Here is a 110,239-nt window from a genome sequence, read left to right on the forward strand (position 1 = left end):
ACGACGCGAAAGCATATGTTCTTCTTTCTAGAGGAGCGACTTATAAGATACTCCTATTCTATAACCTTTTTTGTAACGTTACAGCACTGGTTATATTTCAATTCGATTTGCTTATGTCCTTGTAACCCAATACGTCTTTACGTTTTAAACGGAATTAGAAAATCACTCATAGCAAAAACGGGCTTTAATCCCAAAGAGATGACTTTGATTATGAATCAAACCAGCAGCCAGGGCATAGCTGCAGTGCAATTGCTACAAGAAAGGCCGCCCTTGCTGGCGGCCTTTCTACTTGCTACTAGTCACGCGTGAGCTTGCGGTGAATACGATGCGGCTGGGCTGCGTCCTCGCCCAGGCGCTCGATGCGGTTGGCCTGATAGGCCTCGAAGTTGCCCTCGAACCAATACCAGTTGCCCGGGTTCTCGTCGGTGCCCTCCCACGCCAGGATGTGCGTGGCGACGCGGTCTAGGAACATACGGTCGTGGCTAATGACCACCGAGCAGCCCGGGAACTCGAGCAGCGCCGCTTCGAGCGAGGACAGCGTCTCGACGTCGAGGTCGTTCGTAGGCTCGTCGAGGAGCAGCAGGTTGCCGCCCTGCTTGAGCGTGAGCGCCAGGTTCAGACGGTTGCGCTCGCCACCGGAGAGTACGCCAGCGCGCTTCTGCTGGTCCTGGCCCTTAAAGCCAAAGCTCGCCACATAAGCACGGCTCGGAACCTCGGTCTCGCCGACCATCATGTGGTCCAGGCCGTCCGAGACGACCTCCCATAGGTTCTTATCGGGGTCGATGCCGGAACGGTTCTGGTCGACGTAAGAAATCTTGACGGTCTCGCCCACCTCGAGCTCGCCCGAAGTCAGCGGCTCCAAACCCACGATGGTCTTGAAGAGCGTGGTCTTGCCGACACCGTTGGGGCCGATGACGCCCACGATGCCGTTACGCGGCAGGGTGAATGAAAGGTCGTCGATGAGCACGCGGCCATCGAACTCCTTGTGCAGGTGATGGGCCTCGAGCACCTTGTTGCCCAGACGCGGACCCACAGGGATGCGGATGTCGGTCCAGTCGAGCTTCTGGCTTGCGCGGGCCTCGGCCTCCATCTCCTCGTAGCGAGCCAGACGGGCCTTGTTCTTGGCCTGGCGAGCCTTGGGCGAGCTGCGTACCCACTCGAGCTCGGCCTCCATGCGCTTGGCGAGCTTGGCATCGCGGTTGCCCTGCGCCTCGATACGCGCGGCCTTGGTCTCCAGATACGTGGAGTAGTTGCCCTTGTAGGGATAAAGGTGGCCGCGGTCGACCTCGCAGATCCACTCGGCAACGTTATCCAGGAAGTAGCGATCGTGCGTGACGGCAAGCACCGCGCCCTGGTAGTTGTGCAGGAAGTGTTCGAGCCACAGGATCGACTCCGCGTCCAGGTGGTTGGTGGGCTCGTCGAGCAGCAGCAGGTCGGGAGCCTCGAGCAGCAGCTTGCACAGGGCCACGCGACGGCGCTCGCCGCCAGAGAGCACGTTGACCGGCATGTCGGAATCGGGCAGCTGCAGGGCGTCCATGGCCTGGCCGAGCTTGGAATCGATATCCCAGCCGTCGGCGGCATCGATCTCGTCCTGGAGCTTGCCCATCTCGGCCATGAGGGCGTCCATGTCGCAATCCGGGTCGCACATCTCCTCGCCGATCTTGTTGAAGCGATCGACCTTGGCGATCATGTCGCCAAACGCCATGCGCACGTTCTCGATGACGGTCTTGTCGTCATCGAGCGGCGGCTCCTGCTGCAGGATGCCCACGGTGTAGCCGGGGGTAAGCCTGGCATCGCCGTTGGAGACTTCCTCGATACCGGCCATGATCTTGAGCAGGGTCGACTTACCCATGCCGTTGGGGCCCACGACGCCGATCTTGGCACCGGGGTAGAAGCTCAGGGTCACGTCGTCAAGGATTACCTTGTCGCCATGGGCCTTACGAGCCTGATACATCTGGTAGATAAACTCCGCCATTTGCCTGTTTTATCCTTTCTACCTTCTGTTTCCCTATTCTTGATTCGCTTTAGTGGAAACGAAATGAGGAAACCAGCTCTGAAACTAAACGAAAAAGGGGCATGGTTGCCCACACCCCCTAATACTACCTGGGAAAAATCCCCCGGAACATACTATGAACTGCGTACGCTAGTTTTCCGCAACCTTAACGAGCGGCTCGCTGCGATTTGCGCCACAGCAGATACGAATAGACGTAGGCAGCTCCAGCTGAACCAAACGCCAGAACCGCAATCACCGCGGCGACGACTTCACTCGAAAGCACGCTACCCGCCACGCCCATCACAATCAGGCCAACGCCCAGCACCATAAAGCAGGCACCGCCAAAACGCTGCGTACGGCGCCAGTTCTCGGGATCGGCAAGCGCCCAGGGCGTCTTGATACCGAGCGTATAGTTCTGCTTCACACGCGGCAAGTAGTTGCCTACGCCGATGAACAGCAAACCGACAGCACCGGAAATCAGCACGTTGACCGAACCGACCGCCGGCACCACGCCCCAGACCGTAAGCTCTCCCAGCCAGCTTATGGCGCACATGAACAAGGTGAAGGCGATTACGAAGCCCTGATAGAACTTGCCCGAGGTTCGATATGCCTCACCTTTGGGGTCGATGCGCGGCACCACGCAGAACATTGCGAGAAGCGCCAGAGGCAGCACGCCGAGCGCGGAGGCCATCCAGCTAGGACCCCAACCGTCGACGGCGCCGTTCGCGCCCCAGTGCGTGGGAATCTGCGCAGGCAAGCTCGGCATCACCATGAGGTGCGCTACGACATTAGCGACGCACAGAGCGACCAGCACAATCCACACGCGCGACGATACCCCCGTGGGGTGAATGCCCTTGTTTTCGTTATTCATCCTTATCACCTTCCGTGTTTGTAAAGCCCATAAACCAGCCAATTAAATCCTGCATGACGGTGGTGTTTAAGCTGTATACGATGTTTTGGCCATGGCGCTCGTCGGTCACCAACCCGGCGTTTTTGAGCGTCGCCAAGTGATGGCTTAGCGACGGCTTACTGATATCGAAATGCTCGGCAAGCTCCCCCGCCGTGCAATTGCCCTCGCGCAGCAACTCCAAAATGCGCCGTCGCGTTGGATCGGCAAGCGCCTTAAAACCCTCTCCCGGCATAAGACCTCCTCTCATCATCTCTCATGACGCGCACACTATACTCGATATTTAGATGTTTGTCTAACTATCTAATCTTGTACTCAAAAAAATAGCCGCCTCCGCGTAATGCGAAGACGGCCACTTCTCACGCTACAAACGTGTTTGGGAGTTGGCCAACCCGCTGCAACGGGTGCCATCTGCTTCATCTTATGCGAACCCCGATCCCATTTCAACAAGCCCAAGGGCTCAAATGGAATCGCGATAACACCTATAATGGCAATAGCTAAAACACGATTCGCTTCCCCATCGGAGGATGTCTATGACCGAAACCGCTGCCGCCCTCGTCGAGACACGCGACACCAAGCTCGAGATCATCATGGGCCGCGAGGCACTCGATAAGCTCGCCGATGCTACGGTGCTGGTGCTCGGCTGCGGAGGTGTGGGGTCCAATTGCTGCGAGGCGCTCGCCCGCGGCGGCATTGGTCATTTCGTCATTCTGGACAAGGACATCGTCGCGCCCAGCAATATCAATCGCCAGGCTATCGCCTTTCACAGCACCATCGGCAAGCGCAAGGTCGATGTTATGGAAGCCATGATCCACGACATCAATCCCGCCGCCACCGTTATCAAACGCACCGAATACTTGCTGAGCGACAACATCGATGATTTCTTCGCGGGCGTTTTGGAGCAGACGGATGGCAAGCTCGACTACGTCGTCGACGCCATCGACACCATCTCGGCCAAGCTCACCATTGCCAAATATGCTCAGGACCATGGCGTTCGTTTGGTTAGCTCCATGGGCGGGGCCAACAAACTTCATCCCGAATGCCTGCGTTTTGCCGACATCTTTGACACCGTGCGCGACCCTATGAGCCGCATTATGCGCAAAGAATGTAAGAAGCGCGAAATCAAGAGCCTGCACGTGCTGTTTAGCTGTGAGGAATCGGTTAAAACCCAACCCCGCGACCCGTCCAACATCCACGAGCGTACCGAGTTGGGTACCGCCAGCTTTATGCCGCCCATCATGGGTCAGATGATCGCCGGCGAGGTTATCCGTCAGATCAGCGGGCGCGGGTGCGAGCGCGTGCGCGCCGACGGCCAGCGCTTGGACTAGCAGGATGCCCTGCGATGGAACCGCGATTCTTTGACACGCATTGTCATCTTGATTTGATGCTCAGCCCCGATGCTGCAGCCAGTGAGTCGGCGGCGTTGGGTCTGGGGCTCTTTGACTGCGGGGTCGACCCACGCGACTTCGCGGCAGCAAAAAAGCGGGCCAGCCGATACCCAAACATTATCGCGGGCATCGGCCTCCATCCCTGGTGGCTCGCCGACGGACGATGCGGTGCCGCCGAAATCAATCTGCTTTGCAAGGTCGCCGCACAAGAGCGCTTTATCGGCGAGGTCGGACTCGACTTTTCCGCGCGCTGTGCCGGAAGCGAGCCGCTACAAACACAGGCGCTCGACCAGCTCTGTAATGCACTCGTGCACTATCCTCTTGCCGGGCGCGTGATATCAATTCACGCTGTTCGTTCGGCAGGAACCGTACTGGACGCCCTTGAGTCATATGGGTTACTCACCCCAAGCCCCAACTCCCCCGCCATCATCTTCCACTGGTTTAGCGGCACTTCGGACGAACTCGTCCGCGCGCGTAATGCGGGCTGCTATTTTTCCGTCAACGAACGCATGCTCGCATCTAAACGAGGACGCGAATACACACGACAGATTCCACTCGACCGTCTACTGCTCGAGACCGATGCGCCGGCCGAGCCAAACACAGAAACAAGCGCGCAATCGCTCATCAGATCGCTCACAAGGACCTCAGAACGCATCGCCTCGCTCAAAAAATGTGACATAAAGCACATCGAATCGGCAGTTTTAGCAAATGCGCGCTCTGTTTTTTGACCTTCGCTAACCCCTGTGGGCAAAAATGCCAAGGGACATGCGAATCGCACAACGCAGTCCTTATTGGAAGGCGGTACAGTTCGGCGGCATTACACCAATTCGTGCATGAGATCACGGTTGCGTGTATACAATTCGTCAAAGATATGACGACGCGACGCATATAGCTCGTGGGCAGTCATATCGGGCACGATTGTTTGCGCAACGCCAAGGACTCGGGCGAGTTCATCCCATGATGTATAGGCGCCACCTGCGAGAGCTGCCATAATAGCATCACCGAAGCATGCGCCCACCGTAACCTTGGCAACCGAGACCTCGCGCCCGCATACGTCGGCGATAGCTTGCATCCAAATTGGATTCTTGGTTCCACCTCCGACAAGCATAATGCGCCCAATTGGCAGTCCATGCTCTCGCTCGATAATGTCGACATGGGATGCAACGGTATACGCGACGCCTTCCAAGGCGGCGCGAACCATATGGGCTCGCGTATGCCTTCCGGTCAGGCCAAAGAAGACGCCACGCGCCTCGGGATCGTTGAGCGGAGTACGCTCCCCCGCAAAGTACGGCAGACACAGGAGCCCATCGGCACCCGGCGCCACATCGGCGGCATCATGCGCCATAACCGAATATGCATCGGGGCCACCGTGGCCCTCGGCCTCTACCGCGTCGCGATACAGCTCTTGGCGCAGCCACGATGTGAGTGCACCCGCTGTATTGGTCCCCGCGCAGATCCCGTAAGTTCCGGGAATGATAAACGTCCCTGGCCACAGGCGAGCATCATCGACCATATGATCAGCTAAGTAGATGAAATACGCCGTGCTCCCCAACTGAACCATCATATCGCCGGGACGGAATACACCCGTCGAAATGGCCTCGGCACCAGAGTCGCCCGTTCCCACCAAGACAGGTGTCCCCGCCACGAGCCCCGTCGCCTCAGCCGCACGCTGCGTAATCACCCCGGCAATATCGGTAGCCGACATTACCTCCGCCATCTGGTCAGGCCGGCAGAAACGAGCACATTCCCGAGCATCAACCTTCCAAGTGTAGCGATCGTATAGGGGAAGAAAATCCTCCGCCAAATAACGGTCCACCGTAAAACGCCCCGTCAACTTCGCGCACAGAAACGATGACGCCGTCAGGAACTTCGCGGCACGTTCGTGCACCTCGGGCATATTCTCCTTAAACCACAAGATCTTTGGAGCAATATCTGACGAACAGGGATCGTGCCCGAAAAGCTCGCGTGCGCGATCTGGCCCATATTCGGAAAGAAGCTCGTCAATCTGCGGCTTCGAACGTGCATCGACTCCATATAAAATCGCGGGTGCCAGCGCGTTGCACTCGGTATCGACCGGTACGCAGTCGCAACCCAATGCGGAAAGGCCCACGCATCCAATCTGCGCCGCATTAACCCCCGATCGCACCACCAGCTCGCGCGACAAGCGGCAAAAATCTCCCCACCAAACTGCCTCCGCATCATGCTGGTACCATCCATCACGCGGGTTGTCCGTCTCGTGTCCACAAGAGGCCTGGCAAACGATATTGCATCGATCATCGATTAAAACGCCTTTAGAGGCGCTTGTCCCAATATCAATACCCAGATAGAACGCCATAGGTGCCTACTCCCCTCGCGCCGTACGAGCGGCAGCCATAAAACGAACTACCCGCTCAACATCAACCGGGGCATCCAGCTTTCCGTCGCGCTTTAAGCAGGTGCCGACAAACGCGCCATCGTAGTGAGCAAATACGTCAGCCACGGTATTTTCGCGACAACCGGTGCCACATACCACAGGCACTTCGCCAACACGCTCGCGGACCTCATCGGCAAGCTCGCCCGAAGCACCACGACCGGCAGCCGAACCGCCGATGACCATCGCATCCGGTAGGCAATTAAAGAGAAGTGAATCGGCAATGTCCGCAGTCGTGCGGTCGTTGAGATAAACCTCCCCCTCGCTCGTGATGAAGTGAAAAAGCTTGAGGTCGTCCAGGCGCAGCGCCGTCTTGCGACGCATGGTGTGAGCGAAATCTCGGTTAATCAGCCCGAGATCACCGGCCCAGGCACCGCAAAAATTGCAGCGCGTGAACTGCGCATCGACGGCAGCGCACAGCTCGATTGTGGCATCACCATCGTAAATAGCTTCAGCTCCCCAAGGGGTCGACAAATCATGGGACAGAACCCCGATTACATAGCCCATCGATGCAAGGGTTGAGGGAGAAACGTGCTGCTCATAGGGCATCGAGAGCTCATTGGTAATCAAAATGCCATCGACACCGCCCCGTTGCAACGCTTCGAGATCGCGCTTGGCGGCTTCCACGACCTGCGACACGCTTCCGCCCGGGTAATACAGTGGATCGCCCGGCAGAGGACGCAGGTGCAGCATTCCGATAACCGGCTTTTCGGTCTTGAACATCGAGGTTAGAAACGACATAGCGTGCTCCTTCATAGGGTTATTGCAGGAACGTTATTCCCCCAGCACCTCGACGTACACTTTTCGCTTCTGCGGACCGTCAAACTCCGCAAGATAGATGTTCTGGGCACCTCCACACACGATGTGGCCATCTTGGACGGGAAAGAAGCAGCTGTTTCCACAAATCATGCTCTTGATATGCCCACAGGAGTTGTTACCGGTGGCTCCATAGCTCGGCAGGAAGTGTGCATGCGCATAGGGGGCATCGAGTGGGGCGATGCGATCAAGCGTCTCCATAAGATCCGTCTCCACGCAGGGCAGCCCCTCGTTTACCACGATTCCGCAGGTCGTATGCGACAAAATAATCGCCGCCAAGCCATTGGTCACCGAGCTGCGTTCGATGGCAGCGTGCACGTCCTCGGTAATATCGATGAACTGGTCCGGAGCAGTCGATAGATAGCTCAATGTCTCGAGCGTCACCATGTTCACTCATCCCCTTCAAGAAAACGCAGGGCATTACCCCAGTAGAGCCTTTCTCGCGCATCATCGCGCATGGGCACGGTATCGAGCGCCCGCTTGAGTTTGAATGCACGGAAGCGCGGCGTATTGCTGGCGAACATCACTTGGTGCGATAGCGCGCGCTCATACCACAGCGGCCCCATATCGACCGTGAAAAGACGCTGCATCATCTCCTCGGGCGAATCGATGTAAGTGATAGAGGTGTCCGCGTAGCAGTTGGGATACTTGAGCAGCATCGCCACGGTCTCGCGCACCCAGGGCCAGCCAAAATGGGTCAAACTAAAACGCACATTTGGATGCGTTGCGATTGTGTGCTCAAATGCAAGCGGGTTACTGCGCGATAGCTCTGCGCCCGGCTCCCAAGACATACCGGCATGGAAAACCACCGGCTTGTTATAGCGCTCGCACAGTTCGTAAAGCGGCTCGGCCACAGCATCATCGGGGGCAAAACCCTGCTTTGCAGGATGCAGGCAAAGCCCCTTTGCCCCCAACTCGGTAAAGGCGCGCTCCAATTCGTCTGCGGCACCGCTCACCTGCGGATCCACGCTCGCAAATCCCCACAGACGATCGGGATGCGCGGCAACCAGCATGGCAATCTGGTCATTGGTGCCAAAATGCCCTCCGCATGCCGTGGTTACATCGAGCGGCATGAGCACGCTCTTCTGCACATCGCAGACGTCCATCTCGACTTGAAGCTCATCCCAATCCATGGGGCCCATATGCCCCATACCAAATTCTCGTGACCAAAAACCGAATCCATCAGGCTCATCACCCGGCGTACAGATCTCGCTGTAGAGCATGGGCTGAACCAACATGTCGATAACCATTTCGTACTCCTTTCCAGGCATTTGACCCTAGTACGGCTCAAACGAACCAATCACTCGGGACGACAGCTCAGCGCCCGCCTTCATACACGCCGGAATATCAAGGCCATCGATCACGCCCTTGGTAAACCCGGCAATATACGAGTCGCCGGCACCCACGGTATTAACGACCTTCTCCGCCGGTACGATCCCGCACTCATAGAAGCGCTCACCGTCATAGGCAATGCTTCCCTTCTCGCCAAGCGTGGCAACCGCAACGCGCGGCCCCAATTCCTGCGCGTGACGTACCCAGTCCCGCAGCTCCGGAGTGTCATCTTCAAACGACATAAATGCGTAGTCAACGTAGGGAAAATGATTCTCACATGCATATTCGGGATCTTGGCTGAACACCGAGAAGTCCATAACCACCGTCTTGCCCGCATCATGCCATTCGGGCAGGAGGTCCAAACAATTGCCAAACAGGTCGGTATGAATGATGTCATGCTCCAGGATAAACGCCCGGTCGTCTTCATTCGGTCGATATGTCTCCATTACGCCATCGATTGCCTCGAGATGCACGCGATCGACGCCGTCTTTCAATGCCATGAGCATCACCGAGGTGTCGCCATCCTCCACCCGCAGATGTGAGATATCGAACCCCTCGGCGGCCAGCGCCTCTCTCATCTTGTCTCCGTACTCGTCCTTGCCGACAACCGACACGGCGGATACCGAAACGCCCATTCGTGCAAGATGGATACCCCAGTCAATGCCGTTACCAGTCGGATAGAACACGCCGATGTTTTGATAGACGTCCGCACAGCAAAAACCAGCCGCACACGCTTTAATACCCATACTCTTCTCCAATGTTCAAAAGGGGACCCACCACATGGCGAGCCCCCTTTTCGCGTTTCGCTTATTGTTTTGCATCGGCTGTCCAAGGCCTCATAGCCAGACCGCCGTACGCTTTCTTAAGCTATTCGACGATTGGTGCTCCGTGGCCCCAAGAACCTTCCATGCCGCACACGGTCGAGGCAAACCCGGCAGCAAAGTCGAGCGCGCGCTCGATGGCCTCGGCGCCATCCTCGCCACGCTTGGCGGAATCGAGATAGCACATCAAAAACGAGGTGAGGAACGAGTCGCCCGCCCCCATGGTGTCCTTCATGTCCGTTACCGGTTTAGCCAGCTGGCGGTAATAACGCTTGCCGTCGTAAGCGATGCAGCCCTCGGCGCCCGCCGTAGCCGACACAAAACGCGGACCCAGACCCTTCACCCATGCCAGACGCTCGCGAATCTCGTCCTCACTCGCGGCATCCGCCGCACTAAAGAAAGCAAAATCGACGTAGGGCGCAATCTGCTCGTAGTACTCGTCGGTGGAGTCGTCCGAAAAGTCAAAAGAGACCGTGACGCCCGCAGCCTTCAACTTGGGCAGCTCGCGCTCGGTAAAGCAATAGTTGCCCGAATGAACCACATCGAACTGCTTCATGTACGAAAGGTCAAAGCGATCGAGGACATAGCGCGCATCGCCACGGATACCGCCCTCGTTGGAGCCGAGGAAGACACGGTCACCGTCAACGACGGTCACGCGAGCCGCTCCGTTCTCGCCAATCATCTGCTCGCACTTGTCAAGCTCGATACCCTCATCCTCGAGGCTTGCAATGACATGCTCGGCAGCGGCGTCATTGCCAAAAATGCCCATGTATGCGGAGCGTGCGGCACCGCATTTCTTGGCATAAACGGCGAAGTTCACCGCGTTGCCGCCAGGATACATGGTGTGGATATGCTCGTAGCGATCGACGACGTTGTCGCCAAATCCGAGCGCGTTAACGTTAAATGCCATGGCCTTTGCCCCTTCTAGTACTCGACAACACCCATATAGCGACGGAAATCGGGATCGTGATCAAACACCTTGCCGCGTGCAGCACGCAGCTCGCAGTTCATGGCGTAGAACAGCACCGGGTCCAGATAGGCACGGACGCTCGACGGCACGGCTTCCATACCGTACTCCTTGGCATCGAGCACCATCAGCGTATCGGTATGCGTCTTAAGGAACGCCAGGGCGCGCTCGTCCATAGCACGGCACTCGCTGGAGCCCATCTGCAGGAAGTAAAAAACGCCATCCTGAGTAGCCTCGAAGGGACCGTGGAAGTACTCGGCAGAGTGGATGTAGCTGCAGTGCTGCCACTGCATCTCCATAAGAGAGCAGATAGCGAAACCGTAGGTCTGGCTAAAGTTGGGACCGCTGCCCAGAATATAGAAGAACTCATGCTCCTGGCAAAGCTTGGCAAAACGATCGCCCAGCTCGGCATTTACCTTCTCACGTGCCGGGGGAAGAATCTTATCCATCTCGGCGATACCGGCATACATATCGGCAAGATCGGCGTAGCCCTCCTGCTGATCGAGCAGCTCGGCCGCAAGCGACAGCGAAATGCCAGCGGGGACTTCGGCCTGCGGCACGCCCTCGCCCCACGGGTAGACCCACGTGGTCCACTTGCCGGAGTCAATCTTGGATCCAGCGTTGTCGGTCTGGGCGATCACCGTAGCGCCGGCAGCAAGGGCGATCTCACAGCCCTCGACGACCTCGGGGGTGTTGCCACTGTGGCTGCAAGCAATGACCAGGGATTTCTCACCCAAGCGGCGCGGGCGCATGATATCAAACTCGCGAGCCGTATAGATATACGAAGTGAAGGTGGTTGCCTCGCGCTGCAGAAGCTCATGAGCCGGGATCAAATCGATCATGGAGCCACCGCAAGCAATCCAGTACACGCTGTCGAACTTGCCCTTCTCGGCAATTGCCTCTTTGATCAGATCGTGTGCGTTCATATCCAGTTCCTTTCTTGTTTGGCCCGCAATCAATGACGTTGGTTGCGTAGCCGATAGTTGTTTTAGTCAATCAGATATTTCTCGAATGCGGCCATGTTCTTGGCATCTGCCGCCGCGGGGTCATCGTAGTAACGACCGTCCGTGATTTCCTGGCCCAGCATGCCGTCGAAACCATGGGCGTTGAGTGTGGCGACGAAGGCGTCCATATCGTGCTTGCCATCGCCCCACACCAGATGGCCATACGGATCACCGTCGATAAAGTGCATCTCGTGTATTGCCCCATCACCAAAGGCGGCAAACCAGTCCTCGAGCGTCTCACCTGCAACGCCCATCGCGGTTGTATCAACCATGGGCTGCAAGTACGGGCTCGCGACCTCGTCAATCATGCGCTTCGCATCGGAAACCGTCGTCACAAGGTTGCTCTCCTCGGGACGCAGGCTTTCCATCGTAAGCACCAGACCGTGCTCGCCGGCATACTCCGCCAGAATGGACAAGTGCTCGCGGCTGCGCTTCCAGGCTTCCTCGCGGTCCTCATCCCAGTCGCCCCAGCCCGAGTTGACGGACATACGGTCGCACCCAAGTACCTCGGCAAGCTCAATGCCGTGCTTAAAGTACGCCAGGCTGCGCTGTTCATGCAGCGGTTTGCGTGCGCAGTACTGCCAAGGATAGACAACATTCTCGGGGCACAGAGTACGATACCTAAGCCCACGGTCTGCAGCCTTTTTCGCCAGGACCTCAGCCTCAAAGTAGCCCGTATGGTCGAGCGTCACATGCGGCTCCGCACACCACAGCTCAATGGACTCAAAGCCCAAACGCTGCTGCACATCAAGGAAGTAATCGAGCGACCACATGATGTAGTGGATATTCATGCCCGCAATCTGTTCGCGGTGCAGCGTCGGTTTGGATTCAGACATCTTATGCCTCCTTATTTCGATCGAATACGATTTGTCCGTCCGCCATCGTCATATCAACCGAAAGATCGCGTGCGTCGCGATAATCGAGGTCGAACACATCCCGATCGAGCACGCAGATATCGGCAAGCTTGCCGACCTCGAGCGTACCCAGTTCGTCTTCGCGCATCAGATCGTACGCGCCCCCGGCAGTCCAAGCACGCAAGAGCTCGACAAGCGTCAGCGCGTTGGCCTCATTCACGGGCAGTCCATCGTCGAAGTATCCGCCGCACGCGCTGTAGATTGACTCGCCCAGGCTCGGAATCAGCAGCGGCAAATCCGTACCACAGCACACCGTGCATCCGGAATCTTCCATGCCGCGGCGATTCCAGCTGTGCAAAAGTCGCGTCTCGCCAATTTGTCGACGCATCATCGACAGGCAATCCTCGCGCCGGTCCAGCGTCAGAATCTGCGGATAGACCTCGCAAATTCCACCTAACTTGCCAAACTCGACAAGATCGGTCGGATCAGAGTTCTCGAGATCGGTAATCGCATGGCGGCGAAGCATCCGTCCATGCTCGTCTCGAGGCAGCGAGGCATAGAGCGCCACGGTGCGACGAACGGCGCCATCGCCCTGGCAATGCAAGGAGTATCGGAAGCCGTCAGCATCAATTGCACGCAGCTCGCTCTCAATCAGATCCCACTCTGGCTCCTCGACGACCGTCTTACCGGCAGCGCCCGCATCGGCCGTGTCCTCATAGGGTTCAATCATCTCGGCAAGCCCCGCCCATACACCGCGATCGGTCATACGGTTGAAGCCAGAAAAACGAACGAACGGTCCCCGGAAGCGCTCTCGTGCCTCGCGGGCATATGCCAGATTTGCACTGGCACCCACCGGCTGCGACATCATAGAGACGCGAACCGTCAGCTCACCAGATTCCTCACGGCGAGCCATTTCGTCGGCAAAGCCGTAGTAGTCATCAAACGCCATCTCCTTGATGGCGGTAACGCCGCGCTCGTTAAGCATGCTCATGTAGTCCGAATACCCGGCACGCACCTCGGGCAGCGCGAGGAAATCGCTCATCATGCGCCAGATCTTCTCGGCATAGCACGCCTGGGGTGTGAAGCCGTATCGCGCACTGGCGGCAGCATTGAGAACGCAGGTCTCCGCACCCGGTGTAAAGCAGACGACAGGGATATCGCCAAAACAATCGTCAAACACGGCTGCCGTATTTGCGTTCTCGGCATCCGATGCCAACGTTTCGGGTAGGTTGTGGCCAAAAGCCGCCGCGCAATCCGGATGATCTTCTTTCCATGCACGCAAGAGCGACACGGCCTCTTTGGCATCGGCGATGCCGGACAGATCAGACCCCAACGTCCGCAGCGCCCAGCCTGTATAGAAGGTATGTACATCGATCAGGCCAGGCATGACGGTGCGGTCGCCCAGGTCAACTACCTCGTCCGCCTGGGTCAAATACGAAGCTGCCTCACACTTGGTGCCAACCGCCTCAATTCGATTGTCACGGACCGCTACGAAACCTTCAAACGGCAGGTCCCCCGTACCGGTAAAGACGCTCTTAGACGTCAGGACCGTCAAACGATCAGACATCACAACCACCTACGCCGGAAGCATGCCAGAAATTGCAGTTACGATCAGGCCAAAGACGACCATGAAGATGAAGAACTTCCAAATGGTCTTCCACCATTGGCCAAACGAAATCTTAGCCACGCCAAGGCCGGCAACCGTCATGCCCGCCACGGGACTGATGGTGTTGATGGTCTGGTTGGCAAACTGGAGCGCGGTAACGGCCGCCTCGGGATTGAGGCCCATGAGCTCGGTCAGGGGGCCCATAACGGGCATGGTGAGTGCCGCCAGGCCAGAACTCGAGGGAACCAGCAAAGAGAGCAGGCCAAGGACGATATACATAAACGTGGTGTAGACGGCGGCGGGTGCACCGGCGAGCGCAGTAGCGAGCGCCTGGAGGATGGTGTCGATGATCATGCCGCCCTCGGCGATGACCAGAATACCGCGAGCGATACCGATAACGATGGCGGCGTACGCAAAGTCGGCGAGACCTTTAACGAACTCCTCAGCAATCGTCTGCTGGTCAAGACCGCCCAGGATACCGGCAAGCAAGCCCATGCCAAGGAACACGGCGGAAATCTCATTCATGTACCAACCCTGGGTAACAAGACCCCAGACGATAATGCCCATACCGCAAGCAAAATCGATAAGCACGAGCTTCTGACGGGTAGTGAACTCTTCCTCGATGGAGGCATCGGTCACGGAAAACTCGATACGCTTGAGCTTATCGTCCTCGTACGTAATGGACGACTCGGGGTTTTTCTTGACGCGCATGGCGTAGCGCATGGCCCATGCGATACCGACGGCAGTGAAGATGACCCAAGAAACGGCGCGCAGCCACAGTTGCGGATTGCCCTCGATGCCAATGATGCCCTGGGCGATCAAAACATTAAACGGATCGATGGTCGAAGCGCAATATCCCAGGTTAGGACCAAGGAAGCAGATGATGAATGCCGTCATCGAGTCATAACCGATACCCATCATGATGGGAATGAAGATGGCATAGAACGGCAGGGCTTCCTCAGACATACCAAACGTGGTGCCGCAAATGGACAGCAACGTCATCGTGATGGGAATGATGAGGATATCCTTGTTCTTGAGCTTTTTAATCACACGGCTCATGCCGGCATTCAAAGCGTTGGTCTTGGTGATGATTGCGAACGACCCGCCAATCAATAAGACGAACGCAACGACGTCGGCAGCCTCCTGGATGCCCTTAGTGGGCGCTTGCAGGACCGCGAAGATATCCTGCCCCAAATTGATGGTCTCGCCGGTCTCGGAATCGGTGTAGTTCTTATCGACCTGTTCATAGGTTCCAGCAACGGCGACTTCACGCTCGCCCGCCGCTGTCGAAATCGTCTTGCGCTGATACTGACCAGAGGGAACGATCCAAGTCAGGACCGCAAAGACAACGATCAGCAAGAACATGATCGTATAGACATGCGGTAATTTGAACTTAAAACGTCTGTTTGTCTTCTTCGCCTTCGTATCTGACATAGATACCTCCAAAGAACTCGAGACTGCATCGCATCTCGCTTCAACGTTTGCACAAGGCAAACGTTCTATGACGTTCTATAGGTTACCAGAAGCTTTTCTCGTCATCAAGATAATTTCAAACTGATTGCCGCAACGCGGTTGAACGGTTGCGTTTGCGCCGTGAACGGTATGGAAACGCCCGGTGAGATGATCCACCGGGCGTCTCCATTCGCAATGTCCTAGATGTCAAAAACGTAGCGAGACCCAACGATCCGCTGACGACCGATGATAAACGGCCGCCGCTGCTCATCAAAGAAGAAGGCTTCCATATAAAACAAGGGTTCGCCAACGGGAACCGCCAGCAACCGAGCGACCTCGGGCGATGCGCACGCGATCTCGAGCGTGCATGGGTCGGTAAACGCAGGCGTCCGCCCCGTCCGGTTGCGCACGAACTCAAAAATGGATTGGTTAGATAGAGGCGCCGTTGATAGATAGGCGTTGTCCTCGTAAACGTATATGTTGTTCTCAAGCATGACAGGGACGCCATCGGCAGTACGCACGCGCTCAACGCAGATCAAGTCAGTTCCAACGGCAACACCAAAGAACTGTGCCTCGGTGGAATCCGCCGGCAGTATCTTTCTCGAAATGACACGCGCCCCCGGTTCCATTCCGTTAACGCGGCATGCGTCCGAAAAACTCTGGACGTCATCCTTCTGGCGAATCTTGCGCTTGAGCTTGGGGGCATTGACAAACGTGCCTTTCCCCTGTCGCTTCGTTAGATAGCCCTGTTGGACGAGCTCCTCAATAGCGCGTCGCACGGTAACGCGGCCAACTTTATAGCTCTCAGCCAATTCGAATTCGTTGGGTATCCGCGCACCTGCCTTGTAGGCACCGGAGTTGATTTCGTTTTTAATGATATCAATGACCTGTTGGTACAGCGGTATCGCTGCTTTACCGTCAGTTAGCCCTTCAGTCGGTGGCATATACCCTCTCCAAGCACAATTACGTCTAAAACGGGCTTAAGGGCATTCAACAAGTCCTTAAGCCCGCATTAGCTTAAAGTATGCTAGGTGTCGCACCAAAATGTCGGCTATTTACTCATCAGACCCGAAAAACGCGCAACTACCGCGCTCCTAAGAAAGCGTGAGCAGCTCCGGCAGCTGGTCGATGATCTTGTCCGCGGCATCCTGGCTAAAGCCAAAGCGCTCCTCGCGCTTGGCAATGACCGTCAGGCCGGCACGCTTGCCGGCAGTGATGCCAGGCACCGAATCCTCAACGCAGCAGCAACGGACCGCAGGCAGCCCCAACAGGTCCAGCGCATGCAGGTAGATGTCGGGCTCGGGCTTGCTCTCCTTAAACTGCTCGCCGCTCACCACATACTCAAAGGCATCCGACAGCCCGCATGCATTGAGCACTTCCTCGATGCTATCCATGGGAGACGAGCTGGCAAGCGCCACGCGAACGCCGCGGCGCGGCAGCTCGCGAATCGTATCCACAGCGCCCGGGTTAATCAAAGCCTGGTAGTCACGCGGACGCTTATGCGCCCACTCGTCCCAACGGGCCAATGCTTCCTCGCCAGTGAAGTGCCCTTTACCGGCGCGCTCAAACCAATCGACCAGCATATGCAGGAAGAACTGATGTGAGGTACCAACCTGCCCGTTCAACTCCTCTTGGGTCAGATTCAACCCAAGCTCCTTGGCAAACGCGGCAGTCTCGCCCAGGTAGTAATACTCGGTATCGACAATGACACCGTCCATGTCAAAGATAACGGCGTCGAACGGAAATGCGGACACGGCACCCTCCCTAACAAAAGGGCGCCCGCAAGCAGGCGCCCAAACCATGCATTAATCGGCGATTCTAACCCAGCAGCTTATCCAGCGCCACTGCAATACCGTCTTCGTTGTTATTGGCGGTTACCATCTGGGCAACTGCCTTAACCTCATCGACGGCGTTGCCCATGGCAACACCGGTGCCGGCCCACTCAATCATGGACTTGTCGTTCTGGCCGTCGCCAAACGAGACGACCTCGCTGGCATCGATACCGAGCTTGGGCAGGGCACCCTCGAGCGCACGGGCTTTGTCGATACCGGGCGCCGTGTACTCAAAGTACCAGTCGGCCGTAAACATGCCCGAAAGCGTCTGGGTAAAGGGCGCATACATCTCCTCGTAATGCGCCTGCAGGTAGGTCGGATCACCCGCCGTCAGCAGCTTGTCCACGGGATAAGTGTCCACGACCTCATGCAAGCTCTCGACCTCGCGAATCTTAAGATCGCACGCATCGCGCTCATACTTGACGATATTCTTCTGCGAGCCGTCAGGCAGTGTGATCATGCAATGGTACGAGTCCTCGACGTGCAAATCGCGACCAAGCGAAATCATAGGGATCACGTCAAAATTACGCAGGTGATCAATCAGGCGATGCAATTCGTCGGCAGGCATAGCCTGATCGAACAGCACCTCGTCGGTCTGGGCATCGACCACATGCGCGCCATTAAAGGCAACTAGCAGACCGTCATGGTTTTGAAGGTCGAGCTCCTGCGCCAAGGCGTGCAGCCCCCATGCGGGACGGCCCGAAGCCAAGATGAGCTTAATGCCCGACTCCTGCGCCGCGAGCAGCTTCTCGCGCGTACGCGGGCTGATGACCTTTTGGTCGTTGGTGAGCGTACCGTCGATATCCATTGCGATGGCTTTGATTGCCATATGTGCCTCCCTGTCATTGAGCAACCTTGTCTGAGCCATCATACAGAACACCCACGGCGGCGCTGTTTGCAACGGGAAAAATGTCACATTGTCCCAAACATGAACGGCGTGCCTTCGACGATTGCGATGCCCGTCGAGGCGCCTCCCGATACATTCCATTCTATCCAGATAGCAAAGGGCCCGCATCCCAACGGATACGGGCCCTTGTCGGCTATGCGTTAGTTTTCGCAGCGAATCCTACTTACGGTGCGCGCGATAGAACTCGATGAGCGCCTGGGTCGAAGCGTCCTGCTCGGCCTTGGCGGCGTCGTCGTGGAAGGCCGGGGTGATCTGCTTGGCAAGCTGCTTGCCCAGCTCAACGCCCCACTGGTCGTAGGAGTCGATGCCCCAGACCGTACCCTCGACAAACGTGATGTGCTCGTACAGGGCGATGAGCTCGCCGAGCGCGAACGGGGTCAGCGTGTCGCCAAAGATCGAGGTCGTCGGGCGGTTGCCCTCAAAGCAGCGAGCCGGGACGATCTGCTCGGGCGTACCCTCGGCACGAACCTCGTCGGCCGTCTTGCCAAAGGCGAGTGCCTTGGTCTGGGCCAGGAAGTTGCCCAGGAACAGCTCGTGCACGTCCTGGCCGTTGTCGGTTGCAGGGTTGGCGGTGTTGGCGAAAGCGATAAAGTCGGCCGGAACCACCACGGTGCCCTGGTGCAGCAGCTGGTAGAAGGCATGCTGGCCGTTGGTGCCGGGCTCGCCCCAGAAAATCTCACCGGTGTCGGAGGTCACGGCGCTGCCGTCCCAGCGGACGTGCTTGCCGTTGGACTCCATGGTGAGCTGTTGCAGGTAGGCCGGGAAGCGGTGCAGATACTGGCAGTACGGCAGCACGGCGTGGCTCTTGGAACCGAAGAAGTTGACGTACCAGACGTTGAGCAGGCCCATCAGCGCGACGGCGTTGTTCTCGAGCGGGGTGTTGCAGAAGTACTCGTCGATGGCGTGGAAGCCCTCAAGGAACTGCTGGAAGCGCTCGGGGCCGAGCACGACGATCAGCGACAGGCCCACGGCGGAGTCGACAGAGTAGCGGCCGCCGACCCAGTTCCAGAAACCAAAAGCGTTGGCGGGGTCGATGCCGAAGGCCTCGACCTTCTCGAGTGCGGTGGAAACGGCGACAAAGTGCTTGGCCACGGCCTCGGCGTTCTGCTCATCGGAGCCGTCGATGGCACCCTGAGCCTTGAGCTGCTCGAGCATCCAGGTCTTGACCTCACGAGCGTTGGTGAGGGTCTCGAGCGTGGTGAAAGTCTTGGAGACGATAATCACGAGCGTGGTCTCGGGATCGAGGCCCTTGAGTTTCTCTGCCTGATCGTTGGGGTCGATGTTGGAGATGTAGCGGCAGTCAATACCGGCGTCGGCGTAGGGACGCAGGGCCTCGTAGGCCATGACCGGGCCCAGATCGGAGCCGCCGATGCCGATGGACACCAGGTGCTCGATCTTTTTGCCGGTAACACCCTTCCACTCACCGGAGCGCACGCGCTCGGCGAAGGCATACATGCGGTCGAGAACCTCGTGCACGTCGGCGACGACGTCCTGGCCGTCGACGATGAGCTGGCCCTTCTCGCTTGCCGGGCGGCGCAGCGCGGTGTGCAGGACGGCGCGGTCCTCGGTGGTGTTGATGTGCTCGCCGGAGAACATGGCGTCGCGGCGCTCCTCGAGCTTCACCTCGCGGGCAAGATCGCACAGCAGCTTGACGGTCTCATCAGTCACCAGGTTCTTGGACAGGTCGAAGTGCAGGTCACCGGCGTCAAAGCTCAGCTTGTTCACGCGCTCGGCATCGGCGGCGAACCAGGCCTTGAGGTCGATACCCTCGGCCTCGAGCTTCTCCTGATGGGCCTCGAGCGCCTTCCAAGCGGCAGTCGACGTAGCATCGATAGGTGCGGCAACAGTTGCCATAGAGTCCTCCTCAGCATACGGGCGCACGCCTCCATGCGCCCGGACATTCAGATGCCACTATTCTAGCGCAGGTCAAGACTATAATCAGCGAGCGTTGCCAATCGGCCCCCAAACGGCAACCGACCAAAAAGGGACAGGTTTAATTTGGCAGGTCAAACGCTTTACCAATCAAAAAGAACCTATCCCTTTATGCCAAATATTAGGCCGCAGCGCAGACGCTACCGAGCAACTCACGCAGAGGAGACCCGATGCCCTCCAGCAGTTCGGGCGCGATGATGGCAAAAACGGGAACCTCGCCGGCCCCCACGACGGCAGGCACCTTGCCCTCCGAGACGATACATCCATAAGGGACAAAACCGTCTTCGCCGACATCGAGCGCCGCCATGCGACGGGCGAGCTCGCGCGCAAAGCCGGCAGTATCGGCATCGCCAATCGCCAAGACAAAGTCCACGCCTTCGTCGGTCGCCAGGGCCACGGCTTCGTCGATCAGCTCGTCTCCTCCGTCGCCTTCAACCGAGCCGCAGCGGAAAAGCACGCGCTCGAGCAGAGCTCGATCAACCGAGCCCAGCGCCGCCGAAACGAGCTCATCACGCGTGTGCTTGTCGCCTCCCAGCACGACCAGTGCCTTGGTGCCGCCATAGTGGGCAACCAATCGCCCGCACCAGCGAGCCACATCCCCATCCGCAACCAAGCGCGTCGGCATACCAAACCCATAGTTGACCATTATCCCCACAACCCTTCCGTGTTTTATGGTGGTATCAATCGTTAGCCTCATGCTACGAAGCGAGCTTTTCCGAGCTGTTACGCACTCTTTAGGGCTGCGTTAAAAACCCGATGCAGCCGCACGACCATACCTGCCAAAAAGGGGCAGGTTTTGACGGTGTCCGGTCGAGCAGGTATTATCGAACAGGTATTCGATAAGAACATGTGTTTGATGGGAGGCTCGGATGGAGCACGAGCAGCACACCTACATCTGCATCGACCTCAAGACGTTTTATGCCAGCGTCGAGTGCGTCGATCGTGGGCTCGATCCGCTCACCACCAACCTGGTCGTTGCCGACGAATCGCGCGGGCGCACGACCATCTGCCTCGCCATCACACAGGCTATGAAGGACCTCGGGATACACAACCGCTGCCGTCTGTTCGAGATTCCCGGTGGCATCGACTGCATCAAGGCCGTACCGCGCATGCAGCACTACATGGAGGTGTCGGCGAAAATCTACGGCATCTATCTGGAATACGTGAGTCCGCAAGACATTCACGTCTACTCCATCGACGAATGCTTTATCGACGTGACGCCCTATCTGGACCTCTATCACACCGATGCGGAAGGGTTCGCCTGCACGCTGCGCGACGAGGTCTTGGCGCGCACCGGCATCACGGCGACGGTCGGCATCGGCCCCAACCTATTCCAGGCCAAGGTAGCGCTCGACATTACCGCCAAGCACGTACCCAGCAGCATCGGCATACTCGACGATGAAACTTTTCGCAAGGAGATCTGGCCCCATCGCCCCATCACCGACATCTGGGGCATCGGCCCCGGCGTGGCGGCCCGTCTCGAGAAATACGGCGTCTACGACCTGATGGGCGTCGCCGCACTCGACGAGAACCTGCTCTACGACGAACTCGGCGTCAATGCCGAATATCTCATCGACCACGCCTTCGGGCGCGAGCCGACAACCATCGCCGATATCCAAGCCTATCGCCCGCATGCGACCTCGACCACCACAGGACAGGTGCTCTCGAAGGGCTATGCCTACGAGCAGGCCTACACCGTCTTGCGCGAGATGGTCGACAACGCCGTGTTGGATCTAGTCGATAAGCACGTGGTCTGCGACAGCATCTCGCTCTTTGTGGGCTACGCGAGCGAGCGCGCCGACATACGCCGGCTCAACGCCAGCGGCACGGCGCAGTATATAGACGGCTGCGGACACCTGCGCTCGAGCACCTCGGGCATCGAGCCCGCAGCGGCCGATGGCCCCGAGCTCGCGCCCCGTGCTCCCAAGCCCGTCCAGCGCGATGACGAAAGGCGTCGCCTGGTGCGCGAAGCGCAGGCAATCGATGGCATCTTTGTGGGAGAGCATGGCGGCAAACCGCGTGGTGGCTATGCCGCACTCTTTGCGCACTCCAACGCCTCGCGCAAGCTGCCCGAGCGCACTAACTCGTTTAAGAAGATCATGGGCTATTTTGATGAGCTCTGGGCGCAGACTGTCGATCCCAAACGACCGGTCAAGCGCATCAACCTTGGATTTGGCAACCTCATGCCCGAGGAATTTACCACCATCGATCTGTTCAGCGATATCGAGGCCGATGAGCGCGAGCGCGACCTGGCGCGCGCCGTCCTGGCCGTGAAAGGCAAGTACGGCAAGAACGCGCTCGTCAAGGGATTAAGCTTTACCGCCGGCGCCACCGCGCGCGAACGCAACGACCAAGTTGGAGGACACCGTGCCTAAACCCAAACAACAGCCCGTGCGCCCGCCGACCGCCTTCGAGCGCCTGGCGGACCCCGAGGGCAGACGCCGCGCCGCCGACCCCAAGCTCACTGCCAACGGTGCCGTTCGCGCCGGCCGTGCCGCACAGTTTATGCCCTTTGCCGCCCTCACGGGATACTACGAGCTCGTACGCAAGCAAGAAATCACCGTCGAGCCCAAATGCGAACTTACGGAAGAAAAAGCCCTCGAGCTTTCGAAAAAGCTCGAGGGCCTCAAGCGCGGAGACCTGCTCCGCGTGACCTATTACGATACGTACGGCTATCGCTCCCGCACCGGCATCCTGGTCGAGGTGCTGCCGGCATACAAGCTGCTCAAACTCAGGGATATCGCCATTAACTTCGACGACATTCAAGACATCGAGCTACGCGGCCGAGCCTAGCGGCCAGAGCGCTTGCGCAGGCCAAACGCAACGGCGAGCACGGCGACAGCGGCAATCAAAAGACCTGCGACCAGCGTTGCGGTCGAGTCACCTGTGCCAGGCAGGGACGACTTCTCGGCCTTCTTCGTGCTCTTCGAAACCGTGGTCGTGCTGCTGGTAGACCCGTTGGGCTTATCCGTGGAACCCGGATTCGACGGGTTGCTCGGGTTGGGTTTGCTCGGCTCGGTCGGATCCGGATCGGGATTGCCGGGATCCGGCGTATCGGGATCGACCGGGTTTTCGGAGTTCTCCTTGCGCTGAATCCAAACCTGGCAACCATTGAATGGGTTGGCCGTGCCAAGGCACAGGCCCTGATTGGTCACGGCAAAGGTGCGCAGACCATGGTTGTACGGATCGTTAAAACCGTTGGTCGTCAACGTCGTGAAGTTCACGCCATCGGCCGTAACATACATATCAAAGCCGCGCTCGGCGTCGCGCAAGTAATACATGCACTTGATCACGCTTTGCAGCTTCTTAAGATTCTCTTGGCTCAGCAGCTTATCGAACGCATCCTGAATATCTCCGGGAAGCTCATCGCCGTAGGCGTCCTTATACTGCTGCTTAAGCTCGTCATACGCATTCAGCATGTCCTGATACTGATCCGCGAACGACTCAAAGTAGGCGATCTCGCCATCGATCTTTTGAGCATAGGCGTCGTCGCTCTCGTCGTCCACGGACATCGTTGCCGCTTGATCGGCAAGGCCATCCGTGGCATCGTCCAACGCGTCGCCCAGATTCTCCAGGCCCTCGGCAGCCGCAGCCTTGTCGGCGTCAACGTCATCGGCATCATCGATGCCAGCGGCGTCCCCGTCCTCTTCATCCGCCAGAGTGCTCGCGCCCTCGATCGGATTATTGGGTAGGTTTTTCTCGAGCAAGATCTTAAGCAGGTTCTTGATGTACTTAACCTGAGAGTCCCACTCCTCCGGCGTCATATCGATAATGTCGCCGTTGGAGAACTGGCCGATCGGCTCCAGCAGGCTCGCCGTGTCGAACGTGCCGACATACAGCTTGCCGTCAAACTTTTGCATACGCCAGATGTACTGGTTCTCGTTACGCCCAAAGCCTGAGGTCAGGCCAGAGATGCCGCCCTCGGGGAACATCTCGGTGCGGTCGCCGACGACAAGCTCCATATTCTCGTCTTTGTCCATGCGGTACAGATTGACCGACTGCTCAAGGTTGGCATTCACAAACGAGCAGTCGACGCCGCCCATACCGCTCTTGCCATCCTCTCCACTCTTGGATTTGTTAAATAGGATACGCTCCAGAGCGATTTCCTCATCGTTATACTCGCCGATGTAGAGATAATCGTTATAGACGATCAGATTCGCCGCGCCCGAACGAGTGCGGGCAGGATCGATACCAAAGCAATACTTCGCCTTGTCATTGGCCTGATCGCCGACGATCGGCACCCAGGTATACGTTCCATCGGCATTCTTATCGCCTCGAACCATCGCAAACGACTGCATGGAGTTGTCATCCGGAGCGTTATCGGGCGTACCGGTGCAGATCGTGGCATACAGATGTCCGTTAAACGAGACCATATCCCAAATGCTGCCGCCGTAGATGCTGTCCTTGTAGCTAATGGCGGGATAGCCAAACAGCGTATCGGAGTTTGCGATCTCGGTGAAACTCTCTTGGCCCTTCGAGGGGTCGGAAGAGGTCAGGATCGTCGCAACAAACTTACCGCTCGCGTCCTTGCCCACGTTGCTGATAACCAGCTGCCCATCGTGCACGCACATGCCGCGGATGCCGGTGGAAATACCCTGCTTGTACGCCGCGCCATAATCCTGCAAGCTCGAAAGACCCTGGTACACAACCTTGTACTCATCGGTCTTGGGGTCGATCTCGTAAACGGAGGGCAGGCCCGAGGCGCTATTGGCCTTCCTCACGCTGCCGCAAAAATACAGCTTGCCCTTGTAACGCACAGCGTTGCGGAAAAGCGGCTCGATATTATTCGACGACTTGGAGAGGATGAGCTTAGTCTCACCGGTCTTGGTGTTGACCTTGAGCAAGATGCCACCGCTGTCCTTATCGGGCGTGCCGTCCTCTTTTTGCTGGCCATAAAAGAAGGTTCCGTTGAACATGGCTTCCAGCGTTGCACGCATGGTGTCGGCATCAAACGAGTCGCCCAGCGTACCCTGCATCAGCGTAAGCGTATTGCCCATCGCCGCATAGCAGGTTCCCACATAGAGCCAATCGCCATAACTGACCGCTGACCATGTGTAGCTCTGTCCGCGGTCGCCCTCATTATTGGCAGTGTTCCCCTCGGCGCCGGGAACGGCAACCTTACCGTCGCCCTGGTAGTCCACAATGCCGTCCGGCAAAGAGGTATCTACCGTGGGGTGTGAGAGCTTCTCAAAAGTGTAACCGTTTCCCGCATCATAGGAGACCGACCCCCCCCCCTGCTTCTTCAGCACACGCTGGAATCGGCGATGCCAACGTAGCGGCAAGCGCAAAAACCAGACCAAGTGTTTCCACTCGTCTCATAACGCAAATGCTCCCCTCGTCTCATTGCCCAGCTATACGCACGCCAAAAAACTCTGTCCACCTTGAGCAGCAATACTGGGCACAGTATTAACAAACATCGATAAGTATACAAAAAGCACATTGTATGAATGCGCAATGATCGCCAATTGGTTGCATTCGGGCTTGAAAGGCACCGAGTTTCCATTTACTACACAACTGAGGAACTATATTTAAGCAATTTATGGGGAACGCTTTCAGCCCGAACGCCGGCGAAGGGCGCCGCCGAGGCACGAGCCCCTACAGCTTTATGATGTAATAGCCCGCGTCCTTCACGGCACCCTCGAGTGCCTCGCGATCGACCGGATGCTTTGAGCGCACGCGCGCCGTGTGGTCCGCAAACGTCACCGTTGCCCACACGTCATTCAGCGCATTGAGGGCATTCTCGACGTTGTGCGCGCAGCCATCGCAACTCATACCGCCAATGAGCAGCTCATCGCAGTAGGGGTAGTGAGATTTGTCGGTATCGGCCACCACGACCTTTTTAACCTTTTTGCCACTCGCGCCATCACTGCAGCAGCTTTTGCCGCGCGTCGATGCGGCAATGCGGCGCAGTCCAAAGAACATACCAACGGCAATTACGGCCAGCACGATGATATTCGCAGGGTTAAGCAGATCTTCCATACGCTCCCCTTTCCTTGTAGTCCACATTAGAGATACCCCCACGGGGTGGTCCCATCTTACCCCAAGCTCATGTCAGTTCAGTCAAATAGTTTCCTATTTCTTACTTTTTAGTTGACCATGGCTTACTTTTGTGTATAAGTTTTCCTAGGCTAACAGGTGAGGATTCAAGAGGAGCGCCATGACTCGAACCATAGACATTCCAACGTTTCAGGCGGCAGTCGTGCGCAACTGCTCCCCCACGCTCGCGGGCATCAAGCCGGCATCGCTCTTCACCTATCCCGGCGTCTACGCCCATCAGGATGGCTCGAACGCGACCGCGCCGATCGCGGATCACCGAGCACTTCTGCTCAACGTCATCGCCCAGTGCAATCACGAGCTCGCCCCGCTTGGCATCCACCTGAGCGTTTTGGTCTGGCGCCCCTGTGGGGCGCTTGTATACGCGTATCGGCCCCACAGCCTCGCTACGTACCTTGCGGACCCTCGCGCCAAAACGGCACTCGCCAAGGAGGGCTACGACACCGACAATCTGCCGATATGTCTCGCACACCTGGCGTCACGCATCGCGCTCGCGAGCACTAACGCCGCGGAATGTGCCTGCGACCAAGCTCGATGCGCGCTGGACCATCAAGCCCGCTGTAACAACAGCTGCACCTGTGAGTTCCCCCACGAAATTGGCTACTTTTTGGGATACCCCTACGACGACGTCCATCAGTTCATCGTCCAGCGCGGCGAGAACTACAAGGTCTTTGGGGCCTGGAAGGTCTACGCAAATGTCGAGCAGGCGCTTGCGACGTTTGATGCCTACCGTGCCTGCACCCAATACTTCACTTTTATCTATCAGCAGGGCTGCAGCCTGGCGCAACTTGCCCAGGCAACCCGATAGAACGTACAAGCCGCGGCAAGCGCCGCACGACCGAAAGGACAAAACATGAGCAAGATCGCCGTCGTTTACTGGAGCGGCACGGGCAACACCGAGGCCATGGCAAACCTCGTCTCCGAAGGCGCGACGTCAGCCGGAGCCGAGGCTGAGGTCATCTCCTGCGCCGACTTCTCTGCCGACAAGGCCGCCGAATATGATGCCTTCGCCTTCGGCTGCCCCGCCATGGGCTCCGAGGAGCTTGAGTATGACGAGTTTCAGCCCATGTGGGACGAGGTCAAGGAGACCCTCGGCGACAAGAAGGTCGTCCTCTTTGGCTCCTATTCGTGGGCCGAGGGCGAGTGGATGGACAACTGGAAGGCCGACGCCGACGAGGCCGGCGTCAACGTCGTGGACTCCGTCATTTGCTACGATGCGCCCGACGATGAGGGCGAGGCGGCCTGCAAGGCCCTCGGAGCCGAGCTCGCGTAACGAAACCAGGCCTCCAAAAGAGCCTGTATCACAGCGTATCCCCATCCCTACAAAAGAGCGGGGGCTGGATTCAAGTCCAGCCCCCGCTCTTTTGTAACGGCAGTTACATCAACCGGCTACGAAATATTGCCCAAGAACGCCTTGGTGCGCTCGCTCTTGGGGTGGTCGAAGACCTCGCTCGGCGTACCCTCTTCCACAATGACGCCGCCGTCCATAAAGACGACGCGGTCGGCGACATCGCGGGCAAAGCCCATCTCGTGCGTCACGACGATCATGGTCATGCCGTCGCGCGCCAAGTCGCGCATGACGCCCAGGACGTCGCGCACGAGCTCGGGGTCGAGCGCCGAGGTGGCCTCGTCAAAGAGCATGACGTGCGGGTTCATCGACAGGGCGCGGGCGATGGCAACGCGCTGCTGCTGGCCGCCCGAGAGCTGGCTCGGCATAAAGTCGATACGCTCGGCAAGACCGACCTTGGTCAGCTCCTCGACGGCAATCTTCTCGGCCTCTTCCTTGCTGCGCTTGAGCACCTTCTGCTGCGCAAGCATGACGTTCTTTTTGACTGACAGGTGCGGGAACAAATTGAACTGCTGGAACACCATACCCAGATGCGTGCGCACCTTGTTAAGGTCGACGCCCTTGGCGCACACGTCCACACCCTCAACGACAATCGAGCCACTCGTGGGATGCTCCAGGCGGTTGATGCAGCGCAGCATCGTCGACTTACCCGAGCCCGAGGGACCCAGAACTACGACGACCTCGCCCTTATGCACATCCAGATCGATATCGCGCAGGACCACGTTATCGCCAAAGGCCTTCTGGAGGTTCTTGATGCTGACGACAACCTCGTTCAAGTTATTGGTTTCGCTCATGATAGGACCTCCTTACAGACCGGCGATGTGATCGGCGGGCGTCGCAACGACCTGCCCGGCGCTCTTGGCGGGACGCTTCTTCTTGGTCTCGGCCGTGCCCAAAAGCCTCGCCTCAAGGCCGCTCACCAAGCGAGCGAGCGGCAGCGTAATGACCAGATAAAACAGGGCGGCAACCACGTACGGCGTAATGGAGCCCGTCGTGGCCACGATGGTGCGGGCGTTCATGACGATCTCGACCACGCCCACGGCCGCGAGCAGCGACGTATCCTTGTAAAGCAGGATGAACTCACTGGTCAACGTAGGCAGGACATTGCGGAACGTCTGCGGAATCATAACGTAGAGCAGTGTCTGGAAGGCGTTCATGCCCAGCGAACGCGCAGCCTCGTTCTGGCCCTTGGGGATCGACTGAATACCGGCGCGGAAGATCTCGCACAGGTAGGCGGACGAGTTCATGGCCATGACGATGACGCCGAGCACATAGTCGTCAACCTTGACGCCGGCCAGCGGCAGGCCAAAGAACGCGATGTAGATCTGCAGGAACGCCGGCGTACCACGGATGATATTCACATAGATACCGGCAAGGCAACGCAGGATGCGCGACTTGGAGATGCGCATGAGCGACAGGGCAAAGCCAAAGGGAATTGCCAGCGGAAACGCCACGAGCACGATCGAGAGCGACATGAGGAAGCCTTTGAAGACGATCGGCAGGCTCTGGACCAAAATGACCGGGTTCAGGAACAGGCGCAGGAACATGTTGGAATTCCATGCCTCGACCCACGGCTGCTCCTTAAGGTCGGCCAGGAAGTTATCGAATGCCGTCACGCCCTTGATCTCCACCGACGGAATCTTGGAGATCTTCTTGGTCGAACCATCGGCCAAAGTGTAGGTGCCGCTAAAGGCCTCGTCGCCGCCCTCGACGGGGAAGGTCACGCCGTAGACCTCGACGCGGAAATAGCCGCCGGCCGGAGCCGTCTCGCCAAAATCGATCTTGAGCGTCTGGCCGTCGACCTTGCACGTAGGCTTCATGGGCGTACGGTCCATAAGGTCATCGCCCGAGAGCATCGTCAGACGCGTGTCGTCCGCACCAAAGGTCGTGCCATCGGCAAACGTCAGCGAAAGACCGCTCAGTTCCTCGTCGGCATCGGCCTGGACCTCCCAGGTGATACGAGTCTCGGTGCCACCGACTACGTCGCTTCCCGAACCGGTATTGGGTCGGGCGGTGATCTTTGCGGTCTCAAGTGCCTGAGCAGTCGAGGGCACGCAGGCCCCCGCGCATACCAGGGCGAGCACCACAGCCAGGGCACAGGCCAGCTTTTGAAGCATCGAGGGCAGTGGATGGCTCTTGCCCATGGCTCCTTGGTTCAATCGAGACAAGGTGGCTCCTAACGTTTAAGTTGCCGACATAACGGGGCGGGATGACGCCCATTCAAGAAACGCAAAGGCCCTCTCCGCCAAAACGGAAAGGGCCCGCGTGCAATCAAGTAGCTATTTTACTTGATGTTGTACTTAGCCATAAGGGCGTCAACGGTACCGTCATCGGTCAGGTCCTTGATAGCCTGGTTGATGTCGTCCTTGAGCTTAGTGTTGCCCTGGTTGATGGCGATGGCGTACTCCTCGCCGGTGCTGATCTGCTTGATGGTCTGGCAGGTGTTGAACTGCTCGGCGGTCAGCTGGCTGGCGACGGAGCGGTTGGTGACCACGGCGTCGCCCTTATCGGACTGCAGGGCGCTGAAGCACTCGGTAGCGTCCTTGTAGGGGACGATCTTTGCCTTGGGGAAGTTCTCCTGGGCAAAGGCCTCGGCAGTCGAGCCAGACTGGACGATGATCGTGGCGTCGGCGTTGTTGAGCTTCTCGCTGTAGTTGTCGGCCGTGATGTCGGTGTTATCGACCTTGGTCACGATAGCCTGATCGTCCATGTAGTAAGAGTCGGAGAACGCGACTTCCTTCTCACGCTCGGGCGTGTCGGTGATAGCCGCGATGGCGACGTCGTACTTGGCGCCCGAAGCAACGCCGGGGACGAGCGTGTCAAAGTCGTTGTTGACGTACTCGACATCCAGACCCAGCTTGTCACCGATAGCCTTGATAAGCTCAAGGTCAAAGCCCTGGTAATCGCCGTTGTCATCCTTGTACTCAAACGGCGCGTACTCGGCAGAGGTGCCGACGGTGAGCGTACCGTCCTTGACGAGTGCATACTCCTTGGAGCCGTCGACCTTCTCGACCTTCACGTCATCAGAGCCGCTGGAACCGGCATCGGAACCAGAGGTGGCGTTGGACGAGCCGCAGCCCGTCAGTGCGAGGGCGAGCGCCATGGCGCCCGTGGCGGCAAATGCGCCAAGCTTCTTGAGCTTCATAATCAGTCTCCTTCCGGTGACCCCGTTTGATTCAGAGGTCTGCAAAAACTGTTGGCTATTATGCACCCGGAATTACGAATCTGCAATGAGAAAACTGATTGAAACAATCCCATAACGTGAATGGAACACTCCACTTTGTGACAGTTGTTACTGCTGTAACGACCTTAATAGCGTAATTTCCGCTGCATAACCTGCAAGTTCGTTCGGCGTCTCCAAAATAAATGGAAGTGCACGCAAGCGGCTATTCGATACAATATTCTGCATAACCTGCATACCGCCGCCAAATTCCTCGCTGCCAAGGTATCCCTTGCCGATGCACTCGTGACGATCTTTATGGGCGCCACAAGGGTTCTTCGAATCGTTGATGTGTACGGCATGCAGGCGATCGATGCCCACCACGCGGTCGAACTCGTCGAGTACGCCGTCCAGATCATGGATGATGTCGTAGCCGGCATCGCTCACATGGCAGGTGTCCAAACAAACGCCCAGCTTATCGGACAGCTCTGGACACTTGGCGGCAACGCCCTCGATAATGCACGCCAGCTCTTCAAAGCTACGGCCCACCTCGGTGCCCTTACCCGCCATGGTCTCGAGCAACACCATCGTCTGCTGGCCCTCAAACATCACCTGGCACAGCGTGTCGACAATCATCTGAATGCCGGCGTCTGCCCCCTGTCCCACATGCGCGCCGGGATGGAAGTTGTAGTAGTTGCCGGGCAGTGCTTCCAGACGCTGCAAATCTTCCGCCATAGCCTCCAAGGCAAACTCGCGCGCCCGCTCCTTAGCGGAGCAGGGGTTATAGGTATACGGGGCATGCGCCACCAGCGGTCCAAAGTCGTTTTGCGCCATAAGCTCGCGCAGAGCCGCCACGTCATCCATGTCAAAGTCTTTTGCCTTGCCACCGCGCGGGTTGCGCGTAAAGAACGCAAAGGTATTGGCACCAATGGACAACGCCGTCTCCCCCATCGCCCGATAGCCCTTCGTCGTCGAAAGATGACACCCGATCGTCAGCATCTCCAACTCCCCCTCATCAGTTGCGGTGAAATAGTTCCTGTCGATGCCCTATTCTGCCGCAAACAGGAACTATTCCACCGCAACTTATAAAAGGGGCATCAGGAACGCGTTTTGCAAAAGGCTTTAAGCGCGGCCGTTACGGGGCCAGGCTGGAAACGTCGGCGCACATCTTCGAGACGCTCAGGAATATCGATGTGCTGCGGGCAGTGACGTGCGCATTTGCCGCATTTGACGCAATTGCTCACCAACTTGGGCTCACTCGTCCGCACCGCGCTCGCCGTAAAATACTGCGACAGGCCCGTAAACCAGCTGTGCGCATAGCTTGCGTTGTAGGCGGCGAAACACCCAGGGATATTGATGCCTTTGGGACACGGCATGCAGTAGCCGCAGCCCGTACAGGGCACGCGATTCGATTTCTCAAACTCTCCCAGCACACGCGCGATGGTATCGAGCTGCTCTGTCGTCATCGAATTCGGCAGTGCGCGATCCGCCAATGCCGCGTTCTCGTCCACCTGCGCGGTATCGGTCATGCCCGAAAGCAGCATCGTGACTTGAGGATGGTTCCACACCCACGAAAGGCCCCAGGCGGCAGGAGTGCGCAAATGCGGGTCAGGGGCGCCATCGAGCACAGCGCGGGCCCGCGGCGGCAGCTTGCCCGCTAAACGCCCGCCCAGCAGCGGCTCCATCACAAACACCGCGAGCCCGCGCTCCGCAGCCGCCATGAGTCCCGCCGTCCCCGCTTGGTAGCGCTCTCCAGCGTAGTTGTACTGGATCTGGCAAAAATCCCAGTCATACGCGTCAAGCATCGTGAGGAAGTCCGCCGCACTGCCGTGATACGAAAAACCTATCTGGCGAATACGCCCCGCAGCCTTTTGGTGCGCAATCCAGTCCTCGATGCCCAACGCCACCACGCGCTCCCACTGGGCGGGCGAGGTGATGTTGTGCATAAGGTAGTAGTCGATATGGTCGGTCCGCAAACGGTGCAGCTGCTCGTCAAAAAAGCGGTCGAAATCCTCCGCACATTTGCACGAAGCGTGCGGCAACTTAGTCGCCAGCAACACCCGGTCACGCAGCCCCAAGCGCTCAAGTGAGGCGCCCACGCACACCTCGTTACCGGGATAAAGATACGCAGTATCCAGATAATTAATCCCCTGTTCCACCGCACGGGAAATGATGGCATCGGCCGTCTTCGCATCGGGGTGTCCCGGCGCACCGGGAAATCTCATGCAGCCCAGACCCAGAGCAGATATTCGGTTACCACTTTTGGGGTCAACGCGGTATTGCACGGCCCCTCCTTTCGCCATCAGCGCCCCGGCAAGACGAAACACAATGGTCACGCGGCCGAAACATCGTGGAATCGCAATCGAGAACGTATCGTAACGCAGCAGAAATCGAGCTGTCACGGCACCGCTTTAACATCAGCAAAAAGCCCGATGAAAGGAGCAACAAACAAATACGGCCATCCGGTGCACGCAGCATGGTCCGGCAGCATACAATCCATCAGGCGCCCCTTACGCGGGCGCCTTTTATATGGGGAGATGATTCGCATGCAGATCAACAAGATCGCCTTTATCGGCAAGGGCGGCGTCGGCCTGCTCTACGGCAGCATGATTGCCAAGGCCCTCGGCAATGACGCCGTCGAATACGTTATGGATGACGCCCGTTTTGAGCGTCACGCAAACGATGCGCTCACCGTCAACGGCAAGCCTTGTGCGCTCAAGTCCGTCCGCGCCAGCAAGGCAACGCCCGCCGATCTGGTCATCCTGACGGTCAAGACCACCGGTCTCGACCAAGCACTCAAGACTATGGAGCGCGTCGTGGGACCCAATACGCTCATCGCCTCGCTGTGCAACGGCATCACGAGCGAGCAAAAGATTGCCGAGCGCTTTGGCTGGGAGCATACCGTTCTTGGTATTTGCCAGGGCATGGACGCTGTGTTTCTCAACGGAGAGCTCACCTTTACCAACACGGGCGAAATCCGCTTTGGCGCGGCGGCCGGTACGGATCCCGCAGCCATCACCGCAATCGACGAGCTCTACACGCGCTGCGGCATCGCACACACCGTCGAGAGCGACATTGCGCACCGCATGTGGGCCAAACTCATGCTCAACGACGGCATCAACCAGACCTGCATGGCCTACGGCGGCACGTACGGAAGTGCCACGGAGCCGGGCTCCGAGCAGCGTCGCTGCCTTGTTTCCGCCATGCGCGAAACGCTTGCGGTCGCCAACGCCGAGGGCGTTGAGCTGACCGAGGCAGACCTGACGCAGATGGTGCACCTCATCGAAGGAATCGATCCCGCCGGCATGCCCTCGATGGCGCAAGACCGCGTCGCGCGGCGCAAAACCGAGGTCGAGGAGTTCGCCGGCACCATCTGCCGTCTGGCGGCCAAGCACGATATCCAGGCACCGCAGAACGAATGGCTCTATCAGCGCATTCGCGATATCGAGGCAAGCTGGTAGCGCCCGACTCACCACGTCAACAGACTCAACAGCAAAGCCGCCGCAAGGGCACTCCCCTTACGGCGGCTTTCATCTTCATCTATAACCAGTAGTCGATGTCCCGACGGTTAGAGCTGCGACTCCGAGGCCTGGCCCTCATCGTCGCGACAAAGGACTACACCCGCACTTCCCAGCAGCGCGGCCGCAATCAGCGCGCCGACCACGATTGGAGCAGCCCCGCATGACCCCTGCACGCCCGCAATGAGCGCGGCCGTAGGACCAAGGCAACCAAGCACCAATGCGACGACGGCAACGGCGATATCTCGAGCGTTCACAAGACCACTTCCTCCAAGAGAAAGACCTTATTTCTCATGAACTAGTGTGCCCCGCGCCCATATGCGCGGCGTACTGCCACGGTAAGCGCTCTGTTAACTCAAGCACGCACAAAAAACGAACGCCTTTACGTTGCCCAAAGGCTCGGTAAAGACGCCCGCCCGTCATGTCCTATTGGCTTATGGCAGATTACCAGCCAGTGTAGTAGTCGGTGGTTCCGGCAGCGCAGCCGGAGTCATAGACCTTGCACTCGCCCTTGGAACCGGTAAACGTAGAGCCTTGGGCCTTATCGCCCGCGGCAACGACGTAGTAACCATCGGAATCGCGCCAAAAGCCCTCGGAATCCTGCGTCCACTCGCCCGTGCGGTGGTGATACAACACGTTGCTGCTGTAATAAGTCTCGCGGCGGCCGTTATAGTTATTGACGCCGCTCGAGCGCGTCAGACCCGAGCCGTTCGCGTAATACGCAGCAGACGTGTAAGACGAGCCGGAGCCGGCGTTGTAATACGAAGCCTGGGCGGCCTCGGCAGCCTCGGCTTCGGCTGCGGCAGCCTCGAGCGCCTCGCGCTTGGCATCCTCAAGCGTGGAGCGAAGCTCGTCGAGCTCGGTCGACTTGGCGTCGACTTCCCCCATCGTCAACAGGCTACCCGCACCGTCGATGCAACCCTGCAACACAGCGCGCTCGTCATCGGTAGCATAGTCGCCATACATATTCATAATGATCTGAGCGCGCATCTCCAGGGAATCGCGCTTTGCCCCCATCGAGGCGTTCCACTCCTGCATGGAACCATAACCATCGCCGCGATAATCAACGGGCTGTACCAGCGTCGTCTCGGACGGCGTAGATCCAACCGTATCGGACAGTGTTGCCGCGTGGGCATCAGTTGCGCCGGCGCCCGCCAAAAGCGCCACGGTCAGAGCGGCGGAAAGGGCGGCGGCTTTCGGTTTTCGTGAATCGATCCTCATGTAGCTGGAAACCTCCGTAGTGCGTTTTTGCTGCGTTTGAGCTGCGTGTGATTCGATCGCGCTGCATAGTACCTCGAGCAAATCGCGACCTGCGGTTTTACTCAAAAGGCGCACGTCAATTGCGTAAAACTCACATCCTCTCAACAGGAGTTTTCCACAACTCGAATGCATAAAGCATGCCAAAAACCCTGTAATAGCGCCCTTCCTATGCAAAAAAGGCGCCTGCGCAACCATTGCTTGCGCAGGCGCCTTGAGCAGGCATTTTATGCAGTTATACCTATCGAGTCGCAAGGGGTCCTTGCACAAGTCGCCTTACTCGTCCAGCGCGGCGAAGGCCTGCTTCAGATCCCAAATGATGTCCTCGGCGTTCTCGGTACCGATGGAAAGACGGATCGTGGAGGGCGTGATGTTCTGCTCGGCGAGCTCCTCGGCAGAGAGCTGGGAGTGCGTGGTGGTAGCCGGGTGCACGACGAGCGACTTGACGTCGGCCACGTTGGCGAGCAGCGAGAACACCTGCAGATGATCGATGAACTTCCAAGCTGCCTCCTGGCCACCCTTAATCTCAAAGGTGAAGATCGACGCGCCACCGTTGGGGAAGTACTTCTGATAGAGCTCGTGATCGGGGTGCTCAGACAGGCTCGGGTGGTTCACCTTGGCGACGTGGCTGTCACCAGCCAGGAACTCAACGACCTTCTTGGTGTTCTCGACATGACGGTCGACGCGCAGCGACAGAGTCTCGGTGCCCTGGAGCAGGACCCAGGCGTTGAACGGGCTGATGCAGGCGCCCTCGTCACGCAGCAGGATAGCGCGGACATAGGTTGCGAAGGCGGTGGGACCGGCAGCCTCGGCAAACGAGACGCCATGGTAGGAGGGGTTGGGCTCGGCGATCTGCGCATACTTGCCGCTCGCCTTCCAGTCGAAGTTGCCGCCATCGACGATCACACCGCCCAGCGAGGTGCCGTGGCCGCCGATGAACTTGGTTGCGGAGTGGACAACGATGTTGGCGCCATGCTCCAGCGGACGGAACAGATACGGGGTGCCGAAGGTGTTGTCGACGACAACCGGCAGACCGTGCTTCTTGGCGATCTCGGAGATGGCGTCGATGTTGGGGATGTCAGAGTTGGGGTTGCCGAGCGTCTCGAGATAGATGACCGTGGTGTTGTCCTTGATGGCACCCTCAACCTCTTCCAGGTTATGAGCATCGACAAAGGTGGTCTCGACGCCAAACTGGGAGAGCGTATGCTCGAGCAGGTTGTAGGAGCCACCGTAGATGGTCTTCTGAGCCACCACGTGGTCACCAGCCTGGGCAAGAGCCTGCAGGGTATAGGTGATGGCAGCGGCACCGGAGGCGACGGCAAGACCGGCCACGCCACCCTCGAGCGCGGCGATACGGTCCTCAAAGACGCCCTGGGTGGAGTTGGTCAGACGGCCGTAGATGTTACCGGCGTCGGCAAGACCAAAGCGGTCGGCGGCGTGCTGGGAGTTGCGGAACACATAGCTCGTGGTCTGGTAGATAGGCACGGCACGGGAGTCGGATGCGGGATCGGCGCTCTCCTGGCCAACGTGCAGCTGCAGGGTATCGAAACCAAAGGTGTGCTCGGGGTTGTTGATGAACCGGCTCATGATGATCTCCTTGATCGAACGAAAGTAAGTAAAAAGAGAGAAGTAAGTCGCTGTCTCCTGATCACGCCGACGGGCGCAAACAGGAGCCCGGCATTCGTCTTGGTAAGCAATTCATATGCGGGCCTCCTTTCGCGCCCCGATTCCGTGGTCGGCTTAATTACCTACCGCCTTTGTGTGTTTTGAATAGTACGAGCATTGTCTCCCTCGGTCAATCACTTATAAGCGCTAACTTGTTATCTGTTTTATAGATAACTATCGAAAGGACGGGCACCGATGACCCTTCAGCAGCTTCGCTTTCTGATCGCCGTGGCAGAGTCCGGCTCAATCAACGCCGCAGCTCAGCGCCTCTATACCGCTCAGTCCAACATCTCAAACGCCGTCAAAAGCCTAGAACAAGAGCTCCATCTGGAGATCTTTACGCGCTCCAGCCGCGGCGTCACGCTCACCAACGACGGCACCGAGCTTTTGGGCTATGCGCGCCAGGTCGTAGAGCAGGCCGACATGCTCGAGGCGCGCTACGAGGACGGCGGCACCCCGCAAGCCCGCCTCGCCATTTCCGCCCAGCACTACGCCTTTTCGGTCGAGGCCTTTGTCAACGTGGTCGAGCGCTGCCGCGACAGCAAGTTCGAGTTCATCATGCGCGAGACCACCACATCGCAGATCATCGATGACGTCCGTGCGTTTCGCAGCGATATCGGCATTCTGTATCTGGATGACTTTAACGCCCGCGTTCTGCAGAAGGCCTTCGCCGATGCCCGCGCAAGCTTCCATCCCCTATTCGACGCGACGGTCCACGTCTTCGTTAGCGAGCGCCATCCGCTCGCACGCCGCCCTCAACTGTCCCTTGCCGACCTCACGCCCTATACGCGCTACAGCTTTGAGCAGGGAACCTCAAACTCCTTCTATTACGCCGAGGAACCCTTTAGCTATATCCCTTGCGACCGCAACATACGAATCTCGGACCGCGGAACACTTACCAACTTACTTATCACGTCGAACGGTTACACCCTGTCGACCGGTGTCCTCTCCAATGAAATGCAATGGGGCATGGCATCGATCCCGCTAGCAGACGCCCCAACGATGCACGTTGGCTACATCATGCACGACGAGCGCAAGCCCTCTCTCCTCTTGCAGCAATACCTCGACGAGCTCAACCACATCATCCATGCCAACTAACAGTCGGAAGACGGGGTAGAAATCGTAGATTGCTGGCCCCCGGCGGGCATGGCGCTACAATGGTCACTCACATGAAATGCACTCAACGAAAGGAAGCCCGTGAAGGTCATCATCTACACCGACGGCTCGGCCCGATCAAATCCGGGACGCGGCGGCTACGGCTCCGTGCTCAAATACACCAACCCCGCCGGCAAGACCTTCACCTCCGAGCTTTCGCGCGGCTACGCCAAGACCACCAACAACCGCATGGAACTCATGGCCGTTATCGTGGCGCTCGAGGCGCTCAACCGCCCTTGCGAGGTCGAAGTCCATTCCGATTCGCAGTACGTCGTCAACGCCTTTAACAAGCACTGGATCGACGGCTGGAAAAAGCGCGGATGGAAAACCGCCAACAAGCAACCCGTCAAGAACCGCGACCTGTGGGAGCGCCTACTCACCGCCAAAAGCAAGCACAAGGTTGATTTCATCTGGGTTAAGGGTCACGCCGGTCACGAGCTCAACGAGCGCTGCGATGAGCTCGCCACCACGGCGGCCGACGGCAGCAACCTCGATATCGACGCCGGCTTTAACGAGAGCGACCTGTAATAGCGTTTTCGCGCAGCTTTATATCCCCACGCGCTACACTCATCCTGTAGACCAAACAACGCAAGGGGGACGTATGCTGCGCATCGCGACCATCGGCACATCTATGATCACCGACGACTTTATCCAAGTCGTCAACGCCAACGACCAAGCCGCGTTTGTGGGCACGCTTTCACGCGATGCCAATCGCGGTGCCGCCTTTACCGCCGAGCGCGGTGGCGAGCGAAACTTTACTTCACTCGATGAGCTCGCGGCAGCTGCCGACGTCGACGCCGTCTATATCGGCAGCCCTAACGCACTTCACTACGAGCAGGCCCTTGTCTGCATCGCCGGTGGCAAGCACGTCATCGTCGAGAAGCCCTTCTGCGCCACCGAAGCGCAGGCGCTGGAAGTCTTCCGCGCTGCCGAGGCAGCAGGTGTCGTGGCCCTCGAGGCCATGCGTCCCCTCCACGACCCCGCCTTCCACGCCATCGAGGACGCCCTGGGCGAGATCGCCCCCATCCGCCGCGCCTCATTGCGCTTTGGCAAATATTCCTCGCGCTACAACGAGATTCTCGCGGGACGCGCCACCAATATCTTCGACTGCAATATGGCATCGGGTTCCCTCATGGACATTGGCGTCTACACCGTCGAGCCCATGGTCGAGATTTTCGGCATGCCCTCCGGCCTTACGAGCATGGCTACTCTGCTCGACCCCGCCACGCGACAGCTCACGCACGGCCCCATCGACGGCTGCGGTTCCATCCTCGCCAGCTACGGCGGTGGCCGTATCTCCGTCGAGCTCGCGCACTCCAAAATAACGAATGACCTGCTGCCCTCGCAGATCGAAGGCGAGCGTGGCACTATCCAGATCGACCATCTGTCCACGCCCCGCAATGTCCGCATCGACTATCGCGGCGATGTCGTACGCGGCTCGGCGACCGAGGCACCGCGCGAACAGGGCGACAACGGCCGCGTGCTCGACCTGCCCGAATCGAGCAACACTATGGAATACGAACTCACAGACTTTATCACCGCCATCGGCGGCATCGATAACGTTAAGGAAGAGATTTGGGAGACCCCGGCGGGACGTCACGAACTTGGCCACTACCGCGATGTCACGCTCGTCTCATTGCGCATCATGGATGCCGTGCGCCAGCAGGCCGGCATTACCTTCCCGTCCGACGCAGGCAAGCAGGCCTAGCGATGGGCTTCTTCGATGCGTTCTTCTCCAGCGTCACCGGCGGCAGTCGAGAGCCTCAAAAACCATCAAACATCGAGCTCGAGTTGCGCCGCAGGCTTACTGTGCTCGCAAGCGACGAGGCCACTCAAGACACTCCCCTGCGCTATTTCCTGCGCTGGGCGGGGCAAGTCCAGGGCGTTGGTTTTCGCTTTACCAACACCAACCTCGCGCAGGCACGCGCACTCACCGGCTGGGTGCGCAACATGGAAGACGGCTCGGTCGAGATGGAGATACAGGGAGCTCCGGCAAACATCCTATCTCATCTCGAGGCGCTTCATGCCTCCTACGAGCGCATGGGAACGCGTTTTCGCCTCGTAGAAGCCCAGGCCCAAGCCCCACTTGCCAATGAAGACAGTTTCATTCCTCGTTATTAGTATTGTGTGCTAAATACGGTATCATTTACCTACGACCGTTGATAGAAAAGAGGCGAGGCGCATGGCGGTGCAAAGAAGGAATACCAGGCAGCGAAAGCTGGTTCTTGACGCCGTGCGCCAAAGTTATAACCATCCCACCGCCGACGAAATCTACAACGTCGTGCGCGCGCAGGATGACAAAATCAGCCGCGGTACGGTCTACCGCAATCTCAATCTCTTGGCCGACGCCGGCGAGATCCTCTCCATCAAGACGCCGGGCGGCAGCCGCTTCGATCGCACGATCGAGCCGCATGCGCATATCATCTGCACCTCATGCAGCCGCGTCATCGACGTACCGCTCCCCTTCGATGCCCAGCTCGACGCCAAGGCGTCCGAGCAAATCGGCTGGCACGTCACGTCGCACTACACCATCTTCGAGGGTCTCTGCCCCGACTGCCGGTAGATGTTTGGGACATGCCTACACAGCAAGTAGACGACGCAGTTCTTCTTCGACCGTGCGCGCGTAGCGGACGCGGTCGTTGATGCCGCGCATGCTGGGGTTGCAGCTCTCCATCAGATAGGGATGGCCCACTACGTTGAGCATGTCGCGGTCGTTTTCGTTATCGCCAAACGCCATCATCTCATCGGGCGAAATTCCCAGGGCACGACCGTAATCGGCAAGCGCGGAACCCTTACCCGAATCAAAGCCGATAAAGTCCGTCCACTCGGTTCCCGACGTCATCACGTCGACACAGTCGCTAAAGTGGCGCTCGAAATACTCCAGCGCCGCCGGCTGCTCTGCCTCGGGCGTCTGGAAGGCAATCTTAATGACGTCCTCGTCGATGTCTTCGGGACGGTCGACTACCGCCACATCACAATGGACCTCATAACGCAGGTGGTCAACAAACGCATCGTTGCTGCTCATGGTGTAGAGGTGTCCCTCGCACGAAAGGGTCACGTCGGCATGGGGGTACGCAACCACGGCATTCGCGATATCCATGGCCAGGCCACGCTCCATAGAACGCTTGACCACGGCACGCCCCTCGCTCATGACCAGGGCTCCGTTTTCGCATACATAGGCGAGTTCATCGGCCACCGGGGCAAACAGGTAGCGCAGGCTCGCATATTGACGGCCACTCGCCGGCATAAACACGATACCGCGACGATGCAGCTCATCGATAAGCTCAAAGGCCTCGGAACGCGGCTCGCGCTCCCCCGGATGCAGCAACGTGCCGTCCAAATCGCATGCAATCAGCTTGATTCCCTCAAGACCCATATGCTTCCCCCAAAGCCTCCTATCAACAGCAAGACGGACCTTGATCGGTCACCCCTCAAAGCCCGTCTTGCGCATACGCGCGCTTAGTCGCGCGTCTTTTTAACGATGGTAAAGTCCGGAGCCATGCTCACGACAACATCGGCCGCACTCGACGCAAAGCGCCGGTCCGCATCGAGTTCACGGGTAACCACCGAGAGCCGAACACCCTCGACACCCCGAAGCATGCGGCCCAAAACAGGCTGCACCGGCGTATACATGCGCACGGTATGCTCGTCCGAGTCGCCCCGGAAGAGCGGCGCATGCATGTTGCCGATCTCCCAGCACGCATGCGCGAGCGCAATCGGGTCCATGCGGTCAACTTCGACCAAATAAACCTCGGCACTGCGCAGGCGCACGACAACCGCCACGGGCACCATGCCCGAACGGTCGATGGCGAGCACGTCGCCGTCGGCAAGACGACTGCCGTCGGCAGTATCCAGCCGAACATCGATCGTGCGCCCCAGCTCCGTCACGCCCACAAACGTGCGCGCATCAGCCTGGTCCCAATCGAGCAGGAGCTCGTCAACTTCAAAGACACCGCCCAGCTCCCGGCGAAGTAGGAGTTCATAGGACGGATCGTTGAGATTTCCCAAGCATGTCGTCGAAACCAAGCGTTCAGGCATACTCTAGCCCTCGACCTCGACGAGCTCGATATCAAAGTTGAGGTCCTTGCCGGCCAGCTCGTGGTTGGCGTCGAGCGTCACGGCCTCGGGCGTCACGTCGATGACCACGGCGGGGACGGGCATACCGCTCGGCGTGGACAGGAAGAGCTTCATGCCCTTCTCGATCTGCTCGATGTTGGGAACCTGTTCGGCCGGGAAGGTCAGGACCATCTCGGGGTTGTGCTCGCCGTAGGCATCGGCGGCCGGGATGTGCACGGTCTTCTTCTCGCCCACCTGCATGTCGACAACAGCGGCATCGAAGCCCTTGATCATCTGACCGGCGCCGCAGGTGAACTCCAGCGGCTCGCCGCGATCGTAGGAGCTATCGAATTGCGTGCCGTCGTCGAGCGTGCCGCGATAATGAGTCTTGACCTTCTTGCCCTGGTTGGACATGGAAACCTCCGTGATAAGGGCGGCGCACAACGCGGGCCGCCATGAACATATGGCGCTAACTATACCCTAGTCATACAATTCAAAGACAGTTTGCAAAGAAACGCTGCAACCGGAGGAACCATGGCATATCCCGTATTTGACCTACACTGCGACACCGCCGACCGCATCGGCTGGGCCACGCTCGATCTCGACCTGCGCTTTACCGCCGGCACCGACGGTTATTTCCCCGGCGACGAAACGCATCCGCAAGATTTCGACCTCATCGAGGGCAACGCCTGCGCCATCTCGCTCGCAAAGATCGGCAACACGCCGTGGGCACAGTGCTTCGCCACGTTTGTCCCCGACGAGATTCCCACCGCCCACGCCGCGCGCTTCCAGGCGCAGATCATGGCGCACATGAGCGGCCAGGCCATGCTTAACCACGACCGCATGGTCAACGTACGCAGCGCGGCAGACATTCGCCCCGCGCTCAAGGACGGCAAGGTCGCTTGCATCCACACCATCGAAAACGCCACGTTCTTTGCCGAGGACCCCGCGCTGATCGAGGTGCTCAAGAGCCTGGGCGTGCTTATGTCGTCACTCAGCTGGAACGCGCAGGGACCGCTCGCGAGCGGCCACGACACCCACGCCGGCCTCACCGCCGCCGGCATCGAGGCGCTTACGCAGATGGAGCACGCCGGCATGGTGCTCGACGTCTCCCACCTCAACGATGAGTGCTTTGACGAGGTTGTCGCCCACGCCACGCGCCCCTTCGTCGCCAGCCACTCCAACTCCCGTACCGTCTGCAGAGTCAAGCGCAACCTCACCGACGACCAGTTCCGCACCATTCGCGACATGGGCGGTATCGTCGGCCTCAACTACTGCAGCGAGTTCCTTTCCAACGACGCAACCAAAAAGACCGCCGCAGACGTCACCTTCGACCAGCTAGCGGCACATATCGAGCACTGGCTCGACCTGGGCGGCGAGGACGTCATCGCACTCGGTGGCGACTGGGACGGCGCCACTGTGCCCGCCTTCCTCTCCGATGCCAGCATGATGCCCGAGTTCCAGAACATGCTCTCCAAGCACTTTGGCAAGACCGTGATGCAAAAGCTCTGCAGCGACAACGCGCTTGCCTTCTTTGAGCGTTATTAATTTCACATCCCTTGAGCGGGCCGGCATGCCGAACGGTCGACATGCCGGCCCGTCCCCAATCCAAAGGACCGTTTTTGACGCAGCAGTTTACGATTTCCGCATCCCGACCGGATGGGACGCCCATCCCCGTCGTCGTTACCAAAAAGTGCGTCAAGAACTTCAACCTACGCGTCACTTCGAGCGGTGAGGTCCACGCCAGCGCACCGCTCGGCGCCACCCGCGAGCGTATCGAAGCGTTTGTGAAGCGCAACAGCGCCTGGATTACCAGCCGACTTGCCCAGCGCGAGCAGCGTCAGGCGACGGCACGAGAGCCGCTCAGCCCCTCGTCCATCATTGCACTTTGGGGCAAGCCCATCACGGTACAGGATGCACTCGATCACAACTTTGCATCACCCGCACCGCGACCCAAACAGGCCACCTTCGCAAGTTTTATGGGTACCGATGAATCGGACGAAGGCCCGCAGGCCAAGCGGCACGCAATCCTCGACGGCCTAACGTCCGACGAGCTCCAAGCCCACATCGACCAGCTCTACGCGTCCGAGGTCACCGCAGCGCTACGCGACATCGTGCACGCGTACGAAATCGCAATGGGCGTCACCGTGGCCCGCGTCTCCGTGCGCAGCATGAAAACGCGTTGGGGCTCCTGCACACCCAAAACCGGCGCCATTCGCATCGCGCGCGAGCTCGCCGCCTACCCTGTCGAATGCCTCGACATGGTTGTCGCCCACGAGCTCGTCCACTTGCTCGAGCCAAGCCACAATCAGCGGTTTCACGCCCTGCTCGACACGTACTGCCCTAACAATAGAGCTCTGTCGCAGCGGCTCAAGCAGCCACCCCTCAACAAGCTCTAGCGTCGACTAGCGCACGCGCTCGATCTCGACGCCGCAGCTTGCCAGGGGCAGGCCAACAGGAGCCCACGGCTTATCGAGCTTTATGCGCACACCAAGCAGCGAGGGATAACGGCGCAGCAGCATCTGGGCTGTCCCCTCGGCTGCCGCCTCGATGAGCTTAAACGTGTGCTCGCGCAGATAGCCATCGACATCGTGGCACACCGAGCCGTAGTCAATCGAGGCGTCCAGGTTATCGTGCTCCCCCGCCGCGCGCAGGTCGGCATAGAGCACCAGAGAAACGATGAACTTCTGACCCAGCGCGTTCTCCTCGGGATACACGCCATGGTTGGCAAAAACCTCAAGGCCGTCAATGACAATACGATCGGCATGGCGCAGATCGTCATAGCTCACGTGAGGCACCGCCGTTGCGGTGGATATTTCGCCCCTTCCACGGCGGGCGAGCTCAGCACCTTCAGTCTTGGTTGCATTCTCGGGCAGTTTTTTGTTACTCAACGCGATCGTCTCCTTCGTTTAGAACCCCGACCGCGCAAACTAACTACACGCGAATCGACAGGTTCTTTTTATCATCGCTCCAGTTGCAAGCATTGCGCGCGGGGCATGCAAAGCAGGCGCGCGACGCTTTGTCGGCTGCATAGAGCAGACGCTCGAGCGGTTGGCTGTTCACGCGCAGCTTTCGATGGCCCAGAATGGCCGTCTTAATGGCTGCGGCATCGGCCGGCTCAAACGCCACGTCATCGGGCATGCCGCCGAGAATCGCATCAGCGACGCGTTCGCTTGCAACATCATGGGATATACCCGATTCATACTGTTCATCTTTGCCGATATCGTGAAGAAGTGCCGTGGCGTAGATGACCTCGCGGTCAAATTCGAGCTGTTCCTCGAGATTCTTGATCCACATAATGCGAGCGACATCGAGCAGATGGTCAATACCGTGGCGGCAGAAGATGCGCCCCGATTCCAACTGTGCAATGTTGCCCAGGTGCCGCCGGAACAGCCCGTTGGCACAAATGTAATCAATGCGAGGCATGGCACCAAAGGGGGCCAGGCCCGAAGCCATAAAGCCGCGACGCGACGTCCCCTCATCGGTCTTCGATGTAAAGTCGTTGACGACTCTCATGGTTAGCGGCCCAGCATCCTAAAGAAACGCTCCTCGAGCGCGGGATCGGTCTCAAAGACGCCGCGGCGAGCGAGCGTCACGGTCTTGGTGCCGGGCTTTTGCACGCCGCGCATGGTCATGCACATATGCTCGGCCTCCATCAACACAATCGCTCCCTGGGGAGCGAGATAATCCATGAGGGCATCGGCAACCTGTGCACACAGTTGCTCCTGCAGCTGAAGACGGCGGGCATAAACCTCAACCGTGCGGGCGAGCTTGGAAAGCCCAGCCACCCGACCGTTAGGGATATAACCAATGGCGGCCTTGCCATAAAACGGCAGCAGATGATGTTCGCACAGCGAGTAGAACGTGATGTCGCGCTCGATAACCAAATCGTTCGAAGCGACGGCAAAGGTTTTGGACAGGTGCTCCTCGGCACTCTGGTCCATGCCGCCGGCGATCTCACCATACATACGGGCAACGCGCGCCGGGGTCTCCAGCAGGCCCTCACGAGTTGGGTCCTCGCCTATGCCCTCAAGCAACAGCTTAATGGCGGCCTCGACTTTTTCCTGATCGACCATCTGGGCCTCACTTTTCCGATTTCACGTTCGCGCTATGGTACCACGCCCCCCGGCATCGACCACAAGCTACATAGTATGGGTCGAATAGACTGGATCGTCCCGCCAAAGCTCCACAGCATCGCAAAGCGCAACGCCCTCACGCACAGCGCGGTCGCGCGTAGCGTTCATATCGATCACACGCTGGTTACTCGAGCCCCTAAAGCGCAACGAGATATCATAAAGATCCTGAACAAACGGGCCATCCACCAACATGTCGAGGCAGGCAAGGATACGGTCCGTCACCTCAGTATGGTGACGACCACCCGGCATAAGCTCCTCGAGCACGTCGCCGGTAAAACACCAAATGGTCTTTCCTGACCCCGCAGGATAAGCGGCACGAACACGCTCGACAAACTCAACGAGCCCCGCCTGGTTCTCGGGCTCCATGGGCTCTCCGCCCAGAATCGTCAGGCCGTCAATAAAGGGATGATCGAGGCTCTCGATAATCTTGTCCTCGGCGGCACGATCAAAGGGCTCGCCCGCAGCAAAGTCCCACGCAACAGAGTTAAAGCAATTCTTGCACCCACGACGGCACCCGCTCACAAACAGAGAAGTACGAACACCTTCCCCATCGGCAATGTCGAAATACTTAATGTTCGCGTAGTTCATAAGTAACCTTCCTGGGGGTCTGGAGCATATCATCCCGTCCTCAAACATTCTCGGCCTGCGGCCTGCGAAACTGCGGGCGGGACGATATACTCCAGACCCCTCGCGAGCGACACTCAATGAACGAAGCGAACATCGAGCATAGGGTTCGAGGTCCAATAAAAACTCTGTTGCAGCTCAACCGTCGTTCCAAGCAAACCGTTATTGCAGGTCGACTCATTTCCGCTAAGAACTTCGAGGAGTGAGCAGACCACATGCTGCATCTCAGCTACATCAACTTGGCCGCCCCGTAGCGAGGCCCCGGACCTTTGCTCGATATGAGTTCCGCACGAACAGGAGGCGCCAGTGGCGCCTCCGTCGTGAGCCAGGACTGTCCGAAATAGCGAGTAAAGGTCCGGGGCCTCGCTACGGGGCGGCCTGGGATGACTATTAGAGATGCAGAACGCGGTCGCGGATCTCCTCGGTTCGGCCCTGGTTCCAGAACTGGGTACCGATGTAGCCGCACGTGCGACGGGCGACATTCATCTTCTCCTGGTCGCGGTTGCCGCAGTTGGGGCACTCCCACACCAGCTTGCCATCGTCCTCGACAATGCGGATCTCGCCATCGTAGCCGCACACCTGGCAGTAGTCGCTCTTGGTGTTGAGCTCGGCGTACATGATGTTGTCGTAGATGTACTGCATCACGCGAATGACAGCCTTGAGGTTGTCCTGCATGTTGGGAACCTCGACGTAGGAGATAGCACCGCCCGGCGAAAGCTGCTGGAACATGCCCTCGAACTTGAGCTTGTCGAATGCGTCGATCTCCTCGGACACGTGGACGTGGTAGCTGTTGGTGATGTAGCCCTTGTCCGTCACGCCCGGGATAATGCCAAAACGACGCTGCAGGCACTTGGCGAACTTGTAGGTCGTCGACTCAAGCGGGGTGCCGTACAGCGAGAAGTCGATATCGCTTTCGGCCTTCCACTCGGCGCACTTGTCGTTCATGCGCTGCATGACGGCCATGGCAAACGGCGTGCCCTCCTTCTCGGTGTGGCTGTGACCCGTCATGTACTTGACGCACTCATACAGACCGGCATACCCCAGGCTGATGGTGGAATAGCCGCCCACGAGCAGCTTATCGATCGTCTCGCCCTTCTTCAGACGCGCCAGGGCACCGTACTGCCAAAGAATCGGCGCGGCATCCGAAAGCGTGCCCATCAGACGCTCATGACGGCACAGCAGGGCGCGGTGGCACAGCTCGAGGCGCTCGTCGAAGATTTTCCAGAACTTGTCCATGTCCTGATGCGAGCTCAGCGCGACATCGGGCAGGTTGATGGTCACAACGCCCTGGTTAAAGCGACCGTAGTACTTGGGCTTGTTCGGGTCATAGTTCAGCGCGTTGGCCACATTGTTAAATCCGTTACCGGAGCGGTCGGGCGTCAAGAAGCTGCGGCAACCCATGCAGGTGTAGCAATCGCCGTTGCCGGCGGTCTCGCCCTTAGACAGCTTGAGCTCGCGCATCTTCTTCTCGGAGATGTAGTCGGGCACCATGCGCTTGGCGGTGCACTTGGCAGCCAGCTGGGTCAGGTAGAAGTACGGGGAATTCTCGTGAACGTTATCGTCCTCGAGTACATAGATAAGCTTGGGGAATGCCGGGGTAATCCACACACCGGCCTCGTTCTTAACGCCCTCATAGCGCTGACGAAGCGTCTCCTCCACGATCATGGCAAGGTCGTGCTTCTCCTGCGCTGAGCGAGCCTCGTTGAGATACATAAAGACCGTCACAAACGGCGCCTGGCCGTTTGTGGTCATAAGGGTCACGACCTGATACTGAATCGTCTGGACGCCGCGACGGATCTCGTCACGCAGACGGTCCTCAACGACCTCACGGACCTTTTCGGCAGATGCCGAAACACCGAGCTCCTCGAGCTCGCGGGCAACCTCGCCGCGAATCTTTTGACGGCTCACCTCAACAAAGGGGGCGAGATGGGTCAGCGAAATAGACTGGCCGCCGTACTGGGAGGAAGCAACCTGGGCGATGATCTGCGTCGCGATGTTGCAAGCCGTCGAGAAGCTGTGCGGCTTCTCGATCAGCGTGCCCGAGATAACGGTGCCGTTCTGGAGCATGTCCTCCAGGTTCACCAGATCGCAGTTGTGCATGTGCTGGGCAAAGTAATCCGAATCGTGGAAATGGATCAGGCCCTCATTATGGGCATCCACGATCTCCTGGGGCAGCAGCACGCGCTGAGTCAGGTCCTTGGAAATCTCGCCGGCCATATAGTCGCGCTGGACGGAATTGACGGTCGGGTTCTTGTTAGAGTTCTCCTGCTTGACCTCTTCGTTATTGCACTCGATCAGCGACAGAATCTTGTCATCGGTCGTGTTCTTCTGGCGCTTCAGGCTCTGAACATAGCGATAGATGATGTAGTGGCGGGCAACCTCGTAGCAGTCGAGACGCATAATCTCGTCCTCGACCAAATCCTGGATCTCCTCGACCGAAACGGTGTGGCCCGCGTTCTCGCATGCCTCGGCGACGTTTTGTGCCGCGTAAACCACCTGGCGGTCAGTTAGACGAGAGCTCTCCTCGACCTCCAAGTTGGCGGCGCGGATGGCATTGACGATCTTATCGATGTCAAAGACAACCTCGGTGCCGCTGCGCTTGATGATCTTCATCCTCTTGCCTCTTTCGCGTCGTAGCCTCATTGCGCTTCAGAGCCAAACGATGCCCGGCAGGGCCTGCCCCTGTCTTGCGGCGCCGTCGCGCAATCTGTGTTCTCGATAAACCATAAGCCTCCATGCGGACATTCCCAGGAGCCGATCAAGCGGCTCAAGGACACGTTCAAAAGAGGCAGTTAAGGTCTTCGTTCTCTGTCCGCCATCTATCATACGACAAAGAGGCATCTATATCCTGTATTCTTTTTTTAGGTCAAACACAACATATAGTGTTTCAGCAGGTCAAAGCAATTGGTCATTTTGCAAACGCATTAAAAATGAGGGGTATTTGACAAGTCGGTAAAACGTTACCAACACGGCTACCTGCATGGCAGTTATAAAACCCCCTTAGTCAAGCCGCTGACAAATCCTACCAAAACCAAGCCGCTCACGCCAAAAGAATCCAAAAGATTATGCTTGACCAACATGTTGCGGTCGAATGTCGGCGGACGGAGCGACAGGACTGTAAACGCTCGGAAGACTACAGCCCTGGCGCCCCGTCCGCCGGCATTCGATAGGCGAGGATCTATTACTTCTCTTCGCGAACTATCATGCGGCCGAGAGCCGCTGTAAAGGGATCGAGCAGCACGCCGGCGATAACCACAAAGGCCCATCCCTTTGTGACGAGGCCGGCCCAACGCGCGAAGAATGTACGGCCTTCAATCGTTCCGAATCCTCCTTGGAAGGCAATCTCGCCAAAACCGATCACCATAAAAAGGAGCGTGGCACCGATGACCGTACCGGCGATCTTGTGTGATGCACTCCCCTGCTCAAAACCAAAAAAGTCCAGGCACATACCAACCGTTTTGCCAAACAGCGGGAGTGCGCTCAGAACCTCGGCGATCACCGTGGCCACGATGAGTTGTCCCCAAAAGCCCGTGGGGCCCGTCAGATCCAAGCCAGGCGCCCCCTCAATGATGGGGAGAAACGCGCAGAGCAATAGCGGGTTAAAGAAGCCGTTGAGAATACCGATAACGCGCCTGACAGGTAACTTCATAGCTGTAAGCCTTTCAAAGTCATTGATAAAGAGAGGGCCGCCGGCATATGTCGGCGGCCCCGATAAACCATGATGTGCGGCAAAGCAACTACTCGAGCGGCTACTCCGCCTCGCCGCCGGTCGCCATCTTCTCGGCCTCGGCAAGCTGGGCCGGGGTGAGCTTGCGATACTTAATGGCGCCAAAGACGACACAAGCCGCACAGACGATCATGCCGGCGATGAACTTCTGGTCAATCGTCGCACCAAACGGCGACGTCACGGCCTCAAACACAATGGGAGACAGTGCCATGCCAAAGTTGATGCCTGCCATGCCAATGGCAAGGTTAAACGCACGTCCCTCGGGGGCAGAGTTGCCGGCGGCAAAATTGCCCTCCAGCGGCACATAGGTCTCCTTGCCCAGCGCAACGACAAAGCCCGCAACGCACAGCACCATAAAGGCGGGCGCAACCAGCGTCAGGCCCAGGCCAACGAGCGTCACGCCCCACGCGATCGGCATAGCCAGGTTCTTGAACTTGGCAAACAACGGACCGACCAAAAGACCAGCCGCAATACCGGCAACGGTCATAACGGTAGAGGCAAGACCGGCCTCCACGGTACCGCCAAAGCCGCGACCCACAACAAGCAGCGAAACGTTGGAGCTGAAGAGCTGGAACGTGAGTACGAACACAAAGCTCATGAGCGTGATAATCGCGACCTCTTTAGGCATATTGGCAAACACGTTGACCTTGCGCTTGGGCTCAAGATGACCCTCGGGAAGGCAAACAGCCTCGATCACGATGAAAATGATCATGATGAAGTACGCCGCATAGCTGTGGAACCACTCGGCAGAACCCAAGATGCCGGAAACCATCGTCCAGATAATGCCGCCCAGTGCAACAAAAGTGGAGTAGATGCCCATGACGAACGAGCGCTGCTTTCCGCCAAAGTAATCCGCAATAAGAGCGTCCGTTGAATTCTGCACGGCGCCGAGACCAAGGCCCATGACAGCAGAAGCCGCCAAGACTTGGCCGAGCGAGTCGTGGAACACCAGCACCGAGGCGCCTGCCAGCATCACGATAATGTGACCGACGAGCGTCGTCTTCTTCTTGGACACGCGAGAGGCAAGCTGTGAAGAGACGAGCATGGCGGACAACGCCATCATCAACGGGATGATGCCGATGATCATCTGGACGGCAGCGATGTTTTCGTTGGGAAATGCCGCCGCAACAGAGGCCACGATAGGGACGGGCACGAGCATGCCCATGATGCACATGGCGGCTGCGTAAATGCCCACCAGGTACTTGATCTTGGTTTTATCCATGATCCATCCTTACACTTAAAGAAAAGGGTCGGAGCGGCCAGGCATCACCAGCGGCCGCCCCAAACACAGCACTATCAGTCGTTGAATCCGGTGAACACGGGTTCTCCGCTGTACACGAGCGCTTCCTCGACACCATCGAGCACGCGGCAGGCGCCAGACGCCATCGCCTCGAGCTCAAACTCGCCGGGATAAGCCGATACGGGAGCGATCCAAGAGCAGCATTCCTCAATCGAAGCAACGAGCTCCTTGCTGTGGACCATGCCGCCTCCGAGCAAGATGCCGTCGACGTCGCCCTTCAGCACGCAGGCCATCTCGCCAATCCACTTGCAGATTTGGTAAACCATTGCATCCCAGGCGCGTGCTGCAGCCTTATCGCCCGCAGCGGCACGTTCACACACCTCGATGGCATCGGACGTACCCAAAAGGTCAACGAAGCCACCGGTCTTCATGCAATGGGCGCGGGCGACGTCGAGGCCATGTTCCGCCGTATACTTCGCGACCTCGATTGCGGGGACCGAGCCACAGCGCGTCGGCGCCATGGGGCCCTCGCCGCCGACGATGTCGTTGCCGTCGACCATCTTGCCCTTAAGGTGAGCCGAGATAGAGATGCCGCCGCCAATATGGCAAACGATGAAGTTGCACTCATCATAGGGGCGACCGAGCTTTGCCGCATGGCGGATGGCGGTCTCTTTAAGATTAAGGGCGTGCAGGTGCACGTTTCGATACACGCCCTTAATGCCCGTCATACGTGCGAGGTCGCACAGCTCATCGGTATCGGGAGGATTCACCACAAAAGAGGGCTTGCCCGTCTTTGAAGCGAACTCATGGGCAATCTGGGAACCCAGCTGCGCCGGGTGCTGAATGCCGTTCGCACCGACGCGGGCATGCTCGAGCATGACCTCATTGATGGCATACGTGCCGCCGGGCAGCGAAAGCAAGCCGCCGCCGCGACCGACAAATGCATCAAAGTCCTCGAGCTTCAGGCCCGCCTCATCCAGTGCTCCAAGAATCAGATCGCAGCGATACGGCATCTGAGCCGAAACCCCATCGAACTGGGCGAGGTCCTTCGCGTCGTGTGCAACGTTCTTGCTGACCTTGCACTCGTCACCCTCAAAAACGCCCACCTTTGTGGAAGTGGAACCTGGGTTGATTACCAGGACGCGCCAGGGAGTCTTTTTATCGGACATACCCTAAGCCTCCTTAAGCGCCTGGGCGCGCACGCAGCTCATCACCACGTTGCCGACGATCTCGTCGACGGGCGCAGAGCGCGAGCAATCGCACACGATCCTTTTGAAGCCCTGAAGCATGGGGCCGTAGGCATTGGCACCGGTCAGATTCTGGATGATCTTGACGCCGATATTGCCCACGTTGATATCGGGCCAGATGACCACGTTGGCTTGGCCCGCAACAGCGGACTCACGATGTACCTTCTTGGCCGCAACCTTGGGGTTAATCGCCGAATCAAACTGGAACTCACCGTCGATGGCAAGGTCGGTACGGCGATCGTTGGCAATCTCACGAGCACGGCGCACTTTGTCGACAAGTTCATTATCCATCGAGCCGTCAGTCGAATGCGAAAGCAGCGCGCAACGGATATCCCATCCGGTCAGCGAGCGCACCGTTTCGCTCGACGAAATCGCGATTGAGGCAAGCTCCTCGCTCGTGGGGTCAACGCAAACGGCAGAATCGCCAAAAGCCAAAAGGCCGCCTTCGCCGCCAGTCCAGTTGGGAATATCGGCAATGCCGCAAGAGCTTACGGTATCGACGCCATCGACAAGGCCGACGATAGTCTGTCCCGCCAGGATAATATCGCCCGTGGCGTTATCGATGCCGGCGAACATTACGTCGACATCGCCGAGTACCTGCAAAATCAGGGCGCGCTCAAGCGGACGCGTCATACGGCGCGCGGCGCCCTTGGGCTTAAACTTGCAATCCGGATGCGAAAGATAGCGCTCGCAGCAAGCGGCGTTCGCCTCCTCGTCGGTCACATCGACAATCTCGATGCCGTCAAGGGAGATACCACGCTCGTCGGCAAGCTCCTTGAGCTTACTGCCGTCGCCGACCAGCACGCATTCGGCAAGATGCTCGGCGGCGATCTTTGCGACCGCCTGCATCATGGTCTCGTTTTCGCCCTCGGGAAAAGCAACGCGCATAGGCTTGGCGGCAGCCCGCTCGCGCAGGGTCTGCATCAGGTCCATGGCAGCTACTCCATCTCTTCGGCAGTGCGCTCGATAAGCTCGCCGACGGTCTTCATGACCATGACCTCGCGAACGGGGACCTCGGCATCGAGCTCGTTCTCGATCATGGAGGTCAGGGCGATCATCTTCATCGAGCCCTTGCCCAGGGTCTCGAACGTCGTCTCGGGGGTCACATCACCGTCATAGTTGTAAGCGGACTTGGCAAAATCGCAGATCTGCTGAGTGAGTTCTTCGTTCATGATGGCGCCTTTCTAATTAAAAAGAGGGGTAGCCACGGCGGGCTGGAGACATGGGTCCCGCCGTGGCCTAAGAGAGGAAGCGAATTGTTATAGGGGTGAAAGCCTAGTGTGAAAGCCTAGTCGTCAAGCTCGAACGTGAGCTCTTTGTAGCCCGGTCGGTCGATGACCTTGGCATGGACGCCCACGGTCTCGCCCGCCATGAGCTTGGCGCGGATCTCGGGGGCCTTCTTCTTGGTAATGCCGTAGATGACGTAGGTGTACTGAGAACCCTCGTCAATATCGACGGCGCCGTAGGCGTACTTGCCATACTCCTTGAGGTAGGGCTTGTCGTTCTGCGGACCAGGCAGGGTAAAATCGATCAGATGGCCGTGACCGGAAACCTGGACCCAATCGGTCTTGTGGTAGCCGCAGGCATTGCAGGCAAGGTGAGGCGGAAACTCGACGGCTCCGCACTCGGGGCACTGACGTGCCCAATAGATGCCCTCTTCAAGACCCGTGTAGAACTTCTTGACCACGGGCTCCATATCTTTGAGTTGCATGAGAATACTCCTTATGGGAAATCGAAAACCGCGGTCGCTTAGGCGACGGTACGAAGAATCTGGCAGCGCACATTCTGAGAACCGCCAAAACCGCGCAGGAAGGCCGTCTCAGGAATCTTCTTCATCTGGGTTGCACCGGCGACGCCGCGCATCTGCTTGACGGCCTCGACGATATCGGCGATACCGGATGCGCCATGAGCGTGGCCGAAGTTGCAACGGCCACCGTGCGGGTTGATGGGCTTATCGCCGTCAAAAGCGGTGCGGCCATCGATCGCATACTTCCAAGCCTCGCCGCGCGGAATATAGCCGCACTCCTCGGCCGAGACGATCTCGGAAGCCAGGAAGAAGTCATTGCACATAAACAGGTCGATCTCATCGGGGCTCACGCCGGTAAGGTCGTAGACCTGCTTGGCAGCAAGCTCGGTAGCCCAGTGCTCGTTGTGAAGCAGGCCGGCTTCGACGGCAGAGGCGCCCGTACCCAGCACCTCAATAGGCGCATACGGCATGCCCATGGCTTTGGCCTTCTCCGTGGGCATCACGACAACAGCGGCGGCACCGTCGCACTTCTTCTCAAAGCCGGTAACGCGCAGGTACTGCGTAACGCGCGGGTTGTACATGCTCTTGAGATACTCGTCGGCGGTATCGAACCCAGCTGCCTTCGCATCCTCCTCGACCGTGGTCTCATACCACGCAAGGGGATTCAGGACGGCACCGCGGCGAAGGCTCTTGGTAAGGCCGTTCAGGGCGTCATCGATCTGATCGGCGGTAAGGTCGTACTGCATCGAATACTCGTTGATCCAGTTGTCGAACGACACGCCAAAGGCGCCATCGAGCGGGCGACCATACGCGCGGTCATAGATCTTATCGAGCGAGGGAATCATGACATCGAGCGTAAAGTCCTGGCGAATATGCGAGGGCATGTGCTCAACGGGAAGGGTCGAAGCCAAATCGCAGGCACCCGTAAGGACAACATCGTAGGCACCGGAGGCGACTGCCATCACGGCCTGCTCAAGGGCGACGTAGCCCGTGCAGCAAGCCTCGGAATGATGGACGGAACCCTTGGCACGAACGCCAAACCAATCGGCAACCTGCATGTTGGGGGTAATGCAATCACCAACGAGATAGGGATTGGCGCTGCCGTGATAGAAAAAGTCGATATCGCGGGGCTCAAGACCGGCATCGGCAATTGCCTCGAGGGCCGCATAGCCAAACGCCTCGCCCTCGCCAATACCCTGGGTCTCGGGATGCTCCTCAAAATCCTTGAACGGGGTGCAGCCTACGCCTACAATCGAGACGCTGCGCATGTTCTTTCCGAGCGTAACCACTGAATATCACATCCTAATCATGTGAAGGTGTACGAAATGATGGCGCAGTCCGGCCGCGAGCGAAGGTGAGAGAGCGCTCGCGGCTTTTCTGTGCCGTCACACGTTGAACTACTGCAGTGGTTCTTTTGAACGTAGCTTTAGTGTAAGAGTGGTTTATTTGGTGCCGTGGGACAAAATGCCGCTATGTGTCCCATCATTTGGTACGCATAGCTAAATTTCGTTCCAAATAGCAGATAAATGACTATGCTTAAAGCCGATTCATAGGGCTGGAACGCTTTGAGTTCACTGCATGCGCAACCGTTCATCCCTAAAAAACAGCCGCTCACCCGAGCGGCTTTTCAAAATCAGGGATCCGCGGATGCCAATGGCGCGATGCATCGTCGACAAAGAGCGGTGCGTAGAACATGCGATTGAGCGCGGCGGCAACGGTTCGTGCCTCAAGGTCAGGCCGGACTTCGAGCCAATACTGGATGAGGTTATGGTGGCCCGCAAGCGCAAAAGCAAGATACAGATCGAGGTCCGTCTCATCTGAAAACGTCGACCGCAAACGATCGCGAAAATAGTCATGCATGAAGATCGTTGCCTTGTGTGCAAACACGGGATCACCGTTATCGCTGTTAAGCGCCAGGACTTTCGAGCGATTGGCCTTGAGGATTTCCATGCGCTTGATCATCGTGGGCGTGGGATCAAGCTGCGCATCACCAAAACGAGCCTCAAGGGCAACGTCGTTAATGTCTTGCATGTTCTGGAGCAGCTCATCTTCAAAGCGCTTGACCACATCATCGACAGAGCGGTAGCAACGATAGAAGGTTGATTTTGATGTATGGGCAAGACGGAGTACGTCGGTGACCTTAATCGATTGCACAGGCGTTGTCGCCATAAGTTCAAAGACGGCGCCTTCGATCCGCGAAGCAATATCGTTTTTAGCGTTCAGTGACATAGAAGGCCTCCCCTGTTGGCGATTGGCTACTATGCTACCCGAAAGGCATGCTCCTCAATGGCGATATGGGGCATAGAACGCGCTGCACAAGAGATGACACACTGGCCAAACACCACCGAGGAAGTAAACCATCCGCTCGGCAACCCGTCTTTGCGGGGATCGATTGAAAAGCCGGACCCCTCCGCCTTCAGGACGGCTTCGATACGCGTCCAAACCCGACACAGCCGAAAGGCGCGTTCCTGCGAATCTGCCGCAGCGTCAATCCACGCCCGTTCCCTTGAGCTCGCCATACGCTCAACCGCAATAGGTACAATCTCATCGACCGCCTCGATATCCACGCCAATAGGTCCTCCGACCGACCGAGCAACATCGGAAACAGCGAGGACGGCCACGCTTCCGCCATGTGAAATGGAAATAGAGGGGGCCTCCCCATCCGCAAGCTCGATCTTGCCGAAAGCAGAACGCGCAAGCTGGGTGTCGTCGAAGACACCCAGGGCGTCGCGAAGCAGCAGACCCACGCCCGCAGCTTCCCTCCGAGACGCAATGGGGAGATCTCCATTGGAGGCACGCGAGGCATAACGTCCCGCGATTGATGCCATATCAACGGTCTCGCCGGGATCGATCGCAGAAACGTCAACGAGATGCACGGTTATGTTCAAAATGGTCAACCCCCACTCGATTGAGATGACAAGGCTAAACTGACGTTCAGAACCGCTCTTTCATGAAGCGAGGTACCTTTTGCCGGCGATTTGGCGACCTATTTGGCGACCAAAACAAAACAGCTCAGAGGCTAAGCCTCTGAGCTGCGAACATTTGGTGGGCGTTAGAAGATTTGAACTTCTGACCTCTTCCGTGTCAGGGAAGCGCTTTCCCACTGAGCTAAACGCCCAAATGGAGCGGACAACGGGGCTCGAACCCGCGACCCCAACCTTGGCAAGGTTGTGCTCTACCAACTGAGCCATGTCCGCCTGCGAGGATTTAATATACGGGATAATCCACCCAAATGCAAGAACTTTTTTTGAAAAGTTTTGCGACACCCTCGCGAACCTCGCGAAGACATCAGCCACCACGGAAAGCGCAGGCAAACGCAAACTCGCCGCAAGAGGCCCCTACAACTCAGCGAGCATGATCCAGGCAGAACTGTCCTGCGCGAGCTTGCCGTCTGCAAGCGGTGATGAGGTGAGCAGGACCCTGCCCGCCGGCAGCTCCACGGGTGCTGCACCGAAGTTCGTCACACACGCCCAGCCGTTGTCACGGCGATAGGCGATGACGCCGCCCTCAGCGCCCTCGGCACCATCCGCAAGGCCGGTGCGCCCGTCAAGATCGAGCCACTTAAGATCGTTGGCGCGCCCGCGCAGCTTGCGCCGCAGCCAGAGGGCGTCACGATAGAGCGCAAGCATCGATGTCGGGTCCGCTTCTTCCCTATCGGCAGCGTAATCGGAAAACCATGCAGGCTGCGGCAGATGGGGCGCCGCATCGGCGTCCGCCGGTGAAAACCCAAACGATCCGCCCTGCACGGGATCGTCCGCTGCCACCCACGGCAGGGGCACACGGCAGCCGTCGCGCCCCTTCTCGCGCTTCGGTCCGTGCGTATTGGTCGCAGTAGGATCTTCGAGTGCGGCCCACGGGATATCGGCCACCTCAAAAAGGCCGAGCTCCTCACCCTGATACACGTATGCCGAGCCCGGAAGCGCCAGCTCAAGCAAAAGGGCCGCCCGCGCGCGGCGCTCACCGAGTTCACGGCCCTCGTCATAAGACGACCCGTCGCGTAAGAGCCAGTCGAGCGCAATCTGGTGGTAGCGCGTCGCCTTGATTTGCGGCAGGGCATAGCGCGTCGCCACGCGCGGCACGTCGTGGTTGGAGAGTACCCAGGTCGAGGCAGAATTGGATTCGATAGCCGCCTTCAAGCCCTCCTCGATTGCAGCGTGCATGTCATCATAGGTCCAAGTGGCCTTGGCAAACTCAAAGTTGAATGTCTGGCCAAGCTCGCTGGGACGCGCGTAGAGATACTGGCGCTCGGGCAGCACCCATGCCTCGGCAACGGCGCTGCGCGGCGGATTATAGCGGTCGAACACGCGGCGCCACTCGCGATAGATCTCATGGACCTCGTTGCGGTCCCACAGCGGATGGGTGCCGTCGTCAACCATGTCATCGCCCTCGGCGAGATGCCACCGGTCGAGGTCATCGCGGTCGAGATCCTTGGCGAGACCGTGCGCCACATCAATGCGAAAGCCATCGACGCCTCGATCGCTCCAAAACGCCAGGACGTCGCAAAAGAACGCGTGAACCTCGGGGCATGACCAGTCAAAGTCCGGTTGCTCGGGCGTAAACATGTGCAGATACCACTGACCGTCCGCAACACGCGTCCAGGCGGGGCCGCCAAAGTTGGCATTCCAATTGGTGGGAGGCAGCTCGCCATGCTCGCCGCGGCCATCGCGGAAGATATAACGGGCGCGCTCGGGCGATCCGGGGCCGGCGGCAAGAGCGGCTTTGAACCAAGGGTGCTGGTTGGATGAATGGTTGGGCACGATGTCGACGATGACCTTGATGCCGTGCGTATGAGCCGCAGCGATCATGTCATCGAAGTCATCAAGCGAGCCGAGACGTGGGTCGACATCGCAGTAGTCCGCCACATCATAGCCGCCATCGACAAGAGGCGATGGGTAAAACGGGCTCAGCCAGATGGCCTCGATACCCAGCCGCTCAAGATAGTCCATCTGCTGGGTAATGCCCGCGATATCGCCCAGACCCGAACCAGTCGAATCCTTAAACGAGCGCGGGTAGATCTGATAGATCGCGGCATCGGACATCCATGGGCGCGACGAGGACTTTTCTGTAGCCATGGGATGAGTCTCCCTTGCAACGAGGTTTTGCGAGATGCCCACGATGATACGCCCAAAGCGGACATTCGCGGCAAACAACGCCACAGCCACGCCCCAAAACGCTCCCTCTCGGGTTCGAGCCTCCTGGGACGAATCGATCGATCAGTGAAAAGAACGGAAGGCCCACTCCTCCGGCCACGACAGACACTATGACCCAATCCAGGGGCACGGAAACGACAGGAGCCCCCGCTCGTGACCGCGGGTCGGGGCTGCGACAATGTTGTTGAAGTGCCAGAGGCGCAGCCGCGCCGCAACGAGGTTGGGAGGCTCCCGTGCCTAGATATTCTACCGCCTTCGGAATGGACGTACACCTCAGGTCCACCACCGTCTGCGCGCTCGACGCGGAGACGGGCGAGGCCGTGACGAGGAGGTTCCGCGGCAACCCCTGGGGCGAGGTCGCGGAGTGGATGTCGGGCTTCCCCGGCCCGTCGCTCGCCGCCTACGAGAGCGGCTACCTCGGCTTCGCCCCGCAAAGGGAGCTCTCCGGGCTCGGCGTCGACTGCGTCGTCGCGGCCGTCTCCAAGGTCCCGAGGTCGGCTGCCGACCTCTCGTCCAAGAACGACCGCAACGACGCGGCCAGGATGGCCAAGGCGATACTGTCGCACGACGTCACCCCGGTATGGGTGCCGTCCCCCGAGATCGAGGGGCTCAGGGACCTCGTGTTAGCGCTACTGTAAAAACAACCATTTTGACCAACGCTCAACAACCAATCATGCCAACGCAATCCCGCCATTTGCGCCAACGCATTTTCACCATTTCCACCAACGCCGGGGCTTACGCTTCGATCGACGAGCGAACGATGCTTTCGGGAGGAGCGGGCCGTGGCGGAGAAGAACCTGATCGGAGAGTTGGACATGTACAGGGAAGCGGGCATAAAGCCCAACTTCAGCGACATAGCGAAGCGCTACGGCAAGGACAGGCACACCGTGGCGTCGTACTGGAGGGCCGAGGGCGGGCGACCCCACGACGGGCGCGGCGACAGGGCGGGCTCGTTCGACGCGCACATCGAGGAGGTGGCCGCCAAGGCGCAGCTGCCGGGAGTCACCAAGAAGGGCATCCACGAGTGGCTGCTGCACAGGTATCCCGGCGAGGACCTGGCCGGCTACAACGCCTTCACCCAGTTCATGCGCAAGAACGGCATCGCCGTCGGGGCCTCCGGCGGCCCGGAGCCACACCCGCGCTTCGAGACGCCGCCCGGACTGCAGCTGCAGTTCGACTGGAAGGAGTCCGTCAAGATGGCGAACCGCGACGGCGAGCTGTTCGAGTTCAACGTGTTCGCGGCGACGCTGGGCCATTCCCGCAGGCACATATTCATCCGGTCGAGGACCAGGACGACCGACGACCTGGTCAGGTGCATGTACGCCACGATCGCGAGGCTCGGCGGCGTGCCGCGCGAGTGGGTCACGGACAACATGTCCGCCCTGGTGACGATCAAGGGCGGCAGGCGCCTCAAGGTCCAGCGCGCGTACGAGTTCGCCAAGGCCGCCGGCTTCGAGCTGAAGCTGTGCCGCCCGCGCAGCCCCCAGACGAAGGGCAAGGTCGAGTCGTCGAACCGCTTCCTGTCGCGGCTCATGGCCTACCAGGGCGACTTCGACGGCTGGGACGACATCGACGAGATCGTCGCGCGGATCGAGGACGCCAGCAACTCCGAGCCCAACGAGACCACGGGGCTGCCGCCCTCCGCGCTGTTCATGGAGGAGAAGGACGCGCTGCTGCCCGTCGGCAACCTGCGCGCCCTCGAGGAGGCGATGGGCGACGTGGTGCGCGTGGCCAGGGTGCCGGCCACGATGCTGGTGAGCGCGCACGGCGAGCCCATGTCGGTGCCCAGGCGCTGCATCGGCAGGCCCGCCCGCATCGTCTGCATGCCCGGCGGCGCGATGGACTGCTACGTCGGCGGCGAGCTGGTGGCCACGCACGTGGCGGGCGGGCCGGCCTACGACCCGGCGCACTACGCCGAGGCCATGGCCGGCAAGCGGTGGTTCGGCGACGCCGCCGGCGACATCGAGGCGGCCGCCGCGGCCAACCTCGGCCTGCTCGACTCGATAGGGGGCTCGCTGTGAGCGCCGCCGTGCAGGCCAGCCCCCTCAACCGCCTGGCGGCCAACCTCGAGGAGCTGGGGCTCGAGGGCATGGCGTCGTCGGTGCCCGAGTACGTCAGGCTCGTCGCCGACGGGAGGAAGGGCCTGGTCGACGCCATGCTCGAGCTCACCGACGCCCAGATAGCCCTCAAGCGGCGCGCCGACGACGAGCGCCGCACGAGGATGGCCAACTTCCCCTACATAAAGACGCTGGCCGACTTCGACTGGGGCTTCCAGCCGAGCGTGCCGCGCGGGCTGGTCGAGCAGCTGGCCACGCTCGAGTTCATCGACCGCGGCGACAACGTCGTGCTCGTCGGCAGCCCGGGCGTCGGCAAGACCCACCTGTCGATAGCCATAGGCCACGAGGCGGTGATGGCCCGCAAGCAGGTGTACTTCGCCGACTGCTCGAGGCTGGTCGAGGACCTCAAGCACGCCTCGGCGAAGGAGGCGCTGGCGCGCAGGATGCGGTTCTACGAGCACTGCAGCCTGCTGATAATAGACGAGCTCGGCTACCTCGATATCGGCAAGGAGGGTGCCGACCTGCTGTTCCAGCTGGTCAACAGGCGCTACGCGCTAAAGCGGTCGACCATCGTCACGACCAACGTGCCGGTGGGTAGGTGGGGCGACGTGTTCGGCAGCAACGTCACGGCCTCGGCGGTGGCCGACAGGCTTTGCCACCATTGCGCGATGATCAAGATAACGGGACGGTCGTACCGCCTGAAGGACGCATCCATCGGCGGTGAGGACGGGAAGGAGGAGGGAGCCTAGACGCCGAAAGCGGCGCATCCGCGTAAGCGAATCCGGCGCATCCGCGTTGGCGCGATTGGCGAAAATACGTTGGTGAAAATGGTGAAAAATATATTGACGCTAACACCTCGCCGCCGCCCACGACGCCGCGACCGCGAGGCTCGCGGCGGCGAAGCAGCGGCTCCTGGCGTTCCTAGCCCGCCGCGGCTATGTCTACGGCGGCACGACGCCGGCCGGCAACCCCCGGAAGTACTGGACGTACGGCTTCCTCAGGTGGCTAGACGGCATACACCCCGCCGACGACGGAGGCATCCGGGCGCTTGCGGCGCTGAGGAACGAGGTCGAGGCGGCCGACGAGACGAGGGGGGCCCTCCTCGCCGAATACAGGGCCGCCGTCGCGGCGGGCCCCCTCTCGGCCGAGGTCGAGGCGCTCCAGTCGATCAAGGGGTGCGGGTTCGCGCTCGCCGCCGCCTTCGCGTCCGAGGTCGGCGACTTCTCGAGGTTCCGCTCCGGCAGGCAGGTGACGGCCTACTTCGGCCTCGCCCCGAAGCAGAGGTCGAGCGCGGACTCCGTGCGCCTCGGCGGAATCAGCGGGGCCGGCAACGCGCTCGTCAGGAAGCTGGCTGTCGAGGGGTCCTGGTGCTATGCCCAGGCCGGCCACCAGCCGAAGCTGATGCCCAAGGGCTCCGGCGTGCCCCTCGAGATAAGGATGCACGGGAGGAAGGGGTCCGAGAGGCTCCTGCGCCGCCGCGAGGAGATGATCGCCCGCGGGATGCCGCAGGCGAAGGCGAACGCGGCCACCGCGGCCGAGCTCGTGAGGTGGCTGTGGGCCCTCGGCACGATGTGCCGGGAGGGCGCGGAATAGACATAAGCCCCCGTCCCGGCGAGCCGGGCAGCCTTCGGGGACACCCCCGTTCTCGCTGTGCGCGCGGCGGCCGCCGCATGCGCGAAGACAGACTAGGGGAACCCCGCCGAAGGAGAGGATTGCGGGCCGCCGGAGCGGTATCCGCGGATATGAGACTGAGCCGAAGGCGTCGATGACATGCCGGGGGCGGACCGGGACGGGTTCAACGGCAGGCCCCGCCGACCGATTGCAAGCGGTCGGCGGGGCCATTGTGGCCCTTGACAGCGGATTGGGTCATATGAGCGAGCGGGCTCCGGGTGCCCCAAGTTGCCGCGAAAGAGGAGGGAAGCGTACTTTATGTACGCGACCGACGATTGAGGGGCAAGATGGGGTGCCCGGGGCTCGCGCAGCGTCAACAAAAAACGCGGTTCGCTAGAACCGCGTAAGATAGTTGGAGCGGACAACGGGGCGTCTGCGTATCCGCTTCGCGGATCCGCACCGGCTTCGGTCGCCTGTCGGCGTCCTCGCCAGCTCGCTACAAACGCTCCGCGTTTGCTTAACGCTCGCTCCCTCTCGGGTTCGAGCCCATACGATGGGTACGAAAAAGCCCGGCTACCGTAGTAGTCGGGCTGTTGCGTTTGGAGCGGACAACGGGGCTCGAACCCGCGACCCCAACCTTGGCAAGGTTGTGCTCTACCAACTGAGCCATGTCCGCATATGTAAAAACAAAACGGGCGCCGGAGCGCCCGGATGTTGCCTGGAGGCGAAGCCCGGATTCGAACCGGGGGTAAAGGCTTTGCAGGCCTCTGCCTTACCACTTGGCCACTTCGCCGAAAAAGGACCGCCTAAACGGTCCGGAAATGCAATGGAGCGGACAACGGGGCTCGAACCCGCGACCCCAACCTTGGCAAGGTTGTGCTCTACCAACTGAGCCATGTCCGCTTGCGGGTTATTAATTTACGCGAGTTGTCCAAAAGACGCAAGTACTTTTTTCAAAAAACTTGTCTGCCGCATGTTCTTAGTAGCTAAACGCGCTAAAGCGATTGGCTAGGCACACGATTCCAGCGCTCCGCTAAACAGCTTCACCATCTGCACGCGCGTGCCGGCGCCGTCCGTACGACGAGCAACCTCCACGTTATCGACGAGCATACGCATAAGCTTGATACCGCGGCCGCGTTCCTCGGATGCGACCGGCTCGCTCGTTTCATCGATAGAATAGCCAGCACCTCGATCAAGCACCTCAACCACAACGCGATCGCCATAGGCCTGAACCGTCAGGACGCACCCGATACCGCCCGCATGGTCATAGGCATTACCCAGTGCCTCCCCCGACGCCAATGCGACATCGTAGCGCTCGTCACGGCGCAACGGAAGCGATTCAAGGAGTTCGGCGATGCGATGTCGGTAGTATGGAAGATTCTCGATACCCTGACGGACCTCGACGCTCTTACTCCAGCGAGGCAGCTCCCCCACCGGAATGGCGGGAATAGACTCCCGTGCCGGCCCCGCGACATGAAGGATATCGACAAGACGAGCAATCTCCAAAAAGCGAACAACTTCACCTGATGCATTGACGAGCGAAAGCAGGCCTTCTCGCCTCATGAGCTCACGAGCGCGCGTAAGCAGGAATGCCAAGCCCGTCGAATCGATAAAGCTAACAGCCTGACAGTTGATGACGACACGACGCACGCCGCGGCCAATCAAAGCATCCAACCGCCGACGCAGCGCAGGCACCGTGGCGATGTCGATATCGCCTGGTGGCGTCAAAACCGCTATGTCATTCCACTCATTCATACGACCATGGTTCCCCAAAAGAGCTTGTTCGATGCATGCCTTTCCGCAACCGTGCGGATTCGGCGCGCCCAGCGTCGCTGTTTAGGACCGGCCCCGCAAAAACTCAAGGGACACTAATGCGATGTCATCGTCCAGCGCCGATTCGGTAAATCGGTCGAGCTCGCCCAAGACCTTGCCGCAGATTCCCGATACGCCCTCACCCGAGACAGAGAGCAGAAGATCACGAAGGCGCTGCTCGCCAAAGAACGCTCCGGTGCGGTCGCGGGCCTCAATCGTTCCATCCGTATACATGAAGAGCATGTCGCCAGGAGCGAACGTAAACACGCCCGTCTCGTAAACCATGCTCTCAAATGCACCGATTACGCCCGATTGGCATCCAAGCAGCTCGACCTCTCCCCCACGGGCCTCGCCGCCACCCAGCGGCATCGACTCTGGCCTGATGACCATGGTCGGAGGATGGCCCGCCGAACAATACGTTGCGCGTCCGGTTTTAAGGTCAATCTTGGCGATAAAGGCCGTCACGAACGTCTCGACCCTCGAGAAGCCCATGAGCATGCTGTTAAGGGAGCGTGCCATGCGGGCCGGTCCAGCGCCCTCCCAGGCATATGCCGTCAGGGCCGTCTTGACGAGCGCGGACATCGATGCAGCCTCAATGCCTTTGCCAGACACATCGCCCAGAATCATGACGGCGCAGTCGTCGGGAAGACGGATGAGCGTATAGAAATCGCCGCCGACCAACGCCGAGTTCGTGGCCGACAGGTACACCGAATCGGCGGCGATTCCCGGAACATCCCCCAGGGAATTTCTCATGCCAATCTGGAGGGTCTGAGCGATATGGCGCTCCTCGCGCTTTTGAGATTCGCCTTCGTAGATCAGTTCAAAGTCATGCGCCAAGTGCACCAAGTAGTCATATTCAAGATCATCAATCGGCTCTTGGCTACCATCACGAAGCAGCAGCGCACGCGTCGTCGGCCCCTTCGCAACAGAAGCAGGAACGATTGCGTCGTTACTGTGCTTGCCATCGCCCTCAGGGCGTGGGCGCCCCGCCTCGATGCCGGCGTCGACGTAGAGACCCTGGCAAGGCAGGCCATGCGCTCTAAGCCAGCCTCCCATAGGCATCGATTCGTCAACGCGAGTTATACGGACGTGTTTAAGGTCCTCGGCACTCGTGCCGCCCAAAACAGATGCCTCAAAGCCATCAGGGGCAGCCCCCAAACGTGCCGCTGGCGCCGTCGTGGAAAAGAAAAGCTTCTCGGGATCGTCCGGCAAAGCAACGCGACTGCCGCCTTCAAAATCTATGACGTAGGAATCCAGACTGGCGTCATACTCAATAGGGCAAAAATGGCAGTTGAGCATATTGCAGATCTCGGACGATACCGCCTGGGTAGCCGCGGCGGAATCGTCTAGAAAGGTAAACAACTCATCCCGCAAGACATTGAGCGAGCGGCCAAGCTCGGCCGTGCGACGGGAGCGAAGGCTCGATGCCATGCCGACCAGCTGGATAGACAGGTAATCGCAAATGACCTCAAGTACATTAACATCATAAGCGAGCGGTGCCTGGGGGCGTTTCCAACCAACTTCCAGCACGCCGAGGATCTGCGTACCGTAAAAAACGGGAAGACAGATTTCACTGCGGTACGGAGGCATATCCTGCATGCGCAACAGGTGCTTTGAACGATTATCCAGGTCCATGAACATACCGGAGGCGGCCTTATCGCCCTCAAGGTCCTGTTGGATCGACAAGCGACAGGCGCGCGACTCGCGAAGAACATACGTCGGAATGCCAGCGCCATACGGCAAAAACTCGGGCAGGTAGCTGTCGTACAGCTCCTTGGAAACACCGCGAAGCTTAAAGCCGCCGCTCTCAGAAAAATAGATAGCGGCACCCGAAGCATCGAGCGTTCCTACAAGCTGGTTCAAAACGGTATCAAGCAGGCTGGGTAACTCATCGGAGCCCACAGTGCTCATAATGACCGAGAGCGTCCCAGAGAGACGCTTGTTCGCCACTCTAAGCTCCGATAGCGCACGCTTGAGCTGACGGTCGTGAGAATACTGTTCCTCGATACTGTGAAGCGCCACCAGGACACGTGGTGCGCGGCGCCCAAAGATGCGTGGAGGCGTTACGGAGCCCGCACGAACCAAGACGGGAATAAAAGAGCCGTCACTTAGCTTGAGCATCAGTTCGTTCTCGGAGCCATCAGTATCAAATGGCAGACGATGTTCCGTCGCACGTTCAAAAGCGGACGAGTACAGGACGTCTTTAACATCTCCACCGATGACGTCGGCGCGTTCCTCGCACATCAAACCAAGTAAGCGGTTATTCACATGCAGAATGGTTCCGTCGAGCTCGCAGATGATGACAGCATCGCTCGTGATCTCGACTAGTTGGGCAACGTCTGCCCACTCGTTGCGTTCAAGCGTTTCCATCGTGGACCCCACCGTCTATCGGTAACAAAAAAGCCTCCGAAGAGGCTTCTCAAATGCGATGGTGTCGGAGGCGGGACTTGAACCCGCATGACCAAAAAGCGGTCACTAGCACCTCAAGCTAGCGCGTCTGCCAATTCCGCCACTCCGACATGCTATGTTGTTGATCCGCGGTTCGCTTTGTTAGACCCGCGCGTTCAACGAGGAAGATAATAACCTATGATTCGAGAACTGTGCAAGCACTTTTTTGAAAAAAGTTTACGAATTTGTAAATGCGCAGGTAGATCTGTATATCCGGTTCGGAATGGGGGCAGCTTCCCAGCGCGTCCTCGGGCATACGGTACATTTTGATCCGCGCTTCGCGCTACAAAATGTACCGCCCCCTGCGGAATGCGCTGGGAAGCTGCCCCCATTCCGACCCTACATTCACATACTCCAGGCGCAGTTCTCAAACATGTTCTGGGGCTGATAAGAATTTAGTGGCTCGGCTTTGCCGAGCCCTTATATGGGGAGGCCGGAGCCAAAGCTCCGGCCTCGCTATCTTTCCCATTAGATTAAGTGAGCGATCAAGGAATCGCCCCCCCCCTGCAGCGGTAACACAGGGCCCGTGCTGGACTTAGTTTTCAGAACATTCCGCAGACCAGGAAACCCCCTTATCCGCAGCTCCGAAGGAGCAGGATAAGTGGGGTTCCATGGTTGAGGACGTTCTGAAAACTAAGTCCAGCACGGGCCCGGACGATAACAACCGACTACAGGTCGATGTGCGATTCCTTGATCGGGAACGGCTCCGCGAAGTGGCAGGCGCAGCAGTGACCCGGTGCGACTTCCTTAAACTCGGGAAGCTTCTCGGAGCAGATGCCCTGCGCGATCGGGCAGCGCGTGTGGAAACGGCAGCCGGTCGGCGGATCCAGCGGCGACGGCGGATCGCCGGCGAGGATGATGCGCTTGCGGGTCTTCTGGATATCCGGATCGGGCACCGGCACGGCAGACAGCAGCGACTGCGTGTACGGGTGGTGCGGCTCGCTATAGAGTGTCTTCCAGTCCGAAACCTCGACCATCTTGCCCAGATACATAACGGCAACGCGATCGGAGATGTGCTGCACGACGGACAGGTCGTGGGCGATAAACAGATACGCCGTACCGAACTTGTCCTGAAGTTCCTTGAGCAGGTTCAGAACCTGGGCCTGAATGGAAACATCCAGAGCGGAAACGGGCTCGTCGCAGATGATCAGCTTGGGCTTGAGCGCAAAAGCGCGGGCGATGCCGACACGCTGACGCTGACCGCCAGAGAACTCGTGCGGATAACGGTTGATGTGCTCGGGGTTCAGTCCGACAACGTCGAGAAGCTCGCGGACACGCTCAATGCGCTCCTCCTTGGTACCCACGCCGTGAATGGTCATGGGCTCGGAGACGATCTCGCCGATGGTCATACGAGGATTGAGCGAAGCATAAGGATCCTGGAAGATAAACTGCATCTCACGACGCATGTCCTTGATCTCGTGCTTGCTCATCTCGGCAACATCTTTGCCCTGGAAGAAGACCTTACCAGCAGTCGGCTTGGTCAGGCGCATGATGGTGCGGCCCGTGGTGGACTTACCGCAGCCAGACTCGCCGACCAGGCCAAAGGTCTCGCCCGGATAAATCTCGAACGAAATGTCATTCACAGCAGAGACGACACGCTTGGAGAAGCGCTTGGCGAACATGCCGGACTCAGCGGGGAACTCCTTAGAGAGGTGCTCGACCTTAAGCAGCGGAGTACGCTCGTTGGTATCTGCCATTACGCCTCGCCTCCCTTCTTGGAATCCTTGCGGGTACGGGACGTCTCAGGAGCGTTCTTGAGGAACTCGGGGTCACCGGAGTAGTGGCACGCAGAGTAATGACCAGACTCGGTAACAACGCGCTCGGGGCGCTGCTTGCGGCACTTGTCCGTCGCATAGGGGCAACGAGGAGAGAAGACGCAGCCCTCGGGCAGGTTCATGAGCGAGGGCGGGTTGCCGTGAATCGGCGTAAGCGGCTTCTTCTCATCGATAGCCTGCTCCGGGATGGAGCGGATAAGACCCCAGGTGTAGGGATGGCGGCTCTCGTAGAAGATTTCCTCAGCAGTACCGAACTCGACGGGACGGCCGGCGTACATAACCATGATCTTATCGGCCATATCGGCGACAACACCCAGGTCATGGGTAATCATGATGATGGCGTTGCCGTTCTTCTCCTGCATCTCCTGCATAAGCTCAATAATCTGAGCCTGAATGGTAACGTCCAGGGCAGTCGTGGGCTCGTCGGCAATCAGAATATCGGGATCACAGGCAAGGGCCATGGCGATCATGACGCGCTGACGCATACCGCCGGAGAACTGGTGCGGGTATTCGTTGACACGCTTCTCGGGCTCGGGAATGCCAACGAGGTCCAAAAGCTCGGTGGCACGCTTGAGCGCCTCCTGCTTGGAATAGCCACGGTGCAAGCGAAGACCCTCGCCCACCTGCTTACCGATCTTATAGACCGGGTTAAGGGAGGTCATAGGATCCTGGAAGATCATCGCGATATCGTTACCGCGAATGTGCTGCATCTCTTCCTCGGTCATTTCGAGGATAGAACGACCGCGATAGCGAACGTCGCCGCCCTCGATCTTTCCCGGAGGCATCGAAATGAGGCCCATGATGGTCATGGCGGTCACGGACTTACCGGAGCCGGACTCACCGACGACGCCCAAGGTCTCGCCGCGATCGAGCGTGTAGGAGACACCGTCGACAGCGCGAACGACGCCATCCTCGGTATGGAAATACATCTTAAGGTCATCGACCTCGAGCAGATGCTGGCCCTCGGGAACAGGCTGGTCCTTCAGGTCCACATAGTTCTTGTTCTTCTTCATCCTTATGCGTCCTTCATCTTGACGTCGAGGGCGTCGCGCAGACCGTCACCCAACAGGGTGAAGGCGAGCACCGTCGAGAGAATTGCCAGACCGGGCATGATCATCATCCAGGGAGCAGTCAGAAGATACTGCTGACCGTCCTGAATCATAGAGCCCCACGAAGGCGTAGGCGGAATAACGCCCATACCGAGGAAGGACAGGGCAGACTCGGTCAGAATAGCGCCACCAATGTTCATGGTCGCATAGACCACGATAGAAGCAACGGAGTTCGGGAAGATATGGCGCATAACGATACGCGCATCGGATGCACCCATAGCGCGAGCGGCGTCAACATAGTCGTTCTCTTTGACCGTCAGGATCGCGGATCGGAAGACGCGCGCAATCGAAGGCCAGCCGAGAATGCCGATGGCGATAAAGACATTCTGAAGACCACGACCGATAACGGCAATCATGGCAACAACGAACAGCACGTACGGGAACGCCAGGAAGATGTCCGCACAGCGCATGATGATCGTATCCCAGATGCCGCCATAGAAACCGGCCAGGGCGCCCATGACCAGACCGATCACCGTGGAGATGGCGGTGGCCATAATACCGACGGAAAGCGAAACGCGTGCACCGTAGATAACACGGACGAGAATGTCACGACCAAGAGAGTCGGTGCCAAACGGGTGCTCAGCACACGGAGCCAGCAGCGAAGTCTCGGCCATGGTCGTCGAGTCAGAAGCCGTAGGAGAGCCGAGCCAGGGCTTAGCCCACAGATCGGCGGTCAGGGCGACCACAACAACGATGATGATCCAGCAGACACCGATAACGGCGAGCTTGTTCTTACGAAGACGCTTAAAAGCGTCGCCCCACAGCGTGCGGGACTTGGCGGGAGCAGATGCGGCCTTGGTGGCGGTAGCCTGCTCCTGAGACTGAGAATCAGTTTCCTGCATGAGACGTACCTCCCTTAGGCCTTATCCGACGGACCGCCAAGGCGGATGCGCGGGTCGAGGAATGCATAGCTAATGTCGACGAGCAGGTTGATCACCATAACGACGACAACAATGAGCGTAACGCCGCCCATAACGATGGGCCAGTCGCGCATGCTAATGGCGCGGTAGACCTCGAAGCCGATGCCGGGCCAGTTAAAGACCGTCTCGGTCAGGATGGCGCCCGAAAGCATGCCGCCGAAGTCGACACCAATATAGGTAACGACGGGGATGAGTGCATTCTTAAGCGCATGCTTGATAATGATCGCGCGATTGGAGAGACCCTTGGCCTTTGCCGTACGGATGTAATCCTGGTTCATGACGTCAAGCAGCTGCGAGCGCATAATGCGGGCGGCATAAGCGGTCGAAACCGAAGCCAGCGTAATGGTCGGAAGCACATAGTGCATCCAATCCTGATACTGAGAGCTGGAACCGCCGGCACCCGAGATCGGCATGGAGAATGCACCGCCCGTGGCGTCCTTGAGAATGACGCCAAAGAACAGCTGCAGCAACATACCGAGCCAGAAGGCTGGGACGGCAACGAGAATCGACGTGGTGAGCGTTACCAAAATATCCCAGAAGGAATAACGCTTAACCGCCGAAATGATACCCGCACCGATACCCATGATTGCCTCGAGCACGATGGCGCACGCGGCAAGTTTGACCGTATACGGATACTTCTGGGCAAAGATTTCCGTAACCGGCAGCTTGCGCTGGTACGAATTGCCCAGATCGCCATGAAGCAGGCCGTTCATGTAATACAAGTAACGGTCCACGAGCGACGTTTGAACGGGGTCGCCGTTCTCGTCAAGGATCGCGTTGCCGTCCTCGTCCGTCTGGACCAGGTGATAGCGAACGCGAAGCTGAAGCTCCACCTCGGGGGACAGAGCCTTGTCTCCACCGATCAGCTTGATCGGATCTCCCGGCACGATATTCTGGAGGGCGAACAGAATCAGCGTAACGCCCAAAAACACCGGGATGAACTGAAGCACACGTTTAACGATGTACTTACCCATACCACTCCCCTATCTAGGGATTAACCTAAATGGGATGCCGATCGCCAGACCGGCATCCCAAAATTACCATCAGCCAGTTTACCCCAGGTTAGGGAGAACTGTATGTTTCCCATGAGGTCTACGTAAATACTTGACCCTCACGGAAGCTGCAAAACCCTTAGGCGAGCTCGGCGGTACCCAGATCGGCGTGCTTCTGCGGATCAACATAGAGATGCTTGACGCGGTCAGAGCCAGCGATGGTGTGCGTGTAGAACATCACCGGGATAACCGGGCAGTCAGCAGCGACCATGGCGTCGGCCTCCCGCATCTTGGCGATGCGCTCCTCGTCATCAACCGTGGTGCGGGCCTCGTCGACCTTGGCATCGAACTCGGGGTTGCTGTAACCGGAGCGGTTGTCGCCACCGAGGGAGTCGGAGTGGAACAGCGGGTACAGGAAGTTGTCCATGATCGGGTAATCGGCGATCCAGCCCAGACGGCCGAACTGATAGTTGAAGTTCTGATACTGCTCGAGCAGGGCAGACCACTCAGGGGTATCGGAGACAGCGGTAACGCCAACCTTGGCGAGGTCGCCGATGATGGACTCCATGATCTCCTTGTGACCACCGTCCTGGTTGTAGGAAAGGGTCACGCTAATGCCACGATCGCCGTTAGCGCCAGCGGGAGCGACTTTGTCGAGGTACTCGTTAGCCTTGTCGACGTCATAGGCGCAGAACTCCCATGCGCCCTCCTTGTAGCCGGCGATTCCCGGAGGAACAATACCGTCGGCGGGGGTACGGGTACCCTTGAAGATGGTCTTGCAGATGGCCTCACGGTTGATGGCCAGGGAGATGCCCTTGCGCAGGTCGGCGTTATTGAACGGCTCGGCCGTGGTGTTGCAGGTCAGATAGTACGTGGAAGGCTCGGCACCGAGCAGCATATGCTCGCCGTCACCCATGGTGTAGCCGTCCTTGGACTCGCCACGGTCCTTCTTGGCGGCGTCGATCTGAGCAACGGGAACGTCGCAGACATCGAGGTTACCGGCCTGGAACTCCTTGTAAGCGGTCTCCATGTCCTTGATGACCTGGAAGTGGATGCCATCGATCTTGGCCTTGTCGCCATAGTAATCGTCAAACTTCTTGAGGTTGATCTCCTGGCCATCCTCCCACTTACCGTCCATCATGAACGGGCCGTTACCGACCGGGGCAAGGTAGAAGCTCTTGACATCGGACTCGGCGCACTCGGGAACCGGGGACAGAGCCGGGTGAGAGGCGACGAAGGGGAAGTCGGCGTAAGCGGAAGACAGCTTGACGACGAGGGTCTCATCGTCGGGGCAGGTAACACCGCTGAGCTCGGTAGCGTTGCCGGCAAGCAGATCGTCATAGCCCTCAACCATGGAAAGGTGATAGGAGACCTCGGAAGGACCATACTCGGTGGCGATGGCCGACTTGGTGTTGACTAGACGCTCCCAACCGAGCTTGAAGGACTTGGAGGTAACGTCGTCACCGTTGTGGAACTTAGCCTTCTTGATCTTGAAGGTGAACTCGGTGGCGTCGTCGTTAGCCTCAAAGGACTCGCAAGCCAGCGGAACGATCTCGCCCTTCTCGGGGTCGTACTCCGTCAGAGCGTCGAAGAGCTGGTACTCGACCTGAGTGCCCTGATCCTCCTGGACGTTGTAGGGGTCGATGCAGACCGGGTTGTTGATGTAGAAGTTCAGCGTCGAACCGGAGTCAGATCCGGAAGCGTCGCCGCCCTTCTTGCCGCATGCGGCAAGAAAAGCCATGGAGCTCGCAGCGAGGGTGCCGCCAACAAAGGCGCGACGACCCATAACGGGCTGGTGGAACATAGAATCAGCCATGCCATCCTCCTTATGAGATAGGACAAAGTGAATTCGGCCGGGCAACGTCGAGACAGCCCGATCGAACCATTCAAACGCGGTCCGCCGTTATGGCTGGTTATGCAGTGCGGACCAACGTTTCGCAATACAGTAGCGCATTTTATGCACAATATGGCGCTAATTCCGGTTAACGGTCGAGAATTTCTTTAGTTAGGCGAAGTATGTGGGGATATTTTGACTCTATTACAAGTCTGTAAACAAAAAGGGCCCCGCACATGCGGGACCCTTTACAAACGTATGTACGCCGATGCTTAGTAGCCGACGATGCCCTGCGGGAAGAAGAACATGCACAGAACGACACACACAGCAAAAACGACGGCCATAATTACCGTCAGGCGATCGAGGTTCTGCTCCATGACGCCCGTGGCAGAGCTGGAGTTATACAGCGAGCTAGCGATCATATCCGAAACGCCGGTACCCTTACCGGAGTGCATCAGGACGAGAATCGTCAGCGCCACGGCAGAAACAGCCCAAACGACAAACAGAAGAATCTGGAACGGACCCATAGATAAGCTCCTTAATAGAACAATTTAAACTCCAGTACTGTACCACAACCTCCAACACTCCCCCACCTGCCATTTAGGGACGGGGTAGAAATGGCAGAAATACCAAAAGGGGGTTGCCCGAATATGGGCAACCCCCCTCGCATGAAAACGCTTGGAGTTTTCTCTTAGGCCTCGGTTGCGAGCACGCGGCCCGTCATCTCGGCGGAAGGCTCAATACCAGCCATGGTGAGCATGGTCGGAGCGATATCGGAAAGACGGCCGTCCTCGATACCGGTGAGCTGCGCCTTCTCATCAACGATGATGAACGGCACGCGGTTGGTGGTGTGAGCCGTGAACGGATGCTTGGAACCGTCGGAAGCAACGTCAAACATGTGGTCGGCGTTGCCGTGGTCGGCGGTGATCAGCGCAAAGCCGCCCTTAGCGAGAATCGCCGGGACAACCTTGGACAGGGCATCGTCAACAGCCTCGACGGCCTTAACGGCGGCGTCGAAGACACCGGTGTGACCAACCATGTCGCAGTTCGCGAAGTTCACGATGTAGAAATCAGCGCGATCCTCATTGATGGCGGCGACGAGCTTCTCGGTAACCTCGGGAGCGCTCATCTCAGGCTGCAGATCGTAGGTAGCAACCTTGGGGGAAGCGACGAGCACGCGCTCCTCGCCCTCCTTGGGCTCCTCGATGCCGCCGTTGAGGAAGAACGTCACGTGGGCGTACTTCTCGGTCTCGGCGGTATGCAGCTGCTTCAGGCCATTGGCGGCGATAACGTCGGCCAGGACGTTCTCGGGGAACGTCTTGGGGAAGGCGACCTCGACGTCAAACGTCGGATCGTACTCGGTCATCGTCACAAAGTGCGAGAGCTTAATCTGCTCGCGCTCAAAGCCGTCGAACTCCTTGTCCGTGAACACACGAGTCATCTGACGGGCGCGGTCGGGACGGAAGTTGAAGAAGATGGCCGCGTCGCCCTCGTGGATACCCTCGTTGTGGGCAGCGAAGGGCTCGACGAACTCGTCGCCGCGCGGATCCTTCTCGTAGTAGGCCTTTATACCGGCAACGGGGTCGGTATCGGCATCGGATGCATTGACCATGACGTCGTAGGCGCGCTGGATGCGCTCCCAACGATTATCGCGGTCCATGGCCCAATAACGGCCCGAGACGGTGGCGACGCGAGCGTCGCAACCGGTCTCCTCGGAGATCTTAGCCAGGAAGGCGCAGAACTCGCTCATGTAGCCGGCACCGGACTGCGGGTCGACGTCGCGGCCATCCATGAAGGCGTGGACGCGAACGGTCTTGACACCATGCTCGGCAGCCATCTTGACCAGAGCCTCGACGTGGTTCATGTGAGAATGAACACCGCCAGGGCTCATAAGGCCCATGAGGTGGAGAGTCTTGCCGTCAGCCTTGACGTCGTCCATAGCCTTGACGAAGACCTCGTTCTTGGCGATGGAGCCATCCTTGATGGCGTTGTTGATGCGCGAAAGCTCCTGGAACACGATGCGGCCGGCACCGATGTTGAGGTGACCCACCTCGGAGTTACCCATCTGACCGTCGGGAAGACCAACGTCCTCGCCCGAAGCGCCGAGCGTGGTGTGGGGATACTTCTCGTACAGGCTATCAAGGAAGGGCGTCTTGGCAGCGGCGACGGCGTTCTCGCCATCGGCCGGAGCCAGGCCGCAGCCGTCCATGATGATCAGGAGTGCAGGAAGATGACGCTGTGCCATATGTCCTACTCGCCTGCCTTGACGACCATAGAGGCGAAGTCGGCAGCCTTGAGCGAAGCGCCGCCCACGAGGGCGCCGTCAACGTCGGGCTTGGCGACGAGCTCGGCGATGTTGCCAGGCTTGGCAGAGCCACCATAGAGAACGCGGATGCCGTTAGCGAGCTCCTCGCCGAACATCTCCTTGAGGGTCTCACGGATAGCGCCGCAGACCTCCTGGGCGTCCTCAGCGGTAGCGGTCTTACCGGTGCCGATGGCCCAGATGGGCTCGTAGGCGACGACGACCTGCTTGGGGCAGGTGATCTCAAGACCGGCAAGGCCAGCCTTGACCTGGTTCACGACATGCTCGACATAGGTGCCAGCCTCGCGGACCTCGAGGGACTCGCCGCAGCAGAAGACGGGAACAAGACCGGCGGCAACGAGAGCCTTGGCCTTCTTGTTCTGGTCCTCGTCGGTCTCGTGGAAGTAATCGCGACGCTCGGAGTGACCGATGATGCAGTAGGTGCAGCCAGCGGACTTGAGCATGTCGCAAGAGGACTCACCGGTGAAGGCACCCTTGGCCTCCCAGTACACGTTCTGTGCACCGAGGGCGATGGGGGCAGCCTGAATACGGTCATGAACCGTGGTGATGTCGATGGTCGGAGGGCAGACGAGCACCTCGACGCCAGCCGGAACCTCGGGTAGAGCCTGAGCCAGCTCGTCGGCGAGCTTGGCAGCCTCGGCGACGTCGTTGTTCATCTTCCAGTTACCAGCGATAAGAAGGGTGCGATTAGGCATCGAGAAGCGCCTCCACTCCGGGCAGGGCCTTACCCTCGACGAGCTCCATGGATGCGCCACCACCGGTGGAGATCCAGCTCATCTTGTCGGCCAGGTTGAACTTGTTGACAGCCGCGACAGAGTCACCACCGCCGATGATCGAGGTGCAGTCGGCCTCGGCGACGGCCTCGGCGATAGCCTGGGTGCCGTGAGCGAAGTTATCGAACTCGAAGACGCCCATGGGGCCATTCCAGAACACGGTCTTGGCGCCCTTGACAGCCTCGGCGTAAAGCTCCTCGGTCTTGGGGCCGATGTCCATGCCCTCACGATCGTCGGGGATAGCGTCGGAAGCGACAACCTCGGGGACAGCGTCCTCGCCAAAGTGATCGGCAACGCGGTTGTCGATGGGGAGCAGGATCTTGACGCCTTTCTCCTCGGCCTTCTTGAGCATCTCGCCGGCGCGCTCGACCCAGTCCTCTTCCTTGAGGGACTGACCGACGGTCAGGCCCTGAGCCAGGAAGAAGGTGTAGGCCATGCCGCCACCGATGATCAGGGTATCAGCGGAGTCGATGAGGTGATCGAGAACGCCGATCTTGGAGGAAACCTTGGAACCGCCGACGATAGCGACGAAGGGGCGCTCGGGCTCGGCGAAGATGCCGGTCAGCGTGTCGACCTCCTTCTCGAGCAGGAAGCCGGCGACGGCAGGCAGGTAAGCGGCGGGACCCACGACGGAACCCTGGGCGCGGTGAGCGGTACCGAAAGCATCGAGAACGAAGACGTCACCATAGGAAGCGAGCTTCTTGGCGATCTCGGGATCGTTCTTCTTCTCGCGCTTGTCAAAACGGACGTTCTCGAGAACGAGGACCTTGCCCGGCTCGACGGCGGCAACAGCCTCAGCAGCCTTCTCGCCGTAGGTGTCGGCGACAAAGGCAACATCGAGACCAGAGAGCTCAGCGAGCTTCTTGGCGACAGGCTCAAGGGAGAGCTCGGGCTGGAAGCCGGTGCCATCGGGACGGCCGAGGTGGCTCATGAGGATGACGCGAGCGTTGTGCTCAACGAGGTAGTTGATGGTGGGCAGGGCAGCCTTGATGCGGGTGGTATCGCCAACGACGCCATCCTTGATAGGCACGTTGAAGTCAACGCGGACGAGAACGCGCTTGCCGTCGACATCGATGTCGCGGACGGTCTTCTTGGTAAAGGCCATGTTTGCTTCTACCTTTCGTACGTGTCTGCCTCCCATTACGGCAGACGATTTCCTATAAAAAGGGCGCGACCCTAGGGTGTAAGCCCTATGAGGCCGCGCCCTTCTTTAGACGCTCAACGAGCTATTCGCTAAAAGCTAAATTAAGCAACGAACTTCTCGAAGTACTTGATGGTGCGGACCATCTGAGAGGTGTAGGAGTTCTCGTTGTCGTACCAAGAGGTGACCTGAACGAGGGTCTGGCCGTTGCCGAGGTCAGAGCACATGGTCTGAGTGGCGTCGAAGATGGAGCCGTGGGTCTCGCCGATGATGTCGGTGGAGACGATGTCGTCCTCGTTGTAACCGAAGGTCTCGGAGATGGTGGAAGCGTAGGCCTTCATAGCGGCGTTGACCTCGTCGACGGTGACCTTCTTGTCAACAACAGCGTAGAGGTTGGTGATGGAGCCGGTCGGCGTCGGGACGCGCTGGGCGGCACCGATGAGCTTACCGTTGAGCTCGGGGAGAACCAGGCCGATAGCCTTGGCAGCACCGGTGGTGTTGGGGACGATGTTGACGGCGCAGGCGCGGCTACGACGCTTGTTGCCCTTGCGCTGCGGGCCGTCGAGCGGCATCTGGTCGCCGGTCCAGGCGTGAATGGTGGTCATGATGCCGGACACGATGGGAGCGAAGTCGTTCAGACCCTTGGCCATCGGGGCGAGGCAGTTGGTGGTGCAGGAAGCAGCGGAGATGATGTTGTCCTCAGCGGTCAGCGTCTCGTGGTTGACGTTGTACACGATGGTGGGCAGATCGCTGCCGGCCGGAGCGGAGATGACGACCTTCTTGGCGCCAGCGTTGATGTGGGCCTGAGCCTTAGCCTTGCTGGTATAGAAGCCGGTGCACTCGAGAACGACGTCGACGTCGAGGTCGCCCCAAGGCAGGTTGTTGGCGTCGGCCTCCTTGTAGATCTTGATCTCCTTGCCGTCAACGGTGATGGAATCCTCGCCAGCAACGACCTCGTGATCGCGAGCGTAGTTGCCCTGCGTGGAGTCGTACTTCAGCAGGTAAGCGAGCATGTCGGGAGAGGTGAGGTCGTTGATAGCGACGATCTCGGAGCCCTCATGACCGAACATCTGACGGAAAGCCAGACGACCGATGCGACCGAAGCCGTTAATAGCAACCTTTACTGCCATTGTGTCTCCTTTCGTAAGGCCCCCGCAAGCTACAGCGCCCGCCGTTGAGGCCCACAAACTAACCACTCGCCTAATATACCTTTTTTTTGACTTGAATTTCACGAGAATAGTCGAAATTGAAAATCAAATTTACGTTAAAACGTTTTAAAGAATAAAATAGCAGCTAAATCCGTATATAAGTCGATACTTTAAACTACCCGTTTGCTTCAATGAGCTTTTCAAGCCTCAAAACTCGATGGTAGAGGGCCGACTTCGACAAGGGAGGGTCAGCCATCTCCCCTAAATCACGCAGCGACAGATCGGGATAGCGCTCGCGCAGGTCGCAAAAGACCGCCAAGGCATCCGGAAGCGCATCGCGAAGGCCGCGCTGCTCGAGCTCATCGATAAGCGCAAGCTGATGTTGGGCAGCACCGGCGCTTCTGGTCTGGTTGGCGAGCTCGGCGTTCACGCGACGGTTCACATCGTTCTTAACCAACTTGACCGCGCGCGCCTCCTCAATCTCGGCAACGCTGCGCTTGGCACCAATCAGCTTTAATAAATGCTCGATTTCCTCGGCGCTCTTAATGTACACGGCATATGACCCCCGCCGCGCATTAACACGAGCATGGACCCCAATCTGCCCCAACAGGTCGCAAAGCCCCTTGGCATATTGCTCGCCCTGCACCGCGATCTCCAAATGAAAATCGCCGCGTGGATCGGCCACGAAGCCGCCCGCGATGAGCGCGCCGCGGATGTAGGCAAGCCTGCAGCAGGGACGGGCAACGATGTGTCGGGGAACACCAGCAACGAGCCCTCCCCTGCGGTCTAGAATGCCCAGCAGCACCAGAGCCTTGTCCAGGTCGGGTTGATCGGGCAGGGTAATGAGATAGTTACGGACCTTATGCAAGACCGATTTACGAACGGTGAATTCCGTTTTGAGCTTAAGGATGCGATGCGTCAGCGTGATCATCGTGCGCGCGACGGCTCCCGTCTCGGTCGCGACCGTCAAACGATACCGCCCGGAGCCGGCCAACGAAAGCGTACCGCTCACACGCGTCAGGGCGGCAAGCGTCGATAAATCGCAGTATTCACATTCGGGTTCGCAGCGCGCAAGCTCGTCGCGCACCTCAGCGGTAAACGACATGCAGGCCTATGCCTTCGTGTTGGCGCGCGACAGGTCGCGGTGGGAGATGCTCACGTGATACTGGGCGCCTTCCAGGTAACGGGCCGTGGCCTCGGCAATGGCGACGCTACGGTGCTGTCCGCCCGTGCAGCCGATGGCGATAGAAAGCTGCGGCTTACCCTCCGCGATATAGCCCGGCATCACCGTATCGAGCAGCTGCGTCCAGGCCTTCCAGAACTCCTGGGTCTTGGGATGGTCCAGAACAAAGTCGGAGACTTTCTTATCGAGACCGGTCATGGTACGCATCTCGGGATCGTAAAACGGATTGGGCAGGAAGCGAACGTCGATCATAATGTCCGCCTCGACGGGCATACCGTGCTTAAAGCCAAACGAGAACACGTGAACGTCCATGAGCTGCTGGTCGGACAACTCGGAGAACGCCATGCGCAATTTGTTGCGCAGGGCAGAGGTGCGCAGGCGGCTCGTGTCGATAATCATATCGGCTCGATCGCGCACGCCCTGCAGCTGAAGGCGCTCGCGCTGAATGGCATCGGCCGTAGTCTCCCCCGGCTTGGCAATGGGATGACGGCGGCGATTTTCGCTGTAGCGACGAATCAGCACCTCGTCAGAAGCCTCCAGGAACACGATGTCGCAGCTCATCTCGCGCTCTTCGAGCGCGGCGACCGCATCGAGCAACTCGTCAAACAGTCCCTGGCTACGCAAATCGCAGGTGACGGCGAGATGCCTGCCCACGCCCGTATTGATGCCGACGAGCTCGGCAAGCTGGGCGATGAGACGCGGAGGTAGGTTATCAATGCAAAAATAGCCCATGTCCTCGAACACGTGCATGGCCTGTGTGCGGCCCGATCCGGACATTCCGGTGATGATGACGATATCGGGGATGCGCTCCGAGCGCTCCGCCGCATCCATGGCATCTCCCTTTTGCATGTGCTGCCTCCCAAAAACAAGCGCGGGACCCAGCAACCCGGATCCCGCGCGGTCAATTGCCTATATTGAGTATACCGCCCCGAGCGGATACGAGGCCTGTCTTACGCCTCAAGCGCAGCCTTGAACCAACTCGTAATACTCGTGGGGTGCGTGATGGCGGTGCCGACGACAACGGCCCAGGCGCCAGCATCGATCGCAGCGCGAGCCTCCTCGGGCGTGTGCACGCGGCCCTCGCAGATGATGGGAAGACCGGGGAATTCCTCGGTCGCCTGACGCAGGAGTGGCAGGTCGGGGCCATCGGCCATGGTGCAGTCGATGGCGGCGACGCCGTGAGAAAGCGTGGTGGATACCAGGTCAAAGCCCATATCAACCGCACGGCGAATGTCCTCGATGGTGGCACAATCCGCCATCAGGAGCACGCCCTCCTCGTGCAGCGGGCGGAAGGTATCCTCGACGGTCTTGCCATCGGGACGCGGACGATCGGTGGCGTCGATCGCCACGATATCGGCACCGGCAGCAACGCAGGCGCGAGCGTGACGCAGCGTCGGCGTGATGTAAACGCCCTCGTGTCCATCCTTCCACAGGCCGATGACGGGAACCTCACAGCGACCCTTAATGGCGGCAATGTCGGCAAGGCCCTGACAGCGAATGGCGGCGGCGCCGCCAAGCTCGCAAGCGCGAGACATTTGAGCCATGGTCTCGGGCGTACGAAGCGGCTCGCCCATATACGCCTGAACGCTCACGACGAGCTTGCCCTTCAGGGATTGAATCAAAGGATCGACGGTCATAAGGCTGCAACCTTTCTCAGAACAGCCTCCCGAGGCGTGTTGTCTCGGGAGGCTCCTACAGCAGATACGTTTACTTCAACGAGGCAAGAAGATGCTCAGCGGCACCGATGAGCGGAGCATCGCCCTCCAGAGAACCGATGAGGATCGGCGTGTCCTGAAGCGGATCGAGCGCCTGGCTGGCATAGCCCTCGTGCACCGAATCCTTCCACGTCTGCGAACGCCAATCGGGACCTTGGTGAATCACGCCGCCCGAAAGCACGATGACCTCAGGGTCCAGGATGTTAGCGAGCGAGCCCAAGCTGGCACCCAGCGCAAAGCCGGCATCATGGATGACCTCGGTCGCCTTTGCGTCGCCTGCACGGCACAGGTCGTTCACATCGCGACCGACCGAAGGACGGCTGGGGTCGACGCGGCCAAAGCGCTCATCGTACATACGACCAATGGAAGTGCCCGAAGCAACCGACTCCAGATGGCCGGAACGCCCGCAGGCGCAGGGAATGCCGACGGCAGCCGAGCACTCGATGTGGCCCATATGGCCAGCAGCACCATGGAAGCCCTGCATCACGCGGCCGTTCTCGACATATGCGCCGCCGATACCCGTACCGATGCCAAGACACAAGACGGAGAACTTGCCCTTGCCGACACCCCAGTGGGCCTCGCCCAGAGCATGAGCCTGCACGTCGCCCACAACGGCAACGGGAAGACCAAGGTCCTCGCGCAGACGCGGCCCCAACTGAACGCCGGACCAGCCGGGCATGATCTCATTGGCATACGCAATGGCGCCCGTCTTGGGATCGACGACGCCTGCGGCACCGATACCGACACCGAGAACCTCGACATCGGGATTCGCCTCAAGAGCGGCCTTGATAGACGCCTCGATACGCTGGAAGACGGCCTCGCCGCCCTCTTGGGCCTCTGTGGGAACCTCGGCCTCAAAAACGGGATGGGGCACACTACCGTCAGCCGGGTACTCCATGATGGCAGTCGCAATTTTAGTTCCGCCGATATCGACAGAGCAGACGTACTTGTTCTCCATGTCGCTCTCCTTCGGAGATAAAAACAACTACAGGAAATGCGCCGTCAGGCTAGCCGTCACAGCGCAGTAAAGGTTTTCCAGGTGTCCGAGATCGCCGAGAAACCGTGTGGCCATTGACCTAATGGGTCATGGCCACACGGTTGAACGGCGAGGTCGGGTGCCTGGGAAGCTTTACAGGAGACCGTTGTCCTGAAGGACCTTCCTAATCGCCTCGACGTTCTCGCCGGTCATGGCCTTCACCGGGCGCGGCATGGTCGGGCTGTCGAAGATGCCCATGAGGTTCATAGCGGTCTTGAAGGCGCCGACGCCACCGGCATAGCCCTGGACGCCCGAGGTGACATCCCAGATGTGGGAGATCTCGTTGAGGCGATCCTGCTCGGCCTTGACGGTAGCCCAGTCACCGGCCTGAGCGGCCTTCCACTGGCGCACGTAGCCCTCGGGCTCAACGTTGGCAAGGCCCGGGACAGAACCGTCGGCGCCACCGAGGTAAGCGCCGTCGACGACAACCTCGTGACCGGTGAGGATGCTCATCGGATGGCCGTTCTTCTCGTTCTCCTGAACGAGGTAGCGGAACGAGATGTCATCACCCGAGGAATCCTTGACGCCAGCAAGGACGCCCTCGGCGCCGAGCTTGGCAAGGAGCTTCCAGGGGAGCTTGGTGTGAACGCAGACGGGAATGTCATAGGCAAAGATGGGCAGGTCAAGCTCCTCGTGCAGGATGCGGAAGTGCTCCTCGACCTCGGTCATGCCCTGCAGGGCATAGAACGGGCAGGTGGCGACGAGGGCATCGGCGCCCAGCTCCTGAGCGACCTTGCCGTGCTCAATCATGCGCTCGGTCTCGGTATCGATGATGCCGACCAGAACAGGCACGCGGTGGTCGACGATGCGGACGGCCTCGGCGATGATCTGGCGACGACGCTCGTCGGTGGAGAAAACGACCTCACCCGAAGAGCCCAAGAAGAACAGGCCATCGACGCCGGCATCGATCATGCGGTTGATGCTGCGCTCAAAGGAGGCAACATCGAGCTGATGATCTTCGGTATCGGGAACAACGACGGGAGGGATAACGCCGGTGAATTTCTGAGTTGCCACAAGAATCTCCTTAGTTGTCTGGCGGGCGGCCCTATGCCACCCACTCTTGTTGGCAGTGTCCAGGCCGTCTAGGCCAAAGAACACGAGTAGAACGTTTGGTTAAAAAAGTCTACGACTTCGTTTTCGAACGCATTGATGCGCTCATGAGCGTATTTGGCATAGATGACATGCCTCCGGTCACACTCAAGACCGTTGAATACGGCAAACTGGCCCTTGGGATCGCTCACGACATCCATGAGCGATGTGCCCATGAGCACCGATCCACGCACCCGAGACGACAACGCCTCGAGGCCACCGGGAATTGGATTGGCAACCGCCGTGCAGGCGAGGCCCCGCTCGTCCAGAGCAGAAACCGCCAGCGCGACTCCGCCGCCAAGGCCCTCGCCCCATGCAAAGATGCGGTCGGGGTCCACGCCATCAAGATTGCGCGCCACCTTCGCCATCGCGCAACCCCAACGGACGCGCTTGACAAAAGCAGGAGAGGCAATCCCCTGCTGCAGCTCGCTGGATCCAATCGCCTCATCGTCCAGCGCAAGCACGGCATATCCCATGGCCGCAAACCTCGTCATGTGATGCCATCCCCGCACGGGTCGGTCGATGTCGTGAAACATCAGACATAGCGGCACAAGCTCGGATGCTCGGGCGCGACCGGCAGGCTCGATCAAACGCGCGTGGACCACATCGCCACTAAGCTCAAAGGAAACCTCGGAGTAGCGGGCATACGGATTGGCGAAATCGATCGCCGTAATACTCGGCCCGCAAACCTCAAGGTCCGAAGCGGCTATCTCTAATTCGGAAACATCCGCAGAAGCATCACCGCGCCAATCCCGGAAATCAGCGAGCCTTGATGAAACCGTTCCAGGAATTCCCACGAGCCCGGGGACTATCAGCTCGTCAACATTGCTCTCGCACTTAGACATGAGCCTCCCCTCCCTCACAGAAAAACGAAATGATCAGATCGTCAAAATCCTGAATCTCCTCGTGGCCAAAGCCCTCAAAGAACTCATGACGCTTATCGCAGGACAGGTTGTTGTACACCGCAAACTGCGTTGCCGGCGGACAGACGATATCGGCCGTGCCCGTGCCAAACAGCACGGGGCACTTGACCATGGGGGCAAAATTCTTGGAATCAAAGTACGCCAGCTTGGCATAGGCTTCCTCGATACGAGTCGAGTCCTCGTCAAACCAGCGAGACCAATAGCGCAGGCCCTCGTAGGCAATGTCGTCGGCATCCAAATCCCAGACCAGGCGGAAATCCGACAGGAAGGGATAGAGGATGGCGGCGCGATTGATAAGCTCGCTGTTAAGTGCACAGGTCGCAATGCCCAAACCGCCTCCCTGCGACGCGCCGTTCACAAACACACGGGCAAGATCGATGCCCTCGAGCTCGCGAACGATGCGGCACAGGATGCGAATATCTTGGTGCAAGCGGACATAGTAGAGGTTGGCCGGATCGCCGTCGATACCGGCGACGATATGGCCCGCGACCGTTGTGCCCTCAAATCCACCAATGTCCTCGGAGGGACCTCCTTGGCCGGGGCAGTCGAGGGCGATGAGTGCCATGCCCATGCCCGCAAACGACGCCTGCTCAAACCAGCTGCGGCTTGCACCCGGATACCCATGGAACTGAAGTACCAATGGCACGGGCTCGTCCGAGACGGGTTTAAGGTACTTGGCATGCAGGCGAGCGCCACACATGCCGGTATACCAGAGGTCGAAAAGCTGGCAGGTCACGGCATCGGTGACCGATGCCGTCTCGATCGCATAGTCAAGCCCGACGGCGTCGGCCTCGGCCATGCGGTCCTTCCAAAAGAGATCGAAATCTGATGGACGGGGCATGGCGCCCCGATACCCACCAAATTGCTGTTGTAGCTCCTGAGCACTTGGCATGGCTCGTGAACCCAACCTTTCGAAATCGCAACGGAGGTGCGCCCGGCAAGGGAACCGGGCGCACGGGAGGGAAAGCGAGGCTACTCGCCGAGCTTGGGATGCAGCAGCGACGGCGCAGCACCGAGCAGCATCTTGGTGTAGGGGTCCTGAGGGTGCTGGAAGACCTGCTTGGCCTCGCCCTGCTCGACGATCTTGCCGCCATTCATAACGATGATGTCGTCAGAGATATAGCGGACCGTCTGGATGTCATGGCTGATGAACACCATGGCCAGGCCGAGCTCCTTCTTAAGGTCGGTCAGCAGGTTCAGAATCTGCGCGCGGACCGAAACGTCCAGAGCCGAGGTGGGCTCGTCGGCGATGATGGCATCGGGGTTCAACGACAGGGCACGGGCAATTGCGACGCGCTGGCGCTGGCCGCCCGAAAGCTGGCCGGGAAGAACCTCGGCGGCGGAGCTGGGCAGACCGGTGAGCTCCAGGAGCTCCTTGACGCGCTTCTCCTGCTCGGCCTCGGTACCCAGGTTGTGGACGCGCATGGGGTCGAGCAGCTGCTCGCGAACGACCATGCGGGGATTGAGCGCCGTAGCCGGATTCTGGAACACGACCGAGATGACACGGCCCATGTGGCGACGGTCCTCGGCGGTACGCTTGGTTACGTCCTTGCCCTTAAAGTAGACCTTGCCGCTCGTGGGGGCCTGCAGGCCGCACATGACGTTGGCGGTGGTGGACTTACCGCAACCGGACTCGCCGACGATGCCGATCGTCTGACCGGGCATGAGCCTAATCGTTACACCCTGGACGGCGTGAACCAGGTTGGGGTGCAGAATCGAGCCGGTACGGGTCCTAAAGGTGACGTGGACGTCATCAAGGAAGATGATCGGCTCGACGCCGTTGACTGCGGTCTCGCTCATCTACATCACCTCCGCGTGAGGGGTCAAACCATTTGCCTTGAGCACCTCGTCGGGGAGCTCGGAATAGAAGTGCTCGGTGCCGGGCACGCGCTTGAAGACCGGACGGGTGTCCAGGCCAATGCGCGGATGGCTCGAGCGGGGCGCGAAGCGATCGCCCTTGGGGAAATCGCGCGGGCTCGGAACGGCGCCGGGCACCTGGTGCAGACGGCCCGAACCGCTCTCGATGGACAGAACGGAGCCCAGAAGACCGCGGGTGTACTCGTGGATCGGGTTAGTGAGCAGCTCCTTGGTGGGCGCCTGCTCGATAACCTGACCGGCGTACATAACCGTGATGTTATGGGCGACCTCGGCGACCAGCGCCAAGTCATGCGAGACGAAGATCATGGCAAAGCCGAGCTTGGCCTGAAGGTCGTTGAGCAGCTTGATGACCTGCTTCTGGACGGTAACGTCCAGAGCGGTCGTGGGCTCGTCGCAGATGACCAGCTTGGGGTCGCGGGTAAGGGCCATAGCGATCAGGACACGCTGACGCTGGCCACCGGAAAGCTCATGCGGGTAGCTCTCGAGCGTACGCTTGGGGTCGAGGCCCACGAGCTCCAGGAGTTCCTCGGCGCTGCGGGTGCCGCCGCGCTTGGTGAGCTGCTTCATCTGGGCAGAGATGAGCATGGAGGGGTTGAGCGAGGACAGGGCGTCCTGATAGACCATAGCGATATCGGTACCGCGCAGGCCGAACCACTCCTTCTTGCTCATCTTGAGCAGGTCGCGGCCCTCCCAGAGGACCTCGCCGAAAAGGTGCTCGTCATCGTCGGTCAGGCCCATGATGGCCAGCGTGGTGATGGACTTACCGCAACCGGACTCGCCCACCAGGCCCATGGTCTGACCAGGACGGACGTCAAAGTTGACATGGTCGACGACGTTGATATCGCCGTGATGCTCAAACTGAATGCAGAAGTCACGGACCGAGAGAATCGGTTCGACAGACTCGTCGGGCACATGGCGATCGTCACGCTTGAGCTCGACATCGCGCAGGGCGCCAAGGCGAGCGGAGAGGGACTGGGCCTGCTCCTTGTAGGCGCGAACGGGGTCGGAGACCAGCAGGTCGGCCTCGCGACGCTTGGAGGAATCGGTCGGATCCAGGGCGGCGGAGGGAGCAGCGGCCATGGCGTCGGTAATGCCCTCGGAGAGGATGTTGAGCGCCAGGCAGGTGATCATGATGGCCAGGCCCGGGAACAGCGCCTGCCACCAACGGCCGGCGAGCACGCCGCCGCGGGCGTCGGCGAGGATGTTGCCCCAGGTAGCGGTGGGCTCCTGGATACCAGCGCCGATGAAGGTCAGCGAGGCCTCGAAGATGATGGCGTCGGCGACCAGGGTAACGGTGAAGACCATGATCGGGGCGATGCAGTTACGCAGAACATGCTTGATCAAAATCCACGGAGCCTTGGCGCCGGAAACGATGACCGCGCGGACATAGTCCTCGCCGTACTCGGACACGATGTTGGCGCGCACGATACGGGCAATCTGCGGAGTGTACATAAAGCCGATGGCGAAGATGATCGACGGCACGGAGTTGCCCAGGATGGAGACGAAGACGGCCGCGAGGGCGATGCCCGGGATGGACATGATGATGTCCAGGATACGCATGATCGTCTCGGAAACGGCCTTGCGCGAAACCGCCGCAAGGGCGCCCACGACCGAGCCGCAGACCAGAGCCATGGCAGTGGCGCCAAAGCCGATAATCAGCGAGTAACGACCACCGTAGAGCATGCGCGACAGAATGTCGCGACCCTTATCGTCGGTACCGAAGATAAATCCGTTGCCGGGAGCCTGGCGAGCCGTAAAAATCTCGACCGGGCTATAGGGGGCAAGAAGGGGCGCCAGAATCGCAGTCAGGGCGACCAGCACCAACACGACGGCGGCAATCTTAGAAGACAGCGTCATCTTCTTCCAGCCACCGAGCTTGAGCCCCTTGGAGGCAGCCTTCTCGAGCTGCTCGGTTTGCTTCTCTCGAATCTTTACCATAATCTACACCGTCCTGATGCGCGGGTTGATGAGCAGGTAGAGCATGTCAACCACGATGTTGATGATGATGAAGGCAAGAGCAACGACGATAACGACGCCCTGAACCAGGTTCGCCTCGTTGCCCTGAACGCCCTGCAGAATCGCGGTGCCCATGCCGGGGAGGTTGAAGATAACCTCGATGACGACGGCGCCGCCCATGAGGTAACCGATCTTAAGACCGAGGGTGGTGACCGGGGTGATCAGCGCATTGCGAAGAACGTTGATGCCGACGACGACCTTCTCGGGAACGCCGGCGCCGCGAGCCATACGGACATAATCCTTATCGAGCTCCTCGACCATGGCGGTACGCACGATACGAGTCATCTGGCCCGTCAGCGGAAATGCCAAGGCGATAGCGGGCATGATCATACGTCCCAGATAGCCAGCCGGATTCGTGGTGAAGTGAGGCAGAGCACCCGATGCCGGAAGCACCTTAAGGTAGGAAGAGAACAGCAGGATCAACAGAACGGCAAGCCAGAACGACGGGGTTGCCAAGCCGGCGATGGAAAAGACGCGGATCACTTGGTCCGGCCATTTGTCGCGATACAGTGCCGCGATGACGCCGAGTAAAAACGAAACGACCGCACCGATGGCAAGGCCGATGAAGGTCAGCTGCATCGTGACGGGCAGGGCCGTGGAGATGCGCTTGGCAACGGAGTTGCGAGCAGCACCATAGGTGCCCATGTCGCCATGGATCAAATCGCCCATATAGCGCACGTAGCGCACAGGCCAGGGGTCGTCCAGACCATACTTCTCATGGTACTCGGCAACCGCCTCGGGCGAGGCACCGTCACCCAACGCCGTGTAGGCGGGGTCGGTCTTGGAGAACGACATAAGGAAGAACACCAGGACGGTGACGCCCAATGCCATGATCGGCAGCGCCACAAGACGCCTTCCAATCAAACGTAGCAAGTTGTTCACGTTCTCTCCCCTTTCTTTTGTCGGTAGGACCAACTGGTATATGAGTACGGATACTCATTACAAGACCCGAGCGACATCGAGGTCGCCCGGGTCTTTGTTTCAACTATGAGGATACGGTCCCAACGACCGACATCCTGCATACAGACTCAAGCGAGTCTTACGCCTTGACGGTCGCAACGCCCCTGAAGGACATGCTCGTCGTGCCGATGCCCTTGAAGCCATCGAGGGCCTCGCCGTTGGGCGCAGTGGACGGATCGTCCCAGGAAGCGGAGACGGTCTTGACGTGGACAACGGGGTACAGAACGGCGTTGTCGGCAATGATGTCGAAGCACTCGTTCCACTTCTTCTGCTGCTCATCGCCCTCAGCGGCAAGAGCCTCGTCCATGAGACCGTGGAGCTTCTGCCACTCAGCGGACTCCTTCCACGGGCAACGGGTCTGCATCCAGACGTTGTCGCCGTACCACCAGTTGAGCAGCAGGTCGGGGTCGGCGCCGAAGCAGGAAGGATCGCCAGGGGCAAGGAGGATATCGTAGGCCTCGCCGCCGTCGATGGCAGCGTAGGTGGCCGGCGAGGTATCGGTCTGGATGGTCACATCGAAGCCGAGAGCGTCGAGGTCATTCTTGACCTGGGCGGCCATGCCCTTAATCTGCTCGTTGTCGGTGGTGCGCAGGGTAATGGCACCCGGGGTGATGCCAGACTCCTCGATGAGCTTCTTAGCCTTCTTGGCGTCGGTCTTGTACACCGTGGAAGCCTCATGATAGTTGGTGAAGCTCTTGGGCAGGTAGCAGCTGGCAGCGGTGGCAAGGCCGGCGAAGGTGTTGCTGACCATCTTCTCGGTGTCGAGCGCATACATGACAGCCTGACGGACCTTGACGTTGTTCCAAGGCTCCTTGGCGACGTTGAACATGATGAAGCGGGTGCCGAAACCCTGAACGTTATCGATCTTGCAGCCGGCGCTCTCGAGCTGGTCGACGGCGTCAGCGGTAACGAGCTCCATAACGAGCGTGGAGCCCTCCTGCTGAGCGGTAACGCGAGCGGTGGGGTCGGTCAGGATGCTGTACTGGATCTTCTTATCCTCGGCAGCATACTCACCGTTGTACTCGGGGTTGGGAACCAGGGTGATCTCGGTATCGGAGATAGAGTCGTACATCCAGGGGCCGGAGCCGATCGGCTGCTTGGCGCGATCCTCCTCGGTCTGGGTGGCCGGGGTAACGCGGACGATGGCCAGACGATCCTTGAGCAGGGAGAAGTTGGGGACCTTGGTCTTGACCGTCACGGTGCTGGCGTCCTTGGCCTCGATGGACTCGAAGGGCTGGAAGAACGGAGCATAGGTAGCGGAAGCGGCGCAAGCGGTGTAGGAGGCAACGACATCGTCAGCGGTGACCTCGGTGCCATCGGAAAACTTGGCGCCCTTGCGGATGGTGACCTCGAAAGTGGTGTCGTCCACAGACTTGGGATCGTCGGTGGCGAGCTCGTTGAAGGTGCTGTAGTCGTGGTAATCGATGCCGTAGAGGCCCTCGACGACGTGCCAGTTAGCACCCAGGCCCACAGCGGAGCCGGTGCTGGCGGGATCGAAGCTGGACGGAGCGTAAGCGGAACCAGCGGTGATCACGCCGCCGCCACGGTTGGCGGAATCGGTGGAACCGGAAGCGGAACCCTCGTCGCTAGAGCTGCCACCGCAGCCGGTGAGACCAAGCCCTGCGACAGCAGCGACGCTGCCGGTGAGGCCGAGGAACGAACGCCTGGACATACCCTTGTTGATGATGGCCATGTCTTCTCCTATCAATAGAGAATCTTACCCGGGAGCACCTAGACGCGCCCCCGCGCAACTTGCGGACGATATATACCTTACCTACCGACGAACCCAACTGAGGTGCCGCGCTCGGCGACCGATACATACATACGCTTGAACGGTATTTACTACCGTTCACCGAATTCATTGACAAACGATTCGCCAGACAGTATGTATCGACGAGGTGAGATATCAGTCTTCGTCAACCCGAAGGATAGCAGGGTTGTTCACCATGGCTAGTCAAACGTTTTAGCGTTAATTAAACCCGAAATCGGCTGGTAATCGCCGTGAAATACATGATTGAAAAACACGCAATCATGTATATCAGTTGTTTAGAGGCGTGTTTAGTTTTCGGATTGCTTTGCCGCCATCACGGAGCGCTCGGCATTCCACGCAACAAGTGCCTCGTGGACCGCTTTGGCGACATCGGCCGGAACGCCTCGAACTTCTGCAATCTCCTGCTCGCTCGCCGCGCGCAAACGCTTCATCGAGCCAAAATGGCGCATAAGGGCACGTTTTCTGGTGGGCCCCACGCCAGGAACGTCATCGAGTACCGAAACTGTCATGGCCTTGTCGCGCAATTCACGATGGAACGTGATAGCAAATCGGTGGGACTCATCGCGCACCTGTTTAATTAGATAGAGCGAGGCAGACCCGGTCGGCAGCACGACGGGAGTCTCGTCCCAAGGCACAAAAACTTCCTCATCGGCCTTCGCCAAGCCACAAACTGGTATATCGAGCCCAAGAGCCTCAAGTTGCTTGATCGCAGCGGTCAATTGCGGCTTACCGCCATCGACAACGAGCAGATCGGGGCACGAGCCAAAGCGCTCGTCGGCCATGCGCTCGGGAGCATAGCGTCGTCCCAAAACCTCGGACATCGACACGAAGTCGTTTGCCTCATCCAATTCGGCCTGGATTTTAAAACGACGATACTGGCTCTTGTCGGCGCGCCCGTTGGTAAACACCACCATCGAGGCGACCGTAAAGGTGCCATGCAGCGTCGAGATATCGAAGCACTCGATACGCAACGGCGGCGATGGCAGCGCCAACGCACTTTCGAGCTCCAGGAGCGCTTGATTGGTGCGGTCGTCAGCGTACCCCGTTCGCATCATGTAGCGCATGAGGGCATGGCGCGCATTTTTGGATGCCATATCGAGCAGACGGTGCTTTTCGCCACGCTGCGGCCTATGGAGATGGCAGGAACGCTCACGCTTGCCCGCAAGCCACTCCCCCAGCGCCTCCGCATCCTCAAGCTCGACGGAAAGGTTGACCTCAGCTGGAATATCAGCCGTCTCGTCGTAATAGCGCTTAAGAAAGCCCGACTGGAGCTCTTCCTCGTCAACATCAAGACCCTTGTCGAGAACGAACTCGCAGGTGCGAACTGTTCGGCCCTCGCGAACGACGAAGACGCAAGCGGCGGAGATGGTCTCCTCGCGATAGAAACCGATGACATCGATATCGACACTGGAGGGAAAAACGACTTGCTGACGATCGTCCAGACCCCTGATGACCTCCAAACGACGTTTGACGCGTGCCGCGCGCTCAAAGTCGAGCGCCTCAGCGGCATCCGTCATCTCGGAGGTCAGCTCATCGACGACATCCTTGCGATGGCCCGACAAAAAGCGCTCGACACGCTTGACGTTCTTGGCATAGTCTGCCGGGGAAATCGCGCCGACACACGCACCTGGGCCGCGCCCGACATGGTAGTCAAAGCAGGGGCGCCCGTTTTGCGCGCAAATCATATTGACGATGTCTTCCTCGCCCTTGTGGGACTCGACGATACGGCGACAACGACGCCACTCCGCACAGGATGCGGAGCAGATGGGGATAACCTTGCGCAGCGTATCTATCGTCTCACGTGCCGCGCGGCTATCGGTATAAGGTCCAAAATAGCGCGTTCCCGGCTTATGACGCTCACGCGTGTATTTGATAGCGGGATACAGGTCGCCCTTTGTAATGGCGATAAAGGGGTAGCTCTTGTCATCCTTGAGGTCGACGTTAAAGTACGGATGGTACTGACCAATCAAATTGCGCTCGAGCACCAACGCCTCGTGCTCGGTCTCCACCACGATATAGTCAAAGCTCGCCACCAGCTGCATCATTAGCGGGATCTTCTGGCGCTCGTCCTGCAGCGTCACGTACTGACGCATACGGGCGCGCAGGTTTTTCGCCTTGCCCACGTAGATGACATCGCCCTTGGCGTCTTTCCAAAGGTAGCAGCCGGGCTGCGTGGGAACGCGCGAAACCTGCTCGGCAAGCGTTGGAATGTTGTCGTGACCGGCCACGCGCACCTACTTGCGACGAATCAGCGCCGAGACCTCGGGCATCTTAAGGACGACGGCAAGGCCAAAGGTAACAGCAAGCGAGACGACACCCGCAACGCAAACGTAGCCAAGAGTAATCAGAATCGAGCCGCCAAGTGCCCCGACAAAGTGCTCAAGCGCCCACATGACGCCGGCGCCTGCGGCAGCACCCAGGCCACCGAGCAAAAGGCCAAAGAACCCGCCATGCAGGATAGATTTGACCTGAAGACCACGCAGGCGACGACGCAGCCACCACAGCGAGCAACCGACCAAGATCACGTAGTCGACGACATACGAAAGCGCGATTGCCGGCATACCGAAGCCCAGCACAACGCCAAACAGCAAAACCGAGCCGGCCTGGCCGATGGCGGAATACAGGCAATAGCGGCTATAGGGCTTCATGTCGAGCAAGGCAGAGAAGCTCTTCTGCATCAGCACGACCACGCCGTAGAGCGGCAGGGAAAGTGCCAGGTAGATAAGGAACTCCGACACCAGCGCCACACCGGACTCATCGAACTTGCCAGCGCAGTAAATCATGTTGAGCGGACGCGCGAAGACAATCAGGTACAGCGCGAATGGAATCAGGAAGAACAGCATCTGGGCGACGCCACGCGAAATGCCCGTGCGGACGCTGTCGTAATCCTTCTCCTGTGCGTCGTGAGAGAGCTCGGTATAGAGCGCCGTCGAAAGCGAGGCGGCAATCAGCGCGTAGGGCAGCGTGTACCACAGGCGCGCATAGGCGATGACGGAAGGACCAGTCTCGGGCTGGACCACCAGCGCAGCAGCGTTGGTGATAGAAGTCGAGACAAACATGCACACCGTGGCGAGCAGCGTCGGGATACCGAGCGCAATCGTCTGGCGCAGTGCGGGGTCCTTAAAGTCGATATGGATATGGGGATGCACGCCGTGCTTGCCAAGCGCGGGGATCTGACATGCCATCTGAACAAAGACACCGAGGGTCGTACCGGCCGCAATCAAGATGATGCCGGCACGTTCGCCAAACTGTGCGGACACGGGCGCAAAGCCCATAAAGCTCGCAATGACGATCACATTGTTGAGGACCGGGGCAAACGTCGACCAGAAGTAGTCGCGGTGTGCGTTGAGGACGCCCGAAAACACCGAGCCCAAACCATAAAACAGAATCTGGATGGCAAAGAAACGGAACATGAACGCAGCGGTATCCATGCTGCCGCCGTCACCCGAAAGAAACGATTGCGTCCAGATAAAGCCCGGGGCGAACACGGTCCCCAGCAACGAAATGCCACCCAGCACCAAAAGCAGAATGCCGAGCAGGTTGCCCACGTACTCGTTCGAGGCCTCGCGACCCCGCTCACGCCTCACGCCCATGTACACGGGCAAAAACGCCGTCACGAGCATGCCGCCCATCACGAGTTCGTAGAGCATATTGGGCAGGTTGTTGGCGACCTGATAGGAAGACGAGAGCAGCGACATGCCGATAGCGGCCGCCATTGCCCACGTGCGGATAAAACCGGTGACGCGAGACACGATGGTCAGGATGGTCATAAGCCCGGCGGAACGACCAACCGTGGAGTAGTCCGACGAGCCCATGTCGTCAGTGTCATCTCGCGACGAAGAAGCTTCGGATGAGGGTGTCTGAGGCGCAGATTCTTCTGCAAAATGAGCTCCGCGCTTCAATTCTTCCTGCGGCATCGCTCAGTCCTCTCTCGTAATCGCGGCAACCGTCGCCCCGCAAAATGCAATTAAATCATCGGGTGCAAGCTCGAGCTGATAACCACGCTTGCCTCCCGAAATAAAAATGGTATCCCAAAGGACACATGTTTCATCAATGAGCGTCCGGTAGCGCTTTTTCATACCGACCGGACTGCAGCCGCCGCGAACGTAGCCAGTCGCCGCAAGCAAATCCTTCACATGCATCATGGCCAAGGACTTCTCCCCCGCGGCACGCGCGGCGGACTTTAGATCGAGCTCGTCGGCAACAGGGATGCAGCACACAACATGGTCGTTGGACGGCGTCACGCAGACCAAGGTCTTAAATCCTTGACCGGGCTCCTCGCCAAGCTGCTCCGAAATCGCGACCCCCAGGCCCGCCGACTCATCACCATCGTCTTCGTACGTATGTAGAACATAGGAAATGCCGGCGCTTTCCAGCTCGCGCATCGCATTGGTTTTTGGCGTCTTTACAGCCTTTGCCATGACATATCCTTTCCCTCGCATTCGGACGCAAGGATTAAGTATATGTCCAATTCGGCTGCATACGTCACTTCGACACAGCAAGCGCCATCGAATCACAAGGAGTCGATGGCGCCCATAAACTGAATCGCCTATTTATTGAGCATCAAGTTGAGCCTGACGCTCCCGGTCACGCCTGAGCAACGGCGCTAAAAACTTGCCCGTATAACTCTGCGGACAGTCCGCAACCTGCTCCGGTGTGCCCGAAACCACGACGGTTCCGCCGCCGTTACCGCCCTCGGGGCCCATATCGATCAGGCGGTCGGCAACCTTGATGACATCAAGGTTGTGTTCAATCACCAGCACGGTGTTGCCCGCATCGACCAAGCGCTGCAGCACATCGAGCAGCTGGCGGACGTCCTCAAAATGAAGGCCGGTCGTCGGCTCATCCAAAATATAGAACGTCTTGCCCGTCTGGCGTCGATGAAGCTCCTTGGCGAGCTTCACACGCTGCGCCTCGCCGCCCGAGAGCGTCGTAGCGGGCTGGCCCAGGCTCACGTAGCCCAAGCCTACATCGTACAGCGTCTGGAGCTTGCGCTTAATCTGCGGGATATTCCCAAAGAAGGCCAGTGCCTCGGTGACGCTCATGTCGAGCACGTCCGAGATGGTCTTACCACGGTAGGTGACCTCAAGCGTCTCGCGGTTATAGCGTTTGCCGCCGCAGACCTCACAGGGGACATAGATATCGGGAAGGAAGTGCATCTCGATCTTAATTTGTCCGTCGCCCTTGCATGCTTCGCAGCGACCGCCGCTCACGTTAAAGGAGAAACGTCCCGGCGAGTAGCCACGCGCCTTCGACTCCGGCGTACTCGCAAACAGCGCGCGAAGATCATCCCACAGGCCAATGTACGTAGCAGGGTTGGAACGCGGCGTGCGACCAATCGGCGACTGGTCGATGTCGATCACCTTATCGATGCACTCGATACCCTCGAGCTTTTTGTACGGGCCCACAGGACGCGTCGAGCGATGAATGGCATTCGTAAGCGCAGGCGCAATGGTGTCGGTAACCAGGGAGCTCTTGCCCGATCCCGACACGCCGGTAACAACCGTAAGCGTACCAAACTCGATCTTGGCGGTAACGTTTTTGAGGTTGTTGGCGCGGGCGCCCGTGATCTTAAGGCAGCCGCGACCGGGCTTGCGGCGTTCATCGGGAACCCGAATCATTCGCTTGCCGGTCAGGTAGGCACCCGTCATCGAATCGGGGCACGCCATGATATCGGCAGGCGTTCCCGAGGCGACCACGTGTCCGCCGTTCACGCCCGCGCCGGGGCCCATGTCGATCACATAGTCGGCGGCACGGATTGTATCCTCGTCGTGTTCGACGACGATAACGGTATTGCCGATATCGCGTAGGCGCTCAAGCGTCTTGATCAGGCGCTCGTTATCGCGCTGATGAAGACCGATCGAGGGCTCGTCCAGAATATAGAGCACGCCCATGAGACCCGCGCCGATCTGCGTTGCCAGTCGAATACGCTGGGCCTCGCCTCCGGAAAGCGTCGCCGAGGCACGATCGAGCGTCAGATAGTCGAGTCCGACATCGACCAGAAAACGCAGGCGCTCCAGGATTTCCTTGACGATACGGCCGCCGATAAACTGTTGGCGCTCGGTGAGTTCCAGGCCCTCAAAAAACTCGAGCGACTCGCGGCACGATAGGCAGCAGACCTCGTAAATGGACTTACCGCCTACGGTAACGGCGAGCATCTCGGGGCGCAGACGAGCACCATGGCAACTCGAGCACGGCTCCTCGCGGATGTACTTCTCCAAGCGCGCCTTGGTGTTCTCATTCGTCGTCTCGGTATAGCGCTCGTACAGGATATTGCGCACGCCCGAGAACTTGGTGTCCCACTGGCTGCGGCGCCCATCGAGCTTTTGATAGTCGACCGAAATCTTCTGGTCGCCCATGCCGTCTAAAAACGCGCGACGCACCCGCGGAGGCAGATCCTCCCACGGCGTATCGACGCTCACCTTAAAGTGTTTGCAGACCGCAGCGAAAATCTGCGGATAATAGTTAGAGTTGCCAAACAGGCTGCCAAAGACCCCGTCGGCGATCGACTTCGAGGGGTCTTCGATTAGGGCCTCGGCATCGACCGTCTTCTTAAAGCCCAGGCCGTCGCACTCTGGGCACGCGCCATAGGGCGCGTTGAACGAGAAATCACGCGGCTGCAGGTCATCGATGGAGTGCCCATGCTCCGGGCACGCTAACGCCAGCGAATACTCCAGCAACTCGCCTTCGGTCCCCTCGGGAGCGTCGCGGTCGGGCAGCAAGTATACGTTCACATTGCCGTGCGCCAGCGCGGTCGCCTGCTCAACAGACTCGGCGATACGGCCCAGAGAGTTCTCACGGATCACGATGCGATCGACCACGACCTCGATATCGTGCTTGAACTTCTTGTCCAGATCGATCGGATCGTCGAGCGAGCGCACTTCACCGTCGACACGCACGCGGCTAAAGCCCTCGGCGCGAAGGTCCTCAAACAGTTTGGTGTACTCGCCTTTTCGCCCGCGTACCACCGGTGCCAGCACAAACGCGCGGCGGCCCTCCCCCGCCGCCAAGACCTTGTCGGCAACCTGATCGGTCGTCTGACGCTCAATGACACGGCCACATTCGGGACAGTGCGGGGTGCCCACACGGGCGAACAGCAGGCGCAGATAGTCATAAATCTCGGTTACGGTGCCAACCGTCGAGCGAGGGTTTTTAGACGTCGTCTTTTGGTCGATCGACACCGCCGGCGAAAGGCCGTCGATTGAATCCAAGTCGGGTTTGTCCATCTGGCCCAAGAACTGGCGCGCATAACTCGAAAGGCTCTCGACGTATCGACGCTGGCCCTCGGCATAGATAGTGTCGAATGCCAGCGAACTCTTGCCCGAGCCAGAAAGACCGGTAATGACCACGAGTTGGTCACGCGGAATGGAAACATCGATATCACGGAGGTTGTGCTCACGAGCGCCGCGAATAACGATAGAAGAATCAGACATGGAAGCTCCTTGCCTCCTATTGCATCGAATCATACTGCCGATGAGTTTAGCGCACTCGACGCGCACAGATGTTCGTAATACAAGATTCGCAGACCTTTAGCTTTGCGTATCGGGCGCTTTGTTTCTCGAAATGCCGTGGAAAGGTTACAGTAATCTAATACTGAACTTAATTTGCTGTACCAGAGGAACGTCCATGACCGAAGATATCCCCCTTGAAATCACTTCGAGCGACATGGCCAATCTGCCCATATTCATCGCCGTCCTTATCGTGGCCGCCGTCGTCGTGCGCGTGTATTTTTCAATCAAACGCAACGAAAAGCCACCCATTGCCCGCGTCTTTTGGTGCGCGACGCTCCTCATCCCGCTCGGCGTGGTAGCTGCATGGGTTACGAATCAATTGCTCGCAAATGAGGGCAGCTCCCTATGGGTCCTTTCTTATTCGGCGCTCGGTGCCGCCGCCGTCATGCTTCTTGTCGAGCCCTTGGTTTCGGAGCTTATCGACCAAACCGACCTTGCGACGGGAACGGTTGCCTGTATTTGCCGTGACATCCTTGTCATCGCCGCTGTTTCAGCGCTCTCGTTCGTTTCACTCGAAATTGCCTGCAACGAAACGTTCTATCGCATTCCCGCCAACTCATTCGGGTTTTCCGTCGGGCTGCTCGCGACGGTTCTGCTCTCCCTTTATTTGCTGGGACAGCGTCATGGAGGCGTCATGGCTCTCGTGCCCGTCGTCTGCTGCATCCTTGGCATTGCCGAGCACTTCGTCATAACGTTTAAAGGCGAAGCCATCCTGCCAAGCGATATCTTGGCCCTTGGCACCGCAATGGAAGTGAGCGAGGGATACGAGTTTACCTTTACCGCCGGAATCGTAACCTCTCTCGCCCTGCTGGAGATTTCCCTGGGGCTTCTTTCGCTCATCCGACCGCGAAAGCTCCGTACGCCCACCCATGTCTTCCCCGCTATCGCCGCTAACCTCTGTGCTTTTCTGCTAGTGACCGTTGTGGGGCTCTCAGGCTTTTCCAACATCGACTTGGAGCAGGCGCTGGATTTTGGATTTGACCGTTGGCAGCCCATCACCACGTATGCGTCTCAGGGTTTTATCACTTCGTTCACCGAAATGGTCAACGAGTTGCCCATTGAGAAGCCCGAAGACTATACGCCCGATGAGGCGCAGAGCATCGAGCAGGAGCTCGCCGCCGCCTACGACAGCACATATGGCTCGAGCGAGCAGCGCGCGGCGGCCGTTGCCCAGTTCAATGAAATCAAGCCGACGATTGTTGCCGTCATGAATGAGAGTTTTAGCGACCTTTCGTGCTTTGAGCAGCTCCAGGCGGCCGGGTACACCGGCCCCGCATTCTACAACTCGCTTCCCGACACACTTGTTCGCGGCACCATGCTCGCTTCGGTCGCCGGTGGCGGAACGGCGAACTCCGAATTCGAATTTTTGACCGGAGCGACAACGGCCTTTGTCGGATTAGGCAAAATCCCCTATCAGCTGTATCAGATGAATGGCGTCAACAGCCTGGCAAAGGACCTTAAAGAGCTTGGGTATACCACTACCGCTATGCACCCGCAAAACCCCGTCAACTACCATCGAGATAAAATCTATCAGCAGCTTGGCTTTGGAGACTTTCTTTCAATCGGCGATTTCGAAGGTGCGCCCTATTACCATGCCGGCGTATGCGACTATGCCACCTACGACAAGATACTCGACCTGCTCAGAACCGACGAAGCCCCGCAGTTCATCTTAGACGTCACGATGCAAAATCACGGCGGCTACGACTATGGCACCGTTCCCGCCGAAGAGCTGACAAACTATTGGGTCGAGGGAGCCAGTGAGGGTGCCAACAGCGCGCTCAACACCTATCTCACCTGCATCAACGCATCCGACCGGGACCTCGAGTACTTTATCAACGAGCTCCGCAATATCGGCAGACCGGTTGTTCTTGTCTTTTTTGGCGACCATCAGCCGAGCGCCGCAACGACTCTCAACGATGAGCTGTACCCTCAGGAAGATACGGCAAGCCACGCTTTCCGTATCTATCAGTCGACATATCTCGTCTGGGCTAACTATGAGATCGCCGGCAATACCGGGCTCAACGTCTACGACACCGTCGGGGCAAACGAGATTGCAGCCATTACCCTTAATAAGATTGGCGCCCCGCTCACCAATTACCAAAAGGCCCTGCTTGCGACAAGGTCAGATGTGCCCACCATCAATGTCGCCGGCTATCTCGGTGCCGACGGGCTGCGCTACGACTTGGAATCGAAAGACAGCCCCTACGCCTCGACGATCGACAAGCTGCAGCGCATGCAATACCTCGAGTTCGCCAGCAAAGTTCAGTAAGCCCGCCCATTCGCTTGGGCCCATCGTATTGCAAGCACGCTCGGCCCAAACGCATCGCAAATGACTCCCGCTCGCAAACGAGGGTACAATGACGCTCGTGTCACATCGCGGGGCCCCGGCCCCAGCATATACAAAGGAGTCATACATGGATTGCGAACATGCACAGGCCGCCGGCGGACAAACGTCGCCGTCGCAATTTGAGGAGAACACGCTGTCCGAGGTCAAGCGCGTCATCGCCGTGCTTTCCGGCAAGGGCGGTGTCGGCAAGTCATTTGTCACCGGTGCCATCGCCACCGAGCTTGCCCGTCACGGCCACAAGGTCGGCGTCCTCGATGCCGACATCACCGGTCCCTCTATCCCCAAGATGTTCGGTATGAGTGGACGCCACGTCCATGCCCTTGGCAACCTTATGCTGCCCGAAATCTCCGGGCACGGCGTCAAGGTCATGAGCTCCAACCTGCTGCTCCAAAACGAGACCGACCCCGTCCTTTGGCGCGGTCCGGTCATCGCAGGCGCCATTAGGCAGTTCTGGAGCGAGACCTCGTGGGGCCCCATCGACTACCTACTGGTCGACATGCCTCCGGGAACAGGCGACGTCGCGCTCACCGTCTTCCAGTCGCTGCCGGTCGACGGCATCGTCATCGTCACGAGCCCGCAGGATCTGGTCTCGATGATCGTCGCCAAGGCGGTCAACATGGCCGAGAAGATGAACGTCCCCATTCTGGGCATTGTCGAGAACATGAGCTATATTGAGTGCCCCGACTGCGGCAAGAAAATCGAGGTCTTTGGCAAGAGCAAGCTCCCCGAGGTCGCAGAGCGCTATAACCTCGACATCTTGGGCCAGCTTCCCATTAATCCGGCACTCGCCGAGGCCTGCGATAAGGGCGAGGTCGAGACCGCGCTGCCCGATGGCATGTTGCCCAAGGCAGTCTCTGCCGTCGAGGCTATTACCCCGCACGAAACAGACGAGGCCTAAGTGAACGCGAGCGCCCTCTATGACGTCTTGGTAATCGGCGGCGGGGCTTCAGGCCTCGCCGCCGCCATTACGGCCGCACGCGCTGGCAAAAGCGTCTGCATCGTTGAGCGCGATGTCGCCTGCGGCCTCAAGCTCCTTGCGACCGGTAACGGCCGTTGCAACCTCTCCAACGAATCGATTGATCCTCAGCGGTATAACCACCCCGCATTCGTCGAATCCGTCATGGGCCCCCAGCCCGAACAAGAGCTTATGGGTTTCTTCTCCTCGCTGGGCATCATGACAACCTCCGAGGAAGGCCGGCTGTACCCGCGCTCCCTTCGCGCCGAATCGGTGCGCGACGCACTTCTCAACGCTTGCGACCGCCTAGGTATCACCTTAATCTGCGGAGCCAACGCTGCCTCGGCGCACAAAGCTTCCGAAGGCTGGACACTCCAAATAGACCGTCCAGCGCGGGCGCTCAAGGCAAAAAAGCACGATAACCGAAAATCGGAGCTCCGCTCGCTTCGGAAAGCGCTCGCCGATGTCCCTCGCAAGAACGAGGCCCTGCAGGCACATGTTGTAATTATCGCTACGGGCGGCAACCCCACCGGTATCGCCGATACGTTTCGCCTCCCCCTCACTTCGCTGCGCCCCATCCTCTGCCCCGTATCGGCAACGGTCTTTGGCGATCGGGCGGCACTCAAGACGTTGGATGGCCTGCGCGTCCGTGCCCGCTTGACGCTCGCCCACAATCATAATGAGCTCTGGCACGAAGACGGTGAAGTGCTGTTTCGAACCTTCGGTATCTCAGGCGTCGCTGTCTTCAACCTCTCTCGTCGTATCCAGCACGGCGATACGATCCTGCTCGACGTTTTCCCCGACCTCTCCAAAGACGAGTTGCTCGATACGCTCAACCGGCGCGTTGAGCTGCTCGGCGGCTTTTCGCCCCGCGATCCCCGTTGGCTCGACGGCATGCTCGCCCCGCAACTCTCCCGCGTCGTCTGCACAGCGTTCGAGCAGTGCCATCCAGGCTCCAACGATGTCATCCACCTGGTCTCGATCCTCAAGCACTTTAAGTTGCTCGTCAAGGGAACAGCCGAGGAGCGCTCAGCGCAGGTCACGCGTGGTGGCGTATCTGTCGAGAGCATCTCAACACCCAGCCTACGCGCGCGCAGCGTTGTCGACGCCCCGCTTTACGTCTGCGGTGAAGCGCTCGACATCGACGCCGATTGCGGAGGCTTTAACCTTGCGTGGGCCTGGATCTCGGGCATTCGCGCTGCAAGCAGCCTGTAGCCGCGCAGTCTATAATCAAAAACGCATTCGGGCCGTCTGGGATACCGGACGGCCTCTTTCTTGCCTCTAAGGAGACCTCGATGATCGAAATCACCCAAGTCAACGCGTCGCTCGATGAAGCCGACGATGAAAATGCCTGTCTCATTGTTGGCAAGCGAGTCGCCAAGCGCGTCCTACGTTGCAAGGACTCCGAGATCAAGTCCATCGAGCTCCACCGCAAGTCAATCGACGCTCGCAAAAAACGAGACGTCCATTTTATCCTGAGCTTTCGTGTTGAGCTGACTAGTCCCCACCTCGAGCGAGAAGCGGTCGACAGCGTTGCCGAGCGTGACCGCTCGCGCGTACGCGCGATAGAAGACGATGAGCCTTCATTCCCCTCCCCCGCCTCCGACGCACCTCAAGAACGCCCTGTCGTTGTCGGCGCCGGATGCGCCGGCCTTTTCGCTGCGCTTACGCTCGCCGAAGCAGGTCTTAAGCCCTTGCTCATCGAGCGCGGCGACCCGGCATTTCGCCGCTCGCAGGCGATCGACCTCTTTCTAAAGGAGCGCATCCTCGACCCCGAGAGCAATATCCAGTTTGGCCTGGGCGGCGCGGGAACCTTCTCGGACGGCAAACTCAATACGGGAACCAAAAATCCCGCCCATCGCCTTATCCTCGAAACCTTCGTCGAGGCGGGCGCGCCCCGCGATATTCTATGGGATGCCAAGCCGCACATTGGCTCCGACATCCTTCCCACGGTTGTCACCGCTATATCCCAGCGCATCGAGCAGCTCGGAGGTGTCGTCCGTTATCGAACGAAGCTCGTCGACATTCGCATCGACGCGTCTGGCGCCATCACCGGTATTGATGTCCAATCGTCCCAAGACGCCGCTTGCGAGCCAATCGAGACAAATCACCTCATCCTCGCCTGCGGGCATTCTGCTCGCGATATTTTTGAGCTCCTTAAGGGCCACAACGTGGCCCTCGCACAAAAGACCTTTGCCATGGGCGTTCGCATCGAGCATCCGCAGCGCGACATCGACCGAGTCCAATACGGAGCCTCGGCGGGACATCCTGCCCTCGGAGCAGCCCCTTACAAGCTCGTCGCCCATCTTCCCAACGGCCGCAGCGTGTTCTCGTTTTGCATGTGCCCCGGCGGGCAGGTTGTCGCCGCCTCTTCCGAGCAGGGCCACCTGTGCGTCAACGGCGCCAGTCTCAATGCCCGCGGCGGACGCAACGCAAATGCCGCCCTGCTCGTTAACGTCACACCCGAGGACCTTCCCAACGATGACCCACTCGCCGGCATCGAGCTCCAGCGTGCCTGCGAGGCGGCCGCCTATCGCCTGGGCGGTTCCAACTGGAACGCACCGGCACAGCTCGTCGGAGATTTCCTCGCAGGACGTGCCAGCAAGGCGCCCGGAAAGGTAAAGCCCACCTATCCGCTCGGTGTGACCTGGACGGCAATTGACGAAGCCCTGCCGCAGTATATCGTCGAGTCGCTCCGCCTGGGACTTCCCCTACTCGGAAAAAAGCTACGCGGCTACGACCGCCCCGACGCCGTTCTTACCGGCGTGGAGACTCGTTCGAGCTCACCGGTCACTGTCACCCGAGACCGAACGTGCCATGCCGTGTCGACCCCGGGCCTCTATCCTTGTGGTGAGGGAGCTGGATATGCCGGCGGCATCATGAGCGCGGCCACCGACGGCATCCGTTGTGCCGAAGCCCTGATCGCAGACCTCTAACGCACGAATTCCAGCGCGCAAAAGACACAGGCCCCAAGCTCCACAGGGAACTCGGGGCCTGTTCACTATTTCTTAAACCGTGCACCCTGGCGTTTTCTGCCCGATGCGAACGTGGAACCCTTGCGGGCCTGCGAACGTAAGCGCTCGATCGTCTCGTCCTCAGACGCACCCTCGAGCATCGCTCGAATCTGAACGACGGCATCGCGCAGGCGCGCCGCTTCCTCAAAGTCCATGGCAGCAGAAGCGTTACGCATATCCTCTTCCATGGTTTCGACGATCCGCACAAGCTCGTCATGCGGCAGTTCTTCCAACTGCTCCGCAAGTGTCTGCTCGGGCGCCACCGTTTCCGGCACGCCACCCTCGCCCGACTCATCGGGCGTATAGAATGCGCCATGTCCAAGAGAGTCGCCCTTCGAGCGCCCCTTGGAACCCACGGTTTTTTCGGCCTCGGCAATAAAACTTGAGATGTCGTTGATGGCCTTGCGCACCGTCTTGGGCACAATGCCATGCTCTTCGTTATATGCCATCTGAATCTCGCGTCGGCGCTGCGTCTCGTCGATTGCCTCTCTCATCGAATCGGTCACGACGTCTGCATACATAATGACTTCGCCGTCGGCATTACGGGCCGCACGACCAATCGTCTGAATCAGCGAACGGCGGTTGCGCAAAAAGCCTTCCTTGTCGGCATCGAGAATCGCCACCAGCGAGACCTCGGGGAGGTCCAGACCCTCGCGTAGCAGATTGATGCCCACCAGAACATCAATTTTGCCCTCGCGCAGCGTTCGCAGGATTTCGACACGGTCCATCGTCGCCGTATCGGAGTGCATGTAGTTGACCTTAATGCCAGCGTCGAGCAGGTGGTCGGTAAGGTCCTCGGCCATGCGCTTGGTCAGCGTGGTCACCAACACGCGCTCCTTGCGGGCCACGCGCTCGCGAATCTCGTCCTCAAGATCGTCAATCTGGCCCCGGACTGGACGAACGTCGATCTTGGGATCGAGCAGACCGGTCGGTCGAATGATCTGTTCAACATCGTTTTGACTCACGCGCAACTCATAGTCACCCGGCGTGGCCGAAACGTAGATAAACTGCGGAATCCTTGCCTCAAACTCATCGAAGCGAAGCGGACGGTTGTCGAGCGCTGACGGAAGACGAAAACCGTGCTCAACAAGCGTAACTTTGCGCGATCGGTCGCCTTCATGCATACCGCGAATCTGCGGCACCGTCACATGGCTCTCGTCGATGATGCAGAGCATGTCCTTGGGAAAGTAATCAATCAGGGTAAACGGCGGCTCGCCCGGCTTGCGCCCGTCCAAATGACGCGAGTAGTTCTCAATGCCGTTGCAAAAACCCATGGTCTCGAGCATCTCGAGATCATAATCGATACGCTGCTGCAGGCGTTGTGCCTCGAGCAACTTGTCGGTCGCCTTGAGCTCGGCCACACGCTTCTCGCACTCTTCGCTGATCGATTTCAGAGCCGCCTTGACCTTGGGCTTCTCGGTCACGTAGTGCGAGGCCGGCCACACGGGAATAGCCTCGTACTCACGAAGCATCTCGCCGGTGACCTCGTCGATCTCGGCAATCAGTTCAACCTCGTCACCAAAGAACTCAAACCGCAACGGATGCTCCGCATAAGGCGGATACACGTCGACAACATCGCCGCGCACGCGGAACGTGCCGCGTGCCAGGTCATAGTCATTGCGATCATATTGAATGTCGATGAGCGCATGGATAAAGTCATCGCGCTCGAGCGGCACCTTCTTGTCGACGTTCGGCGCCAAGCCTGCATAGTCCTCGGGAGAACCGATGCCATAGATACACGAGACCGATGCGACGACGATCACATCTCGTCGAGATAGCAGCGATGCGGTCGCCTGATGTCGCAGCATCTCGACCTCTTCGTTAATCGAGGAATCCTTCTCGATATACGTATCACTCTGCGGTACATATGCCTCAGGCTGATAATAGTCGTAGTACGAGACGAAGTAGACCACGGCATTGTTGGGAAAGAATTCTTTGAGCTCGCTCGCGAGCTGGGCGGCGAGGGTTTTATTGGGAGCCATGACCAGCGTCGGCTTACCGAGAGCTTCGATGGTCTTGGCCATGGTAAAGGTCTTGCCCGAACCAGTCACGCCCAGCAAAACCTGATAGCGATCTCCGTCCCTCACGCCCTTCACAAGCGACTCAATGGCCTTAGGCTGGGAACCAGCGGGCTCGTATGGAGACACGACCTCAAACGGCACCTCAGAGCCCTCAACGCCAAAACGTTTGAGCTCTCCTCCAACACGCTCAACTTCAAATTCCGCCATGGATACTCCTAACTCATATATCTGCAGTATACGCAGGCGGCAGGCATTGTCCTATACGAACCGATCGGGATAGAGGGTCTTGTAGCGAACCCAGGCATTATTGACACGAATCAGATACGCCTGCGTCTCGGGAAAGGTGATTGCATTATGAAGCGACGTGCTCTGCTGCGCCCATCCGTCGACATTGCCCATGCCGGCGTTATATGCAGCAATAGCGCTATCCGTGGAACCGTTGAAATACGTTAAGAGGTACGAGAGGTACGCACAGCCAAACTCGATATTCGTAGCGGGATCGTTAAGATCGTCGGCTGAATACTCGCTACCATCGACAAGACCCTTGGCAATCATATCTTGGGCAGTCTCGGGCATCAGCTGCATCAATCCCTGAGCGCCTTGATTCGACTCAGCCTCGGGATCCCAATTCGATTCCGACTTTATGACAGCACACACCAGATACGGATCAAGATTGTGCGAAATACTCGACTGCTTTACGTACGCCTCGTAGTCAATTGGATACAAAGGCTTAAAGAAGGCGGCAGGGGCATTCGAGTAGACGAGCGAAATAAGGCCGAAGACAAACATAACGGCAAGTGGCGCCACGCGATACCACGTAAAGAAACGTGTCTTAGGCATCGGCCTCCTCCTTATCCACTTCATCCCCGAAGCCATGGCGCGCAAGCCATGCGTCCAGTTGTTCATAGAGCGAGTTATCGCCTGCCGCATTATCGATTACCGTCGTAGCGAGATGGCAAAGCGAAGCCTCATCGGGTTGGCATGCAGAGCGCGCATCAAAATCAGAGGACTCCATACCACGATGGATGGCACGCTCGCGACGAACTGCTAAAGGAGCGCTGATTACCAGAATTTCATCAGCCAGGCCAAAAGCATCCTCAAAACCAGTCGGGGCAGAAACCTCGACAACCGCAAAGGGATAACGGGGGGACGAAACCGTGCAGCAAACCGGATCAAGAATCCTCAGTGACAGCTGTTCGATGAGAACCGGATGAACGATGCCATTGAGCCGCGCAACTGTATCAGGAGAGGCGAAAGCTCGAGTAGCGAGGACATTGCGGCGAATGCCGCCCTCCTCGTCCAGAATGTCCCAACCAAATTCTTCCGCGAGAGCATTGACGATATCGGAGCCTGGCACATACAGCGATTTGGCAAGCTCATCCAGATCGATAAGCATGGCGCCATGAGATTCAAGATAGCGGCAGGCAGTCGACTTACCCGAAGCAATATTGCCCAAGACAAAAACGGTAAACATCAAGTCCTCCCTAACGCCAATGGGAGTTATTATCGCGCAAATACAAAAGAAGGAGGTACCGTCAAGATTCTTTCGCAAATTGATCGAGGCGGCCTCGG

99 protein-coding genes and 6 tRNA genes (1 of these 105 running past the window's edge) are annotated in these 110,239 nt (G+C 58.9%); 22 read left to right on the forward strand and 83 right to left on the reverse strand.

Annotation, left to right across the window (positions count from 1 at the left end; all coding sequences use genetic code 11):
* The 4 genes from DWZ15_RS10395 to DWZ15_RS01770 form a co-directional block, all read right to left on the reverse strand.
* Positions 1-15 carry the beginning of a hypothetical protein gene (locus DWZ15_RS10395; protein ID WP_147327747.1) on the reverse strand. Its footprint begins 1,113 nt before the window's first position, so 15 of the gene's 1,128 nt are visible here — the first part of the coding sequence; its start codon is at positions 13-15; its stop codon lies off the left edge, out of view.
* A gap of 280 nt (positions 16-295) precedes the next feature.
* Complete coding sequence (ettA, locus tag DWZ15_RS01760) at positions 296-1,975, reverse strand: energy-dependent translational throttle protein EttA (protein ID WP_055251458.1); 1,680 nt, start codon at positions 1,973-1,975, stop codon at positions 296-298.
* 184 nt (positions 1,976-2,159) lie between these two features.
* Positions 2,160-2,864, reverse strand: a complete 705-nt coding sequence (locus DWZ15_RS01765) for an SdpI family protein (protein WP_118449012.1) — start codon at positions 2,862-2,864, stop codon at positions 2,160-2,162.
* Positions 2,857-3,135: an autorepressor SdpR family transcription factor gene (locus tag DWZ15_RS01770; protein WP_022094448.1), complete on the reverse strand. Its 279-nt coding sequence runs from the start codon at positions 3,133-3,135 to the stop codon at positions 2,857-2,859. Before DWZ15_RS01770 ends, DWZ15_RS01765 begins: the two co-directional genes overlap by 8 nt.
* Before the next feature lie 298 nt (positions 3,136-3,433).
* Between DWZ15_RS01770 and DWZ15_RS01775 the strand changes: the two genes are divergently transcribed.
* Both DWZ15_RS01775 and DWZ15_RS01780 read left to right on the forward strand, forming a co-directional pair.
* Positions 3,434-4,228, forward strand: a complete 795-nt coding sequence (locus DWZ15_RS01775; RefSeq protein WP_118449015.1) for a ThiF family adenylyltransferase — start codon at positions 3,434-3,436, stop codon at positions 4,226-4,228.
* Between the two features lie 14 nt (positions 4,229-4,242).
* The gene (locus DWZ15_RS01780) at positions 4,243-5,016 is read left to right on the forward strand and encodes a TatD family hydrolase (RefSeq protein WP_118449018.1); all 774 of its coding nucleotides are present in this window, start codon (positions 4,243-4,245) and stop codon (positions 5,014-5,016) included.
* An 89-nt stretch (positions 5,017-5,105) separates the two neighbouring features.
* Here DWZ15_RS01780 and DWZ15_RS01785 read toward each other — a convergent pair whose 3' ends face one another.
* From DWZ15_RS01785 to DWZ15_RS01855, 15 genes are all read right to left on the reverse strand, one after another.
* Positions 5,106-6,623 (reverse strand): FGGY-family carbohydrate kinase, encoded by a 1,518-nt coding sequence (locus DWZ15_RS01785; RefSeq protein ID WP_118256440.1) that lies wholly within the window; start codon positions 6,621-6,623, stop codon positions 5,106-5,108.
* 6 nt (positions 6,624-6,629) lie between these two features.
* Positions 6,630-7,439, reverse strand: coding sequence for a BtpA/SgcQ family protein (locus DWZ15_RS01790; protein WP_233539054.1), 810 nt, complete (start codon positions 7,437-7,439; stop codon positions 6,630-6,632).
* A gap of 33 nt (positions 7,440-7,472) precedes the next feature.
* Positions 7,473-7,901 (reverse strand): secondary thiamine-phosphate synthase enzyme YjbQ, encoded by a 429-nt coding sequence (locus DWZ15_RS01795; RefSeq protein WP_117735290.1) that lies wholly within the window; start codon positions 7,899-7,901, stop codon positions 7,473-7,475.
* Positions 7,902-7,903: 2 nt separating this feature from the next.
* Positions 7,904-8,764, reverse strand: a complete 861-nt coding sequence (locus tag DWZ15_RS01800; RefSeq protein ID WP_233544600.1) for an amidohydrolase family protein — start codon at positions 8,762-8,764, stop codon at positions 7,904-7,906.
* A 27-nt stretch (positions 8,765-8,791) separates the two neighbouring features.
* A complete protein-coding gene (frlD, locus tag DWZ15_RS01805; RefSeq protein WP_117637477.1) occupies positions 8,792-9,592 on the reverse strand; it encodes a fructoselysine 6-kinase in 801 nt (266 codons plus the stop codon).
* A gap of 121 nt (positions 9,593-9,713) precedes the next feature.
* Positions 9,714-10,577: a PfkB family carbohydrate kinase gene (locus DWZ15_RS01810; RefSeq protein WP_118266716.1), complete on the reverse strand. Its 864-nt coding sequence runs from the start codon at positions 10,575-10,577 to the stop codon at positions 9,714-9,716.
* Between the two features lie 14 nt (positions 10,578-10,591).
* A complete protein-coding gene (locus tag DWZ15_RS01815; protein WP_118449021.1) occupies positions 10,592-11,560 on the reverse strand; it encodes an SIS domain-containing protein in 969 nt (322 codons plus the stop codon).
* Between the two features lie 62 nt (positions 11,561-11,622).
* Positions 11,623-12,474 (reverse strand): sugar phosphate isomerase/epimerase, encoded by an 852-nt coding sequence (locus DWZ15_RS01820; RefSeq protein WP_118449024.1) that lies wholly within the window; start codon positions 12,472-12,474, stop codon positions 11,623-11,625.
* Between the two features lies 1 nt (position 12,475).
* Positions 12,476-14,059 (reverse strand): amidohydrolase, encoded by a 1,584-nt coding sequence (locus DWZ15_RS01825; protein WP_118449027.1) that lies wholly within the window; start codon positions 14,057-14,059, stop codon positions 12,476-12,478.
* A 9-nt stretch (positions 14,060-14,068) separates the two neighbouring features.
* Positions 14,069-15,532 carry a YfcC family protein gene (locus DWZ15_RS01830; RefSeq protein ID WP_117716559.1) on the reverse strand — a complete coding sequence of 488 codons (1,464 nt, stop codon included), beginning with the start codon at positions 15,530-15,532 and terminating at the stop codon, positions 14,069-14,071.
* Positions 15,533-15,750: 218 nt separating this feature from the next.
* The gene (locus DWZ15_RS01835) at positions 15,751-16,494 is read right to left on the reverse strand and encodes a GntR family transcriptional regulator (RefSeq protein WP_118449030.1); all 744 of its coding nucleotides are present in this window, start codon (positions 16,492-16,494) and stop codon (positions 15,751-15,753) included.
* Positions 16,495-16,644: 150 nt separating this feature from the next.
* Positions 16,645-17,304 carry an HAD family hydrolase gene (locus DWZ15_RS01840; RefSeq protein WP_369833170.1) on the reverse strand — a complete coding sequence of 220 codons (660 nt, stop codon included), beginning with the start codon at positions 17,302-17,304 and terminating at the stop codon, positions 16,645-16,647.
* A gap of 64 nt (positions 17,305-17,368) precedes the next feature.
* Complete coding sequence (locus DWZ15_RS01845) at positions 17,369-18,211, reverse strand: Cof-type HAD-IIB family hydrolase (protein ID WP_199580006.1); 843 nt, start codon at positions 18,209-18,211, stop codon at positions 17,369-17,371.
* Positions 18,212-18,448: 237 nt separating this feature from the next.
* The gene (gene pgi / locus DWZ15_RS01850) at positions 18,449-20,143 is read right to left on the reverse strand and encodes a glucose-6-phosphate isomerase (RefSeq protein WP_118449039.1); all 1,695 of its coding nucleotides are present in this window, start codon (positions 20,141-20,143) and stop codon (positions 18,449-18,451) included.
* A gap of 199 nt (positions 20,144-20,342) precedes the next feature.
* On the reverse strand, positions 20,343-20,867 hold the full coding sequence (locus DWZ15_RS01855; protein ID WP_158551676.1) for an iron-containing alcohol dehydrogenase: 525 nt from the start codon (positions 20,865-20,867) through the stop codon (positions 20,343-20,345).
* A 223-nt stretch (positions 20,868-21,090) separates the two neighbouring features.
* Here DWZ15_RS01855 and DWZ15_RS01860 point away from each other — a divergent pair, with 223 nt between their 5' ends.
* Both DWZ15_RS01860 and DWZ15_RS01865 read left to right on the forward strand, forming a co-directional pair.
* Entirely contained in the window at positions 21,091-22,596 is a 1,506-nt protein-coding gene (locus DWZ15_RS01860; protein ID WP_118449042.1) for a DNA repair protein, read from the forward strand.
* Positions 22,589-23,014, forward strand: a complete 426-nt coding sequence (locus DWZ15_RS01865; protein WP_233544601.1) for a hypothetical protein — start codon at positions 22,589-22,591, stop codon at positions 23,012-23,014. Before DWZ15_RS01860 ends, DWZ15_RS01865 begins: the two co-directional genes overlap by 8 nt.
* Here DWZ15_RS01865 and DWZ15_RS01870 read toward each other — a convergent pair.
* Together DWZ15_RS01870 and DWZ15_RS01875 are read right to left on the reverse strand one after the other, a co-directional pair.
* Entirely contained in the window at positions 23,011-25,377 is a 2,367-nt protein-coding gene (locus DWZ15_RS01870) for a hypothetical protein (protein ID WP_147352301.1), read from the reverse strand. The genes DWZ15_RS01865 and DWZ15_RS01870 overlap by 4 nt on opposite strands.
* A gap of 439 nt (positions 25,378-25,816) precedes the next feature.
* Entirely contained in the window at positions 25,817-26,200 is a 384-nt protein-coding gene (locus DWZ15_RS01875) for a heavy-metal-associated domain-containing protein (RefSeq protein WP_118449048.1), read from the reverse strand.
* 178 nt (positions 26,201-26,378) lie between these two features.
* On the opposite strand from DWZ15_RS01875, the gene DWZ15_RS01880 reads away from it, so the two are divergent.
* Together DWZ15_RS01880 and DWZ15_RS01885 are read left to right on the forward strand one after the other, a co-directional pair.
* Complete coding sequence (locus tag DWZ15_RS01880; protein ID WP_118449051.1) at positions 26,379-27,083, forward strand: DUF3793 family protein; 705 nt, start codon at positions 26,379-26,381, stop codon at positions 27,081-27,083.
* A gap of 45 nt (positions 27,084-27,128) precedes the next feature.
* Positions 27,129-27,548: a flavodoxin gene (locus DWZ15_RS01885; protein WP_118449054.1), complete on the forward strand. Its 420-nt coding sequence runs from the start codon at positions 27,129-27,131 to the stop codon at positions 27,546-27,548.
* 116 nt (positions 27,549-27,664) lie between these two features.
* Here the strand turns inward: DWZ15_RS01885 and DWZ15_RS01890 are convergent, their stop codons facing one another.
* The 5 genes from DWZ15_RS01890 to DWZ15_RS01910 form a co-directional block, all read right to left on the reverse strand.
* Positions 27,665-28,417: an amino acid ABC transporter ATP-binding protein gene (locus tag DWZ15_RS01890; RefSeq protein WP_118449056.1), complete on the reverse strand. Its 753-nt coding sequence runs from the start codon at positions 28,415-28,417 to the stop codon at positions 27,665-27,667.
* Between the two features lie 12 nt (positions 28,418-28,429).
* Complete coding sequence (locus tag DWZ15_RS01895; RefSeq protein ID WP_233544602.1) at positions 28,430-29,791, reverse strand: ABC transporter permease subunit; 1,362 nt, start codon at positions 29,789-29,791, stop codon at positions 28,430-28,432.
* Between the two features lie 116 nt (positions 29,792-29,907).
* The gene (locus tag DWZ15_RS01900) at positions 29,908-30,768 is read right to left on the reverse strand and encodes an ABC transporter substrate-binding protein (RefSeq protein ID WP_118449058.1); all 861 of its coding nucleotides are present in this window, start codon (positions 30,766-30,768) and stop codon (positions 29,908-29,910) included.
* A gap of 147 nt (positions 30,769-30,915) precedes the next feature.
* A complete protein-coding gene (locus DWZ15_RS01905; RefSeq protein ID WP_118449132.1) occupies positions 30,916-31,782 on the reverse strand; it encodes a deoxyribonuclease IV in 867 nt (288 codons plus the stop codon).
* A 98-nt stretch (positions 31,783-31,880) separates the two neighbouring features.
* A complete protein-coding gene (locus DWZ15_RS01910) occupies positions 31,881-33,068 on the reverse strand; it encodes an aldo/keto reductase (protein WP_118449060.1) in 1,188 nt (395 codons plus the stop codon).
* Between the two features lie 261 nt (positions 33,069-33,329).
* Between DWZ15_RS01910 and DWZ15_RS01915 the strand changes: the two genes are divergently transcribed.
* The gene (locus DWZ15_RS01915; protein WP_233503834.1) at positions 33,330-34,244 is read left to right on the forward strand and encodes a ketopantoate reductase family protein; all 915 of its coding nucleotides are present in this window, start codon (positions 33,330-33,332) and stop codon (positions 34,242-34,244) included.
* 107 nt (positions 34,245-34,351) lie between these two features.
* Here the strand turns inward: DWZ15_RS01915 and DWZ15_RS01920 are convergent, their stop codons facing one another.
* From DWZ15_RS01920 to DWZ15_RS01930, 3 genes are all read right to left on the reverse strand, one after another.
* Positions 34,352-34,558 (reverse strand): hypothetical protein, encoded by a 207-nt coding sequence (locus DWZ15_RS01920; RefSeq protein WP_117766084.1) that lies wholly within the window; start codon positions 34,556-34,558, stop codon positions 34,352-34,354.
* Positions 34,559-34,745: 187 nt separating this feature from the next.
* Complete coding sequence (locus DWZ15_RS01925; protein WP_118449062.1) at positions 34,746-35,522, reverse strand: hypothetical protein; 777 nt, start codon at positions 35,520-35,522, stop codon at positions 34,746-34,748.
* Positions 35,523-35,834: 312 nt separating this feature from the next.
* Positions 35,835-37,145 (reverse strand): O-acetylhomoserine aminocarboxypropyltransferase/cysteine synthase family protein, encoded by a 1,311-nt coding sequence (locus DWZ15_RS01930; RefSeq protein ID WP_118449064.1) that lies wholly within the window; start codon positions 37,143-37,145, stop codon positions 35,835-35,837.
* Between the two features lie 273 nt (positions 37,146-37,418).
* On the opposite strand from DWZ15_RS01930, the gene DWZ15_RS01935 reads away from it, so the two are divergent.
* The 5 genes from DWZ15_RS01935 (at position 37,419) to DWZ15_RS01955 (ending at position 40,941) form a co-directional block, all read left to right on the forward strand.
* Entirely contained in the window at positions 37,419-38,321 is a 903-nt protein-coding gene (locus DWZ15_RS01935; RefSeq protein WP_118449066.1) for a LysR family transcriptional regulator, read from the forward strand.
* Positions 38,322-38,420: 99 nt separating this feature from the next.
* Entirely contained in the window at positions 38,421-38,906 is a 486-nt protein-coding gene (rnhA, locus tag DWZ15_RS01940) for a ribonuclease HI (RefSeq protein ID WP_118449068.1), read from the forward strand.
* 73 nt (positions 38,907-38,979) lie between these two features.
* The gene (locus tag DWZ15_RS01945; RefSeq protein ID WP_118449070.1) at positions 38,980-40,086 is read left to right on the forward strand and encodes a Gfo/Idh/MocA family protein; all 1,107 of its coding nucleotides are present in this window, start codon (positions 38,980-38,982) and stop codon (positions 40,084-40,086) included.
* 2 nt (positions 40,087-40,088) lie between these two features.
* Positions 40,089-40,499, forward strand: coding sequence for an acylphosphatase (locus DWZ15_RS01950; RefSeq protein WP_117655275.1), 411 nt, complete (start codon positions 40,089-40,091; stop codon positions 40,497-40,499).
* A gap of 61 nt (positions 40,500-40,560) precedes the next feature.
* Complete coding sequence (locus tag DWZ15_RS01955) at positions 40,561-40,941, forward strand: Fur family transcriptional regulator (RefSeq protein ID WP_172677978.1); 381 nt, start codon at positions 40,561-40,563, stop codon at positions 40,939-40,941.
* Positions 40,942-40,956: 15 nt separating this feature from the next.
* Here the strand turns inward: DWZ15_RS01955 and DWZ15_RS01960 are convergent, their stop codons facing one another.
* The 3 genes from DWZ15_RS01960 to DWZ15_RS01970 all read right to left on the reverse strand — a co-directional run bounded on the left by DWZ15_RS01960 (position 40,957) and on the right by DWZ15_RS01970 (position 42,848).
* Positions 40,957-41,754 (reverse strand): HAD-IIB family hydrolase, encoded by a 798-nt coding sequence (locus tag DWZ15_RS01960; RefSeq protein ID WP_118449072.1) that lies wholly within the window; start codon positions 41,752-41,754, stop codon positions 40,957-40,959.
* 83 nt (positions 41,755-41,837) lie between these two features.
* Positions 41,838-42,416 carry an urease accessory protein UreE gene (locus DWZ15_RS01965; protein WP_118449074.1) on the reverse strand — a complete coding sequence of 193 codons (579 nt, stop codon included), beginning with the start codon at positions 42,414-42,416 and terminating at the stop codon, positions 41,838-41,840.
* Between the two features lie 3 nt (positions 42,417-42,419).
* Positions 42,420-42,848 (reverse strand): peptidylprolyl isomerase, encoded by a 429-nt coding sequence (locus tag DWZ15_RS01970; protein ID WP_035138874.1) that lies wholly within the window; start codon positions 42,846-42,848, stop codon positions 42,420-42,422.
* A gap of 120 nt (positions 42,849-42,968) precedes the next feature.
* Between DWZ15_RS01970 and DWZ15_RS01975 the strand changes: the two genes are divergently transcribed.
* Positions 42,969-43,982 carry a dipeptidase gene (locus tag DWZ15_RS01975; RefSeq protein ID WP_117648308.1) on the forward strand — a complete coding sequence of 338 codons (1,014 nt, stop codon included), beginning with the start codon at positions 42,969-42,971 and terminating at the stop codon, positions 43,980-43,982.
* 74 nt (positions 43,983-44,056) lie between these two features.
* Positions 44,057-44,833, forward strand: a complete 777-nt coding sequence (locus DWZ15_RS01980) for a M48 family metallopeptidase (protein ID WP_158572476.1) — start codon at positions 44,057-44,059, stop codon at positions 44,831-44,833.
* Between the two features lie 6 nt (positions 44,834-44,839).
* Here DWZ15_RS01980 and folB read toward each other — a convergent pair whose 3' ends face one another.
* The 17 genes from folB to DWZ15_RS02065 all read right to left on the reverse strand — a co-directional run bounded on the left by folB (position 44,840) and on the right by DWZ15_RS02065 (position 60,227).
* Entirely contained in the window at positions 44,840-45,325 is a 486-nt protein-coding gene (gene folB / locus DWZ15_RS01985) for a dihydroneopterin aldolase (RefSeq protein ID WP_055251396.1), read from the reverse strand.
* A 43-nt stretch (positions 45,326-45,368) separates the two neighbouring features.
* On the reverse strand, positions 45,369-45,950 hold the full coding sequence (locus tag DWZ15_RS01990) for an HD domain-containing protein (RefSeq protein ID WP_171021502.1): 582 nt from the start codon (positions 45,948-45,950) through the stop codon (positions 45,369-45,371).
* Positions 45,951-45,952: 2 nt separating this feature from the next.
* The gene (gene folE, locus DWZ15_RS01995; protein WP_022094399.1) at positions 45,953-46,510 is read right to left on the reverse strand and encodes a GTP cyclohydrolase I FolE; all 558 of its coding nucleotides are present in this window, start codon (positions 46,508-46,510) and stop codon (positions 45,953-45,955) included.
* A 66-nt stretch (positions 46,511-46,576) separates the two neighbouring features.
* Entirely contained in the window at positions 46,577-47,158 is a 582-nt protein-coding gene (gene nrdG, locus DWZ15_RS02000; protein WP_118449077.1) for an anaerobic ribonucleoside-triphosphate reductase activating protein, read from the reverse strand.
* 426 nt (positions 47,159-47,584) lie between these two features.
* Complete coding sequence (gene nrdD, locus DWZ15_RS02005; protein ID WP_118449079.1) at positions 47,585-49,807, reverse strand: anaerobic ribonucleoside-triphosphate reductase; 2,223 nt, start codon at positions 49,805-49,807, stop codon at positions 47,585-47,587.
* A 568-nt stretch (positions 49,808-50,375) separates the two neighbouring features.
* Positions 50,376-50,843, reverse strand: coding sequence for a hypothetical protein (locus DWZ15_RS02010; RefSeq protein ID WP_118449081.1), 468 nt, complete (start codon positions 50,841-50,843; stop codon positions 50,376-50,378).
* 100 nt (positions 50,844-50,943) lie between these two features.
* The gene (locus tag DWZ15_RS02015) at positions 50,944-52,143 is read right to left on the reverse strand and encodes an MFS transporter (protein ID WP_118449083.1); all 1,200 of its coding nucleotides are present in this window, start codon (positions 52,141-52,143) and stop codon (positions 50,944-50,946) included.
* A gap of 74 nt (positions 52,144-52,217) precedes the next feature.
* The gene (gene buk, locus DWZ15_RS02020; protein ID WP_118449085.1) at positions 52,218-53,330 is read right to left on the reverse strand and encodes a butyrate kinase; all 1,113 of its coding nucleotides are present in this window, start codon (positions 53,328-53,330) and stop codon (positions 52,218-52,220) included.
* A gap of 3 nt (positions 53,331-53,333) precedes the next feature.
* Positions 53,334-54,341: a phosphate acyltransferase gene (locus DWZ15_RS02025; RefSeq protein WP_118449087.1), complete on the reverse strand. Its 1,008-nt coding sequence runs from the start codon at positions 54,339-54,341 to the stop codon at positions 53,334-53,336.
* A 5-nt stretch (positions 54,342-54,346) separates the two neighbouring features.
* Positions 54,347-54,580: an acyl carrier protein gene (locus DWZ15_RS02030; protein WP_117779247.1), complete on the reverse strand. Its 234-nt coding sequence runs from the start codon at positions 54,578-54,580 to the stop codon at positions 54,347-54,349.
* 116 nt (positions 54,581-54,696) lie between these two features.
* Positions 54,697-55,119, reverse strand: a complete 423-nt coding sequence (locus tag DWZ15_RS02035; protein WP_117583871.1) for a Zn-ribbon domain-containing OB-fold protein — start codon at positions 55,117-55,119, stop codon at positions 54,697-54,699.
* A gap of 38 nt (positions 55,120-55,157) precedes the next feature.
* Positions 55,158-56,444: a thiolase family protein gene (locus tag DWZ15_RS02040; RefSeq protein WP_233505227.1), complete on the reverse strand. Its 1,287-nt coding sequence runs from the start codon at positions 56,442-56,444 to the stop codon at positions 55,158-55,160.
* A gap of 322 nt (positions 56,445-56,766) precedes the next feature.
* The gene (locus DWZ15_RS02045) at positions 56,767-57,384 is read right to left on the reverse strand and encodes a TetR/AcrR family transcriptional regulator C-terminal domain-containing protein (RefSeq protein ID WP_117779246.1); all 618 of its coding nucleotides are present in this window, start codon (positions 57,382-57,384) and stop codon (positions 56,767-56,769) included.
* Positions 57,385-57,413: 29 nt separating this feature from the next.
* A complete protein-coding gene (locus DWZ15_RS02050) occupies positions 57,414-57,902 on the reverse strand; it encodes a 4'-phosphopantetheinyl transferase superfamily protein (RefSeq protein WP_158551577.1) in 489 nt (162 codons plus the stop codon).
* Positions 57,903-58,198: 296 nt separating this feature from the next.
* Positions 58,199-58,273: transfer RNA gene (locus DWZ15_RS02055), tRNA-Val, on the reverse strand.
* 3 nt (positions 58,274-58,276) lie between these two features.
* A tRNA-Gly gene (locus DWZ15_RS02060) sits at positions 58,277-58,352 on the reverse strand.
* Between the two features lie 141 nt (positions 58,353-58,493).
* A complete protein-coding gene (locus tag DWZ15_RS02065) occupies positions 58,494-60,227 on the reverse strand; it encodes a glycoside hydrolase family 13 protein (protein ID WP_233544603.1) in 1,734 nt (577 codons plus the stop codon).
* Between the two features lie 311 nt (positions 60,228-60,538).
* Between DWZ15_RS02065 and DWZ15_RS02070 the strand changes: the two genes are divergently transcribed.
* The 4 genes from DWZ15_RS02070 (at position 60,539) to DWZ15_RS10645 (ending at position 63,955) form a co-directional block, all read left to right on the forward strand.
* The gene (locus tag DWZ15_RS02070) at positions 60,539-60,943 is read left to right on the forward strand and encodes a transposase (protein ID WP_147352302.1); all 405 of its coding nucleotides are present in this window, start codon (positions 60,539-60,541) and stop codon (positions 60,941-60,943) included.
* A gap of 144 nt (positions 60,944-61,087) precedes the next feature.
* Positions 61,088-62,326, forward strand: a complete 1,239-nt coding sequence (gene istA, locus DWZ15_RS02075; protein ID WP_118449093.1) for an IS21 family transposase — start codon at positions 61,088-61,090, stop codon at positions 62,324-62,326.
* On the forward strand, positions 62,323-63,111 hold the full coding sequence (gene istB / locus DWZ15_RS02080) for an IS21-like element helper ATPase IstB (protein WP_118449095.1): 789 nt from the start codon (positions 62,323-62,325) through the stop codon (positions 63,109-63,111). Before istA ends, istB begins: the two co-directional genes overlap by 4 nt.
* A gap of 307 nt (positions 63,112-63,418) precedes the next feature.
* Complete coding sequence (locus tag DWZ15_RS10645; RefSeq protein WP_255413452.1) at positions 63,419-63,955, forward strand: IS110 family transposase; 537 nt, start codon at positions 63,419-63,421, stop codon at positions 63,953-63,955.
* A gap of 618 nt (positions 63,956-64,573) precedes the next feature.
* On the opposite strand, the gene DWZ15_RS02090 is transcribed toward DWZ15_RS10645, so the two are convergent.
* From DWZ15_RS02090 to uvrA, 31 genes are all read right to left on the reverse strand, one after another.
* Positions 64,574-64,649: transfer RNA gene (locus DWZ15_RS02090), tRNA-Gly, on the reverse strand.
* A gap of 43 nt (positions 64,650-64,692) precedes the next feature.
* A tRNA-Cys gene (locus DWZ15_RS02095) sits at positions 64,693-64,766 on the reverse strand.
* A 34-nt stretch (positions 64,767-64,800) separates the two neighbouring features.
* Positions 64,801-64,876, reverse strand: a tRNA-Gly gene (locus DWZ15_RS02100).
* 105 nt (positions 64,877-64,981) lie between these two features.
* Positions 64,982-65,728: an anti-sigma factor antagonist gene (locus DWZ15_RS02105; RefSeq protein ID WP_055286928.1), complete on the reverse strand. Its 747-nt coding sequence runs from the start codon at positions 65,726-65,728 to the stop codon at positions 64,982-64,984.
* An 81-nt stretch (positions 65,729-65,809) separates the two neighbouring features.
* Positions 65,810-68,155, reverse strand: coding sequence for a GAF domain-containing SpoIIE family protein phosphatase (locus DWZ15_RS02110; RefSeq protein WP_118449097.1), 2,346 nt, complete (start codon positions 68,153-68,155; stop codon positions 65,810-65,812).
* 59 nt (positions 68,156-68,214) lie between these two features.
* Positions 68,215-68,304, reverse strand: a tRNA-Leu gene (locus tag DWZ15_RS02115).
* Positions 68,305-68,901: 597 nt separating this feature from the next.
* Positions 68,902-69,930: an ABC transporter ATP-binding protein gene (locus tag DWZ15_RS02120; RefSeq protein WP_022094888.1), complete on the reverse strand. Its 1,029-nt coding sequence runs from the start codon at positions 69,928-69,930 to the stop codon at positions 68,902-68,904.
* Entirely contained in the window at positions 69,930-71,021 is a 1,092-nt protein-coding gene (locus DWZ15_RS02125) for an ABC transporter ATP-binding protein (protein WP_117564867.1), read from the reverse strand. Before DWZ15_RS02125 ends, DWZ15_RS02120 begins: the two co-directional genes overlap by 1 nt.
* A gap of 2 nt (positions 71,022-71,023) precedes the next feature.
* Complete coding sequence (locus tag DWZ15_RS02130) at positions 71,024-71,959, reverse strand: ABC transporter permease (RefSeq protein ID WP_117640785.1); 936 nt, start codon at positions 71,957-71,959, stop codon at positions 71,024-71,026.
* Positions 71,960-71,973: 14 nt separating this feature from the next.
* On the reverse strand, positions 71,974-73,011 hold the full coding sequence (locus tag DWZ15_RS02135; protein ID WP_117758574.1) for an ABC transporter permease: 1,038 nt from the start codon (positions 73,009-73,011) through the stop codon (positions 71,974-71,976).
* Between the two features lie 157 nt (positions 73,012-73,168).
* Positions 73,169-74,845: an ABC transporter substrate-binding protein gene (locus DWZ15_RS02140; protein ID WP_117758575.1), complete on the reverse strand. Its 1,677-nt coding sequence runs from the start codon at positions 74,843-74,845 to the stop codon at positions 73,169-73,171.
* A 290-nt stretch (positions 74,846-75,135) separates the two neighbouring features.
* The gene (secG, locus tag DWZ15_RS02145) at positions 75,136-75,390 is read right to left on the reverse strand and encodes a preprotein translocase subunit SecG (protein WP_006236144.1); all 255 of its coding nucleotides are present in this window, start codon (positions 75,388-75,390) and stop codon (positions 75,136-75,138) included.
* A 164-nt stretch (positions 75,391-75,554) separates the two neighbouring features.
* Positions 75,555-77,108 carry a 2,3-bisphosphoglycerate-independent phosphoglycerate mutase gene (gpmI, locus tag DWZ15_RS02150; protein ID WP_006236146.1) on the reverse strand — a complete coding sequence of 518 codons (1,554 nt, stop codon included), beginning with the start codon at positions 77,106-77,108 and terminating at the stop codon, positions 75,555-75,557.
* A 5-nt stretch (positions 77,109-77,113) separates the two neighbouring features.
* Positions 77,114-77,881, reverse strand: a complete 768-nt coding sequence (gene tpiA, locus DWZ15_RS02155; RefSeq protein ID WP_022094882.1) for a triose-phosphate isomerase — start codon at positions 77,879-77,881, stop codon at positions 77,114-77,116.
* Positions 77,874-79,064, reverse strand: coding sequence for a phosphoglycerate kinase (gene pgk, locus DWZ15_RS02160; protein WP_117564871.1), 1,191 nt, complete (start codon positions 79,062-79,064; stop codon positions 77,874-77,876). The genes tpiA and pgk overlap by 8 nt, the downstream gene beginning before the upstream one ends.
* A gap of 140 nt (positions 79,065-79,204) precedes the next feature.
* The gene (gene gap, locus DWZ15_RS02165; RefSeq protein ID WP_099431436.1) at positions 79,205-80,230 is read right to left on the reverse strand and encodes a type I glyceraldehyde-3-phosphate dehydrogenase; all 1,026 of its coding nucleotides are present in this window, start codon (positions 80,228-80,230) and stop codon (positions 79,205-79,207) included.
* Between the two features lie 193 nt (positions 80,231-80,423).
* Positions 80,424-81,353 (reverse strand): DNA-binding protein WhiA, encoded by a 930-nt coding sequence (gene whiA / locus DWZ15_RS02170; protein ID WP_117759549.1) that lies wholly within the window; start codon positions 81,351-81,353, stop codon positions 80,424-80,426.
* 6 nt (positions 81,354-81,359) lie between these two features.
* The gene (rapZ, locus tag DWZ15_RS02175; protein ID WP_022094878.1) at positions 81,360-82,280 is read right to left on the reverse strand and encodes an RNase adapter RapZ; all 921 of its coding nucleotides are present in this window, start codon (positions 82,278-82,280) and stop codon (positions 81,360-81,362) included.
* A gap of 101 nt (positions 82,281-82,381) precedes the next feature.
* The gene (locus DWZ15_RS02180) at positions 82,382-83,068 is read right to left on the reverse strand and encodes an N-acetylmannosamine-6-phosphate 2-epimerase (RefSeq protein ID WP_022094877.1); all 687 of its coding nucleotides are present in this window, start codon (positions 83,066-83,068) and stop codon (positions 82,382-82,384) included.
* A 70-nt stretch (positions 83,069-83,138) separates the two neighbouring features.
* Positions 83,139-84,104, reverse strand: coding sequence for an ROK family protein (locus DWZ15_RS02185; protein WP_118376908.1), 966 nt, complete (start codon positions 84,102-84,104; stop codon positions 83,139-83,141).
* Between the two features lie 171 nt (positions 84,105-84,275).
* Positions 84,276-85,196, reverse strand: coding sequence for a dihydrodipicolinate synthase family protein (locus DWZ15_RS02190; RefSeq protein ID WP_089573615.1), 921 nt, complete (start codon positions 85,194-85,196; stop codon positions 84,276-84,278).
* 68 nt (positions 85,197-85,264) lie between these two features.
* Complete coding sequence (locus tag DWZ15_RS02195; protein ID WP_118449099.1) at positions 85,265-86,116, reverse strand: acetylxylan esterase; 852 nt, start codon at positions 86,114-86,116, stop codon at positions 85,265-85,267.
* Positions 86,109-87,086, reverse strand: coding sequence for an acetylxylan esterase (locus DWZ15_RS02200; protein WP_118449101.1), 978 nt, complete (start codon positions 87,084-87,086; stop codon positions 86,109-86,111). The genes DWZ15_RS02195 and DWZ15_RS02200 overlap by 8 nt, the downstream gene beginning before the upstream one ends.
* 80 nt (positions 87,087-87,166) lie before the next feature.
* Complete coding sequence (locus DWZ15_RS02205) at positions 87,167-87,994, reverse strand: ABC transporter ATP-binding protein (protein WP_089573612.1); 828 nt, start codon at positions 87,992-87,994, stop codon at positions 87,167-87,169.
* Positions 87,995-90,010 carry a dipeptide/oligopeptide/nickel ABC transporter permease/ATP-binding protein gene (locus DWZ15_RS02210; RefSeq protein ID WP_118449103.1) on the reverse strand — a complete coding sequence of 672 codons (2,016 nt, stop codon included), beginning with the start codon at positions 90,008-90,010 and terminating at the stop codon, positions 87,995-87,997. It abuts the gene before it with no gap.
* Between the two features lie 3 nt (positions 90,011-90,013).
* A complete protein-coding gene (locus DWZ15_RS02215) occupies positions 90,014-90,970 on the reverse strand; it encodes an ABC transporter permease (protein WP_055251823.1) in 957 nt (318 codons plus the stop codon).
* Positions 90,971-91,127: 157 nt separating this feature from the next.
* On the reverse strand, positions 91,128-92,741 hold the full coding sequence (locus DWZ15_RS02220) for an ABC transporter substrate-binding protein (protein ID WP_035138897.1): 1,614 nt from the start codon (positions 92,739-92,741) through the stop codon (positions 91,128-91,130).
* A 365-nt stretch (positions 92,742-93,106) separates the two neighbouring features.
* Positions 93,107-95,047 carry an excinuclease ABC subunit UvrC gene (uvrC, locus tag DWZ15_RS02225; RefSeq protein ID WP_233544604.1) on the reverse strand — a complete coding sequence of 647 codons (1,941 nt, stop codon included), beginning with the start codon at positions 95,045-95,047 and terminating at the stop codon, positions 93,107-93,109.
* A 6-nt stretch (positions 95,048-95,053) separates the two neighbouring features.
* Entirely contained in the window at positions 95,054-96,634 is a 1,581-nt protein-coding gene (gene murJ / locus DWZ15_RS02230; protein WP_117862275.1) for a murein biosynthesis integral membrane protein MurJ, read from the reverse strand.
* A 105-nt stretch (positions 96,635-96,739) separates the two neighbouring features.
* The gene (gene ybaK, locus DWZ15_RS02235; RefSeq protein ID WP_117746693.1) at positions 96,740-97,240 is read right to left on the reverse strand and encodes a Cys-tRNA(Pro) deacylase; all 501 of its coding nucleotides are present in this window, start codon (positions 97,238-97,240) and stop codon (positions 96,740-96,742) included.
* Between the two features lie 132 nt (positions 97,241-97,372).
* Positions 97,373-100,252 (reverse strand): excinuclease ABC subunit UvrA, encoded by a 2,880-nt coding sequence (gene uvrA, locus DWZ15_RS02240; RefSeq protein WP_118449107.1) that lies wholly within the window; start codon positions 100,250-100,252, stop codon positions 97,373-97,375.
* Positions 100,253-100,445: 193 nt separating this feature from the next.
* Between uvrA and DWZ15_RS02245 the strand changes: the two genes are divergently transcribed.
* The 4 genes from DWZ15_RS02245 (at position 100,446) to DWZ15_RS02260 (ending at position 106,568) form a co-directional block, all read left to right on the forward strand.
* On the forward strand, positions 100,446-102,599 hold the full coding sequence (locus DWZ15_RS02245) for an LTA synthase family protein (protein ID WP_158572477.1): 2,154 nt from the start codon (positions 100,446-100,448) through the stop codon (positions 102,597-102,599).
* A 145-nt stretch (positions 102,600-102,744) separates the two neighbouring features.
* On the forward strand, positions 102,745-103,575 hold the full coding sequence (locus DWZ15_RS02250; protein ID WP_118449112.1) for an Mrp/NBP35 family ATP-binding protein: 831 nt from the start codon (positions 102,745-102,747) through the stop codon (positions 103,573-103,575).
* A complete protein-coding gene (locus DWZ15_RS02255; RefSeq protein ID WP_118449114.1) occupies positions 103,576-104,847 on the forward strand; it encodes an NAD(P)/FAD-dependent oxidoreductase in 1,272 nt (423 codons plus the stop codon).
* An 80-nt stretch (positions 104,848-104,927) separates the two neighbouring features.
* Positions 104,928-106,568, forward strand: a complete 1,641-nt coding sequence (locus DWZ15_RS02260; RefSeq protein ID WP_118449116.1) for an NAD(P)/FAD-dependent oxidoreductase — start codon at positions 104,928-104,930, stop codon at positions 106,566-106,568.
* Positions 106,569-106,633: 65 nt separating this feature from the next.
* On the opposite strand, the gene uvrB is transcribed toward DWZ15_RS02260, so the two are convergent.
* From uvrB to coaE, 3 genes are all read right to left on the reverse strand, one after another.
* Positions 106,634-108,874: an excinuclease ABC subunit UvrB gene (gene uvrB / locus DWZ15_RS02265; protein WP_118449118.1), complete on the reverse strand. Its 2,241-nt coding sequence runs from the start codon at positions 108,872-108,874 to the stop codon at positions 106,634-106,636.
* A gap of 51 nt (positions 108,875-108,925) precedes the next feature.
* The gene (locus tag DWZ15_RS02270) at positions 108,926-109,507 is read right to left on the reverse strand and encodes a lytic transglycosylase domain-containing protein (RefSeq protein ID WP_118449120.1); all 582 of its coding nucleotides are present in this window, start codon (positions 109,505-109,507) and stop codon (positions 108,926-108,928) included.
* Positions 109,500-110,239 (reverse strand): dephospho-CoA kinase (gene coaE / locus DWZ15_RS02275; protein WP_233544605.1); only part of this gene is annotated, 740 nt, incomplete at its 5' end. The genes coaE and DWZ15_RS02270, both read right to left, overlap by 8 nt.

It is taken from the genome of Collinsella sp. AF29-7AC (assembly GCF_003475665.1).
Classification (GTDB): domain Bacteria; phylum Actinomycetota; class Coriobacteriia; order Coriobacteriales; family Coriobacteriaceae; genus Collinsella.

Coding starts and splice junctions, on each gene's coding strand:
- frlD (WP_117637477.1), bottom strand. CDS start 9,592: ATGGGTATTAAAGCGTGTGCGGCTGGTTTTTGCTGTGCGGACGTCTAT.
- pgi (WP_118449039.1), bottom strand. CDS start 20,143: ATGGCAACTGTTGCCGCACCTATCGATGCTACGTCGACTGCCGCTTGG.
- pgk (WP_117564871.1), bottom strand. CDS start 79,064: ATGGCCTTTACCAAGAAGACCGTCCGCGACATCGATGTCGACGGCAAG.
- DWZ15_RS01795 (WP_117735290.1), bottom strand. CDS start 7,901: ATGGTGACGCTCGAGACATTGAGCTATCTATCGACTGCTCCGGACCAG.
- DWZ15_RS02205 (WP_089573612.1), bottom strand. CDS start 87,994: ATGAGCGAGACCGCAGTCAACGGCGTCGAGCCGATCATCTTCCTTGAT.
- DWZ15_RS01845 (WP_199580006.1), bottom strand. CDS start 18,211: ATGGCAATCAAAGCCATCGCAATGGATATCGACGGTACGCTCACCAAC.
- DWZ15_RS01915 (WP_233503834.1), top strand. CDS start 33,330: ATGCAGATCAACAAGATCGCCTTTATCGGCAAGGGCGGCGTCGGCCTG.
- DWZ15_RS01965 (WP_118449074.1), bottom strand. CDS start 42,416: ATGCCTGAACGCTTGGTTTCGACGACATGCTTGGGAAATCTCAACGAT.
- gpmI (WP_006236146.1), bottom strand. CDS start 77,108: ATGGCACAGCGTCATCTTCCTGCACTCCTGATCATCATGGACGGCTGC.
- DWZ15_RS02015 (WP_118449083.1), bottom strand. CDS start 52,143: ATGGATAAAACCAAGATCAAGTACCTGGTGGGCATTTACGCAGCCGCC.
- buk (WP_118449085.1), bottom strand. CDS start 53,330: ATGTCCGATAAAAAGACTCCCTGGCGCGTCCTGGTAATCAACCCAGGT.
- nrdD (WP_118449079.1), bottom strand. CDS start 49,807: ATGAAGATCATCAAGCGCAGCGGCACCGAGGTTGTCTTTGACATCGAT.
- DWZ15_RS01875 (WP_118449048.1), bottom strand. CDS start 26,200: ATGGAAGATCTGCTTAACCCTGCGAATATCATCGTGCTGGCCGTAATT.
- DWZ15_RS02105 (WP_055286928.1), bottom strand. CDS start 65,728: ATGAATGAGTGGAATGACATAGCGGTTTTGACGCCACCAGGCGATATC.
- DWZ15_RS02210 (WP_118449103.1), bottom strand. CDS start 90,010: ATGGTAAAGATTCGAGAGAAGCAAACCGAGCAGCTCGAGAAGGCTGCC.
- DWZ15_RS01785 (WP_118256440.1), bottom strand. CDS start 6,623: ATGGCGTTCTATCTGGGTATTGATATTGGGACAAGCGCCTCTAAAGGC.
- DWZ15_RS01925 (WP_118449062.1), bottom strand. CDS start 35,522: ATGAGGATCGATTCACGAAAACCGAAAGCCGCCGCCCTTTCCGCCGCT.
- DWZ15_RS02200 (WP_118449101.1), bottom strand. CDS start 87,086: ATGCCAAGTGCTCAGGAGCTACAACAGCAATTTGGTGGGTATCGGGGC.
- folE (WP_022094399.1), bottom strand. CDS start 46,510: ATGGTCGATCAGGAAAAAGTCGAGGCCGCCATTAAGCTGTTGCTTGAG.
- ybaK (WP_117746693.1), bottom strand. CDS start 97,240: ATGGCAAAGGCTGTAAAGACGCCAAAAACCAATGCGATGCGCGAGCTG.
- DWZ15_RS01790 (WP_233539054.1), bottom strand. CDS start 7,439: ATGTCGTTTCTAACCTCGATGTTCAAGACCGAAAAGCCGGTTATCGGA.
- DWZ15_RS01970 (WP_035138874.1), bottom strand. CDS start 42,848: ATGTCCAACCAGGGCAAGAAGGTCAAGACTCATTATCGCGGCACGCTC.
- DWZ15_RS02135 (WP_117758574.1), bottom strand. CDS start 73,011: ATGGGTAAGTACATCGTTAAACGTGTGCTTCAGTTCATCCCGGTGTTT.
- DWZ15_RS01855 (WP_158551676.1), bottom strand. CDS start 20,867: ATGGTCAACTATGGGTTTGGTATGCCGACGCGCTTGGTTGCGGATGGG.
- DWZ15_RS01900 (WP_118449058.1), bottom strand. CDS start 30,768: ATGAAGCTCAAGAAGCTTGGCGCATTTGCCGCCACGGGCGCCATGGCG.
- murJ (WP_117862275.1), bottom strand. CDS start 96,634: ATGGGCTCGTCGGACTACTCCACGGTTGGTCGTTCCGCCGGGCTTATG.
- DWZ15_RS01820 (WP_118449024.1), bottom strand. CDS start 12,474: ATGTCTGAATCCAAACCGACGCTGCACCGCGAACAGATTGCGGGCATG.
- DWZ15_RS01780 (WP_118449018.1), top strand. CDS start 4,243: ATGGAACCGCGATTCTTTGACACGCATTGTCATCTTGATTTGATGCTC.
- DWZ15_RS01935 (WP_118449066.1), top strand. CDS start 37,419: ATGACCCTTCAGCAGCTTCGCTTTCTGATCGCCGTGGCAGAGTCCGGC.
- DWZ15_RS02140 (WP_117758575.1), bottom strand. CDS start 74,845: ATGGCTGATTCTATGTTCCACCAGCCCGTTATGGGTCGTCGCGCCTTT.
- DWZ15_RS01835 (WP_118449030.1), bottom strand. CDS start 16,494: ATGCCACCGACTGAAGGGCTAACTGACGGTAAAGCAGCGATACCGCTG.
- DWZ15_RS02125 (WP_117564867.1), bottom strand. CDS start 71,021: ATGAAGAAGAACAAGAACTATGTGGACCTGAAGGACCAGCCTGTTCCC.
- DWZ15_RS01990 (WP_171021502.1), bottom strand. CDS start 45,950: ATGAGAGTCGTCAACGACTTTACATCGAAGACCGATGAGGGGACGTCG.
- DWZ15_RS02130 (WP_117640785.1), bottom strand. CDS start 71,959: ATGCAGGAAACTGATTCTCAGTCTCAGGAGCAGGCTACCGCCACCAAG.
- DWZ15_RS02120 (WP_022094888.1), bottom strand. CDS start 69,930: ATGGCAGATACCAACGAGCGTACTCCGCTGCTTAAGGTCGAGCACCTC.
- DWZ15_RS01830 (WP_117716559.1), bottom strand. CDS start 15,532: ATGTCAGATACGAAGGCGAAGAAGACAAACAGACGTTTTAAGTTCAAA.
- DWZ15_RS02035 (WP_117583871.1), bottom strand. CDS start 55,119: ATGCAACTCAAAGATATGGAGCCCGTGGTCAAGAAGTTCTACACGGGT.
- uvrB (WP_118449118.1), bottom strand. CDS start 108,874: ATGGCGGAATTTGAAGTTGAGCGTGTTGGAGGAGAGCTCAAACGTTTT.
- DWZ15_RS02220 (WP_035138897.1), bottom strand. CDS start 92,741: ATGGCCATCATCAACAAGGGTATGTCCAGGCGTTCGTTCCTCGGCCTC.
- DWZ15_RS01800 (WP_233544600.1), bottom strand. CDS start 8,764: ATGGTTATCGACATGTTGGTTCAGCCCATGCTCTACAGCGAGATCTGT.
- DWZ15_RS02065 (WP_233544603.1), bottom strand. CDS start 60,227: ATGGCTACAGAAAAGTCCTCGTCGCGCCCATGGATGTCCGATGCCGCG.
- secG (WP_006236144.1), bottom strand. CDS start 75,390: ATGGGTCCGTTCCAGATTCTTCTGTTTGTCGTTTGGGCTGTTTCTGCC.
- DWZ15_RS02030 (WP_117779247.1), bottom strand. CDS start 54,580: ATGAACGAAGAACTCACTCAGCAGATCTGCGATTTTGCCAAGTCCGCT.
- whiA (WP_117759549.1), bottom strand. CDS start 81,353: ATGTCGTTTACCGCTGAGGTGCGCGACGAGCTTGCGCGCTGCGAACCC.
- DWZ15_RS01770 (WP_022094448.1), bottom strand. CDS start 3,135: ATGCCGGGAGAGGGTTTTAAGGCGCTTGCCGATCCAACGCGACGGCGC.
- DWZ15_RS02110 (WP_118449097.1), bottom strand. CDS start 68,155: ATGGAAACGCTTGAACGCAACGAGTGGGCAGACGTTGCCCAACTAGTC.
- DWZ15_RS02270 (WP_118449120.1), bottom strand. CDS start 109,507: ATGCCTAAGACACGTTTCTTTACGTGGTATCGCGTGGCGCCACTTGCC.
- DWZ15_RS01880 (WP_118449051.1), top strand. CDS start 26,379: ATGACTCGAACCATAGACATTCCAACGTTTCAGGCGGCAGTCGTGCGC.
- uvrA (WP_118449107.1), bottom strand. CDS start 100,252: ATGTCTGATTCTTCTATCGTTATTCGCGGCGCTCGTGAGCACAACCTC.
- DWZ15_RS01825 (WP_118449027.1), bottom strand. CDS start 14,059: ATGTCTGATCGTTTGACGGTCCTGACGTCTAAGAGCGTCTTTACCGGT.
- DWZ15_RS02260 (WP_118449116.1), top strand. CDS start 104,928: ATGATCGAAATCACCCAAGTCAACGCGTCGCTCGATGAAGCCGACGAT.
- DWZ15_RS01950 (WP_117655275.1), top strand. CDS start 40,089: ATGGGCTTCTTCGATGCGTTCTTCTCCAGCGTCACCGGCGGCAGTCGA.
- DWZ15_RS01765 (WP_118449012.1), bottom strand. CDS start 2,864: ATGAATAACGAAAACAAGGGCATTCACCCCACGGGGGTATCGTCGCGC.
- DWZ15_RS01930 (WP_118449064.1), bottom strand. CDS start 37,145: ATGAGCCGGTTCATCAACAACCCCGAGCACACCTTTGGTTTCGATACC.
- DWZ15_RS01960 (WP_118449072.1), bottom strand. CDS start 41,754: ATGGGTCTTGAGGGAATCAAGCTGATTGCATGCGATTTGGACGGCACG.
- DWZ15_RS02250 (WP_118449112.1), top strand. CDS start 102,745: ATGGATTGCGAACATGCACAGGCCGCCGGCGGACAAACGTCGCCGTCG.
- DWZ15_RS01975 (WP_117648308.1), top strand. CDS start 42,969: ATGGCATATCCCGTATTTGACCTACACTGCGACACCGCCGACCGCATC.
- DWZ15_RS01905 (WP_118449132.1), bottom strand. CDS start 31,782: ATGCTGACGATCGGGTGTCATCTTTCGACGACGAAGGGCTATCGGGCG.
- DWZ15_RS01815 (WP_118449021.1), bottom strand. CDS start 11,560: ATGAACGCACACGATCTGATCAAAGAGGCAATTGCCGAGAAGGGCAAG.
- DWZ15_RS02025 (WP_118449087.1), bottom strand. CDS start 54,341: ATGGACCTGATGCAGACCCTGCGCGAGCGGGCTGCCGCCAAGCCTATG.
- ettA (WP_055251458.1), bottom strand. CDS start 1,975: ATGGCGGAGTTTATCTACCAGATGTATCAGGCTCGTAAGGCCCATGGC.
- gap (WP_099431436.1), bottom strand. CDS start 80,230: ATGGCAGTAAAGGTTGCTATTAACGGCTTCGGTCGCATCGGTCGTCTG.
- nrdG (WP_118449077.1), bottom strand. CDS start 47,158: ATGAACTACGCGAACATTAAGTATTTCGACATTGCCGATGGGGAAGGT.
- DWZ15_RS02010 (WP_118449081.1), bottom strand. CDS start 50,843: ATGAAGTTACCTGTCAGGCGCGTTATCGGTATTCTCAACGGCTTCTTT.
- rapZ (WP_022094878.1), bottom strand. CDS start 82,280: ATGCAAAAGGGAGATGCCATGGATGCGGCGGAGCGCTCGGAGCGCATC.
- DWZ15_RS01890 (WP_118449056.1), bottom strand. CDS start 28,417: ATGAGCGAAACCAATAACTTGAACGAGGTTGTCGTCAGCATCAAGAAC.
- DWZ15_RS01945 (WP_118449070.1), top strand. CDS start 38,980: ATGCTGCGCATCGCGACCATCGGCACATCTATGATCACCGACGACTTT.
- DWZ15_RS01775 (WP_118449015.1), top strand. CDS start 3,434: ATGACCGAAACCGCTGCCGCCCTCGTCGAGACACGCGACACCAAGCTC.
- DWZ15_RS02180 (WP_022094877.1), bottom strand. CDS start 83,068: ATGACCGTCGATCCTTTGATTCAATCCCTGAAGGGCAAGCTCGTCGTG.
- DWZ15_RS01955 (WP_172677978.1), top strand. CDS start 40,561: ATGGCGGTGCAAAGAAGGAATACCAGGCAGCGAAAGCTGGTTCTTGAC.
- DWZ15_RS02245 (WP_158572477.1), top strand. CDS start 100,446: ATGACCGAAGATATCCCCCTTGAAATCACTTCGAGCGACATGGCCAAT.
- DWZ15_RS01810 (WP_118266716.1), bottom strand. CDS start 10,577: ATGGCATTTAACGTTAACGCGCTCGGATTTGGCGACAACGTCGTCGAT.
- DWZ15_RS02185 (WP_118376908.1), bottom strand. CDS start 84,104: ATGGAGAACAAGTACGTCTGCTCTGTCGATATCGGCGGAACTAAAATT.
- DWZ15_RS02045 (WP_117779246.1), bottom strand. CDS start 57,384: ATGTCACTGAACGCTAAAAACGATATTGCTTCGCGGATCGAAGGCGCC.
- DWZ15_RS01860 (WP_118449042.1), top strand. CDS start 21,091: ATGGAGCACGAGCAGCACACCTACATCTGCATCGACCTCAAGACGTTT.
- DWZ15_RS01885 (WP_118449054.1), top strand. CDS start 27,129: ATGAGCAAGATCGCCGTCGTTTACTGGAGCGGCACGGGCAACACCGAG.
- tpiA (WP_022094882.1), bottom strand. CDS start 77,881: ATGCCTAATCGCACCCTTCTTATCGCTGGTAACTGGAAGATGAACAAC.
- DWZ15_RS02195 (WP_118449099.1), bottom strand. CDS start 86,116: ATGTCTAAGTGCGAGAGCAATGTTGACGAGCTGATAGTCCCCGGGCTC.